Source organism: Verrucomicrobiota bacterium, assembly GCA_016871675.1.
Lineage (GTDB): Bacteria > Verrucomicrobiota > Verrucomicrobiia > Limisphaerales > VHCN01 > VHCN01.
The window spans coordinates 1-84,595 of the sequence record VHCN01000006.1; the positions used below are offsets into that span (position 1 = coordinate 1).

70 protein-coding genes and 1 pseudogene are annotated in these 84,595 nt (G+C 66.4%); 32 read left to right on the top strand and 39 right to left on the bottom strand.

The genetic code is table 11. The features are described 5' to 3' along the window. The first annotated feature begins 325 nt into the window (after positions 1–325). The gene (locus FJ386_02425; protein ID MBM3875558.1) at positions 326–2,560 is read left to right on the top strand and encodes a hypothetical protein; all 2,235 of its coding nucleotides are present in this window, start codon (positions 326–328) and stop codon (positions 2,558–2,560) included. A 57-nt stretch (positions 2,561–2,617) separates the two neighbouring features. Beyond that, positions 2,618–3,196: a pseudouridine synthase gene (locus tag FJ386_02430; GenBank protein ID MBM3875559.1), complete on the top strand. Its 579-nt coding sequence runs from the start codon at positions 2,618–2,620 to the stop codon at positions 3,194–3,196. A gap of 9 nt (positions 3,197–3,205) precedes the next feature. Here the strand turns inward: FJ386_02430 and FJ386_02435 are convergent, their stop codons facing one another. Beyond that, a complete protein-coding gene (locus FJ386_02435) occupies positions 3,206–3,547 on the bottom strand; it encodes a SlyX family protein (GenBank protein MBM3875560.1) in 342 nt (113 codons plus the stop codon). Here FJ386_02435 and pyrF point away from each other — a divergent pair. Genes pyrF through FJ386_02450 form a run of 3 tightly spaced genes read left to right on the top strand, consistent with a single transcriptional unit; the run spans position 3,531 to position 7,568 of the window. Continuing rightward, complete coding sequence (gene pyrF / locus FJ386_02440) at positions 3,531–4,241, top strand: orotidine-5'-phosphate decarboxylase (GenBank protein MBM3875561.1); 711 nt, start codon at positions 3,531–3,533, stop codon at positions 4,239–4,241. The genes FJ386_02435 and pyrF overlap by 17 nt on opposite strands. A gap of 25 nt (positions 4,242–4,266) precedes the next feature. Then, the gene (locus FJ386_02445) at positions 4,267–5,472 is read left to right on the top strand and encodes a hypothetical protein (GenBank protein MBM3875562.1); all 1,206 of its coding nucleotides are present in this window, start codon (positions 4,267–4,269) and stop codon (positions 5,470–5,472) included. Continuing rightward, entirely contained in the window at positions 4,959–7,568 is a 2,610-nt protein-coding gene (locus FJ386_02450) for an acetylxylan esterase (GenBank protein ID MBM3875563.1), read from the top strand. The genes FJ386_02445 and FJ386_02450 overlap by 514 nt, the downstream gene beginning before the upstream one ends. 82 nt (positions 7,569–7,650) lie before the next feature. Here the strand turns inward: FJ386_02450 and FJ386_02455 are convergent, their stop codons facing one another. From FJ386_02455 to FJ386_02465, 3 genes are read right to left on the bottom strand one after another with little or no spacing between them, the layout of a single operon-like run. Next, positions 7,651–8,859 carry a molybdopterin molybdotransferase MoeA gene (locus tag FJ386_02455; GenBank protein ID MBM3875564.1) on the bottom strand — a complete coding sequence of 403 codons (1,209 nt, stop codon included), beginning with the start codon at positions 8,857–8,859 and terminating at the stop codon, positions 7,651–7,653. 54 nt (positions 8,860–8,913) lie between these two features. Further along, on the bottom strand, positions 8,914–10,656 hold the full coding sequence (locus FJ386_02460; GenBank protein ID MBM3875565.1) for a secretion system protein E: 1,743 nt from the start codon (positions 10,654–10,656) through the stop codon (positions 8,914–8,916). 50 nt (positions 10,657–10,706) lie between these two features. Next, the gene (locus tag FJ386_02465; GenBank protein MBM3875566.1) at positions 10,707–11,828 is read right to left on the bottom strand and encodes a hypothetical protein; all 1,122 of its coding nucleotides are present in this window, start codon (positions 11,826–11,828) and stop codon (positions 10,707–10,709) included. Between FJ386_02465 and FJ386_02470 the strand changes: the two genes are divergently transcribed. Then, on the top strand, positions 11,679–14,066 hold the full coding sequence (locus FJ386_02470) for a VWA domain-containing protein (protein MBM3875567.1): 2,388 nt from the start codon (positions 11,679–11,681) through the stop codon (positions 14,064–14,066). The genes FJ386_02465 and FJ386_02470 overlap by 150 nt on opposite strands. A 95-nt stretch (positions 14,067–14,161) precedes the next feature. On the opposite strand, the gene FJ386_02475 is transcribed toward FJ386_02470, so the two are convergent. Beyond that, the gene (locus FJ386_02475; GenBank protein ID MBM3875568.1) at positions 14,162–14,467 is read right to left on the bottom strand and encodes a TlpA family protein disulfide reductase; all 306 of its coding nucleotides are present in this window, start codon (positions 14,465–14,467) and stop codon (positions 14,162–14,164) included. Positions 14,468–14,482: 15 nt separating this feature from the next. Then, positions 14,483–15,214, bottom strand: coding sequence for a redoxin domain-containing protein (locus tag FJ386_02480; GenBank protein MBM3875569.1), 732 nt, complete (start codon positions 15,212–15,214; stop codon positions 14,483–14,485). 240 nt (positions 15,215–15,454) lie between these two features. Between FJ386_02480 and FJ386_02485 the strand changes: the two genes are divergently transcribed. The 3 genes from FJ386_02485 to zwf all read left to right on the top strand — a co-directional run bounded on the left by FJ386_02485 (position 15,455) and on the right by zwf (position 19,479). After that, on the top strand, positions 15,455–17,065 hold the full coding sequence (locus FJ386_02485; protein MBM3875570.1) for an aminotransferase class V-fold PLP-dependent enzyme: 1,611 nt from the start codon (positions 15,455–15,457) through the stop codon (positions 17,063–17,065). A gap of 157 nt (positions 17,066–17,222) precedes the next feature. Beyond that, positions 17,223–17,816, top strand: coding sequence for a methyltransferase domain-containing protein (locus FJ386_02490; GenBank protein ID MBM3875571.1), 594 nt, complete (start codon positions 17,223–17,225; stop codon positions 17,814–17,816). Between the two features lie 103 nt (positions 17,817–17,919). Beyond that, positions 17,920–19,479, top strand: a complete 1,560-nt coding sequence (zwf, locus tag FJ386_02495) for a glucose-6-phosphate dehydrogenase (protein ID MBM3875572.1) — start codon at positions 17,920–17,922, stop codon at positions 19,477–19,479. Between the two features lie 169 nt (positions 19,480–19,648). Here zwf and FJ386_02500 read toward each other — a convergent pair whose 3' ends face one another. Both FJ386_02500 and FJ386_02505 read right to left on the bottom strand, forming a co-directional pair. Further along, a complete protein-coding gene (locus FJ386_02500) occupies positions 19,649–20,857 on the bottom strand; it encodes a dienelactone hydrolase (GenBank protein ID MBM3875573.1) in 1,209 nt (402 codons plus the stop codon). Next, the gene (locus tag FJ386_02505; protein MBM3875574.1) at positions 20,761–22,005 is read right to left on the bottom strand and encodes an alcohol dehydrogenase; all 1,245 of its coding nucleotides are present in this window, start codon (positions 22,003–22,005) and stop codon (positions 20,761–20,763) included. Before FJ386_02505 ends, FJ386_02500 begins: the two co-directional genes overlap by 97 nt. Positions 22,006–22,172: 167 nt before the next feature. Between FJ386_02505 and glgP the strand changes: the two genes are divergently transcribed. Next, positions 22,173–24,371 carry an alpha-glucan family phosphorylase gene (glgP, locus tag FJ386_02510; protein MBM3875575.1) on the top strand — a complete coding sequence of 733 codons (2,199 nt, stop codon included), beginning with the start codon at positions 22,173–22,175 and terminating at the stop codon, positions 24,369–24,371. 9 nt (positions 24,372–24,380) lie between these two features. Here the strand turns inward: glgP and FJ386_02515 are convergent, their stop codons facing one another. Beyond that, positions 24,381–25,877, bottom strand: coding sequence for a glycerol-3-phosphate dehydrogenase/oxidase (locus FJ386_02515; protein ID MBM3875576.1), 1,497 nt, complete (start codon positions 25,875–25,877; stop codon positions 24,381–24,383). Positions 25,878–25,994: 117 nt separating this feature from the next. Here FJ386_02515 and FJ386_02520 point away from each other — a divergent pair, with 117 nt between their 5' ends. Beyond that, positions 25,995–27,227 carry an argininosuccinate synthase gene (locus FJ386_02520; protein MBM3875577.1) on the top strand — a complete coding sequence of 411 codons (1,233 nt, stop codon included), beginning with the start codon at positions 25,995–25,997 and terminating at the stop codon, positions 27,225–27,227. 148 nt (positions 27,228–27,375) lie between these two features. Then, the gene (locus FJ386_02525; protein MBM3875578.1) at positions 27,376–27,786 is read left to right on the top strand and encodes a hypothetical protein; all 411 of its coding nucleotides are present in this window, start codon (positions 27,376–27,378) and stop codon (positions 27,784–27,786) included. Between the two features lie 123 nt (positions 27,787–27,909). On the opposite strand, the gene FJ386_02530 is transcribed toward FJ386_02525, so the two are convergent. Beyond that, positions 27,910–28,329, bottom strand: a complete 420-nt coding sequence (locus tag FJ386_02530; GenBank protein MBM3875579.1) for a biopolymer transporter ExbD — start codon at positions 28,327–28,329, stop codon at positions 27,910–27,912. 16 nt (positions 28,330–28,345) lie between these two features. Further along, positions 28,346–28,960, bottom strand: coding sequence for a MotA/TolQ/ExbB proton channel family protein (locus tag FJ386_02535; protein ID MBM3875580.1), 615 nt, complete (start codon positions 28,958–28,960; stop codon positions 28,346–28,348). A gap of 131 nt (positions 28,961–29,091) precedes the next feature. Here FJ386_02535 and FJ386_02540 point away from each other — a divergent pair, with 131 nt between their 5' ends. After that, entirely contained in the window at positions 29,092–29,772 is a 681-nt protein-coding gene (locus tag FJ386_02540) for a UDP-N-acetylglucosamine diphosphorylase (GenBank protein ID MBM3875581.1), read from the top strand. Positions 29,773–30,187: 415 nt separating this feature from the next. On the opposite strand, the gene truB is transcribed toward FJ386_02540, so the two are convergent. From truB to nusA, 5 genes are all read right to left on the bottom strand, one after another. Further along, positions 30,188–30,907, bottom strand: coding sequence for a tRNA pseudouridine(55) synthase TruB (gene truB, locus FJ386_02545; protein MBM3875582.1), 720 nt, complete (start codon positions 30,905–30,907; stop codon positions 30,188–30,190). Positions 30,908–30,935: 28 nt separating this feature from the next. Continuing rightward, a complete protein-coding gene (locus FJ386_02550) occupies positions 30,936–31,919 on the bottom strand; it encodes a bifunctional oligoribonuclease/PAP phosphatase NrnA (GenBank protein ID MBM3875583.1) in 984 nt (327 codons plus the stop codon). A gap of 29 nt (positions 31,920–31,948) precedes the next feature. Further along, on the bottom strand, positions 31,949–32,317 hold the full coding sequence (gene rbfA / locus FJ386_02555) for a 30S ribosome-binding factor RbfA (GenBank protein MBM3875584.1): 369 nt from the start codon (positions 32,315–32,317) through the stop codon (positions 31,949–31,951). A 109-nt stretch (positions 32,318–32,426) separates the two neighbouring features. Continuing rightward, positions 32,427–34,871, bottom strand: coding sequence for a translation initiation factor IF-2 (gene infB / locus FJ386_02560; protein ID MBM3875585.1), 2,445 nt, complete (start codon positions 34,869–34,871; stop codon positions 32,427–32,429). A gap of 78 nt (positions 34,872–34,949) precedes the next feature. Then, positions 34,950–36,227 (bottom strand): transcription termination/antitermination protein NusA, encoded by a 1,278-nt coding sequence (gene nusA, locus FJ386_02565; GenBank protein MBM3875586.1) that lies wholly within the window; start codon positions 36,225–36,227, stop codon positions 34,950–34,952. A gap of 240 nt (positions 36,228–36,467) precedes the next feature. Between nusA and FJ386_02570 the strand changes: the two genes are divergently transcribed. Continuing rightward, entirely contained in the window at positions 36,468–36,902 is a 435-nt protein-coding gene (locus FJ386_02570) for a hypothetical protein (GenBank protein MBM3875587.1), read from the top strand. 14 nt (positions 36,903–36,916) lie between these two features. Here the strand turns inward: FJ386_02570 and FJ386_02575 are convergent, their stop codons facing one another. Next, a complete protein-coding gene (locus FJ386_02575) occupies positions 36,917–38,182 on the bottom strand; it encodes a competence/damage-inducible protein A (protein ID MBM3875588.1) in 1,266 nt (421 codons plus the stop codon). A gap of 126 nt (positions 38,183–38,308) precedes the next feature. Between FJ386_02575 and FJ386_02580 the strand changes: the two genes are divergently transcribed. After that, positions 38,309–38,785, top strand: a complete 477-nt coding sequence (locus FJ386_02580; protein MBM3875589.1) for a transcriptional repressor — start codon at positions 38,309–38,311, stop codon at positions 38,783–38,785. A 3-nt stretch (positions 38,786–38,788) separates the two neighbouring features. After that, positions 38,789–39,247 carry a hypothetical protein gene (locus FJ386_02585; GenBank protein MBM3875590.1) on the top strand — a complete coding sequence of 153 codons (459 nt, stop codon included), beginning with the start codon at positions 38,789–38,791 and terminating at the stop codon, positions 39,245–39,247. A gap of 31 nt (positions 39,248–39,278) precedes the next feature. Here FJ386_02585 and FJ386_02590 read toward each other — a convergent pair whose 3' ends face one another. The 5 genes from FJ386_02590 to FJ386_02610 all read right to left on the bottom strand — a co-directional run bounded on the left by FJ386_02590 (position 39,279) and on the right by FJ386_02610 (position 44,741). Beyond that, on the bottom strand, positions 39,279–41,198 hold the full coding sequence (locus FJ386_02590) for a S9 family peptidase (protein ID MBM3875591.1): 1,920 nt from the start codon (positions 41,196–41,198) through the stop codon (positions 39,279–39,281). Between the two features lie 94 nt (positions 41,199–41,292). Further along, positions 41,293–41,700, bottom strand: a complete 408-nt coding sequence (locus FJ386_02595) for a hypothetical protein (GenBank protein ID MBM3875592.1) — start codon at positions 41,698–41,700, stop codon at positions 41,293–41,295. Between the two features lie 41 nt (positions 41,701–41,741). Then, on the bottom strand, positions 41,742–42,674 hold the full coding sequence (locus tag FJ386_02600; protein MBM3875593.1) for a type II secretion system protein: 933 nt from the start codon (positions 42,672–42,674) through the stop codon (positions 41,742–41,744). Positions 42,675–42,770: 96 nt separating this feature from the next. After that, positions 42,771–43,952: an aldo/keto reductase gene (locus FJ386_02605; protein ID MBM3875594.1), complete on the bottom strand. Its 1,182-nt coding sequence runs from the start codon at positions 43,950–43,952 to the stop codon at positions 42,771–42,773. A gap of 174 nt (positions 43,953–44,126) precedes the next feature. After that, the gene (locus FJ386_02610) at positions 44,127–44,741 is read right to left on the bottom strand and encodes a YjbQ family protein (GenBank protein ID MBM3875595.1); all 615 of its coding nucleotides are present in this window, start codon (positions 44,739–44,741) and stop codon (positions 44,127–44,129) included. Between FJ386_02610 and FJ386_02615 the strand changes: the two genes are divergently transcribed. The 3 genes from FJ386_02615 (at position 44,740) to FJ386_02625 (ending at position 46,540) form a co-directional block, all read left to right on the top strand. Further along, the gene (locus FJ386_02615) at positions 44,740–44,958 is read left to right on the top strand and encodes a DUF4032 domain-containing protein (protein MBM3875596.1); all 219 of its coding nucleotides are present in this window, start codon (positions 44,740–44,742) and stop codon (positions 44,956–44,958) included. The genes FJ386_02610 and FJ386_02615 overlap by 2 nt on opposite strands. 110 nt (positions 44,959–45,068) lie before the next feature. Beyond that, entirely contained in the window at positions 45,069–45,602 is a 534-nt protein-coding gene (gene pyrR / locus FJ386_02620; GenBank protein ID MBM3875597.1) for a bifunctional pyr operon transcriptional regulator/uracil phosphoribosyltransferase PyrR, read from the top strand. Continuing rightward, a complete protein-coding gene (locus FJ386_02625; GenBank protein MBM3875598.1) occupies positions 45,599–46,540 on the top strand; it encodes an aspartate carbamoyltransferase catalytic subunit in 942 nt (313 codons plus the stop codon). The genes pyrR and FJ386_02625 overlap by 4 nt, the downstream gene beginning before the upstream one ends. Before the next feature lie 17 nt (positions 46,541–46,557). Here FJ386_02625 and FJ386_02630 read toward each other — a convergent pair whose 3' ends face one another. The 7 genes from FJ386_02630 to FJ386_02660 form a co-directional block, all read right to left on the bottom strand. Then, a complete protein-coding gene (locus FJ386_02630; GenBank protein ID MBM3875599.1) occupies positions 46,558–47,787 on the bottom strand; it encodes a hypothetical protein in 1,230 nt (409 codons plus the stop codon). Positions 47,788–47,793: 6 nt separating this feature from the next. Beyond that, positions 47,794–48,366, bottom strand: coding sequence for a prepilin-type N-terminal cleavage/methylation domain-containing protein (locus FJ386_02635; GenBank protein ID MBM3875600.1), 573 nt, complete (start codon positions 48,364–48,366; stop codon positions 47,794–47,796). After that, entirely contained in the window at positions 48,341–48,745 is a 405-nt protein-coding gene (locus FJ386_02640; protein ID MBM3875601.1) for a hypothetical protein, read from the bottom strand. Before FJ386_02640 ends, FJ386_02635 begins: the two co-directional genes overlap by 26 nt. A gap of 338 nt (positions 48,746–49,083) precedes the next feature. Next, positions 49,084–49,776, bottom strand: a complete 693-nt coding sequence (locus FJ386_02645; protein MBM3875602.1) for a hypothetical protein — start codon at positions 49,774–49,776, stop codon at positions 49,084–49,086. Next, complete coding sequence (locus FJ386_02650; protein MBM3875603.1) at positions 49,754–51,508, bottom strand: hypothetical protein; 1,755 nt, start codon at positions 51,506–51,508, stop codon at positions 49,754–49,756. Before FJ386_02650 ends, FJ386_02645 begins: the two co-directional genes overlap by 23 nt. Before the next feature lie 6 nt (positions 51,509–51,514). Further along, positions 51,515–52,126 (bottom strand): hypothetical protein, encoded by a 612-nt coding sequence (locus tag FJ386_02655; GenBank protein MBM3875604.1) that lies wholly within the window; start codon positions 52,124–52,126, stop codon positions 51,515–51,517. Positions 52,127–52,128: 2 nt separating this feature from the next. After that, complete coding sequence (locus tag FJ386_02660; GenBank protein MBM3875605.1) at positions 52,129–52,590, bottom strand: hypothetical protein; 462 nt, start codon at positions 52,588–52,590, stop codon at positions 52,129–52,131. 164 nt (positions 52,591–52,754) lie between these two features. On the opposite strand from FJ386_02660, the gene FJ386_02665 reads away from it, so the two are divergent. From FJ386_02665 to FJ386_02680, 4 genes are read left to right on the top strand one after another with little or no spacing between them, the layout of a single operon-like run. After that, a complete protein-coding gene (locus FJ386_02665) occupies positions 52,755–53,663 on the top strand; it encodes a branched-chain amino acid ABC transporter permease (GenBank protein ID MBM3875606.1) in 909 nt (302 codons plus the stop codon). Then, the gene (locus FJ386_02670; protein MBM3875607.1) at positions 53,663–54,625 is read left to right on the top strand and encodes a branched-chain amino acid ABC transporter permease; all 963 of its coding nucleotides are present in this window, start codon (positions 53,663–53,665) and stop codon (positions 54,623–54,625) included. The genes FJ386_02665 and FJ386_02670 overlap by 1 nt, the downstream gene beginning before the upstream one ends. Continuing rightward, entirely contained in the window at positions 54,618–55,415 is a 798-nt protein-coding gene (locus FJ386_02675) for an ABC transporter ATP-binding protein (GenBank protein ID MBM3875608.1), read from the top strand. The genes FJ386_02670 and FJ386_02675 overlap by 8 nt, the downstream gene beginning before the upstream one ends. Next, positions 55,412–56,128 (top strand): ABC transporter ATP-binding protein, encoded by a 717-nt coding sequence (locus FJ386_02680; protein ID MBM3875609.1) that lies wholly within the window; start codon positions 55,412–55,414, stop codon positions 56,126–56,128. Before FJ386_02675 ends, FJ386_02680 begins: the two co-directional genes overlap by 4 nt. A gap of 11 nt (positions 56,129–56,139) precedes the next feature. Here the strand turns inward: FJ386_02680 and FJ386_02685 are convergent, their stop codons facing one another. Next, positions 56,140–56,520: a tetratricopeptide repeat protein gene (locus FJ386_02685; protein ID MBM3875610.1), complete on the bottom strand. Its 381-nt coding sequence runs from the start codon at positions 56,518–56,520 to the stop codon at positions 56,140–56,142. Between the two features lie 12 nt (positions 56,521–56,532). After that, on the bottom strand, positions 56,533–57,243 hold the full coding sequence (locus tag FJ386_02690; protein MBM3875611.1) for an SDR family NAD(P)-dependent oxidoreductase: 711 nt from the start codon (positions 57,241–57,243) through the stop codon (positions 56,533–56,535). 157 nt (positions 57,244–57,400) lie between these two features. Between FJ386_02690 and FJ386_02695 the strand changes: the two genes are divergently transcribed. After that, the gene (locus FJ386_02695; protein ID MBM3875612.1) at positions 57,401–58,651 is read left to right on the top strand and encodes a Na+ dependent nucleoside transporter domain protein; all 1,251 of its coding nucleotides are present in this window, start codon (positions 57,401–57,403) and stop codon (positions 58,649–58,651) included. Positions 58,652–58,666: 15 nt separating this feature from the next. Here FJ386_02695 and FJ386_02700 read toward each other — a convergent pair whose 3' ends face one another. Both FJ386_02700 and argS read right to left on the bottom strand, forming a co-directional pair. Beyond that, positions 58,667–59,743 (bottom strand): Gfo/Idh/MocA family oxidoreductase, encoded by a 1,077-nt coding sequence (locus tag FJ386_02700; GenBank protein ID MBM3875613.1) that lies wholly within the window; start codon positions 59,741–59,743, stop codon positions 58,667–58,669. Between the two features lie 67 nt (positions 59,744–59,810). After that, positions 59,811–61,574 (bottom strand): arginine--tRNA ligase, encoded by a 1,764-nt coding sequence (gene argS, locus FJ386_02705; GenBank protein ID MBM3875614.1) that lies wholly within the window; start codon positions 61,572–61,574, stop codon positions 59,811–59,813. Positions 61,575–61,715: 141 nt separating this feature from the next. On the opposite strand from argS, the gene FJ386_02710 reads away from it, so the two are divergent. Beyond that, positions 61,716–64,517, top strand: a complete 2,802-nt coding sequence (locus FJ386_02710; protein ID MBM3875615.1) for a peptidase — start codon at positions 61,716–61,718, stop codon at positions 64,515–64,517. Between the two features lie 742 nt (positions 64,518–65,259). Here FJ386_02710 and FJ386_02715 read toward each other — a convergent pair. From FJ386_02715 to FJ386_02740, 6 genes and pseudogenes are all read right to left on the bottom strand, one after another. Continuing rightward, positions 65,260–66,021, bottom strand: a pseudogene (locus tag FJ386_02715) (ABC transporter permease). A gap of 354 nt (positions 66,022–66,375) precedes the next feature. After that, positions 66,376–67,557 carry a CofH family radical SAM protein gene (locus tag FJ386_02720; protein MBM3875616.1) on the bottom strand — a complete coding sequence of 394 codons (1,182 nt, stop codon included), beginning with the start codon at positions 67,555–67,557 and terminating at the stop codon, positions 66,376–66,378. Between the two features lie 156 nt (positions 67,558–67,713). Further along, positions 67,714–68,604: a menaquinone biosynthesis protein gene (locus FJ386_02725; GenBank protein ID MBM3875617.1), complete on the bottom strand. Its 891-nt coding sequence runs from the start codon at positions 68,602–68,604 to the stop codon at positions 67,714–67,716. Further along, positions 68,601–69,776, bottom strand: a complete 1,176-nt coding sequence (mqnE, locus tag FJ386_02730; GenBank protein ID MBM3875618.1) for an aminofutalosine synthase MqnE — start codon at positions 69,774–69,776, stop codon at positions 68,601–68,603. The genes FJ386_02725 and mqnE overlap by 4 nt, the downstream gene beginning before the upstream one ends. Before the next feature lie 4 nt (positions 69,777–69,780). Then, positions 69,781–70,716 carry a 4-hydroxybenzoate octaprenyltransferase gene (locus tag FJ386_02735; GenBank protein ID MBM3875619.1) on the bottom strand — a complete coding sequence of 312 codons (936 nt, stop codon included), beginning with the start codon at positions 70,714–70,716 and terminating at the stop codon, positions 69,781–69,783. A 5-nt stretch (positions 70,717–70,721) separates the two neighbouring features. After that, the gene (locus FJ386_02740; protein MBM3875620.1) at positions 70,722–71,279 is read right to left on the bottom strand and encodes a UbiX family flavin prenyltransferase; all 558 of its coding nucleotides are present in this window, start codon (positions 71,277–71,279) and stop codon (positions 70,722–70,724) included. A gap of 116 nt (positions 71,280–71,395) precedes the next feature. Here FJ386_02740 and FJ386_02745 point away from each other — a divergent pair, with 116 nt between their 5' ends. The 7 genes from FJ386_02745 (at position 71,396) to FJ386_02775 (ending at position 84,495) form a co-directional block, all read left to right on the top strand. After that, positions 71,396–73,615 carry a tetratricopeptide repeat protein gene (locus FJ386_02745; GenBank protein MBM3875621.1) on the top strand — a complete coding sequence of 740 codons (2,220 nt, stop codon included), beginning with the start codon at positions 71,396–71,398 and terminating at the stop codon, positions 73,613–73,615. Between the two features lie 58 nt (positions 73,616–73,673). Further along, on the top strand, positions 73,674–75,620 hold the full coding sequence (locus FJ386_02750; protein ID MBM3875622.1) for a tetratricopeptide repeat protein: 1,947 nt from the start codon (positions 73,674–73,676) through the stop codon (positions 75,618–75,620). 32 nt (positions 75,621–75,652) lie between these two features. Beyond that, complete coding sequence (locus FJ386_02755; GenBank protein MBM3875623.1) at positions 75,653–77,452, top strand: tetratricopeptide repeat protein; 1,800 nt, start codon at positions 75,653–75,655, stop codon at positions 77,450–77,452. Positions 77,453–77,471: 19 nt separating this feature from the next. Beyond that, positions 77,472–79,778: a tetratricopeptide repeat protein gene (locus FJ386_02760; GenBank protein MBM3875624.1), complete on the top strand. Its 2,307-nt coding sequence runs from the start codon at positions 77,472–77,474 to the stop codon at positions 79,776–79,778. Beyond that, complete coding sequence (locus FJ386_02765; protein MBM3875625.1) at positions 79,249–82,092, top strand: tetratricopeptide repeat protein; 2,844 nt, start codon at positions 79,249–79,251, stop codon at positions 82,090–82,092. Before FJ386_02760 ends, FJ386_02765 begins: the two co-directional genes overlap by 530 nt. A 62-nt stretch (positions 82,093–82,154) precedes the next feature. Further along, entirely contained in the window at positions 82,155–83,381 is a 1,227-nt protein-coding gene (locus tag FJ386_02770; protein MBM3875626.1) for an N-acetylmuramoyl-L-alanine amidase, read from the top strand. Between the two features lie 148 nt (positions 83,382–83,529). Continuing rightward, positions 83,530–84,495 (top strand): NAD-dependent epimerase/dehydratase family protein, encoded by a 966-nt coding sequence (locus tag FJ386_02775; protein ID MBM3875627.1) that lies wholly within the window; start codon positions 83,530–83,532, stop codon positions 84,493–84,495. Positions 84,496–84,595: the final 100 nt, after the last annotated feature.

An 84,595-nucleotide genomic window follows, 5' to 3' on the forward strand; every position in this document is an offset into this window, starting at 1 on the left:
TTCAGGGCAAGGGCATCAAGCCCGTGCGCGCGTTGGAGGATGATCTCAAACTTACCGACCAGGCGATGAGCTACGACGGCAGCGCGACGAAGCGGTCGACGGTGGAGGTGCGGAGCAACCCGCTGGCATCCGGCTCTCCGTCAAGGCGAAGCTCGTCCGGCTGGCCCGAGCGCAAGGATGGTTCCCCCGATTTCGACTCGATGACGACGGCGCAGCGAAGCGAGTATCACGCCGCGAGGTTGACCCGCGTGTTCGGCGGGTAACGCGGCAGGTCCAAGGAATTCCGCTTGCCCGAGCGGCCCGGCAGAGCAGACTGCCGCAAGCCATGAGTCCATTGAAGTCACCGCGCACGATCGTCCTCTGCGCGTTCCTGCTCGGATGCGCCGTTGGCGCGCGGGCGGCTGCCACAGATGACGGGCGCAATGCGGCGCTCGCATCAAAGTCAGACGTATGGGGCGAGGCCGCGCTGCGCCAGCCCAATGGCGCGAGCTACGAGTTCTTCACCCCGCTGCTGCCACCGCTGCGCTACGTCAACGCGGACTTCCTCCATTACCCCATCGTGTTGAGCGCGCCCGGCGCGCCGGTGAAGGCACGGCTCATCTCCAACGGCAGCGGGTTGAACCTGCGCGGTGGCACACGGAGCTGGAATGATGTGGGCACGCCGGTGTTCTTCCGCGTCGGCCCCGACGAGCTGCGTTTCGGCGAGTTCACGGAGCGGCTCGACGGCCCGCGCTATGCGGAAGGCTGGCTGCCCATCGTGCAGCTCGCCTACGCGCACGACGGCGTCCGCATCGCGCAGGAGGCTTTCGCGAGCGCCGAGCCGGCGTTCGCGGAACACGGCGTCGTGCTGGTGAAGTTCCGACTCGCCGAGGGCGCGAAGGGCGCGGTGGCGGTTCACGTGGACTCCAAGCCCCCGCCCACGGCGCAGGCGAACACCGTGCGCGACGAACAAGGCCGCGTGCTCGCGTGGTTTGATGCCGGCTGGAAGTGGCAGCGGCAACGGCTCGTCGCCGCGCTCACGGACAAGAACGCCTTTACGCTCGCCATTCCCACGACCCCGATGGACGCGGCCACACCGTCGCCGCTCGCGAACGGCGGCTTCGCGCGCCAACGCGAGGCGTGCGTGAAAACGTGGAGCGAACGGGTCGGGCGCGGGATGCAGATCTCCGTGCCGGAGCCGGTGGTGATGAACGCGTGGCGGTCGCTGCTCGTGGGAACGCACGCGCTCATCCGCAGCAACCGGATGCACTACAGCGCGGGCAACCAATACGACCGCCTTTACCAGGCCGAGGGCTGCGACGCGCTGCACGCGCTGCTGTGGTGGGGGCACGAGGTCCGACCGCTCGCCGTCTCGCAGCTCGACTTCACGCGCAAGGGCCTCGAGTTCCATCAGGCCGGCCACAAGCTCCAGCTCATGGCGCATGTCCGCAGCTACACGCGCGACGACGCGTTCATCCGCGAGATGCGCCCGCGATGGGAGAAGGAGGTCCGCCTCATCGTCAACAGCCGCACGAACGCCGAGGGGCTTTTCCCGCGCGAGCAATACTGCGGCGACATCGCCACGCCGGTCTATTCGCTGAATTCGAACGCGAAGTCATGGCGCGCGCTGAGGGACTTCGCCGCGACACTTGACGCGATGGGCGAGCGCGACGAGGCGCGACGGCTTGCGAAGGTCGCCGAGGAGTTCAAGCAGAAGATCCTCACCGCCGTGGACCGCAGCACGCGCGCGTCGGCCCCCGGCTTCGTGCCCATTGCGCTGTCCGGCGAGGAGGAGCCTTACGACGCGATCACCGAAACGAAGATGGGCAGTTACTGGAACCTCATGGCGAACTACGTCCTCGGCACCGGCATCCTCGGCGCGCCTCGCGAGCGCGGCCTGCTCGATTACATCCAGCAGAACGGTGGCCTCGCGATGGGCATGACCCGCTCGCGTCCGAACGTCACGTTTTGGACCGGCCCGCACAGCGCGAATCCACTCTACGGCACGCGCTACGTGCTCACGCTGCTGCGCCGCGACGAACCCGACCGCGCCCTGGTGAGCTTCTACGGGATGCTCGCGCAGGGCTTCACGCGCGACACGTTTGTCGCGGGCGAAGGCGGCTCGCTCACGCCGCTGGACGTGCACGGGCGGCTCTTTTACTGCCCGCCCAACAGCGCCGGCGACGCGCACTTCCTCTCGATGCTGCGTCACCTGCTCGTGCAGGATTGGGACCTCGACGACGACGGCCGCGCAGACACGCTGCGGCTCGGCTTCGCCACGCCGCGCCGCTGGCTCGAGGATGGGAAGGAACTCAAGCTCGAACGCGCGCCGACGGCGTTTGGAGAAACGAGCCTGACGCTTCGTTCGCGCTTGAACGCCGGCGAAGTGCTCGCGGAGTTCACGCCACCGCCGCGCGCGCCAAAGGCGGCGTTCCTCCGCGTGCGCGTGCCGGACGGCTGGCAGGTGTTCGCCGCCAAGCTTGGCGGGCGGACACCCACACCCGACGCGACCGGAAGCGTGGATGTCTCCGACATCCGGAATCCGGCGACGATCCGCTTCCAAGTGAGGCCCGCGCGATGACCCGCCGCCGGCCGCCGTTTCCCTCTTTGTGTCCTTCGTGCCTTCGCGGTTGACCGCATGCTGCTCGCGTTTCACAAACCGCACGGCGTCCTGTCGCAATTCACGCCCGAGCCGGGCTCGAAGTTTCGGACGCTCGCGGACTTCAGTTTCCCGCCGCGCGTGTATCCCATCGGCCGGCTGGACGCGGACTCGGAGGGCCTGCTGCTGCTCAGCGATGAGGCCGGATTGAACGACCGTCTTCTTCACCCGCGACACGCGCACGAGCGCGAGTATTGGGCGCAGGTCGAGGGCATCCCGGCGGCGGACGCGCTCGCGACACTGTCACGCGGGGTCGAAGTGCAGGGGCGCGCGACACTCCCGTGCCGCGCGTGGCGGCTCGAGCCCCAGCCGCACATGCCGCCGCGCGAGCCGCCGATCCGATTTCGCAAGAGCGTTCCCGAGTGCTGGATCGGGCTCGAACTCGTCGAGGGAAAGAACCGGCAAGTGCGCCGGATGACGGCGGCAGTCGGACATCCCACGCTGCGACTCGTGCGCGTGCGCATCGGGGGGTTCCGGCTCGGCGAACTTGCACCGGGGCGCTGGCGCGAACTTCGCGACGCGGAGCGCGGGCTCGTGCTCCGGGATTCGCGCCGCTGAGTCGCGTGCCTACTGATAGTGCGGCGGCTTCTGCTGCTGCGCACTGATGCGCTCGAGTTCCTGGCGCTCCATCGACTGCGACGCGCGCGCAATCTCCCTCCGGAGTTGCTCGATCACGCGAGCCTGCCCGACGACCACGGCATTGAGTTGCTCGTGATGATGCTCGAGATGCGCGATCGCGGATTCGAGTCTCAGGAGCCGGGCCTGCAACGATTCGTCCATGCGACGATTACCTTTCAACTGACGGGAAATCCCAAGCTCGAAATACGGTGGCGCGCCGCTCGCCCGGGCTTTTGCTTTGGCGGAACGCGGCGCTTTGTGTTCAATCGCGGCGATGCGCAATCCCATCATCGTCGCGCTGGACGTGCCGGACGCTGGCGCGGCGCTCAAGCTCGCGGCCGAACTCGCGCCGGCGGTCGGCGCGTTCAAGGTCGGCAAGGAACTTTTCACCGCGGAAGGGCCGGATGTGGTGCGGCGGATTCGCGCGGCGGGAGGCGAGGTCTTTCTCGACCTCAAGTTTCACGACATCCCGAACACCGTCGCCAAAGCCGTCGAGTCCGCGGTGAAGCTCGACGTGCGGATGCTCACGGTGCACACGTGCGGTGGCGCGGCCATGATGCGGGCCGCGGAGAAGTCGGCACAGGAAACCGCGCGCGCGCTCGGCCGTCCCGCGCCGCTCGTGCTGGGAGTGACGGTGCTCACGAGTCTCGACACGTCGGACCTCACGAGCCTTGGCGTCGTGGCGGACGTCGCCTCGCAAGTCGAGCGGCTTGCAAAGCTCGCCGTCGCGAGCGGACTGCGCGGACTGGTCTGCTCGCCGCTCGAAATCGTGATGCTCCGGCGCGCGTTGCCGGCGGCAATCCAACTGGTCACGCCCGGCATCCGTCCCGCGGACGCGAAAGCCGACGACCAAAAGCGCACGATGTCGCCCGAGGCGGCGATGGCCGCGGGCGCGAACTGGCTCGTCATCGGCCGCCCCATCACCGCCGCGCCCGCTCCGCGCGCAGCGGCCCTGGGCATTCTGGACTCGTTGAAATTGAAATGATCGGGGCTCGCGCCCGCTGCGTCTGATGCTCGCACCGGGTTTGGAAGCCGCCACTCCGACGCTGCATCACACCCTTGACGCCATGAGTTCATCCACGAGTTCCACCCGACGTGACTTTCTTTGCGGCGCGGGCGCGGCGGTTTCCGGCGCGGCACTCGCCCCGGCGGTCGCGGACGCCGCCGAGCCTGCGGCGCTTGCGCCCGGCAAAGTGTGGCGCATCGGCGTGATCTCGACCTCGATTGGCGGCCGCCCGCAGAAGACGAACGGCCACACTTACCACTTCGCGCAGGGGTTTCATCCCACCGTGGACTTGAAGGCCATCGAGAAGCACCTGAGCAAGGGGCCGGTGGATTTGTTCAAGTCGCACTTTCGCAATCCGAAGGAGGACTTCGCGCAGTTGCCGTTTTCGGACACGCGCATCTCGGGTTATTACGACGCGGATGCCGCGAGCGCGGCGATGTTCGCGGAATGTTTCCCCGGCGTGCCCGTGGCGCGGACGCTCGATGAACTGGTGCGCAACTCCGACGCGATCTGGGTCGGCGACGCGTCGGGCCGCGGCGAGGATCACTTCGAACTTTGCGCGCCCGGTTTGGAGAAGGGCCTGCCGACATTTTGCGACAAGCCCATCGGGGGCACGGTGGCGGAGACGCGCAAGATCCTGGAGTTCGCGCGCAAGCACAAGGCGCCGCTGATGTCGTCGAGCCTGTTCCGGCATCAATGGGGCACGGAGGAGGCGCTGCGGATGAAACGCTCGGGCGAGTTCGGCCCGCTGCAATACGTGATCGCGAGCCAGGCAGGCGGCTGGAGTTACCAGGGTTGGTTCATCTACGGCCAGCATCCCACGTGGATGGCCATGACGCTTTGCGGCGCAGGCGTGGAAGCCGTGAGCATGTATGCGCGCGAGGCCACGTGCCACGCGCTGCTGACGTGGCCGGACCGGATGCCCGCGGAAGTCTGGTATGGACGGCCGGACGTCGCGCCCACTTACAGCCACACGAGCGCGCACTTTGCGAAGAAGACTCACGAGTGGACGCCCGCGATCGACGGCAACTACTGGTTCGGCCACCACTACCAGATTTTCCGCATGGCTCAGGTGTTTCTGCACATGGTGAAGACCCGTGTCGAACCGGTGCCGCACCAGGAAATCCTCGAAGTCACCGCCATCCTCCACGCCGGGGCGAAGTCGCTGAACGAACGCGGGCGCCTCGTGGCACTGGCGGAAGTGATGTGAGCCGTCGCGGCGGCCACTTTGCGTTTGCCCGCGTTGGGCGCGGGAAACAAGATGCCGCCATGCCACGGCGAATGTTGCTCCCGCCCGCGGTCGCGTTGTCGCTCGCCGCAACGGCCATCGCCCAACAGCCACCCGCCACGAACGACGCCTCGCAAGCCTTCCTCAGTTTCGTCAAGGCGAGCGCCGCCGAATTGCGGGTGAACGACAAGCCACCCGCCTCGATTGCCGACTGGAACCTGCATCGCGCCGCGCTTCGCACGAACTTGGCAAAGTCGTGGGGCGGCTGGCCGAAGCAGCCCGCGCCGCTCAACCCGAAGAAGCTCGGCGAACTCCAGCGCGACGGCTATCGCGTCGAGAAGATCATCTTCCAGACTTTCCCCGGCGTGTGGATGACCGCGAATGCCTACGTGCCGGACAAGGCCGGCAGGCTCGCCGCCGTGTTGTGCGTCCACGGCCACTGGCGCGGCGCGAAGCAGGACCCCGTCGTGCAGTCGCGCTGCATCGGGCTGGCGAAGCTCGGCTTTTTCGTGCTCGTGGTGGATGCCTTCGGCGCGGGCGAACGCGGGCTTTCCAAAAACCTTGGCGAGTATCACGGCGAGATGGTCGCGGCGACGCTGTTCCCGGTCGGGCTGCCGCTGAGCGGCTTGCAGGTTTACGAGAACATGCGCGCGGTGGATTACCTGCTCACGCGGCCCGAGGTGGACGGCGCGCGGCTCGGCATCACGGGCGCGAGCGGCGGCGGCAACCAGACGATGTATGCCGGCGCGTTTGACGAGCGCTTCAAGGCCGTCGTGCCCGTCTGCTCCGTCGGCAACTACCAGGCCTACCTCGGCGCGGCGTGCTGCATGTGCGAGGTCGTGCCCGGCGCGCTGCGGTTCACCGAGGAGTGGGGCCTGCTCGCGATGGTCGCGCCGCGCGCGCTCATGGTCGTCAGCGCCACGAAGGACGCGCATCAATTCTCCGTCGGCGAGGCGAAGAAATCTCTCGCGCTCGCGGAGCCGGTCTTCGCGCTGCACGGCAGGGCGGCGAATGTGCGGCACGCCATCTTCGAATCACCGCACGCCTACAACCAGCCGATGCGCGAGGCGATGTATGGCTGGATGACAAAGCACCTGAAAGGCGAAGGCGACGGCTCGCCCATCCCCGAACCGGAAATCAAAACCGAAGACCCCGAAACGCTGCGGTGCTTCCCCGGTCAGACGCGGCCGGACGACTGGCTGACGATTCCGAAGTTCGCTCTCGTCGCGGGCAACGTGGCGCTGATGGAGCGGTCTCCGTCGGTGGCTAACTTTGGGATGTCCAAGCCGAAATTGTTGGACTCTCTTCAATCCGACATCTTGGGTGGTCTGCCGAAGTTTGGTGGCGTGATCAAGGCTTCCGGATTTGGACAGATCTTCGTTCCAGAGAGCCGCCTGATGGTGGGCGTGGAGGCGGAACGTGGGTTGAGCTTTGCGGGGACTTTCGCCGTTATTGATTTAGGTGGGCCAAACTACGGGGAGGAATGGAGCAATGCGTTCAAGGGGGAAAACCTCCGGCGCGTCTGGTTGGGGTTGAGAAACGTGGGTGTTGATGGCAACCCCCGCGACAGAATCGGCCGTGCGCCGGATCATAACACCGCGGAGTGGTCCATGTGGCTCGGTCGCCCGTTGCTTGGTCAGTGGGTTGTGGACATCCGTCGCGGGCTCGATGCGCTCAACATGAAGGAAGGCGGCGATCTGACCGTGGTTGGCATCGGCCCCGCGGGCGTGGTCGCGTTGTGCGCCGCGGCGCTCGACCCGCGCATCACGCGCGTCGTCACGGTCGGCTCGCTCACGAGTTATCTCACGGACGTGCCTTACGAGGGGCAGCGCCTCGGCATCATGGCGCCGGGCATTGTGCGCGACGTGGGCGACATCCCGCACATCGCCGCGCTCATTGCGCCGCGCAAGCTCGTCATCGCCGGCGGCGTGACCGGTGGTGGCAAGTCGCTCGACGAGGCCGCGCTCCGGCAGCAGTTCGACTTCACGCGCCGCGTTTACGAAATGGAGAAGGCCGCCGCCGCGCTGACCATCCTGTCCTCGACCAACGCCGCGGACATCGTGAAGGCGCTGAAGTGAACGGAGCGCGTGCCGGGTCGGGCCGCGGTTTGTTTGTGGAAGGATGCACGCTCGACGTCACGGCGGGCGAACACCCGGCGGACTAGAACCGGAACCGCAGCACGTGCACGGTCGCGCCTGCGGCAAGCGTGGTGCCGGGGGGCACGTCCACAAGACCGTTGGCGGCGGCGAGCGAGCCCAGCCGGTGCGAGGCTTGCGCGCCGGCGGAGGTCACCGAGCCCGCGGCATCCACGCAGACGCGAACGAAGTGGCGGCGGTCGCCGCGATTGGCGAGCGGTTCGGCGAGCACGGCCGGGTGCGAAGGGATCCGGATTTCGGCCGCGCCCTGCCAGCGCAGCAACGCGGGCCGGACCAGCAGCAGGAAGGTGACGAATGCGGAGACCGGGTTGCCGGGCAGGCCGAACAGGAACGTCCGCCCGAGCCGGCCGAAGATGAACGGCTTGCCGGGCTTGATGGCGACGCGCCAGAAGTCGAGCGCGCCGCCGAGCGCGGCGAAGGCGTCCTTCACGTGGTCGTGTTCCCCGACGGATGCGCCGCCGCAGGTGATGACGATGTCGCAGGTTTCCAGCGCGGAGCGCAGCGCGGCGGTGGTGGCGCCGAGCGTGTCGGGCGCGACCGGGAACGCGGCGGGGACCGCGCCCGTCTCCGCGACGAGCGGGCGCAGCATCGCGCGGTTGCTCTCGAAAATCTGTCCGGGGCCGAGGGGCTGTCCGGGGTCGCGCAGTTCGTCGCCGGTGGCCAGCAGGCCGACACGCGGCGGAACGGCCGCGGCCACGGTTTCGCAGCCCGTCGCGGCAAGGAGCGCGATGAGCCCCGCATCGAGTCGAGCGCCGGGTGAGGCAAGCGCGGAGCCGCGCTTCACGTCCTCGCCGCGGAAGCGGACGTTCTCCCACGGCCTGGCCGCATCGAGGATGAACACGGTTCCGGGTTGCGCAGGCTCGGCGCGGGTGTCCTCCTGCATCACGACGGCGTCGGCGCCGCGCGGAAGTGGCGAGCCGGTGGAGACGCGGACGCAGGTGCCCGCAGTGGCTTCGCCGGCGAAGACGCGCCCGGCTGCGGCTTCACCGATGAGTCGCAGCGCGGCAGGAGTTTGAGGCGAGGCCCTGGAGATGTCGGCGCTGCGGACGGCGAATCCGTCCATCGCGGAGTTGTCAAAGGGCGGGACGTCCACCTGCGCTTCTGCGGGCGCGGCGAGGAAGCGGCCCGCCGCGGCGGAAGGCGGAAGGGGCGCGACGGTGGGCGGCGGCAGTTGCGCGAGGATGCGCTGAAGGGCTTCTTCGAGGGAGAGCATCGGGGACGGGTTGGAGATTCTCCGGCCCGGCAGGACCGCGCCCCGCCGCGGCTGCTAGTGCGGGCTCGGCGTGGTGACGAGCACCTGTTCGAGGGTGGTGATGCCTTCGCGGGCTTTTTCGAGCGCGACCATGCGGAGGGTCTGCATGCCCTCGGTGACGGCGACCTTGCCGATTTCGTTCGCGCTGAGGCGCTGGATGACGAGCTTGCGGATGGAGTCGCTCACGGTCATGGCCTCGATGATGGCGGCGCGCCCGGCGTAGCCGGAGTTCTTGCAACGCTCGCATCCGTGGCCGCGGAAGAGTTGCGCGCCCTCGAAGAACTTCGGCTCGATGTGGAGGTCCTCGAACATTTTCGGCGGGTAGGAGACCGGCTCCTTGCAGACCGAGCAGATGCGGCGCACGAGGCGCTGGGCGCAGGAGAGAATGACGGAGCTGGAGATGAGGAACGGCGCGATGCCCATGTCGTCCATGCGGGAGATGGCGCCGGGGGCGTCGTTGCAGTGCATGGTGGAGAGCACCTGGTGGCCGGTGAGCGCGGCCTCGACGGCGATCTCGGCGGTCTCGGCGTCGCGGATTTCGCCGATCATCACGATGTCGGGGTCCTGGCGGAGAATCGAGCGCAGGGCGTTGGCAAAGCTCAGGCCGATTTCCTTGCGGACGGGGACCTGGTTGACGCCGATGAGCTGGAACTCGACGGGGTCCTCGACGGTCACGATGTTGAAGTCGGGGTTGTTGAGTTCATTGAGCGCCGAGTAAAGGGTGGTGGTCTTGCCCGAGCCCGTGGGGCCGGTGACGAGGATGAGTCCGTGCGGCGCGTCGATGGCTTCCTTGACGCGGCGGAAGGTGTTTTTGTCGAGGCCGAGCTTGTCGATGGAGCCGGAGAGGTTGGATTTGTCGAGCACGCGGAGCACGGCCTTCTCGCCGTGGACGGTGGGGAGCACGGAGACGCGCAGGTCGTAGTCGCGGCCGCGGACGCGCATGCGCATCCGGCCGTCCTGCGGCAGGCGGCGCTCGGCGATGTCGAGGTTCGACATGATTTTGATGCGCGAGATGAGCGCGTGCTGCATGGACTTGGGCGGCTTCTGCTGGTCAATGAGCACGCCATCCACGCGGTAGCGCAGGCGGACTTCCTTCTCGAAGGGCTCGATGTGGATGTCGCTCGCCTTGTCGTTGATGGCCTGGACGAGGATGACGTTGGCGAGCTTGATGACCGGGGCTTCCTCGCCCGCCGCGGCAAGGTCGCCGGCGTCGGCGCTGTTGGTCGGAGTGGTGACGAGTTCTGCGCCTTCGGCCTCGCGGTCGAGTTCCTCCTGTTCCTGGGCGGACTTGATGATGTCCTCCATGGAACTGGCCCTGCCCGAGTCGAGGTTGTTGATCTTGTCGAGGATGGCCTTCTCCGGGGCGATCATCGGCTGGACGTCGAGCTTGGTGATGCGCTTGACGTCGTCGAGGGCGAGGACGTTGAGCGGGTCGGCCATCGCGAGGAAGACCTTGTTGTCAAGCCGTGTGACGGGAATGACCTTGTGATTGATGGCGACGTCGCGCGGCACGAGCGAGGCGATCTCGGGCGGGATGGAGACGCGCGAGAGGTTGACGGGCGCGGTGTTGAGGACGCGGCCCATGCTCACGACCATGTCAATGTCGGAGACGAGCGACTTGTCGATGAGGAGCTTGAGCAGGCGCGTGCCTTCCTTCTTCTGAATTTGCAGCAACTCCTCGATCTGCTCCTGCGTGATGAGCGAGTCCTCGACGAGCGCGTCGGCGATGCGTTCGCCAAAGGATTTGATGGGCGGCATGGCGGGCTCGGTTCGGGGTTGGGTGGCGTCGGCCGCTCAGCCGAGGGTGTTCAGCGCACTTTCTTCAACGTCTTGATGAGGTCCGTCGGCGAGGCGAGATACCAGAGGAGCCGGTTCGGCGTCCCGGCCTGCAGTTCGAAGGCGGCCTGTTTGTTGAACGGGTTCGCCGTGGCCACGAGCACGGACTTGCTGAGCCGGTCGAAGGGCAGGATGCACCACTTCTGGCACGTGGCCCGCGGGAAACTGCGCGCGAGTTCCATGTCCACGTCGTATCGGTCGAGCGGCAGGAAGCTCAGGCGCGACTTGTCGCACAGCAGCCTGATGGATTTCTCGAGGGGATGCAGTGACTGGTCGGCGAGGCGCTGGATGAACGGGTCCACCACGCCGCCCGTGTGGTCCGCCGCGGGTGTGAACCAGCAGCGGCCGAAGTCCCTGTTCGAGATGATCTTGCCCTCGACGAAAATCTTCTGCATCGCCTGCCAGCCGTCGTCCACCTCGGTGGCCTCGGCCGTGGCGGCTCGGGGCTTGTTGGTTGCGCGACCGCCTTTGTCCGCCGCGCCGCCCTGGCCGATCGGTTCGGCCGACGCGGGTCGCGTCGCGAAGCTGTTCGTCTTGCGCTCGATTTCGGAAAGGGCCTTCTGCACGTCGGCGTCGTCGGGATGGCGCTGGAGAATGGTCTCATACTCCATGATCGCCAAGGAAAGCTGGCCGAGTTGCACGTAGGCTTCGGCGATGCGCCTGGAGGTGTCCACCACTTCGCGGTGCTGGCTGAGCTTGAAGTAGGATTCCTTGAGGATTTCAAGCGACTGGACATCCTGCGGCTGCGACGCCGTAATGACCTTGAACATCTCAATGGTCTGAAGCAGTTGCTGCTCTTCGCTGGTGGTCAGGCCGGGAGACATTGATTTGGCCGGAATAGTCATGGAACGCCAATCATTGTCGAGACGGTTTTGCGCCGGACCTGTGTGATGCGCCGGCGAAAGAGCCCGGAGCACGCGCGCCCGCGGGCCGTCTAACGCGCCATGAACCGCTTCTTCCCTGCTTTCGTGCTCGCTGTCTTCGGCGGGGCACAGTCCTTCGGCGCGGGCTTCGTCATGGTGAGTGTTCCCGTGGATGGCCTCGACCCGCGCGGCCAGCCGATCGTGATCGTCCCGCAACCGCCGCCGCGGCATCCGATTCCGCCGCGGCCGCCGATCCTGCCGCCGCGGCCGTATCCTTTCGCGCCGCTTGAGGTGGCGTCGCACAAGGTCGCCGTCAGGATCCTCGACCAACTCGCCACCACGACCGTCGAGCAGGAATTCTACAACCCCAACCCGCAGGCGCTCGAAGGCACGTTCATGTTCCCGGTGCCGAAGGGCGCGCACCTCTCCAGATTCACGCTCGAGATCGACGGCAAGAAGGCCGAGGCCGAGCTGCTCGACGCCGCGAAGGCGCGCGGCATCTACGAGGAGATCGTCCGCTCGATGAAGGACCCGGCGCTGCTCGAATACGCGGGGCGCGACCTGTTCCGCGTGCGCGTGTTCCCCATCGGCCCGCACGCGAAGCGGCGCGTCACACTCACGTGGACGCAACTCCTGCGCAACGATTCGGGACTCGTGAGCTACGTGTGCCCGCTGGGGGCGGACAAGTTCTCCGCGCGGCCCATCAAGTCCGTGAGCGTGAAGGTCGACCTCGAAACCAGCCGGCCGCTCAAGGCGCTTTACTCGCCGTCGCACAAGATCGACGTGAAGCGCGAGGCCCGGCGCGCCACGGTTGGATTCGAGTCCGCAAACGACCGGCCGGACGCGGACTTCCAGCTCTTCTTCAGCCAGGAGCAAGCCGACGTGGCGATGAACCTCGTCGCACACCGGGTCGGCGCGGAGGACGGCTACTTCGTGCTGTTCGCAAGCCCGGGCGTCGAGACGAAGGGCAGGAAACCGCAGCCGAAGGACGTGACGTTCGTGATCGATACCTCGGGGTCAATGGCGGGAGGCAAGCTCGAACAGGCGAAGAAGGCGCTGCTCTTCTGCGTGGAGAACCTCAACGAGAATGACCGATTCGAGGTGCTCCGCTTCTCGACGGAGGTGGAGCCGCTCTTCGAGAAGCTCGCGGATGCCGAACCCGCGAACCGCAAGCGCGCGGCGGACTTCATCAAGGAACTCAAGCCCCTCGGCAGCACGGCGATCGACGACGCGTTGCGCAAGGCGCTCGCGCTCGCGCCGCCGGGTGTCGCGGGCGCAGGAGCGCGTCCATATGTGGTCATCTTCCTCACGGACGGCAAGCCGACCATCGGGACGACGGACGAGGAGCAGATCGTCCGCAACGTGCGCGAGAAGAACGCCGCCGGCACGCGCGTGTTCTGTTTCGGCATCGGCACGGACGTGAACACGCACCTGCTCGACCGCATCACCGAGGAGACCCGCGCCTACAGCCAATACGTGCTGCCCGAGGAGGACCTCGAAGTGAAGCTCTCGGCGTTCTACTCGAAGATCAAGGAGCCGGCGCTGGCGAATCTCAAGGTGAAGTTCCCCGAAAGCGTCCGCGCGACGAAACTTTACCCGAACGCGCTGCCCGACTTGTTCCGCGGCGACCAACTCGTGCTCGCCGGCCGCTACTCGGGCCACGGCAGGGCCAAGGTGGTCGTCGAGGGAACCGTCGGCGGCGAGCCGCGCCGGTTCGAGCTTGACGTGGAGTTCCCGGAATCCCAGGGCGGGCACGACTTCATCCCGCGCTTGTGGGCGACGCGGCGCGTGGGCTTCCTGCTCGATGAAATCCGCCTGCGCGGCGAGAACAAGGAACTCAAGGACGAGGTGACGGAACTCGCGCGCCAATACAGCATCGTCACGCCCTACACGGCGTATCTGATCGTCGAGGACGAACGCCAGCGCAACGTGCCCGAGGCGCGGCGGACCCTGTTGCGGCTCGAGCAGGATCGCGAGGCGGGCCGGCAGGCCCACTGGTATTACGAGTCGTTCCGCCTCAAGAAGGACGGCGATGAGGGCGTGAACAGCGCGCGCCAGTCGCTCAGCTTGAAGTTGGCCGACGCGCCCACCGGCGCGCTTCGGGATGGCGGCGAGGCGGCGAAGCGGACGGTTTCCGGCCCGGCCCATCCGGGCGGATTTCGCGGCGTCATCGCGGGCGCGCCCGTGGCGACCGTGCCCGCGACGCCGGCGATGCTGGCGACGGAACGCGTGATCGAGTATGCGCAGCAGAACCGGTTCGTCGCCGGCAAGAGCTTCTTCCAAAACGGCAATGCGTGGCTCGATGCCGAGGTGCAAAGGGCCGCGAGCCTTCCGCGCGAGAAGGTCGCGTTCGGTTCCGCCGGGTATTTCGACCTGCTCCGGCGTGTGCCCCAGGCCGCGCAATGGCTGTCCGTCGGGCGCAATGTGCAGTTTGTTTGGGGCGGGATTGTGTATGAAGTGACGGACTGACCCGCGGGTGGTCGTCACCCGAAAACGCACAGCCGCCGGTTGCCCGGCGGCTGTGGTGTTTGAGGGTTTGAGTCGCGCTTGCGCCGTCGCGCTTGCTACTTGCCCTTGGCGGCGAGTTCTTTCAGCAGCGTGTCCACGGCTTCATCCATCCGCTCGCCGCGGACGTTCTTGTAGCGGATCACGCCCTTCTCATCGAGGACGTAGATTGTGGGCCACGAGGTGACGCCGTATTGCTGCGCGATGGGGCCGCCGGTCTTGCCGCCGTCGAACCACGAACGCCAGGTGATGTTTTCCCGCTTGAGGGCGGCGACGACCTTGTCCTTCGGGTCACTGTTGACGCCAAGCAGGGCGAAGGGCTGGTCCTTGAGTCTCGCCACGAGCGACCGCTCGTGGGGATACATGGCTCGGCAGGGCGGTCACCAATCACCCCAGAAGTCGATGACCACCACCTTGCCCCGGTAATCGGAAAGCTTGAACGCCTTGCCGTCGATGTCTTCGCCGCTGATTTCGGGCGCGACTTTGCCGATGGCGAAGTCCGCTCCCTTGGCAGCGGTCTCGGCCGCCTTCTTCGCGGCGCTTTGAATCGAAGCCTCGGTGCTCTTCTCCGCAAGGGCCTTGAGCAGCCGCGACGCCGGCTCGCTCTCGAGGCGTGGAAGCATCGCGATGAGCGGCAGCACGCGCGGGCTGTTCACGTGGTCGCGCGCGAGCAGGTCCATCGCCTTGGTCGCATCGGCGCTGCGCGGGTTGAACTGCACGACATACACGAACGCCTCGGCGGCGGCCGGGTCTTTGCCAAGCTTCTCCCCGAGCGCCAGGAACTGCGCGCCAAACTTGAGCTGCGGCGACTTGGCCATGATGGCCGCGCGTTGCTCAGGGGTCGGGTTCTTCGTGGCTTGCGCCTCGGTGACGAAGGCCTTGTAGGCGGTGTCGAACTCCTTCTTGAGCGCGCGGACTTGCTCGGAAGCGTCCTGCGCCCAGAGGACCAGTGGCGCGGCAAGGACGGCCGAGAGGCACGCCACGGCCACGATGCGGGACTTGGGATGGGATTTCATCGGGTGCGTTGGTTGCGGGGCCCAAGACCGGCGCGGCCGGTCTCGTTCTCCTGATTGGGAGCGGAGCATGGCAGACGGTCGCGGGGTTGAACACATGTTTCTTCGCCCGGGCGGAAGGTGGGCTGCGGACAGTCCCGGGACGGAAGAACCACGACCGCGAGCGGCCGCGAGCCCTCACGAGATTTCGCTTACGCTTCCATTTCCCGGTTGGTATAAGACCGCCAAGGTTATGGCGTGGGTTACCAAATCCGCGGCTCCTTGGAGGGCCACCGCCCTCCGCCGGTCCCCCGTGAAGCGGCCCGCGCACAACGCCCGGGCCGGGAGCGCCAGCCGCTGATGCCCTCGCATCCTCCATTTCAGTTCAAGGTCGCCACCGAGGAGTGGGAGTTCGAGCGCATTCACGAGCTCAACTACAAGACCTTCGTCGAGGAAATCCCGCAGCACGAACCGAGCGCCACGCGGCGGCTCGTGGACCGCTTTCACGCCGAGAACACCTACCTCATCTGCCTTTGCGGCGGCGAACTCGCGGGCATGCTCGCGGTGCGCGGCCGAAGGCCGTTCTCGCTCGACCAAAAGCTGCCCAACCTCGACGACCACCTGCCCGCGGGCCGCACCCCCTGCGAACTGCGCCTGCTCGCCGTCGAGCGGAAATACCGCGCGGGGCACGTCTTCCCCGGCCTGCTCTCGCAGCTTTGGAAGCACTCGATCGAACGCGGCTACGACATGGGCATCATCTCCGGCACCACGCGGCAGTTGAAGCTCTACCGGCATCTCGGCTTCAAGCCCTTCGGGCCGCTGGTCGGCTCGGGCGACGCGTGGTTCCAGCCGATGTCGCTCGTGAAAGAGGACTTCGAGCCAGTCATCGCGCGGTTACTCAACGGCTTCGAGGACGGCCCCGCGCCGCGTGAAAAGGTGAACTTCCTGCCCGGCCCCGTCGCCACGCACGCCGACGTGCGGCGCGCGTTCGAGGCCACGCCCGAGTCGCACCGCGGGGATGATTTCATCGCCACCTTGCAGGCCGTGAAGCTCCAGCTCGGCTCGCTCACGGGCGCGACGAAGGTCCAGGTGCTCCTCGGCTCCGGCACGCTCGGCAACGACACCGTGGCGGCGCAACTCTCGCTCGAATCCGCGCCGGGGCTCGTCCTTGCCAATGGCGAATTCGGGGCGCGCCTCGCCGACCACTCGCGTCGGTGGCGGCTTGGCTTTCAAACGCTCGAAGTGCCGTGGGGCGAACCGTTCGACCTCGACGACGTTGCCCGCGCGCTCGACCGCAAGAACGCCCCGCGATGGCTGTGGTGTGTGCACGGCGAGACCTCGACCGGCATCCTCAACGACCTTGAGGGCATCAAGCGCCTCTGCGCCGCCCGCGGCGTGAAGCTCGCCGCCGACTGCATCAGCACACTCGGCACGGCGCCCGTGGACTTGCGCGGCGTCTGGCTCGCGTCGTCCGCCAGCGGCAAGGGCCTCGCGGCATATCCCGGCCTTTCGCTGGTCTTCCACCATCACGACATCGCGCCCGCGCCGGACCGGTTGCCGCGCTACCTCGACCTCGGAATGTATGCCACGGCGCCGGGCGTCCCGTTCACGCAGTCCTCGAATCTCCTGCACGCGCTGCACGCCGCCGTCCGCCGCGTGGATTGGCCGCAGCGCCTTTCGACGCTTGCCGCCGACAGCGCCGCGTTGCGCGCGCGGCTCCGCAAGCTCGGCTTCCACGTCCTCGCCCCGGAGCCGCACTCGGCACCCGGTGTCGTGACGCTCGTCCTGCCGCCCGAGGTGGATTCGGGCGAAATCGGCCGCAAGCTCGAGAAGGCGGGCTATCTCCTCAGCGCGCACAGCGAATACCTGCGCCGCCGCAACTGGATCCAGATCTGCCTCATGGGCGAGTTCTCGCACGAATCGCTCGACGCGCTTGTCGGACGGTTGCAGCGGCTCGATTTGGCTTCGTAAGCGCCGGCGGCTTCCCCCTCGGCCTCGTGCCCCTGCTCGATCCGTTTTCCGTCCGGCTCCGCGCGCCAGTTCGCGAAGGAGGACGACGCCGGGGACGATCAGACCGAGACCCGCGACTCCGCTTGCCGACGGGTCGCCGCGACTTCACGCTGTCCGCGTGGCCGACACGAACTGGGAAGACCGTTATCAGCGCGCTGACACTCCGTGGGAAAAGGGCGAACCTTCGCCCGGCTTGGTGGACTGGCTCGCCGCGCACCCGCAATCTGCCGTCGCGACCGTGCTCGTGCCCGGTTGCGGCATGGGCCACGACGCGCGGGCCTTTGCCGCCGCGGGCTTCATCGCGACCGGACTCGACATCGCGCCGAGCGCGGTTCGACTGGCCCGGGAGAAGACCACCGCCGCCGGACTGAAGGCGGATTTCCAACCCGGCGACTTTCTCGCGGACAAACCCTTCGCGCGCGTTGACTGGATTTTTGAGCACACGTGCTATTGCGCAATCAATCCCACCCGCCGCGAAGACTACGCGCGCGCCGTGCTGCGCTGGCTCAAGCCGGGCGGACAGTTCCTCGCCGTCCACTACCTGATTCCCGACACGGACGGCCCGCCGTTCGGCACGACGCGCGACGAGGTGGTCGCGCGATTCTCTCCAAGGTTCGAGTTGTTGGAAGACTGGGTCCCGCGCTCGTATCCGAACCGCACCGGGCTGGAGCGGATGTTCTGGTGGCGGCGCGCCGCCGGGGACGAGGCGTGAGGAGGGGAAAACGCGCGCCGCCTGCTGCCCGCTTCTAACTCATCACTCGTCACTTCCCCCTTTCCCTCTCGCCACGCCTGCCCTGCTCCGGCATCGTCGGGGCATGGATGAACTGCAACAGCTCGACGAACTGATGACGTGCCGCCTGGACGACGGGCGAAAGGCCGTGGAACCGTGTTCGGTTGTCATCTTCGGCGCGAGCGGCGACCTCACCGCGCGCAAGCTCATCCCGGCGCTCTACCACCTGTTCAAGGAAAGGCAGATGCCGCCCGTGTTCCGCGTCATCGGTTTCGCGCGACGCGAGAAGAGCGACGACTCGTTCCGCCAGGAACTGCGCACGGCGCTCGACCAGTTCTCGCGCACGAAGCCCGTGGACGACGCGGTGTGGTCCGCGTTTGCCGCAAGCCTGCATTACTGCCAGGGGGAATTCGGCGACGTCGCGGACTACGCGAAGCTCGGCTCGTTGCTCGACAGTTTCGGCAATGCGCAACTCCGCCACAACCTGCTCTTCTACCTCGCGATCGCGCCGAGCCAGTTCGCGGAGGTCGTCGAGCACCTGCATCGCGCGGGCCTGCTTCACAAGGACGAGCCGCGCGGCTGGCAGCGCATCGTCGTCGAGAAGCCCTTCGGCACGGACCTGCCCAGCGCCACGAGGCTCAACGACGAACTCACGCGCTTCGCGCACGAGCGGCAGATTTACCGCATCGACCATTACCTCGGGAAGGAGACGGTGCAGAACATCCTCATGTTCCGCTTCTCCAATTCCATCTTCGAGCCGCTCTGGAACCGGCAGTCCGTGGACCACGTGCAGATCACCGTCAGCGAGAAGGTCGGCGTCGGCGGGCGTGGCGGCTATTACGAGGAAGCGGGCGCGCTGCGGGACATGGTGCAGAATCACCTCTCGCAGGTGCTCTCGCTCATCGGGATGGAGCCGCCCGTGTCGTTGCAAGCCGAGGCCATCCGCGACGAAAAGGTGAAGCTGCTCAAGTCCATCCGCCCCATCCGCGGCGCGGACGTCGCGAAGCAGATCGTCCGCGGCCAGTATTTTGCGGGCATGGTGGACGGCGAATTGCGCCCCGGCTACCGGCAGGAACCGAAGGTGAAGACCAACTCGAACGTGGAGACTTACGCGGCGCTCAAGCTCTACATCGACAACTGGCGTTGGAGCGGCGTGCCGTTCTACTTGCGCACCGGCAAGTCCATGCCGCTGTCAGCGAGCGAGGTGCGCGTGCAGTTCCGGCCCACGCCGCACGTGCTCTTCTCGGCCAAATGCGAGGGCAGGCTCGACCCGAACGCGATCACGCTGCGACTCCAGCCGAACGAGGGGATTTACCTGCGCTTCAACGGCAAGGTGCCCGGCACCACGCTCGCGGTGCGCCCGGTGCGGATGCACTTCAGCTACAACACGGCGTTCGGCGCCTACACGCCGGAGGCTTACGAGCGGTTGCTGCTCGAGGCGATGGCGGGCGATGCGACGCTTTTCATCCGCCGCGACGAAGTGGAAACCGCGTGGAGCTTCGTGGACCCGATTCGCGCGGCGTGGGAGGGCAAGGCGCTGACGAATCGCGAGTTTTACTCCGCGAACACCTGGGGCCCCGTCGCCGCCGAGGATTTGCTCGCGCAAGCCGGCCACGTCTGGCGCGATCCGGCGCCGATCAAGTAGTCATCACGTCTCGGCGGCGTAGGACTCGATGGGATCCGCTGCTTCCCCTTGATCTTCACGCCCGTGGGCATTCCGCGCCCGGGCTTGCCGGCGACCCAACTGGACGCTTCGCGGCCGTTCTGGGTGAGGTCCAGGATGAATCCTCCGGTCATCGAGAGCGCACGCGGTGTCACGGTTTCAAGTGCCGGTCGAGGAATTCGCCGGCGATTTCCTGTGCGTTGGGCGGATAGCGGTGGCCGGCGCGGTGGTTGAGCCAGCCGAGGTTGTCCGACGCGCCGAGCATCCCGTAAATGGGCCGCGCGGCTGCGATGAACGGCCAACTCCGGTCGCCGTCCGCGGACTCGCCCGCGAGCAGCAGGAATGCGCGCGGCGCGATCAGCGCGATGAGTTCGTGGTGGTCGCGCTTGAACTCCGCCTTCTTGATCTGCGGGCCGAGATACCACGGCGCTTCCCAGTTGCTGAAGCCCATGCCGATGCCGCCTTCGCTGAACACGGCAACCTGGTAACGCCCGTCGAACGCCGCCGCGTAGAGCACTTCCTTCGCCCCGAGCGAGTGGCCGATGGCGCCGAGCCGCGACTTGTCCACGTTGGGCTGCGCTTCGAGGAAGTCCGCCGCGCGGATGCCGTCCCACGTCATGCGCGCCATGCCGGTCCACGCGGGGTGCCGCTTCTGCATCAGGCTCACGTTGCCGAGGTAGTTCGTGCCGTCGTCGAAGATGAAGCAGCGCGGGCAGAGCACCACGTAGCCGCGCTTGACGAGTTGCACGCCGGTGGTGAGCTCGGGGTTCGAGGCGTCCACACCCGCGGGTTGTTGCGCGTGCGTGCGCACGGTCTGGTGGAAGACGACGACGCCAGGGCGGCGGCCCTGCCTTCCCCGCGGCGCAAGCAGGTAGCCGTCGGTGAAGACGCCTTCCTCGACCTGATAGCGCACGTGCTGGCGGGTCATCTCGGGGAATTCCTCGGTCTCGAGCACCTCGGCGCGGAAGGCCGGTTTTTGTTTCGGAAACTCGCCGAGGATGCCGGCCCACTCGCGCTTCAGCGTCTCGCGCCGCGCGTTCCACGCGTTGGTGGAGCGGATGGTGTTGATGCCGTCCCTGTCGGGCAGCAGCAGCGGCGAAAGTGCGGGCGCATTCGCGGGCGCGACCGTGGGCGGGCGCAGCAGGTTGACGGGTTCTTGCGCCAGGGCGGGGTGGACTGACAGCCACGAAAGAGCACCAAGAGCGCAGGGCACGATCAGCCCTTTGAGAACTTTGCGTTCCTTCGCGGCCAGGTTCGTCGTGCTCATTTTGTGGTGGTGCGGAGGTCGAGGCAGACAAGGTCGCCGGCCATGTTGCGCACGTAGAGGAGTCCGTTGGCGAGCACGGGCGCGGCCCAGCATTTGCCGGCGAATGTGTGCGCGGCGGCGAGTTCCTTGTAGCCGGCGGGCGTGGCCTCGATCACGGCGAGTTGGCCGGCTTCGCCGAGCGCGATGAGCTTGCCGTCGGATGCGATCAGCGAGCCGACGCCGAGGCCGGGGCGGGCCCACTTGGTCGCGCCGGTCTTCCAGTCGAGGCAGCGCAGTTCGCCCTCGCGCTTGTCCACCTGGCCGTGGAACGCGTAGAGATGGCCGCCGAGCACCACGCCCGCGTTGAAGTGGACGCGCGTGTCGGTTTTCCACACGTCGACGGGCTTGCCGGTGCGGGCCTCAAGCTTCACCGCGGGCGTGCTGTAGGCCGAAAGTTCGACGGTGCCGTCGTGGATGACGGGTTGGCCGGCGTTCGTGTCGTAGTTCGACTTGAACGGCGCGCGCCAGCGGACTTTGCCGGACTTCACCTCGACCGCCACGCACTCGCGATAGGTGAGCAGCGCGACGCAGCGCGTGCCGTCGATTTCGAACAGCGCCGCCGTCGCGTACGCTGCCGAGCCCCTCCCGTTTTGCCAGACGAGCTTTCCCGTCTCGCGGTCGAGCGCGGCGCCCGCGTCGCCGGCGTTGAGCACGATCAATCCGTCCACGATCAGCGGCGAAGACGCGAAACCCCATTCTGGCACCGCGAAGCCGAAGTCTTTGTTGAGCTGCTTGCTCCAGACGACGCTGCCCGCCTTCGCATCGAAGCAGAACATCCCGCCTTGCCGGCTCAGGTGGAAAACGCGGTCGCCGTCGAACGTGGGGACGCCCGTGGTGCCGCCTTCCCAGAAGCGGTCGCCCAGTGGCGCGGGATACGTGTGTTTCCAGACGGGCTTGCCGGTCACGGCGTCGAGGCACCACACGGTGTCCTCGCCGCCGGCTTCCTTGCGCGCATTGTGGCCGGTCGAGATGAGCAGGCCGCGCGAGACGACGACGGTCGAGACGCCTTGTCCGATTTTCGCGCGCCAGAGTTCATTCGGTCCGTCGGCGGGCCATTGCCACGACCAGCCGGTCTCGCGCGAAATGCCGGTGGCGTCCGGCCCGCGGAATCGCGGCCAATCCATCGCGCGCGAACCGGGCGCAACGCCCAAGGCGAGGAGCGCCGCGAGGGGCAGGACACGGGAACACGCGGGAGAGGTCATGGGCTTCACGTAACCGCACCGGCGCGAAGTGTCAATCGGGCGCTCCCCACACCCGCGCGCTCCGCCTCCACCGCCGCCGGGCTCAACCGTGAATTTGTTTGCCGCACCCGGAGTGCGTGTCTAGTTTTCGCGCTGTTCCTGCGGCGTTTCACCGCGGTTTGGCCCCTATGAGCGAGAAGCCACTCAGCCCGTCTGAAGTGACCGAACTTGTCAACGGACTCAATCGCCTCACGCGCAACCTCTGGTGGACGTGGAGCCAGGAACCGCAGGAGCTCTTCGCCGAACTCTCGCCACGCGGCTGGCAGAACCTCTACCACAACGCCGTGGCGATCCTCCACGAACTCACCGGCTACGAGTTGCGCGTGCGCTTGCAGGACCCCGAGTTCGCCGAGCGCGTGCGACGGGTGCTCCGGAATTTCGACACCTACTTGAAGGAGGAAAACACGTGGGGCCGGCAGCACGCGCCGGAACTCCTCGACCGGCCCGTGGCCTATTTCTCGGCGGAGTTTGGCTTCCACGAAACGCTGCCCATCGCTGCGGGCGGCCTCGGCATGCTGGCGGGCGACCACGCGAAGTCCGCGAGCGACCTCGGCATCGGCTTTGTCGGCATCAGCCTTTTCTACCGCGAAGGGTATTTCCAGCAGACCTTCAACCCCGACAACTGGCAGACGGAATACTACACGCTGCTCAAGCCGCGGAACCTCCCGCTCGAACCGGTGCTCGACGCGAAGGGCGACCCGCTCGTCTGCCATGTGGAGGTGGGGATGAATCAGGTCAGCTTCCAGGCGTGGCGCGTCAACGTCGGACGAGTCCCCGTTTATCTGCTCGACACAGACCGTCCCGACAACGAGCAGCGCTTCCGCGATCTCACCCTGCGTGTTTACGGCGGCGACAGCACCACGCGCATCATGCAGGAACTCGTGCTCGGCGTCGGCGGCGTGAAGCTCCTGCGCGCGCTCGGCCTTCAACCGTCCGTCTTCCACATGAACGAGGGCCACGCGGCGTTTCTGACGCTCGAGCTCATCCGCGAGAAAATCGCCGAGGGGAAGAAATTCAAGGAGGCGTTCGCCGAGACGCGGCAGTCGTGCATCTTCACGACGCACACGCCCGTCGAGGCGGGGCACGACCGCTTCAGCACGGACCTGATGGGCTACGCGCTCAACAAGTATCCCACCCAGCTCAAGATCGCCTTCAACGAGGTGATGGCGCTCGGCCGCGTGACGCCCGACAACGAGCAGGAGCCGTTCTGCATGACCGTGCTCGCGCTCAAGTGCTCGCGCGCCGCCAACGCCGTCAGCGAACTCCACGGCCGCGTCAGCCGCCAGATGTGGCACTGCCTGTGGCCCGACCGCAGCGTGGACGACGTGCCCATCGGCCACATCACGAACGGCATCCACCTGCTCGGCTGGATGAAGGGTCCCGTGCGCCGGTTCTGGCGCCGCAAGCTCACCGCGCCCCCGCACGCAGGCGAGCCGCCGAGGGGCGCGACCACCTCCTTCTGGCGCAAGAACCCCGTGCAGCCGTGGGAGACGGAGGTCAACTCACCCGAGTTCTGGCAACGGATGGAGGATCCCGCCTTCATCAGCGACGAGGAACTCTGGTCGCTCCGCTACCGGCTCCGGCGCGAACTCATCGAATTCACACGCCGCCGGCTCTTGCTTCAAGGCCACCGGCTCGGGCAGAGCGACTTCATCACGTTCGATGCGCTGCTCAACCCCGACGCGTTGACCATCGGCTTTGCGCGCCGCTTCGCCACCTACAAGCGCGCACCGCTGATCTTCCAGCAGTTTGAGAACATCGTGAAACTGGCCCATGACCGCGCGCGTCCCGTTCAGTTCGTCTTCGCCGGCAAAGCCCACCCCCGCGACGACGAGGGCAAGCGCTTCATCCAGCACATCATCCACCTCGGCAAATACAGCGACCTCAAGGGCCACCTCGTCTTCATCGAGAACTACGACGTCCACGTCGCCCGCTCGATGGTCTCCGGCTGCGACGTGTGGCTCAACAACCCGCGCCGCCCGCTCGAAGCCAGCGGCACCAGCGGCATGAAGGCCGGCTGCCACGGCTGCCTCAACCTCTCCATCATGGACGGCTGGTGGCGCGAAGGCTACGACGGCACCAACGGTTTCTCCATCGGTGGCGACTCTCACCCCGACAACGTCGAGGAGCAGGACCGGCAGGACAGCGAAAACCTTTTCCGCGTGCTGACCGAGGAAGTCATCCCGATGTTCTACAACCGTGACGCCAACGGCATCCCGCGACAGTGGATCACGCGCATCCGTCGCGCCATGTCCACGCTCGTGCCACAATACAACACCTGGCGCATGGTGCAGCAATACACGAGGGACTTCTATGTCACGGACTGACGGCCGGCCTCACGCCCCGCAGTAACCGCGCGCGAGTTCCGCGAATGCCCGCGTCTGTCGTCCGGCCCAGTTTGCGTCGCAGCCTAACTCCTTCGCCATCAACTCCGCGACGAGTGGCGCAACGACGACACTTCCCCTCGCATCCAGCATCAGCCAGCGCGTCCGCCGCGCCAGAAAGTCCTCCACCGTCCGCGCCATTTCGCTCCGCACCCCTTCGCGCACGAGTGGTTCGAGCGCGTCCCGCGTCGTCGCGACACCGTCCGCATATCCGAAAGCCGGGAGCCCCGAGCCGTCATCGGGCAGCTCCAACTTCGCGGTCACGCACGGCCGCCGCCCGAGTCCACCCACGACCGCCACCCGGTCCACGGTGTCCTCCGCCATCTTGCGGTAGGTCGTCCACTTGCCGCCCGCGATGGTCACGAGTCCCGAATCGGAAACGACCAAAGTGTGGTCACGCGACAACCGCGACGTGCTCGCGCCCGAGCCGCCCTTCACCAGCGGACGCAAGCCCGCCCACGCGCTGAGCACGTCGGCCGTCGAGGGTGCGCGCGCCAGATGTTCCGCCGCATGCGAGAGGAGGAACTGAACCTCATCCTCGCGCGGCCGGGGATCAAGAGGCGTTTCGCTCACGGGCGTGTCTGTCGTCCCCACGACAACGCGCCCGTGCCACGGGATGGCGAAAAGCACGCGGCCATCGTCCGTCTTCGGCACCATCAGCGCGGAGTCGCCGGGAAGGAACTCCCGCGGCAACACAAGGTGCGCGCCCTGACTCGCGGCGATCATCGGTGGTGAGTTCCCATCGTCCAACCGGCGGACCGGATCTGTGAACACGCCCGTCGCGTTCACCACCACCCGGGCCTTCACCTCGAACTCGGCGCCGCTCTCCATGTCCCGCACTCGCGCGCCGCAGACCCGGCCGTCGCGTTTGAGCAACGTTTCGACCCGCACGTAGTTCGCCGCAACGCCGCCGTAATCGAAAACCGCGCGGGCCAGCGCCAGCGCCAACCTCGCATCATCGAATTGCGCGTCCCAATACAGCACCCCTCCGCGCAAGCCGTCCGCGCAGACCCCCGGCACGCGCGCGAGCGCCTCACTGCGCGACAGCAGTTCAGTCGCGCCCAACCCGAGCGAGCCGGCGAGCGCGTCGTAGAGCTTGAGCCCGATGCCGTAGAACGGCCTGTCACTCCAGGTCCGGCACGGCACGACGAACGCCAGCTTGCGAACAAGATGCGGCGCATTCTGTAACAGCAGCCCGCGCTCGCGCAGCGAATCGCGAACCAGCGCGAGGTTTCCCTGCCGGAGATATCGGACGCCGCCGTGGATGAGCTTTGTGCTGCGGCCCGAGGTGGCCTTTGCGAAATCGTGCTGCTCCACCAGCGCCGTGCGAAAGCCCCGCGACGCGGCATCCAGCGCCGAGCCCAGCCCCGTGGCGCCACCTCCGATGACGAGCACGTCCCACGTCTGGCCCGCCTCCCGCAAGGCGCGCAACGCGTCGTCTCGATTCACGGCGCGACCATGGCGGACGCCCGCCGCCAATGCCAGCGAATCGCGCGGGACCCCGTTGAGAATGTTCTTTCCACCATCCGCGCCATGCCGTTAATTCGCGGCCAACTTTCTACGAACATGAAAATTGTATTGGCATACTCGGGCGGATTGGACACCTCGGTTCTCCTGTCCTGGATCAAGGACAAATACGACGCCGAAATGATCGCCTTCTGCGCCGACATCGGGCAGGAGGACGAATTGCACGGCCTCGAAAAGAAGGCCCGCAACACCGGCGCGTCGAAGATTTACATTGATGACCTTCAGGAGGAATTCGCGCGCGACTTCATCTTCCCCATGATCCGCGCCGGCGCGATTTACGAGGGCCAATACTTCCTCGGCACAAGCATCGCGCGCCCGCTCATCGCCAAGCGCATGGTCGAAATCGCGCGCAAGGAAAAGGCCGACGCCATCGCCCACGGCGCGACCGGCAAGGGCAACGACCAGGTGCGCTTCGAACTCACCGCCGCCGCCCTCGCGCCGGATTTGCAGGTCATCGCCCCGTGGCGCGACGCGCGCTACCGCAGCGAATTTCCCGGCCGCGCCGAGATGATCGCGTATTGCGCGAAGAAAAAAATCCCCGTGCAGGCCAGCGCGAAGAAGCCGTTTTCGTCCGACCGCAACCTGCTGCACATCTCCTACGAGGCGGGCATCCTCGAAGACCCGTGGCTCGACGCGGGCGCGCCGAAATATCGCGGCTCGTTCAACACGCTCTCCGTGTTCCCCGAAGACGCGCCGGGCAAGCCGGAGTTCGTCACGCTGGAATTCGCGCGCGGCAACTGCGTGGCCGTGAACGGCAAAAAACTTTCGCCGCTCGGCGTGATGCAGGCGTTGAACCAACTCGGCGGCAAACACGGCGTCGGGCGCGTGGACATGGTGGAGAACCGTTACGTGGGCATGAAATCGCGCGGCGTGTATGAGACGCCCGGCGGCGCGATCCTGCATTTCGCGCACCGGCAGATGGAATCGCTCACGATGGACCGCGAGGTCATGCACCTGCGCGACGCGCTCATCCCGCGCTATGCGGAGCTGGTGTATTACGGCTACTGGTATTCGCCGGAGCGGCTGGCGTTGCAAACGCTCGTCGAGGAATCGCAGAAGAACGTGCGCGGCACGGTGCGCGTGAAACTTTACAAGGGCAACCTCATGGTGGCTGGACGCAAGTCCCCGGTGAGCCTTTACAATCCGCACATCGCCACGATGGAGGCCGACCCGACCAAAGCCTACAACCAGGACGACGCGACGGGTTTCATCCGGCTCAACGCGCTGCGGTTGAAGGTGGCGGCGAAGGTTCACGCGAAGAAAAGGATTTAACGCAAATGCGAGTGGTCTCCACACCAGCGTGTTCGTGGCAGCGGCGCGTTCAGCGCGCAGCGCAAGCTACGCGCCCGTCAATGACCCAGCCCGTCGGGGCGATGATTCTCCTTGCCCCGGTGCGCTGACCGGCCTTCCATTGTCTGCCATGACTGAAAGGCAGAAAGTCGACGACGTCATTGCCCAGCTCGAGGCGCACGTCGAAAGATGGAAGAACTTCAACCGCTTCATCAACAAGGCCCGCGCCAGGCAATCCTCCGAGGACGATGAGATGGCGTTCCTCGAATGCAAGAGCGTCATCCTCCAGGAACTCGAGGTCATCTGCGCGGCGTTCGAAAGTGGCGCGCCCAACAAGGACGACATCCGCGCCATCATCAACAACGCGCCTTCCATCCGTTCCATGGGCGAGATGAACGACAACTCCCTGCGCGCCCTCGAATCCTCGTGGCACAAGGTCTTCGGTGACTGGCAGACCATCCTCGGCCAGCTCAAAGTCCGGCAGCGCCAGATGGCCAGCGAAAGCAGCGGGTTCTTCGGAAAGCTGTTTGGGAAAAGGTAGCGGGCGAGAGTATTCGTGTTCAGCCTTCAGCCTTCAGCCTTCCAGATTCCACATCGCCCGCGAGCAGCCGCGGCTCAGCCTCGGATGCAGGCGCTCCGACGACTGAATACTGAACACTGAACACTACCGCCCTCCCGCCGGCTTCGTGAACGCGCTGACGTTCTTCACCTTCGCTGACTTCGCCGCATCGAGCACGCTCACGATCGGGCCGAACGGCGCCTTCTCATCCGCACGGATGGACAGCGACACTTCCGGATTCTTGGCCACGTGCTTCGCGAATTCCTCCTCCAACCGCTGGATTGTCACGGGCCGCTCGCCGAGATAAAAGTGCGGTTCGTCCTTCGCGACCGTCACGAGCATGGGCGCGCTGTCTGCAGCGCCTTCCTTGGCCTGCTTGGACACCGGAAGCACGAGCTTGATCACCGGCTGCTTCTTGAACGTGGTGCTCACCACGAGGAAGATCAGCACCACGATCAGCACGTCGATCAGCGACACGATGATCACCGAGGGCGGATTGCGCCGCTTGTTCGGGAGGAAGCGCATGGCTACGAGGACGCCCTCACTCGGTCACCCTCCCGCGCCGTTCGCCGTTGCTTCCATAAAACCGCCGCAGGAAATCATCGCACTCGCTCTCCAATTCCACCGCCAGCGTCTCGACCTTCCGCGTGAAGTAGCTCCACGACACCAGCGAAGGGATCGCGATCAGCAACCCCATCAACGTCGCGCGCAACGCCAGCGCGATGCCGCCCGCGAAGCGCCCGCCGTCCGCCGCCGCGCCCGCGTCCATCGTCCCGAACAACAGGATCAAACCGTAGATCGTCCCGACCAGCCCGAGCAGCGGCGCGATGCCCGTGGTGATTTCGAGCACCACGATCCCGCGCTCCAGCCGCGCCACTTCGTGCCGCGCCCGCGTCTGCAGCGCCTCGACGTTTTCAGACCGCGGACAATCCAGATGCGTCGCCGCGGCCACGAGCAGCCGGCTCAGCGCGGATGGGTGGTCCTTGCAGATGCGGTGCAGCATCGGCAGCCCGGCATCGCTCCGGCAATTGCGCGCGGCCTCCGACACGTCCGGCGGCAGCACGCGGTGCCATCGCAGCGCGAACGCCCGCTCGATGATGAACGTCACGCTGACGATCGAGGTCAGCACCAGCAGCAACAGGATGAGATTTTCCATTCGGAGAAACGACGGGCTGATTCAACCGCGTTCACTCCGCCCCGCGCAAGACAAAGGAATTCGCGTGTCGCCCGGTCGATTCCGGGTTAGCGTTGCCTCCCGCGGGGGCTTGCGCCAACCTCCGTGCCATCATGTTCAAGCCGACCGACCTCTTCGACCTGACACAGACCGAGCACGCGGCGCTCTTCGACGGATGCGAGCACGCGTGGGACGCGCTCAAGAAACTCAAGGCCTACATCGAGGCGAACTGCCGGCCTGAAAACCGCGCCCGCGTCGAAGGCGCCGCGCGCATCGGATCGATGGTTTTCATCGGCGAAGGCACCGTCATCGAGGACGGCGCGATGGTCAAGGGCCCGGCCATCATCGGGAGGCACTGCGAAATCCGCCACGGCGCTTACATCCGCGACCACGTCATTGTCGGCGACGGCTGCGTGGTGGGAAACTCGTGCGAGCTGAAACACTCGATGCTCTTCAACAACGGCCAGGTCCCGCATTTCAACTACGTGGGCGACTCCATTCTCGGCCACAAGGCGCATCTCGGCGCGGGCGTGGTGCTCTCGAACGTGAAAGTCGTCGCCGGCAACGTGACCGTGGAGGTGAACGGCAGGCCCATGGACACGGGCCTGCGGAAGTTCGGCGCGATGCTCGGCGACCGCACGGACATCGGCTGCAACTCCGTGCTGAACCCTGGCTCCGTCATCGGCCGCGGCTCGGTGGTGTATCCGACCACGAACTGGCGCGGCGTGCTCCCGCCTGATTCCATCGCGAAGAACAAAGCCCCGGTGGAGGTGGTGACGCGGCGCAAGAGTTGAAGTCCGCCATCGGCCGGACGCGGTGGTCGGCGGCTTCAATCAAGGGCGGTCCGGCGGCGGGTCGCCGCGCAAGGCTCGCTTGGCGAGCCAAGCCGGAGGCGAGGAGGCCAGCGTCGACATTGCGCGTGGGCAGCCAGAGTTGCCAGACCTCCTCGGCGGTGAAGAGCACGTGGGTGATGGCGCTGCCGAGCAGCCAGCCGCGCCGCGCGAACCGGAAGGCGCGTCCGCGCCGCGCCCAGTTCAGCACGAAGGCGAAGCCGCCGATGAGCAGGAAGTGGCAGGCCTTGTCGCCGCCGGGGATGGTGCGAATCCACGCGAAGATGAACAGCCACTCGGCGGGGTCGGCGAATCACAGGATGGCGCCAAGGATCGCCGCGCGGACGATGCAGCGGCGCGGGCGCACGGCCGTGAATTCTCACCCGGTCATCTGCACGAGCCGCACGAACGGGATGAGGCGCGGCTGGAGGTCCTTCACGCCGAGCGCGGACAAGTCTTCGAGCGGGATGGCGTCGGCGATGTCGAACTGGCCGCTGACGAGGCGGCGAAGGTTGCGCAGGTGGGCGCCGCAGCCGAGTGTGCGGCCGAGGTCGAAGGCGAGGGTGCGGACGTAGGTGCCCTTGGTGCAGGCGACGCGAAACCATGCGATGGGCTCGGCGTAGGCGGTGAACTCGTAGGTGTAGATGTGGACAAGGCGTTCCTTGCGCTCCACGTCCATGCCTTTGCGCGCGAGTTTGTAGAGGGGCACGCCCTTGATTTTCACGGCGGACACCATGGGGGGGAGTTGCATCACGTCGCCGTGAAACGTGGCGGCGGCGGCGTTGAGTTGGTCGAGGGTGAGCGGCGGGACGGCAAGGGTGGCGGTGACTTCGCCGTCGGCGTCGTAGCTGGCGGTCTCGACGCCGAATCGCATGGTGCCCTCGTAGACTTTGTCGTCGGCCATGAGTTTCTCGGCGAGCTTGGTGGCGCGGCCGAGGAGGAGCACGAGCAGGCCGGTGGCGTTCGGGTCGAGCGTGCCGCAGTGGCCGACTTTTTTGACGTGGAACAGCCCGCGCACACAGTCCACGACATCGTGCGAGGTGAGGCCGGCGGGCTTGTCGATGAGAAGGGCGCCGTCGAGCAGGTCGAACGTGTGCATCGTGGAGGGTCCCGATTCGGAATCGGGATCAGTGCGCGGCGGCGATGGACTTCTTGATGGCGGCGAGCACGCGCCGCTGAATGTCGGCGGGGTTGCCGCGGATGCGCGCGCCGGCTGCGGCCGGATGCCCGCCCCCGCCGAAGGGTGCGGCGATTTCGTTGACGTTCACCGCGGCGCTCTTGGAGCGGAGGCTGACACGCGTGAGGCCCGGCCCGGCTTCCTCGAAGACGCACGCGACGATGACGGGCTCGATGTCGCGGATGTGGTCGATGAGGCCCTCGCTGTCGGCGGGGTCGGCGCCGGTGCGGGCGTAATCAGATTTGCGCAGGCGGACCCACGCGATGCGGTCGGAGTCGGCGAGGCGGAAGTGGTTGAAGACGTGGCGGAGGAGCTTCATGCGCGAGACGGGGAAGGACTGGTAGACCTCGTGGCAGATGCGGGCGAGGCTGGCGCCGCGCTTCACGAGCTCGGCGGCGACGTGGTAGGTGGACGGGCGCGTGCTCGGGTATTGGAACGAGCCGGTGTCGGTGGAGACGGCGGTGAAGAGGCAGTCCGCGATCGGCGGCGTGATGGGCCAGTTGGCGGCCTTGAGGAGGCGGAAGATGAGCTCGCCGGTGGAGGCTTCGCGGCCGGAGACCCAGTTGATGTCGGCGTAGCGGGTGTTGCTCTCGTGATGGTCGATGTTGATGAAGACGCGCCGGTCCGCGATGTGGGCCGCGAGCGTGCCGAGGCGCTCGACGCTCGCGCAATCCGTCGCAATCACGGCGTCGAACGCGCAGCCGGCGCGCGGTTGCTGCATCAGGCCGTCGGGGACGAGGAACGCAAGCTTGTGCGGCACGCGGTCCTGGTTCCAGCAGGCGACCTTGCGGCCGGTGTCGCGCAGCGCGAGCGCGAGGCCGACCTGCGAGCCGATGCAGTCGCCGTCGGGCCGCATGTGGCCGACGACGCAGACACGTTTGCAGCCGCGGAGGGCGTCGAGGATGCGGGAGACGGTTTTGGGAACGGGCCTCACGGGGCGGGGAAGAAGGCGGTGGTCGGTGGTTATCGCTTCGGCTCTTCCTTGGGCAGCGTCTTCTCCACTTCCTCAAGGATGGTGAGCACGCGGTTGCCGCGTTCCACGGAGTCGTCGTAGAGAAACCGCAGGACGGGCGTGTAGCGGAGGACGATGTCGGCGGCCATGAGGGACTGGATGCGGGCGCGGTGCTTGTCGAGCAAGGGGATGGCGGCGTGGCGCTGCTGGGGGCTGCCGATGACGCCGATGTAAACGGTCGCGGTCTGGAGGTCGGGCGCGACTTCGACGTCGTTGACGGTGATGAGGCCGGCGGTCTCGATGGCGAATTCGCGGCGGACGATTTCGCCGAGGCTGCGCTTGAGCATCTCGTTGACGCGGTCGAGACGGCGGTGCGGCATGGCGTGGAGGGTGCGAGTGGTCAGGGGGCGCTGTGGCCGCGCGGGCGGCGCGCTGGATTTGTGTTGAGGACCTTCATCGGCGTTCCGTGCCACGTGTCCGCGCGACGGCTCAGAGTGTCTGCTTCACCTTTTCGACGGAGTAACTCTCGATGAGGTCGCCGGGTTGGAAATCGTTGAAGGATTCCAGGCGGATGCCGCATTCCATGCCGGCGCGGACCTCGGAGACTTCGTCCTGGAAGCGGCGCAGCGTCGTCACGGCGCCCTCGTAAATGAGACCCTTGCGGCGCATGACGCGGACCTTGCCGCGAGTGATGCGCCCGGTGGAGACGACGCACCCGGCGACGTTGCCGCCCTTGGAGAGCGCGAAGAGTTTCCGGACCTCGGCGGAGCCGAGGACGACTTCCTTGAGGACGGGGTCGAGCAGGCCGGCCATGGCGTCCTTCACCTCGTCGATCAATTCGTAGATGATCGTGTAGAGCTTGATCTGCACGCCCTGATGCTTGGCAATGTCGGCCACGCCAGTGTCGATGCGCGTGTGGAAGCCGAGGATGATGCCCTTGGACGCGGCGGCGAGGAGGACGTCGCTCTCGGTGATGGTCCCGACGGCGCCGTGGACAGTTTCGAGTGCGACGCGGTCGGAGCCAATCTTGCCAAGCTCGGACTCGATGGCCTCGACGGAGCCTTGCGTGTCCGCCTTGACGACGACCTTGAGCACCTTGTTCTGCGCCTCCGCGAGCGTGCTGAAGAGGTTTTCCAGCGTGACCTTCGGCTTGCGTTCCTCGAGTTCGATCGCCTTGGCCTCCATCGCCCGCGTGCCGGCAAGTTCGCGCGCGGCCTTTTCATTCTCCATCACGGAAAACTCGATGCCGGCCTCGGGGATGCCGTTCAGACCGAGGATTTTCACGGCCACGGACGGCGTGGCTTCCTTGAGGCGTTTGCCTTCCTCGTTGATGAGCGCCTTGACCTTGCCGAAAAAGTGGCCGCAGATGACCACGTCGCCGACCTTCAGCGTGCCCTTGCGGACGAGCACGGTGGCGACGGGGCCGCCCGGTTCGAGGCCGGACTCGATCACGTTGCCGCGCGCGCGGCGGGCGGGGTTGGCCTTGAGTTCGATGACCTCGGCCTGCAGCAGGAGCATTTCGAGCAACTTGTCCACGCCCTGCTTGGTGAGGCCGGAGCAGTCCACGAAGATGGTCTCGCCTCCCCATTCCTCGCAGGTCAGGCCCTTGTCCTGAAGCTGCTGCCGCACTTTCATCGGGTTCGCGTTCGGGTGGTCGCACTTGTTGACGGCGACGAGGATGGGGACCTTGGCCGCGCGGGCGTGGCTGAGCGCCTCGAGGGTTTGCGGCATCACGCCATCGTTGGCGGCGACGACGAGGATGACGATGTCCGTGACGTTCGCGCCGCGCGCGCGCATGGCACTGAAGGCGGCGTGGCCGGGCGTGTCGAGGAATGTGATCTGCTGGACTTCCGTTTTGCGCTCGGGGTGCGGGAATGAAATCGTGTAGGCGCCGATGTGTTGCGTGATGCCGCCGGCTTCGCCTTCGGCGACGTTGGCCTTGCGGATGCCGTCGAGGAGCGTCGTCTTGCCGTGGTCCACGTGGCCCATGATGGTGACCACGGGCGGGCGCGGCCTGAGATCTTCGGGCTTGTCCTCGACGTCAACCTCGACCTTGCGGACGGGCGCGTGGACCTGCCCCTCGCCGCGGGCGCGCTTCTCGACTTCGAACCGGAAGCCTCGCTTCGCGCAGATTTTCTGCGCGACGAGTTCGTCCACTGAATCGTTGATCTTCGCGAACACTTTCAGCTCCATCAGGTCGCCGATGAGCTGGAACGGCTTGAGCTTCATCCTGTCCGCAAGCTCGCGGACCATGATGGGCGGCTTGACGATGATGAGTTCGCCCTCGGCAAGCGGGACGAACTTGGGCTCGGCCGGCCGTGCGGGTGCCGGTGGGCGTGGAGCAGATTTGGGCGCGAACGTCGGCTTTGGGGCGGCGGGTTTCGCGGCGGGAACCGCGGGTTCGGAGATGCGAGTGGCCGTCCGCGCGGAGGGCGACTTGAGCCACGTGGGCGCGATGGAGCCGACTTTCTGGCCGAGCACCGGGCCGGCGGGAACGGGCGGCGGCGCGGGCGGGGTGACCGGGGTGGCCCTGGCCTCGACGACGGGCGTGGGTTGCCCGCCGGGCGCGACTGTCGCGGGCGAAATCACGGCGATTCCCGGCGCGGGCATGGTCGGGAGCATCTCCGGAGCCGGCAGCGAGACGGCCCCGGCCGTTTCGGGCGCGGCGTGGACAAACGTGACGCCCTGCTCGGCAACCACGAGCGGAGGTTCGGGCGGAGCAACGATGAGAACGGGCTGCGATTCGGGAACGGGCGCGGGAGCGGGAGCGACTTTGACGCCGCCGAGTTGTTCCTCGAGATACTCTGCCGTGATTTTATCCAGCGAACTGGACGGAACCTTGGCTTCCTTGATGCCAAGATCCTTGGCCTTCGTGAGCACGTCCTTGCTCTCGATGCCTAGCTTGCGGGCGATGTCGTAAATGCGAACGGGCATACCAAATTCTTCCGGCGCACGCTGTCTTCACAGGCTTCATGCGCTAAACCAAACGCGATGTTGCCGGGCGACTCATGATCAAGCCGCCAGCCCGGCGCTGCCCCCGGCGGCCCTCCGCGCGACTTCGGCGCGGACAGCGTCCAGGATGGCTGCAGCCTGACCTGACAGTTGAGGAATCTCGTCGAGGTCTTTCGCCTCGACCTGCAAGAGATCCTCGATCGAATGAAATCCTGTCTGCACGAGCACTTCGGCCTGCTCGCGCGTGACGCCGGGGATGCCGGCGAAGAGCTCGATGGCAATGCCGACCTTCTCGTCGAAGCCGACGGTGACGACCTGCTCCGGTTCGATGTTCACCTGCCAGCCGGTCAACCGCGAGGCAAGCCGGGCGTTCTGGCCGCGCTTGCCGATGGCGAGCGAGAGCTGGTCCTCGCTCACGAGGATGCGGCAGCGGCGGTTGGCTTCGTCGATGTCAAAGGCCTTCAGCTTGGCGGGGGCAAGCGCGTTCGTCAGGTAATTCCGGATGTTCGTGTCGAACTTGATGATGTCCATCTTCTCGTTGTTGAGCTCGCGGACGATGTTCTTGACGCGTTGGCCGCGCAGGCCGACGCACGCGCCGACGGGGTCCACCTTGTCGTCGCGGGAGTGGACCGCGAGCTTGGTGCGGAAGCCCGGTTCGCGGGCGACGCCCTTGATTTCGACCGTGCCGTTGGCGATCTCCGACACTTCGAGCATGAACAGCTTCACAACGAACTGCGGGTCGGAGCGCGACAGGATGATCTCCGGGCCGTGGCCCGAGTTGTCCACGGCCTTGACGAAGCAGCGGATGCGCTCGCCCGGCTGGTATTCCTCGGTGGGCACGCGCTCGCGGTTGGGCAGGAGCGCCTCGAACTTGCCGAGGTCCACGATGACGTCCGAACGGTCGAACCGGCGGACGACCCCGCTGACGATGTCGCCCGTGCGGTCCTTGAACTCGGTGTAAATGAGCTCCTTCTCGAACTTCCGGACCTGCTGGAGGAGGGCCTGCTTGGCGTTTTGGGCGGCGATGCGGCCAAAGCCGGTGGGGGTGACTTCGACCTCGATTTCCTCGCCGAGCTGGGCGTCGGCCTTGATGCGCCGGGCGTCGAAAAGGGAGATTTGATCGTGCTTGGAAACGACGCGTTCGGAGACGACCAGCTTGGCAAAGGCCCGGATGTCGCCGGACTTGGGGCTGATTTCGCACCGGAGGTCGCGGGCGGGACCCACGGCCTTCTTGGCGGCGGAAACCAGCGCTTCATGGACGGCCTGCACCAGGACATCCTTGCTGATGCCCTTTTCTTTTTCCCAGTAATCCAAAATGGCCAAAAACTCGGCGTTCATAAGTCAATCGCCCCGTGCCTCGGCTGGATGCGGCGAACAAAAAAGTCGGAACGGAATTCCGACTTCACACTCGCTGGCTGACCAGCAGCCCATCGTTGTCCTACGCTGCGGAAACTAGGGAGCGAGCCCGGGGGCGTCAAGCCTCTTTTCCCCGCAAACGCCCGGGATGGGCGCTTGACGGTCCTCCCGCCGGGCGTATCCTCCACCCGCTTTCCAGCGTCAGAACGGGGGAAGGCTGATATGCGCCGATGGCTCCTCAGCTTGGGATTGTGGGTGGGTTTGACCGCCTCGGAGGCCACGGCGATGCCTTTGCGGCAGTCACTGGCGATGTTCGAGTCGGGCGCGAGCGGCGCGGCGCGCGGCGCGGCCGACTTGAAGCGCGGCGGAAGCGGGGAAGTCAGCCGATTCCAGATCATGCCCGACGTCTGGCACCAATACAGCCGGTCTCGCGATTACGACGACCCGGACACCGCCTGGCAGGTCGCCTCCCGCATCCTCAACGACCGCTGCAAACGTTTCCGCTCCGCCACCGGGCGCGAGCCCAACGCCCAGGAAATCTACCTCCTTTGGAACAAACCGGGCAGCTTCGAGGCGTCCGGGTTCGTGCTTTCCAAGGTCAAGCCGCTCTACCGCGAGCGCGCGGGGCGATTCGCCAACCTCCACCACAGCCGCTGAACCGGCTGCCGCCTTCACAATCCGAGCACCGTCCGGCGCATCAGTTCCAGTGCCTGCTGCGAGGTCACGTATTTGAACGTCGGCCGGTCGTATCGGTTCACCGGACTGATGACCACCGTCCCGGTCGCGGTAGCCAGCGCGATGAAAACCGTCCCGACCGGCTTGCCTTCCGTCGCTCCGGTTGGCCCCGCGATGCCGGTGACCGCCAGCCCGAAGTCCGCCCCAGTTCCCCTACGCGCTCCCTCGGCCATCTCCCGCGCGGTCGCCTCGCTCACCGCCCCGTGCGTGGCGAGCGTCTCCGGCTTCACGCCAAGCGCGGTTTGTTTTGCCTCGTTTGAGTAGGTCACGAACCCGGCGCGGAACACCACCGAGGCGCCGGGGACATCTGTGATGCGGTTGGCGATGAACCCGCCCGTGCACGACTCAGCCAGCGCGAGGGTCCGCTTGCTCTCGGTGAGCAGTCGCACCAGCACCGTCTCCGGCAACTCGTCCTCCACGCCATAAATGTGACTGCCCACGCGCCCGCGCACGAACCGTTCCGCGTCCGCCACCACGCGCCCTGCGGACACGCCGGCCGCCGAAAGCCGGACGTCCACGTCACCTGTGCGCGCGCAATAGCCAATCTCCAGTCCGGCCTCGACCAGCGGTCGCAGCCCCGGCGCGATGCGCTCCTCGATCACGGATTCCCCCAGCCCGACCGTGCGAAGCGTCCTGCACACAAACGGCTCCTTGCGCGGGAACTTCGCCGCCAGCATCGGTAGCACCTGCGTGCCGAACATCGGATGCAACTCCCGCGGCGGCCCCGGCAACATCACGAGCCAGCTCGCTCCGCCCCCGGCGCGGAATGGATTCGGTCCCACGTCCAGCGCCAGACCCGGCGCGGTGCCGTGCGCGTTGGCCAGCACCGTCGCGCCCGCGGGCACCATCGCCTGCACGCGCGTGCTCGCGGGCATCGGGCGCTTCCGCGCGGCGAAGAACTGCTCGATGTTCGCCAGCGACGCCGCGTCCTCGCGCAACGGGCGGCCCAGCAGCCGCGCGATTTCATCCCGCGTGATGTCGTCGGAAGTCGGCCCGAGTCCGCCCGTGGTGATGACCACATCCGCGCGGCCGAGCGCCTCCCGGACGGCCGCCACGATGTCCGCCGCGGTGTCCGCGACGGCGACCTGCCGGCGCACCGGATAACCGTGGTCGGCGAGCCTGCGGCAAAGCCACTGCTGATGGCTGTTCACGATGCGCCCGAGCATCAGCTCCGAGCCGGTGTTGATGATCTCCAGGTGCATGGTGGAACGCGTTGAGCCCTGCGGTCCGGCCGCACGGACGCGGACCAATGAACACCGAACCCCGCGGCTTGAACACCGAATTCACGCCCCGCTTGAATCCCGGCCGCAGGCGGCTAGAGTCCCGCCGTGCCTTCGGCCGAAAAACTCGCCGCGAAAGGGAAGTTCCTCGACTTTCTGAAGCGGAAAAACCTGCGCCGCACGAGCCAGCGCGACGCCATCATCGAGACGGTCTTCAACACCGAGGAGCACTTCACCGCCGAGCAACTGCTCGACTGGTCCCGCAGGCGCGACAAGTCCGTCTCGCGCGCCACGGTCTACCGCACGCTGCCGCTGCTGACCGAGAGCGGGCTCGTGCGCGAGATGGACCTCGGCAAGGACTTCAAATACTACGACCCGAACTACGCGGACCACCCGAACCACAGCCACATCATTTGCGGCGACTGCGACAAGATCGTCGAGTTCGAGAGCGAGAAGATCTCGCAGCTCGAGGACGAGATCAGCCACAAGCTCGGGTTCGCCGTGAAAACCCAGCGCCTGCAAATCACCGGCACGTGCGAGCAGCTCAAGAAGCTCGGCGCGTGCAAGAACAAGCCCCGCCGCTAGCCGATGGCCGCGCCGCTTGATCCCGCGACACGGCCCTCGCGGCTTTCCACCGCGTTTCTGTCCGTGCTCGTGGCCGCGCTCGCGATGAGCTTCGTCACGGGCGCAATGATCTGGTGGTGGCAGACGCAACAGACACCCGACGCGCCCGCGCCCGCGTGGTTCCGGCCGGCCGTGGTGCTGCACGGGGTGCTGTTTCCGGTTCAATGCAGCCTGTTCGGCTGGCTCGCGGGCCAGCACCTGCGGCTCAGCTGGGAGATGCGCGCCAATGTCGTCTCGGGCTTCGCGATGGAAGCCGTGTTCCTCGGCCTCATCGTGTCCGGCGTCGGGCTCTATTACGCCGGCGCGGAGGCGTGGCGGGATTTCTGGATCGTCTCCCATCGCGTGCTCGGCCTGCTGCTGCCGGCGACGCTTGCCGCGCACTGGATCGCCGCCGTCCGCTGGGCGCGTTCGGTGGCGAAGTGACGTGCGAACGCGGTTCGGTGGCCGCGCTCCGTCACTTCACCAGATTCTCGCGGAAGAACAGGATGCTCGCGAGGAACTGGAAGTCGGCGTTCTTCTTTTTCGCGAAGCCGTGGCCTTCGTCCTTGGCCATCAGATACCACACGGAGCCGCCGTTGCCGCGCACGGCCTTGACCATCTGCTCGGCCTCCGTCAGCGGCACGCGGGGGTCGTTCTTGCCCTGCACGACGAAGAGCGGCTTGGTGATTTTCTTCGCGTTCGTCAGCGGGGAAATCTTTTGCAGGAACTCGCGCATCTTCGGGTCGCGCTCGTCGCCGTATTCCACGCGGCGCAGGTCGCGCCGATACTCGGCGGTGCTTTCGAGGAGCGTGACGAAGTTCGAGATGCCCACCACGTCAATGCCGCAGCGGAGCTGGTCGTTGAAGTGGGTGAGCGACCCGAGCACCATGTAGCCGCCGTAGCTGCCGCCCATCACCGCGATGCGCGCGCTGTCCAGCCCCGCGTCGCGCTTCACCCACTCGATGAAGGCGCCGATGTCGCGCACGGAATCCTCGCGCTTGTAGCCGTTGTCGAGCTGGAGGAAGGACTTCCCGTAGCCGGCCGAGCCGCGCACGTTGGGGTAGAGCAGCGCGCAGCCGAGTTCGTTGATGTAATAGTTCATCCGCGTCTGGAAGCCCGGCCGCGACTGTCCCTCGGGCCCGCCGTGGATGCTGATGATGACAGGGCGTCTGCCGGGAAACTTCTTCGGGTCGGGCCGGTAGATGAACCCGGAAATGCCGAGCCCGTCGAAGCTCTTGAGCTTGATCATCTCGGGCTCGACGAACGCGCCCGCGTCAAGCCCGCCCGTTTCGCTCTCGGTCCAGCGCGACACCGCACCGCTCTTCACGTCCACCGAGTAGATGTCGAGCGGCGACTTGGCCGAGGTGAGGTTGAATCCCAGGTCGCGGCCGTTGTCGTGCCATTCGAGGTTCGACACGGTGCCGAGCGGCAGCTTGGGCGCGGGGATTTCCTTGCCGGTCCGCGTGTTGAGCAGGCGCAGCACGCCCACGCCGTCTTCATTCGCAACCAACGCGATGGTGCCGCCGTCGGGCGAAAGGTCGAAACTGTCCACGTCCCAGTGGATGTGCGGCGTGAGGACGGTCTGCTGCCTCGACGCGAGGTCCATGCGCGTGAGCCGGTGGAACTCCGAGCCGCGGTCCGTGGTGAAGAACACGGACTTGCCGTCCCTTGCGAAGCGCGCGTCCGAGTAGGCGACCTTCTCCGCGGCCTTGGGTGTGATGAGTTCCTTCGTGCCGGTCGCGAGGTCGGCGAGGTGGAGGTGGCTTTCGTTGATGGAAATGTATTCGCCGACGAGCAGCTTCGAATCGTCGGGCGACCAGTCCGTGACGGCCCAGCCGCCGCCGGTGAGTTGCAGCGCGAGGCGGTCGGACTTCGGGTTCGCCGGGTCCATGATCCAGACGTCGGTGTCGCGCCCGGTGCGGCGGGTCGAGGTGTAGGCGAACTGTTTGCCGGACTTGGACCAGCGCGGGCCGGAGTTGCGCGACTTGCCGTCGGTGAGCAGCGTCACGCGGCCGTCCGCGAGGTCGAGCCGGTGGAGCTGGTAGAATTCGCCGCCGCCGGTGTCCTGCGAGAAGACGACGAACTCGCCCGACTTGGGGCGGAACGACCCGCCAAGCACGCGCTCCGCGGTAAAGGTGACCTGCTTGCGCGCGCCGCCGGGGAACCTGACGTGGTGCAGTTGCGCGGTGTCGGCGAAGCGCGTGCTGATGAGCATCTCGCGTTTCGTCGGGTGCCAGTTCGCAAGGCTCGCGCCCCGGAATTCGAGATAGCGCCCCACGTCCGCCCTCAACTCGGGGGTGAATGCCGGGATGTTCTCGACGACGAGGTTGTCCGGCACCTGCGCGTGCAACGAGGCGGCAAGGGCGAGGCAGAGGGAGAGCGTGAGTGTTTTCATGGCGGGCTAAGCGGCGGCGAAGCTAGCACGGGTGACGATGAGGGGGCAATCGCCGCGGAGGGGTCCGTCCCGTGGTTCGACCGCAACGGCCCGGCTACTTCTTCCCGCGGTTGGCTTCCCAATCCCTGAATTGCATGTAGTCGAGCGGCTTGCCATTTCTGCCGACCGGCACGCTCCGAAGCACCTTGTTGCGGATGAGGTCCTGCCAGTTCTGCGGCGTCGATCCAACGCGTTCGAAGTAGCGCTCGGTGATGCCTGCGAGTTCGCCGGGATTCGCAGGCTCGCCCGGATGCGGCGCCGTGCTCGAGGGAGTCGGTGCGGCCGCCCCGGGCTCGGGAGGCGGCGGTGGTCGCGTTGGCGCAGGCTCGGGGCTTGGCGCAACCCGGGCCTGCGGCGGCGCCGCCGAGACGGGCGGGCGCACGGGCGCAGGTTCGGGCTTCGGTCCGCAACCGAGCATTGCAATCCCAATCACTGCAATCATGCTGCGCGGGTATCGTCTCATGCGTTTAGAGCTGCCGACAGGTCGCTGCCCGCATTCGGAGGCTAGAAGAACGACGCGCGGTTTGTGAGGAGCTGCCAGTCCACGTTGACGGGCGGGTTCGCACTGAAAGGCCTCGGACCGATGCCGTCCCACGTGCGCGTGCGGCCATCTTGAACGCGGATCATCTCCACGTGACCATCGGCGTGACCGAGCGGATATGCCCCGTCGTGGTGCGAAGCGGGCACATCATTCTGGCTGGCTTGAATCGTCATGTGGGTCAGGAAGAACCCATCATTCATGCTGCGCTCGTTTTCGTCGATGAAGACGTATCGGAGGTCGGGTTTGTCAATGTCGAGCAGGCGGTAGAAGATTTTTGCCCCGGTGAGAAAGTTATCCGCCCCGCCCATGAAGTTGTTCGCCGAGTAGCTGCGCACCCGGTCATGGCCAAGGGTGACGCCGGCAAACGCCGAAGCCTCGTTGCGATACTTGTCCGACGGGCAACGGTAGGATTTGAAGTTGCCGACATACCGATAGAAGAGCGTCCGCGTGATGCCGTAGGTGTTGGTCGCGTAGTTCATCGTCTGCGCGGAGCCGCTCGCGCCGGGGTCGGCTTTGGCTGCATCCTCGGCCAGCATGCTGAACATCTGGTAAAAGGGGTCGTTGTCCATCGAACCGATGACCCATGCCTCGGGGTTCCTGCGATTGCTCGTGCCCCACGGTCCCGCCCCGGCCACTCGCGGGTTATACCAAAGGTGGACCTGCACCATCCGCTCGTCGGCCTCCGAAGCGTAGAGGTGCCATCCATTCATCAACTGCTTGATGTTGTTGAGCGAAACGGTGCCCTTCGTCTTAATCTTCGCCTTGGCCAAGGACGGCAGCAGCAACCCGGCGAGGATTGCGATGATGGCGATGACGACAAGCAGTTCGATCAGCGTAAAACCGGCCGGGCGTGGTGGCCCTTGGGTGACGGTCTGAAGACGGAGGTTCGCATGCATGCTGCCTTGAGTGACGGGTTCGCGTTACGTTCACTAGCAACTTACGAGGCGCGACGCAAGCCTCGAATTCCCGCGAACTCGCCGTGCACTCGTGAACTAACCTTCGCTCAGCCTTTTCTGCGCCCCGCTGAAGAACTGCCGGTGCGCCTCGCGGAGGATGGACGGGATGCGGTCCGCGAACGGGTTGCGCTCGACGGCGCGGCGCATCGCGGCTTCGTCGAAAGCCGCCGCGTTTTCCCCCGGGAACCAGTGGTCGGCGTGGCCGAGCAGGTTGTAGCGCATCCTCGCCCAGTCGAGCAGGCCCAGGCCTTGCGCATAGGTCCACAGGCGGAGGATTTCGCCGACGTTGACCTGTCCGGGGATTTCGAGGTAACCGGGCAACCCTTCGTGCCAGCGTGCGCACCAATCCGCGCCGAGCTCGCGCTCCATCCGCGCGCGGAGCCGGCGTTCGACGGGCGCGGTGAGTTCGGCGGCGCGGTCCAGGTGGTCGAGCGCGGCGACGTGCGAGTCGAAGTCCGCCGGCCGCGCCGCGCCGAGGCTGAGCGTGTGGACTTGCGGCCGCGCGAGGCACCAGAGGTCGTTGAACTGCATCGGCGCGAGCGGCGCGCAAAGTGCCGCGAGCGCAGGCGGCGGGGCGTAGAGTTTGCCGCCCTTGTCGTTGGGGCTGATGATGAAGACGCCCATGTCGAGCCGCGCGGCGGCTTCGATGGCGGACCAGTTGAGTTCGTTGACGAAATACCAGTGGAGGTTCACGTAGTCGAAGCCGCCGGAGTGGACGGCCTCGAGAATGAGGTCGGTCGTGGCGTGTGTGGAGAAGCCGATGAAGCGGGCGCGCCCTTCGCGCTGGAGCTGGCGCGCAGCTTCGAGGCAGCCGTCCTTGCGGAGGGACCAGTCGAGGAGCTGGCGGTTGTTGATGCCGTGGAGCGAGAGCAAGTCCACGTGACCGAGCCGGAGGTTGCTCAACGAGGTCTCGAAGAGCCGCACAAACTCCCGCGGGCTGGCTTGGGGCGCGATCTTGGTTTGGACGATGATCTTGTCGCGTGGAAGCTCCGGCAGAACCCAGCCGAGCTGCATCTCGCTCGAGCCGTAGCCGCGCGCGGTCTCGATGTGGTGGATGCCGAGTTCGAGCGCGCGATAGATGGTGGCCTCGAGATTCGCCTGCGAGTCGCGCGGGATGTCGGCGGGCGACACGTCCTGCCACTTCCACTGGTAACGCATGCCGCCGCAGGAGAAGACGGGCATCTGCAACCCAGTGCGGCCAAATCGGCGGTAGCGCATCGCGGCGGAGTGTCGCAACCGCGGCGCGGGCTTGCGAGGGAATGTTGGCCGGCCCGGCAGACCGTCGGCGTCCCCAAGCCGCCCGAAGGCCTGCGCTATCACCTCGACCTCCGGCGCATGAACCTCCGGCTCGTCCGGCGCTGACCTGGCATCCGCGGCGGGCGTGCCGCGCGATCACGAGCCGATGAGGTGGACGGCCACTTCGCGCCGGTGCGGCGCCGTCCGATGCTCCCACACAAAGATCCCCTGCCACGTGCCCAGCGCGAGCCGGCCGTCGAGTATCGGGATGCTCAAGTTCACGTTCGTCAGTGCCGTGCGGATGTGCGCGGGCATGTCATCGTCGCCCTCGCAAGTGTGGCGAAACAAGCCGTCGCCATCCGGCGCCAGCCGTGCGAAGAAGCGCTCGAGGTCGCGCCGCACTTCCGGGTCCGCGTTTTCCTGGATCAACAACGACGCGGACGTGTGGCGGATGTGAACGGTCGCAAGCCCCGTCCGCAAGCCCGCCGCGCCCACGAGCGCGGAGAGTTCACGAGTGATTTCGTAGAAGCCCCGGCCACGGGTCGCCACGGCGAGTTCATGCGCGGACTGGCGGATCGGATTCACGATGTGCAGGAGCGTGCCCGTGACTGACCGGCGGGGCAACCCTCGAGGAAAACGCAGCTTCCTGCGGCACGCTGGCACGCGGCTCCGTGAAGGGCGCCAAGCCGGAGGTTGAGTGAAAATCGTATTGTCACCGTCAAACCCGCTGTTAGAGTTGAACCGCAAGTGAGACTTTTTTGGGGGCAACATGAGTGAAACCGAAGCCCAAAAAGGTGACGATCTGGTGAAGAATTCGTCCCTCTACCGCGAGTTTCAGGCCGAGCGGGAAGAGATTCTGCGACACAAGTGGCTTGAGTCGGAAAAAGCCGGGTTTGACATCGGCTTCGAGAAGGCGCTGACCGATTGGATCGTTCGGCACCGTTCGAAGTGGCGGAAGTCCCGGCAGCCGCAGTCGCAGAACTCCTGAACGGCAGGAACGGAGTGTCCTTTAAGGCGGTCCCGCGAGGCCGCGAAGGTTGATGTGTGTCCACCTCAAGTCAGGCGAGCGCGCCCCGTCCGGGTGCCGCTCGTTTTTTTATGCCTGAAACCCACCCCCTGCTCACCGCCGGCGCCATCGACCGCGCGCTCACGCGCATCGCCCACGAAATCGCCGAGCGCAACGACGCCCCCTCGTCCGTCGTCCTCGTCGGCGTGCAGACCGGCGGCGTCCACCTCGCGCACCGGCTTGCCCGGACGCTCGCGACGATTTGGGGCCACGCCGTCCCCGTCGGCGCACTCGACGTGAGCATGCACCGCGACGACCTCGACGGCCGGCCCGCGCCGCAAATCCGGCCCACGTCGATCCCCGTGGACATCACCGGCACGACGGTCGTGCTCGTGGATGACGTGCTGTTCAGCGGGCGCACGACGCGCGCCGCGCTCGATGCGATGAACGACTTCGGCCGGCCCGCGCGCGTTCAACTCGCCGTGCTCGTGGACCGCGGCCATCGCGAGCTGCCCATCAAGGCGGACTTCGTCGGCAAGAACGTGCCCACGCGCCACGGCGAGCACATCAACGTCCGGCTGCGCGAGGACGGTCACGACGACCGCGTGGATTTGGAACGGCCATGAACTGGAACCTCAAGCACCTGCTCGACATCGAGTCGCTCACGCCCGCGGAAATCGTGACCGTGCTCGACACGGCGCGCGCCTTCAAGGCCGTCGGCGAGCGCGCGATCAAGAAAGTCCCGGCCCTCCGCGGCAAGACGGTGGTCAATCTCTTCATCGAGCCCTCGACCCGCACGCGCATCAGCTTCGAACTCGCGGCCATGCGGCTCACGGCGGACGTGATCAACTTCTCCGCCGAAGCCAGCTCGCTGAAGAAGGGGGAAACCCTCAAGGACACCGCGCGCAACCTCGAGGCGATGAACGCCGACATCATCATCATCCGCCACAGCGCGGCCGGCGCGCCGCATTTCCTCGCGCGATTCCTCAAGGCCGGCGTCGTCAACGCCGGCGACGGCGCGCACGAGCATCCCACGCAGGCGCTGCTCGACGCCTTCACCATCCGCGAGAAGAAGGGCCGCGTCGAGGGGCTCAACGTCACCATCCTCGGCGACATCCTCTACAGCCGCGTGGCGCGCTCCAACATCTGGGCGCTGCTCAAGCTCGGCGCGCGCGTGACGCTCTGCGGCCCGCCGACCCTCGTGCCGCCCGTGTTCAAGCAGCTCGGCTGCGAGGTGACGTGGGACGTGAACGAGGCCATCCGCGACGCCGACGTGATCAACCTCCTGCGCATCCAGCACGAGCGGCAGCGGCGCACCACCTTCCCGAGCATCGGCGAATACGCGAGCCTCTTCGGCCTGAACCGCGCGCGCATGGCGCGGACGAAGGACGACGTGCTCATCATGCACCCCGGCCCCATCAACCGCGGCGTGGAGATTGACAGCGAAACCGCCGACGGCGCGCGCTCCGTGATTCTCGAGCAGGTGACCAACGGCCTGGCCGTGCGCATGGCCGTGCTCTTCCTCATCAACGGCGGCAAGGGCCCGCAGGAAATCGGCGGCTGATTCGAAGGGCGCCCGGGTCAGAGCTCGTTCCAGTTCGTGGCGACGTAGCCGCTGGAGGGGCCGGTATTTCCAAGCACTTCGTCGTAGTGGAAATTGAAGTGGCCGTTCATGTCCGCGGTCGAGACGATGGCGGCGCCCGCGTAATCGACCGTGTTGTTGCCGCCGCCACCGCAACTAAAACTCGCATAAGGCGCGTAGAGCATGCCCTTGAAAGCCGCATTCCCCGACAGGCTGAACGACGTGAAGTTGCTCGTGCCGTAGATGAGCAGGTTCAGCGAGGTGGAACTGGCGTGACGGTTGATCTGCGTATTGCCCGCCGCTGACAGGGTCGTGCCGTTCATGTAAATGGTGAGTTTCGCGCCCGGTTCGAGCGTAATGCCCCCGGTGATGTTGCCGTTTACGAGGACGGTCGCGACGACGTTTGTGCGGACAGTGAGGGTCGAACTGAAGCCCAGCGAGGTGTAGTTGCCGCTGGTCGTAATGATGTTGTTACCCGGGACGGGAAGCGAACCGGCAAGCCCCGCCGGGACGGTGACGTCAGGGATCGAGATGCTCAGGTTGCTGCTGAGCGACCCCGCCTGGAAGCCGGTGCCCGCGTAGGTCAGGTCGCCCACGCGCCCGTTTGGGCCGGTGCTCGCACTGCCGCTGGAACTGATGAGGACGGATCCGTAGATGTTGCAGTTCTGCACCGTCACCGTTCCCATCACCGAGCCAACGGAGCCGTTGGCTTTTCGCGTGCCCGCGCTCCAGTTGATGTTCGTGCCAAGCGAGTCATAGCTGTCGATTGTCACGTTGTTGCCGGAAAAGCCGACGCTGCCCTTGGCCACCAAGCCGCGGCTGAATAGCGGACCGCCGGTTGTTGTGACCCGCACGACGCGTGAGATTTCACCCGTGCTCGTCGGGATTTTCAGATAACCTTGAGAATAGATCACCGGCGGGCTCACGTTCGAGATGGAGACGACATACCGGCCCATCCCAAAGCTGCGTGACTTGGTGTAGGCGTTGCTCGTGAGAACCCAGCCGTTGGCCGAGAGATTGGAACCACCGTGGTAGAGTTGAGTGAACGCCTCCTCGACACCCGCCTCCATGACCGGCACGATCGAGTGCCACTGCTGCGAACGAGTCACTGCCCGGTTCTGCGCGCTGGTCAGGTCGAGGTAGCTGAGGATCGTCAGCCCGATGATGGCCGAAAGGATGAGGGTGACGACGAGCGCGCTGCCGCGGGAGTGGTGGGAGCGGAGGTTCATGACGCGTCATTGTTGCTTGCGGATGACGATCTTGGCGGATTGCACGCTCTCCGTGTTGACCTCGCTGCCGAGGATGGTGCGGGTGCACGTCCAGCTCACGCGGATGAGCTTGGCATTCGTGGCGACGCTCGTGGGAAACTGGTCGAACGAGTTGGAGACGGTGTTGCGGTCAAACATGTCGAAACGTAGCGTGGAGCATTCCTTGAGCAGGGTCTCGACTTCGGTCCCGAGATAGCGCACGAGCTGCTTGGCGATAGGGTCGTAGGAGTAGATCAAGTTGGTCGTGCCGCCGTTGATGCTCATGACGAGCCTGTTGGTCGTGTAGTAGTCGAGCCTGTCAGCCTGGCGGATCTCGAGCGACATGCGGTCGAGCGCCTTGCGGCTGTATTGGTCGAGGTCCACGTAGTTGGTGATCGCCGCAAAGGCGCGCGCGCCGTAGAGGGTGAGGGTCATCACCGCGGACATCGCAATCAGGAAGATCGTCACGGCGATCATCATCTCCACAAGCGTCATGCCGGTGGCTTGCCGGCGCCGCGCACGGACGCGGGCGCGGCTAGTAGATGTAATTCTGCATTCCATATTGCGACACCATGGTGCTCATCGAGCGGGTTCGCGGCACGCTGCCGTTGGTCCAGTTGAGCGTGACGGTCACCACCCGGAGGTCGTTGCTGTAGGACTCGGTGATGGATGGGACCACCACCGACAGCGTCCCGTAGAAATTGATGCCCGCCTGATTCGTCGTGAACGAACTGCTGGATGAGGAGGTCGGGAAGAACGGCTCGATGAACGAGGATGGGATGTAGGATGTGCTCGACCCGAAGGAGGTCACCTGTGTCCACGTGTAAAGGCGCATCTCCTCCATGCGGTCGGTCATGATCTGCGTGGCGCGCAGGTTTTCACGCGCCATGCTGATGATCCCGAACCCCATCGTGATGCCCGTGTAGAGCGAGACGAACATCACCCCAATCACAGAAATGCTAAGCAACACCTCGGGCAGGGTGAAAGCACCAATCCGGCGGAAGAGGCTCGGAGTCCGCGCCGGGTTGCCCAGCCTATCGATTCTCTGCGTCGTCTTCACTGGATTTGCCTGTGTTTGCTGCTGCCATTGCGATCCGACCAACCCCTGCTGCCTGGTGGCGTCGCATTCCCCATGCCAACGCCAGCGCACATCGGCGTCGCGCCAACGTGGATGGAAACTGGCCCGATTCCTTGAGTTGACTCAACGGACGAAAAAGAAGCGTGACTTTGGACGAGCGAGGCACGCCCCCGACGCCCAGCCACGGAGGTGTCGCGCCTTCAGATCTTGTCCGAAATGGGCGCGATGTCGAGTTTGCCGTTCTCCGCGACCTTGAAAGTCAGGAGGATACTGTTCAAGGCGCTTCGCGCTTCCTCGATGGAAGCGTCGTCACCGCTGGCTTGGAATTCCACCAACCCGGTGAGCGCCGGCAGGAACACGAAGCGGTGACGCGGGCCGACACCGGTCACTCCGGGCAGATTGAGGTCGAAGCCCGGACCCGCCACACCCGATGCCGTGGCAGTGAACTGCTCGGTCACCTTCGCGTTCGGGTGCCGCTGGAGGATGATTGGCAGGCACGACTCGGGTTTCAGTTCACGTTTCGTGGCGGGCGATGCGGCCTGGCCCTGAGCCGTCTGTGGCGGCGAGTAGAACTGCACGGCGACGGTTGCACGCCCTTCCTGCGCCGTGAAGGTCACGCGCCACCGTTGCAGGTCGGTGTGCACCTCGTAGCCACGGGGAATGAGGAACGCAGCCCGATTGGTGCCGAGGGTGACATACGCGCGCTGGATGGGTCCAAAGGCCTCCGGGCCTTCGCGAACGGCCTTGAGGGAGAACGCCGGGAGCGCGTTTGTCGCGGCCGGTCTCGCTGGAGCGTCCTGCGCGCGAAGCCACGAGGCACCCGAACCGAGCGTTGCCAGGACGAGGATGAAGCTGACCAGGAATTGGCGGTTAACCGGAGGAATTGGTGACATTGGCGATGGGGTTGCCCCAACTCCCGCGGATGAGCGTCCGCAGGACAGGTGTGCCCGGTGGCAGTTTGGTCACATCGAGGAAGTTCTGGTCAAAGTTAAAGTCGCGCGTGGGCGCGTAATAGTAAACGCCCGGAGTCTGCCACGCGGCGGCGGCTTGCACGCTGTTGAAGAGGTTGATGATCGAGCCATTCAAGGTGAGCCGGACCGCGCCGTTGCCCCAGTCTTCCAGCAGCCGCGGCAGGTTCATCACCCCGCCGCTGAAGGGAGCCGAGCCGGTCGAGCCCGCCGAGTAGACGGTGCCGGTGAGGATGGCGGCGTTGACCGTGGTATTCGCCGCGTCTCGATTGAGGAAGGAGCCGCTGCTTTGTGAGTCATTCCATGCGGGCGAGAGGATCGTCAGAGCGTCGGACACCAGCGAGGCAGGCCGGGTGGCGGTGGTGTTGGTCGTGCCGAGGTGGGTGTCCACCGGGCAGTTGAAGTGACCGCGGACGTAGATGGGGTTGGGCGTGGCCACGGTCAGACCGCGCGTGGGAAGCGTCTGCCCATTGACCAGCCGGACACCATTCATCGTCCTGCTCGAGGTCGTTCGCATGTCGGCAATATAAAGGACACTCGGAGGTGTCCTCACTCCAAGCGTGGCGATGACCGCCGCGTTGGTTGCCGCCCACGTGCTCAGCCTGCCGACATCAATCTGCGTGGTGCGGACGGTCTTGTCTTCGCGCTGGTCGGTGAACGTCAGGTCGGTGCTGACGAAGTTCGTGACTTGCACCGACGGGATGGGTGTCGACAGCGAGCTGAAGGGCTGCTTCACGCTCGCGGTCACGGTGCTGTTGCTGATGAGGATGACCAGTTCGGCCTTGTTGTAGTAGCGCTGCTGCCCCATTGGGCTGGTCATCAGCTCGCTGGCAGGCGGGATGTTGATCACCTCGCGCACGGCTGCGGCCGTGTTGTTCGTGCCGATGGGCAGGACGAGCGAAGAAACGTTCGTCGTTTTTCTGTCCTGGTAGGTGATTGAGCCCGTCATCGCCGACAGACTGTAGCCACCCCAGCCTTGTTTCTGAATCACGCCAGTCGCGGTGACCACATCCTTAAAGAGCAGCGGGGCCGCGGAACCCGTGTAGACGTTCGCGTTGGCGTGCACGCGGCCGCGGACGGTGAACGGCGCCGCCCAGGTGAACTCAAGCAGGCTGTTGTAGAAGATCGCGAACTGGAATACGGGGATCGATGCGAGCTGGATGTCCTGCTGCACCGCGTTCGTAAGGACGAACCTGCCACTGGTCTGCCTGGCGTTGGAGAGCACGCGGTAGGTCGAGGCAAACCCGCTCAACCCCGCATACTGCCCGGAGAGCGTGGTGTAAACCTGCGTCGCGGTGCGCTCGACATACGTCCGGTTGGTCCCGCCTTGTGCGTCGCTGAACGCGAAGTTGGTCCAATGCGCGGACTCCGATGGGGTGGGGATGTTGGTCCGGTAGACCACGAGGTTGTTGTAAACGGCCGACTCATTGCCTGCCTTGAAGTCCGTGAGCATGCGGGTGACGGCCTTCTCGGTCGCGGCTTCGGCCGCGGACAGCGTCACGCTCAACTGGTTGTTGCGCTCATTGAGCAGGGCGGTGCTGCTGGTCCAGTTCATCGACGCGCTCATCACGAGCAGCGCGATGCCGGCCAGGATCAACACCATGACCAGGGCGTAGCCCTTGGCCTTCCGGTTCGATGGGTTCGTGCGGGTTCGCATGATGCGTCAGAGGATTCGCCGGGCGATCTTCGCCTGTAGCTGGTAGTAGTCGAAAGCATTGCTCGGGCCAATCTTCGTAAACGGATACTGGAGCTGGTAAAACTGCAGGGTGATGTTGATGACACGGTTGTTCGCAGTCTCCGTCAGCACCGTGCCCTGGAAGTTCTCTGCCTTGAAGATGATCGAATTGGTCAGGTAGCGCGCGATGGTGATCGGCGTGGTCGCGCTGGATTGCACCCGCCGCAGTTCGCTCGAGTTCGTGTCGAAGTAGTATCGCGACCAAATGTTCGTCGCGGTCGTCCGGTAAATCTGCAGCGCCATACCCTGCTGGGCCGAGCCGTCGGCGACCTGCACAAAGTTGGTGGCCGTCCCATTGCCGATCTTGAGCGTCGTGGCCGACCGGACTTCGGCTTGCAAGGATGAGAATGTTCGCCGGGCCATGTCGTCTGCACCCAGCTTGCGGATCGTCCACTCATTGAGCCGCAGGCCCATGATATGCGCGGCGATCACCGCGCCGATGACCACGGTGAAGATGCCCATCGAAATCATCATCTCCGTGAGCGTGAGCGCCCTCCGAGCCCGCCGGGCCTCCGCCGCCTTTGAAGGGGTCGTGCGCATGGCTAGTTGTCCGGCGCGCGATAGGTGACGAGCGTGTTCGTGAAGCGCCGCCCGGTCTGCGCGAACCGCCACACGCAGGCCACCTGGATCATCTTCAGCCTGGGCGCCACGGCTGAAAGCGTGGTGATCGTCGTGAAATTCGTCGCGTAAACCACGTTGGTTCCGGCCACCGGCAGGTCCAAAATGGTGATTTGCACCGGGAAGTTGGTCGAAACGAGTTCATCCACGCCGGCCTCGGTGTCCCACTTCGCCGAGCGCACCTGTTCCATCCGCTGGATCGCCAGCGCCTGCGCCGCGTAAGAAAGCCCGGACCACTCCGCGCGCGAGGCCGACTGGGTATATCCGTAGATGACGCCGACGATCGTGATGGCCGCGAGCAGCACCGCCATGACTACTTCCACCAGGGTGAATCCGCTCGTTTCTCGAAGCGACCAGCCTGGGCGGGCATTGAGTTCGATCGTCATGGAAGGCGAAACACGGCCGGGCAACGGCGAACGCCCCGGCTACCGTTGCTGCGAATCTACGGAGTTGCCATGCCAAGTCAATCCTCCTGCGTCCGCCGCGCCCCCGTCACGGCGAGAAAGCCATTGGCTTCGAGTCACGTTTTGCCTACAAGTGCCGCGTCGCCTTGACCGAATTCTTCCAACAACTCATCAACGGCCTCGCACTCGGCTCCATCTACGCGCTCATCGCCCTGGGCTACACGATGGTCTATGGCGTCCTGCGCTTCATCAACTTCGCGCATGGCGACGTGTTCATGGTCGGCGCGTTTTTCGGTTTCTACCTCGCGCCGCGCGTCGGGCAGCTCTTTGCCCCGCCGTCCATTGCGGGCGCGCTCGTGGTGCTCGTGCTGGCGATGCTGCTCTGCGCGCTGCTCGGCATCATCATCGAACGCCTCGCCTACAAACCGCTGCGCGACAAACCCAGGCTCACCGTGCTCATCACCGCCATCGGCGTGTCGCTGCTCATCGAGTATGTCGGCCAGCACAAGAAGGTCTTCGGCCCCTCGCCGCAGACGTTTCCCGAGCTCATCAAGCACGAGAACTTCAAGCTCGGTGGCGTGGTGTTGAGCAACCTCGACCTCGTGGTGCTGCTCGTGACGGTCGCGTTGCTCGTCGCGCTTCAATTCATCGTGCACCGCACGCGCATCGGCACGGCCATGCGCGCCGTGTCGTTCAACGCCCCCGCCGCCCAGCTCATGGGGGTGAACCTCAACGTCGTCATCTCGTTCACGTTCGGCCTCGGCTCCGCGCTCGCCGCCGCGGGCGGGATTCTTTACGCGATGAAGTATCCCGCCATCGAGCCGCTCATGGGCATCATGCCCGGCTTGAAGGCCTTCACCGCCGCGGTGCTGGGCGGCATCGGCAACCTCCCCGGCGCGGCGCTCGGCGGCGTGGTCATCGGCGTCGTCGAGACCTTCGTCGGCGGCAGCAAGATCTCGCCGTTCCGCGACGCGATCGTGTTTGGCATCCTGATTTTCATCCTGCTCTTCAAGCCCTCCGGCCTGCTCGGCAAGATGGAGGTGGAGAAAGTCTGATGAAAGAGAAACTCCTCCTCCTCGCCGCCCTCGTCGTGAGCCTGCTCGTCTCGCTCGTGTCCGACCGCATCAATCCCTACCACCTCGACATCCTCCTCGGCATCGGCATCAACATCACGCTCGCCGTCAGCCTCAACCTCATCAACGGCTACACCGGCCAGTTCTCCATGGGCCACGCGGGCTTCATGGCGGTCGGCGCCTACATCGGCGCGTCGGTCACCACGTTCGCCGGGCCGACCGTCCTCGCGTGGTTCGGCGGCGCGAAGGATTCCGTCGGCGTGCCCGCGCTCTTTCTCGCCGCGCTCGTCGCGGGCGGACTCGGCGCGGCGCTCGCGGGCCTGGTCGTCGGCGTGCCTTCACTGCGATTGCGCGGCGATTATCTCGCCATCGTCACGCTCGGCTTCGGGGAAATCATCCGCGTCATCCTGCAAAACATCCAGGCCGTCGGCGGGCCGACGGGCATGAAGGGCATCGCGCCCTACACGACGGTTTTCTGGACGTTCGCGTGGGCGGCGCTGACGGTTTATTGCGTGCTCGCGCTCGTGCACTCGACCTACGGACGCGGCTTCATCGCCGTGCACGACGACGAAATCGCCGCCGCCGCGATGGGCATCAACACCACGCGCTACAAAGTCGCGGCGTTCGTCATCGGCGCATTCTTCGCGGGAGTCGCGGGCGGGCTCTACGCGCACCTGAAGAGCTTTATCTCACCGGGCGGCTTCGACTTCATGAAGTCCTTCGACATCGTCGTGATGGTCATCCTCGGCGGCATGGGCAACACGCTCGGCGTCGTGCTCGCCGCGATCCTGCTCACCGTGCTGCCCGAGGTGCTGCGGCCCGTCGCCGAATACCGGATGATCCTCTACTCGCTGCTCATCATCATCATCATGCTCGTGCGGCCGCAGGGCTTGTTCACGTTCAAGTGGAAGCCGCGCCACGCCACAACCACGCCGGGTGCCTGACGCCGATTCACAATCCGCGCTGCTCGAAGTCAGCCGCTGCACGATCCGATTCGGCGGACTCACCGCCGTGTCCGAGCTCGACCTGAGCATCGGCCCGCGCGAACTCATCGGCCTCATCGGCCCCAACGGCGCGGGCAAAACCACGGTCTTCAACCTCATCACCGGCGTCTATCAGCCCACGGCGGGCGACATCCGCTTCGAAGGCGCATCGGTCGCAGGTCGCAAACCGCACCAGATCACCGACCACGGCATCGCACGCACCTTCCAGAACATCCGGCTCTTCCCGTCGCTCAACGTCTTCGACAACGTGCGCGTCGCGTTCCACCTGCACCTCGTCAGCGGCATCGAGCATGCCCTGTGGCGCGGCGCGGCGTTCAAGCGCGAGGAGCGCGAGATCGAGTCGCGCGCGATGGAACTGCTCGACATCTTCGACCTCGGCAGATTCCGCGACGCGCCCGCGAAGAGCCTCCCCTACGGCAGCCAGCGCCGGCTCGAAATCGTCCGCGCGCTGGCGACCAAGCCCAAGTTGCTCCTGCTCGACGAACCCGCCGCCGGCATGAACCCCACCGAAAAAGCCGAGCTCATGCGGCTGATTCGTTTTGTGAAGGACAAGTTCCAGCTCGCCGTGCTGCTCGTGGAACACGACATGAAAGTCGTGATGGGCATTTGCGAACGCATCGCCGTGCTCGACTACGGCGTCAAGATCGCCGAGGGCTCACCCACCGAAGTGCAGCGCAACCCGAAGGTGATCGAGGCATATTTGGGCGAGGACCACCTCACGCCGGAATGAGCGCGACCCTCGAAATCAAGGACCTCGCCGTGAACTACGGCGCCATCACCGCCCTGCACGGCGTCTCGCTCAAAGTCGAGCAGGGCGCCATCGTCACGCTCATCGGCGGCAACGGCGCGGGCAAGACCACGACCCTTCGCACCGTGTCGGGACTCATCCGCCCGAAGTCCGGGGACATTCTCTACGAGGGTCGCAGCATCGCCGGCGCGAAGCCGCACCAGCTCGTCGCGCGCGGACTTGCCCACGTGCCCGAGGGCCGCATGATTTTCGCGAACCTCACCGTGCGCGAGAATCTCCGGATGGGCGCCTACTTGCGACGCGACAAGGCGGGCATCGCGAAGGACCTCGATTACGTGTTCGCCGTGTTTCCGCGGTTGAAGGAGCGCGAGCAGCAGGTCGCCGGCACGCTCTCGGGCGGCGAACAGCAGATGCTCGCCATCGGCCGCGCGTTGATGAGCAAGCCGCGGTTCCTCATGCTCGACGAACCCTCGCTCGGCATCGCGCCGCTGCTCGTGAAGACGATTTTCGAAAAGGTCGTGGAGATCAACCGCGAGCAAAAGATCACCATCCTCCTCGTCGAACAGAACGCCAACCTCGCGCTCGAAGTCTCGCGCTTCGGCTACGTCCTCGAAACCGGCCGCGTGATTCTGCAGGACGAGTCCAAATCCCTCCGCGCCAACCCTCAAGTCAAGAGCGCGTATCTCGGCGCGTAACGGCACGGCGTTCACGCCGCGCCGGATTCCGCCAGCAGTTGCTCCAATTCGGCCTGCGGCCCCTCGTGATGCTGCGCGATGGCGAGCTTGAGCGCGCGCTCGAATGTCTCTTTCGCGGCAGGCTTGTTCCCGAGGGCTTGCTCGCATTTGCCGAGCAGGATGGCGACGGCCATCCAGTCAGGCTTGGCCGCGAGCGCGAGGGCGAATTGCCCGCGGGCTGCTTCGAAGTCGCCGAGATCAAAGTGCGCCTTGCCGAGGCTGAAGCGCGCCATCGCGTTGTCCGGGAACTTCGCGAGCGCCCGCTCGCAGCGTTCGATGTTGGAATTCATCGGAGCTTCAACGTGCGTCGCGGGTCTCCCTCCGTTTCGCATTCCGGAGCCCGCATTCCGCATCCAGTTCGCGCCTCACGCCGGCCGCACAAGGATCTCCTCCACCAGCGCGCGCGGGGGGATGTTGATGGCCAGCAGCGCGCAGGCGGCGACGTCCTCGGACTTCATCATCACCGCCCGCGCCGCGGCGTCGGGCACCACGGGGCGCTTGTCGAGCAGCGGCGTGTCGATGTCGCCGGGAAACACCGAGCAGGCGCGGATGCCGTTCTTGCGCTCCTCGGCGTTGATGGACTGCGTGAGTCCGGCCTGGCCAAACTTGGAGACCACGTAGGCCGGGCCGCTCTTCGGGCTCGCCTGCCGGCCCGCGTCGGAGACGATGTTGACGATGGTGCCGCTGCGCCGGGCGCGCATCTGCGGCAGAAACGCCTGCGCGCAGTAGTAGGAGCCGTGCAGGTTCGCATCGATCACAGCGTGATAGTCCTCGAGCGAAAGCACGGCGAGCGAGCGGTTCGGGATGTTCGTGCCGGCCGCGTTCACCAGCACCTCGACGGTGCCGAATTTCTTCAAGACCGACTTCGCCATCCGCTGCACCGCCGCGACGTCACCGATGTCGCACGGGCAGACCAGCAGCCGCGGGCCGAGCCGGCCCGCGCGTTTCACGGTGGCGTCGAGCGCGCCGCGGCGGCGGCCGAGGATGGCGACGCGCCAGCCTTCTTTCACGAGCGCGAGCGCGGTGGCTTGGCCGACTCCGCTGCCGGCCCCGGTGACGACGGCGTGTTTGTTCATGGTGGTGCGTGGCAGCGAAGCGTCGGTGTTCATCGCGCTCCGGTCGGCGCGGAACGTAACGGTTCCCCGGCTGCGGATTCAATTCAGAATCCTCGGCGCCGCGGGCGCCGGAGAAAGCGACCTTGATACGCGCGGAGCCTGTCCCTACTGTCCGCGCATGCACCTCCTCATTGGCGCCCTCGGCATCGTCGTGCTCATCTCCTGCGCCTGGGCGCTTTCGTATGACCGGAAGAAGTTCCCGTGGCGCATCGTCATCGCGGGCATCTCGCTTCAGGTCGTGTTCGGCGCGCTGATCCTCAACACGACGCCGGGGCGCGCCTTCTTCGACTTCTTCAACACCGCAGTCACGAAGTTCATCAGCTTCGCGGGCAAAGGCACCGGGATGGTGTTCGGCCCGCTGGCGGACGGCGACCTGCTCGGCAAGTCGTGGGGCCCGCAGAATTCCGTGATCTTCGCCGTGCTCGTCGCGGGCACGATCATCCTCGTGTCGGCCGTGTCGTCGTTCCTGTATCACTACGGCCTCCTGCAGGTCGTGGTGCGCGGCGTGGCGTGGGTGATGCAACGCGTGATGCGGACCAGCGGCAGCGAGAGCCTCTCGGCCGCGGCGAACATCTTCATGGGCCAGACCGAGGCGCCGCTCGTCATCAAGCCGTATCTCCCCGGCATGACGCGCAGCGAAATCCTCGCGATGATGATCGGCGGCATGGCCACCATCGCCGGCGGCGTGCTCGCCGTTTATGTGAGCTTCGGCGTGGACGCGGGCCACCTGCTCACTGCCTCGGTGATGAACGCGCCCGCAGGGCTGCTGATGGCCAAGATTCTCCTGCCGGAATCCGAGGCCAGCCCCACGGCGTCCGGCGCGCACGCGGATGTCCCGCGCGAGACGGTGAACGGGCTCGACGCGCTGTGCGTCGGCGCGGGCGACGGCATGAAACTCGCGATCAATGTCATCGCGATGCTCATCGCGTTCGTCGCCCTCGTTTACGCGGCGAACTACCTCGTGTCCCTCCCGCAGGAATGGGCGCAGGTGCAGCAGCCGGTCACCATCCAGAAGTTCCTCGGCTGGGTGAACGCGCCGTTTGCGTTCCTGATGGGCATTCCGTGGAAGGACTGCACGGCAGTCGGGCAGGTCTTCGGCGAACGCATCGTGCTCAACGAATTCATCGCGTATCTCACGCTCACCGGCGAGCCGATCAAGGGCGCCATCGAGCCGCGCAGCTTTAACATCGCCGCCTACGCCATCTGCGGGTTTGCGAATTTCAGCAGCATCGCCATCCAGATCGGCGGCATCGGCTCGCTCGCTCCCGGGCGCCGGGGCGACCTCGCCAAGCTCGGCCTTCGCGCCATGGCGGGCGGCCTGCTCGCGACGTATCTCACCGGCACCATCGCCGGGATTCTGATGAAGTGACGGCGCGCAGCTCGCCTACGCCACCGGCAGCCCGCTCGCGAGCAACACCGTCTCCTGTGTCGCGAGGTCGTGCGCGGGCGGCCATCCGAACTTCTTCTCGCCGCGGATGACCTTCGCGAAGTCCGCGAAATCCGCCTCGTATCGCGGCAGGTTGGGAAAGCTCACATCCTGATAACCTTTCTTGAAGTCGCCGCGCGGCTGCGCCAGTGCGAGGCGCGCCTTCGGCGGCTCGAGCGGGCGGATGTCGAACGTGCCGGCGTCGCCGCACACCACGAACTGCCGCCGCGCGCCGCCGTCCACTTCGACCAAGGCGCTGCGGACGGTGACGGTGGCGTTCGGGTAATCGAGCACGGCGAGCTGGTTGTCGAGCAGGTCGTCCTTGAAGTTGCCGCTGTGGCGCGCGAAGGCGGTGACTTTCTGCGGGCGGCCCAGCACCGTCACCACCGCGTCAATCACGTGGCAACCCAGCTCGAACATGGTTCCGCCGCGATACGGCAGCAGCTTGTTCCGGTCGCCCGCGCCGCTGGCCTTGCTGATGACCGTCTCGATGGAAAAGACGCGTCCGAGCCAGCCCTCGCGCACGGCGCGGAAGCACAATTCGAACGCGGGATTGTAGCGGAACATGTAGCCCATCTTGACCGTGAGTCCGCGCCGGGTCGCCTCGTCGAGCAGCGCCTTGAACTGCGGCAGCGACTCACCCGCGGGCTTGTCCAGATGAATGTGCATGCCGGCCTTCACACAGCGCGCGCCCACGGCGAGCAGGTCCTTCACCTCGGTCTCCACGGCGACCATCTTCAGCCCCGGCGTGTTGAGCAACTGCTCCTCCGTCATCATCGGCACGCCCTGGTAGGCCGGGTTTTTCTCGAGCGCGCGCACGGCTCGGAGGCGTTCGTCGGGTTCGACGAAGCCGACCACCTCGAAGTCCGGCGACTTGCGCATCGCGGCCATCTGCCCGTCGGCGTGCGCGTGGCCGGTGCCAATCTGCCCGACGCGGATGCGCGGCGTGGACTTGGAAGGCTCCGCGGCGCGCGCGTTGAAACCGGCGAGCAGTGCGGCGTTGCCAGTGGCTGCGAGGAAATGGCGGCGGTTCATGATGCCGGAAGCTCTACACGATGGCGGCCCGCCGCGCCAGCCTTCGAGGCTTCTGCGCGTTCCCCGCTCACATCTGTTCCGGCGACTCGATGCCGAGAGCGGCGAGGCCCTGTTCGAGCACGCGGCCGGTGAGACCGCACAACGCAAGCCGCGCCTCGCGCACCGCGCCCCCGGCCTTGAGCACCGGGCACGCCTCGTAAAAGCGCGTGAACTCGCCCGCGAGCTCGTAGAGGTAATTGCAGAGGAAGTTCGGCCGGTATTCGTCCGCCACCGCCTCGAGTGTCAGACCGAAGTTGAGCAGGCGCCTCGCAAGCGCGAATTCCGCGGGCTCGGTCAGCGTGCATTCGGCACTCCGCATTCCGGATTCCGCGTCGGCACCTCCCTTGCGGAAGATGCTGCGGACGCGGGTCGAGGCGTATTGCAGATACGGCGCGGTGTTGCCGCTGAGCGAAAGCATGCGGTCCCAACTGAACACGTAGTCCGTCTGCCGGTTCGGCAGCAGGTCCGCGTATTTCACCGCGCCGATGCCAACCACGCGCGCGATCCCGCGCCGCGTGGCATCGGGGAGCTCGGGATTCTTCTCGGTGACGACCTTGAGCGCGCGTTCCTCGGCCTCGTCGAGCAAGTCGGCGAGTTTCACCGATTCGCCGGAGCGCGCCTTGAAGGGCCGGCCATCCTCGCCAAGGATCGAACCGAACCACACGTGCGCGAGCCGCACGTCCTCGTTCGGGTGCCAGCGGCGGAAGGTTTGAAACAGTTGCTGGAAGTGGAGCTGCTGCCGGCCGTCGGTGACGTAGATGATCTCCTCCGGGTGCCACGTGGCGAGCCGGTGCGCGAGGGTCGCGAGGTCGGTCGTGGAGTAGTTGAAGCCGCCGTCGCTCTTCTGAATGAGCTGCGGGTTCGGATGCCACTGGCCGTCGCGCTGGATCTGAAACGGATCGTCCTTTGGCGGCCGCGTGCCGTCCGAGAACACGCACACCGCGCCCTCGCTCTCGCGCGCGAGTCCGCCCGCGAGCAGCGCGTCCACCACGCCGCGGAGTTGCGGATTGTAAAAGCTCTCGCCGAGCGTGTGGTCGAACTTCACTCCGAGCCGCGCGTAGATCGTGTCGAACTGCGCCTGCGAGAGCCGGATCATCTCGCGCCAGACGACGAGGTTTTCCGGGTCGCCGGATTGGAGTTTCACCAACTCCGTCTTCGCCGCCTCGCGCACGGCGGGGTCGGCGTCGCACGCGGCATTGACCGACTTGTAAATGCGCTCAAGCTCGGCGATCGGGTCGGCGGCGAGCGCGGCGCGGTTGAGCTCGCGCTTCCATCCGAGCAACAGCATGCCGAATTGCGTGCCCCAGTCGCCGATGTGGTTGTCGGTCACGACGCGGTGACCGAGCAGGCGCAGCACGCGCGCGAGGCAATCGCCGAGGATCGTCGAGCGGATGTGGCCGACGTGCATCGGCTTGGCCACGTTCGGCGAGCTGAAGTCGATGACGACCGTGCGCGGGTGCGCAGCGCGCCCGAAAAACAGGTGGTCGCCGCGCGCCGCGGAGGCGAGCGCCGCGCCGATCGCGTCGGGTTTGAGCCGGAAGTTCAGGAACCCCGCGCCTGCAATCTCGACCGGCTCGCACCAGCGCGCGACATCGAGCCTCGACTGCACGTCGGCGGCGAGCTGGCGCGGGTTGAGCTTGCGCTGCTTCGCGAGGCCGATGAGCGCGTTGCACTGGTAGTCGCCGAACCTCGCGTCCGGGCACGGGCGCACGAGCACGGACGAAACGTCCGCGTCCGGCAGCGCCGCGGCGACGGCGCGCCGGAGTTCGCGTTGAAGTTCCCGGTGCAGCATGGGCCGCGATGATTCAAAGCGTGCCGGGCCGTGTCGAGTGAATTGGTGGGGCGCATCACGCCGGGTGCGCCGGGTCGAGTGATCCGCGAGAATTGCAGTTCTCACCGGCCGCCTGCTGTGGTTGGATGCCGCGCGATTTCCATGAACGCCCATCTCGCCTTCGCGCGCGTCCTTCCCGTCCTGCTTGCACTCAGCCTCGTCAGGTTCGCGCCGGAAGCCGCGGCCCAGAAGCTCACGTCCCCGAAGGAATTCCTCGGCCACGCCATCGGCGACGACTACTTTCTGGCCAACTACACGCAGCTCACGAACTACTGGGCGCGGCTCGATCGCGAGTCGGACCGGCTCAAGGTCGTGCGCATCGGCACCACGGAGGAAGGGCGGCCGATGTTCATGTCCATCGTCACGTCGCCGGCGAACCACCGGCGGCTTGCGAGATTCAAGGAGGCTTCCGCCAAGCTCGCGCGCGCCGAGATTTCCGAGAAGGAGGCCCGCAAGCTCGCCGACGAGGGCCGCGCGGTGGTGTGGATTGATGGCGGCCTGCACGCGAGCGAAATCCTCTGCGCGCAGGTGCTCATCGAGACGGCGTGGCAGCTCGTGAGCGGGCGCGACGCGGAGACGCAGCGTTTTCTGGACGACTGCATCGTGCTGCTCGTCCACGCGAATCCCGACGGAATGGACCTCTGCTCCGACTGGTATATGCGCGCGACGAACCCGACGAACCGCTCGCTCGCCGGCCTGCCGCGCCTCTACCAGAAATACATCGGGCACGACAACAACCGCGACTTCTACGCGAGCACGCAGGCGGAGACCAAGGCGATGAACCGCGTGATGTATCGCGAGTGGTTTCCGCAGATGGTTTACAACCATCACCAGACGGGGCCGCCGGGCACGGTGCTGTTCTGCCCGCCGTTCCGCGACCCGTTCAACTACCACGTGCACCCGCTTGTCGTCAGCGGCATTGACGCCGTGGGCGCGGCGATGATGAACCGCTTCCTCGCGGAGAACAAACCCGGCGCGACGACGCGTTCGGGCGCGCGCTATTCGACGTGGTGGAACGGCGGCCTGCGCACGACCGCGTATTTTCACAACATGATCGGCATCCTCACCGAGACCATCGGCAGCCCGACGCCGATGCAAATTCCGTTCAACCCATCGCTCCAGCTCCCGCGCGCGGATTACATCGCGCCGATTGCGCCGCAGACGTGGCATTTCCGGCAGTCGGTGGATTACTCGGTCACGGCGAACAAGGGCATCCTCGACTACGCGTCGCGCCACCGCGCACAACTGCTCTGGAACTTTTACAAGATGGGCCGCGATGCCATCGCCCGCGGCAAGGGCGACTCGTGGACCATCACGCCCAGGCGCGTCGAGGCCGCGAAGGCCGCGCGCGCCGGCGGCCCTCGCGCGTCGGGCGCGGAGGAGTTCGAGAAATCCTTCCGCGCGCCCGCGCAGCGCGACGCCCGCGCCTATGTGGTCCCGTCGAGCCAGGGCGACTTCCCAACGGCCACGAAGTTCATCAACGCCCTCATCGAGACCGGCGTGAAGGTGCAGCGCGCGGCGAAGCCGTTCGACGTGGCGGGCAGGTCGTATCCCGCCGGCAGCTACGTCGTGCCGTGCGCCCAGGCGTTTCGCGCGCACGTGGTGGATTTGTTCGAGCCGCAGGATCATCCGAACGACTTCGCGTATCCCGGCGCGCCGCCGACGCCGCCCTACGACAGCGCGGGCTGGACGCTTGCGTTCCAGATGGGCGTGAAGTTTGACCGCGTGTTCGAGGAGGTGGACGGACTTTTCGAGCCGCTCGACGACGTGGTGCCGCCGCCGCCCGCGCCGGTGCTCGACGAGAAGGGCGCAGTCGGATTCTTCCTGCACATGCGGGCGAACGATTCCATCCGCGCCGTGAACCGGCTGCTCGCCGCGGGCGAGGAAGTGCGGCGGCTCCGCGAACCCTTCACGGCGGAGGGCTTCCGGCATCCGGCCGGGATGTTTTTCATCACGCGACGCGACTCGACGCAGCCGTTGCTGCAAAAGACCGCGCGCGAACTCGGCACACGCTTCACCGGCAGCAAGGAGGCGCCCGCCAGCGAGGCCGTCCTTCTGCGCCCGCCGCGCATCGCGTTGTGGGACCGCTACGGCGGCTCGATGCCGAGCGGGTGGACGCGGTGGATTCTCGAGCAGTTCGAGTTTCCGTTCAAAGTGGTGTTCCCGCCCGAACTGGATGCGGGCGGGTTGGGGGAGAAGTTTGACGTGCTCGTGCTTGTGGACGGCGCCATGCCGGGTTTCGCGGGAACGGCCGGCTCGAACACAAATCGCGCGACAGCACCGGCCGCGACGGGCGACGCGCAACCGCCGGACACGGGCGGCTCGCTCAGCGAGCAGAGCATCCCGGCGGAGTTTCGCGGCCGGCGCGGCAGCATCACCACCACGCGAACGGTGCCGCAGTTGAAGAGGTTTCTCGAGGACGGCGGGACGATTCTCGCCATCGGCAGCTCGACGCGTCTGGCGCGCGACCTCGGCCTTCCGGTGCGGAATCACCTCGCTGAGAAACGCGACGACGGCCGCGAGGTCGCGCTCACGCGAGAGAAGTTCTTCGTGCCCGGCTCGGTGCTCGAAGCGCGGCTCGACACGACGCACCCGCTCACGTGGGGCATGGAGGAGCGCGTGGACATGATGTTCGTGCAAAGCCCCGTGATGAAGCTTGACGACGGCGCGTCCGCGGGCGGCCTGCGGCGCGTCGCGTGGTTTGACAGCGCGGCGCCGCTGCGCAGCGGCTGGGCGTGGGGGCAGCAGCACTTGAAGGACGGTGTGGCCGTGGCCGAGGCGCGCGTGGGCAGGGGCCGGCTCGTGCTCTACGGACCGGAGGTGCTCTTCCGCGCGCAACCGCACGGCACCTTCAAGCTGGTGTTCAACGGTCTGATCGGCTCGGTGATGGACGGGGGAGATTGAAGCGGGCGAATGTTCAGCATCCGGCGTTCAGAACGGAACGCTTCGTCCCGCGCCCCACGCGCTACTCGTATCGGAGGGCCTGGATCGGATTGAGCTTCGCGGCCTTGATCGCGGGGAACAGGCCGGCAAGCACGCCCACCGCCACGCTGAAGGCGAAGGCGACCATCATGGCCTCGACTGTGATGACCGGTGAGTTGTCCGTGGGGGTGAGCGTGGTGAGCAGTTTCACGAGCGCGTTGGATGCGAGCAACCCGGCGAGTCCGCCGAGGACGGCGAGGACGACGGATTCGACGAGGATCTGGATGAAGACGTCGAAGAACGACGCACCGATGGCCTTGCGAATGCCGATCTCGCGCACGCGCTCGGTGATGCTCGCGAGCATGATGTTCATGATGCCAATGCCGCCGACGATGAGACTGATGGCCGCGATGATGCCGCCGGAGAGGCGGGCGTTCTTGATGGCGACGGTGATGTTCTCGGACCAGTTTTCCTGCGTGCGGAAGGAGAAGTCCTCGATCCCGCGGTGCGTGTGCATGAGGACGTTCTTGGCCTGCTGCAACGCGCCGTCCATCTGCTCGATGTCGGCGACCTTGATGTTTATTATCGAGAGACGCGGGTCGGGGATGCTGTCGGCAATGTTGCCGCTGCTGGAACTCGACGAACTGCCGCCGCTGGAACTCCGGCCGCCATCGCCGCGGCTGCTGCCGAATCCGCTGAAGCCGCTGCGCTCGCTGCCGCTGCCGGACGCGCGGAACTTGAGCCACATGGTGTTGAGCGGGATGTAAACGGTGTTGTTCTTCAGATCGAACACGAACCCGCCGCTGCTGCCGCTCCGGCTGCCACCGCTCGGCCCGCGGCTGCTGCTGCTGCCGGGCGGTCCGAACCCGCGCGCGCGCTGGACGCCAGCCTCCTTTTTCTCCGGTTGTGGCTGGAGCGCGGCAAGTTCGCGGCGCTTGCGGTCCTGCTCGCTCTCGTAGTTCTCGAACATGCCGATGATGCGGAAGCGCTGTCCGCCGATGCTGACGGACTCGCCGACGGGGTTGATCTCGCGCCCGATGTCCTCGGGATGACCGAAGAGGGCATTGCGGACGCCGGTGCCGATGACGCAGACGTTGCGCGCCGTTTCATCATCCACCTCGTTGAACATCCGGCCGTATTGGATGACGTGCTGGTTCATGTCCAGCGCGCTGGGCCACGTGCCCACGAAGTTGTAAGGGTTGAAGGCCTTCCCCTCGCGCGTGATGGTGAGGTTGCGGCCGCGCATCTCGGGGGTCACAGACTTGATGAGCGGCGCGCTGCGGAGAAGCGCGTAAACGTCGTTCATGGTGCAGCCCACCGCCTGGTCACCGAGATGCTGCTGCCACGCGGGGATGTCCTGCTCCTCGATGCGGACTTTCTCGAGCCCGCCGATGGCGATGAGCGCCTCCTTCATCCCGTTCTCCATGCCCTTCACGATGGCGGACATGGTCACTAGGCTCGCCACGCCAAGCACGATGCCGAGCATGGTCAGGAGCGAGCGAAACTTGTTCGCCCAAATTTCCTTGAAACCGATGATGAGCGTGGTGAACACGGTGCGCGCAGATTCGGCGGAACCATCCAAGGCTCTCGCGCGGTTGGCAACCCAGATTTTCGGCGGGCGCAGGCTCCGGGCGCTGGCAGCGTCCCTGCTATCCGCCGCGGCATGAACGCACTCGCGCGGGATCCATCGGGGAACATTGCGAAGGTCGTGCGCACGCTCCGGGCTGGCGGGTCTGGCTGGCACCATGAAGGCAAGAAGCTTGATCCCAAATCAAGCGGTCTCGCCAGGCTTCGGAACATTCTGGTGATCCGCCGCCACTGCGCCCGTTCACGGCACGGCTCAGTTCAGCAGCCGGTACCAGTTGTCGCGCTGGCGCGGCTCGTAGCCGAGGTCGCGGATGAGCCGCTGCATGTCGGCCACGCCCATGCGGAAGGTCGTGCCCGCCGCGCTCACCACGTTTTCCTCGATCATGATGCTGCCGAGGTCGTTCGCGCCGGACTTCAACGCGACCTGCCCGATGTCGGGCCCCTGCGTGACCCACGAGCTCTGGATGCTCGGGATGTTGTCGAGGTAGATGCGCGAGAGCGCCTGCATGCGCAGATACTCGTGCGCGCCGACCGTCGGCGCCTTGAGCACCGCGTTCTCCGGCTGGAACGTCCACGCGATGAACGCCGTGAACGCGCCGCCCTTCATCGCGCCGGATTCAAGCGCGTTTGCAAAGGCCGCGGCGCGTTCCATCGGCAATCGGCAACCGGCAACCGGCAATCTCCCCAATGACTCGTCCTGCTGCGCCCGCACAACGTCGAGGTGTTCGATGCGGTCCTCGACGGTCTCCACGTGACCGAACATCATCGTGACCGTCGTCGCGAGACCGAGGCGGTGCGCCGTGTCCATCACGCCCATCCAGTCGGCCGTGCTGGCCTTGAGCGGCGCGATGCGGTCGCGCACGCGGTCCACGAGGATTTCGCCGCCGCCACCGGGCAGGCTGCCGAGCCCGGCGGCGACGAAGTCCTTCAGCACCGTTTCGACCGGCTCGTTGAAGAATCCGGAGAACGCGACGATCTCGCTCGGGCTGAAGCCGTGGACGTTGACCTGCGGCCACTTCGCGCGGATGTGTGAAAGCAGGTCCAGATACCACTGCTTGGTGAGCTTCGGATGATGCCCGCCTTGCATGAGAATCTGCGTGCCGCCGAGCGCGACGGTCTCGGCGATCTTGCGGTCCATCTCGTCGAGCGTAATGACGTAGGAGTCGTCGTCCTTCTCCGTCCGGTAGAACGCGCAGAACTTGCAGTAGACATTGCAGACGTTCGTGTAGTTGACGTTGCGGTCCACGATGTAGGTGACGATGTCGTTGCCGCGCCCGCCGTGCGCCGCGGCGCGGAGCGATTGGCGCCGGCGGTCTGCGAGCAGGCCGAGGTCGTCCAGGGGAAGGCCGTAGAGTTGACGCGCCTCGGCTGCCGAGACGCGGCCGCCGTCCCAGACTTTCTGGAGCAAGGCGTCGGAAGGCGGCTCGTGCTTCACGCGGGGAACGATAGGCCAACGCCGGGACGTGACAAGTCCCGTGGATCACGGCTGCTTCCCCGGGCGGGCCTGCAACCGCCGCCCGGGCGCCGGATCGCAGCATCACGAAGAACACCAGCACGGCGCTGACTCGCGGCGAGGCAACCCGCTGCGGCGTCACGGCACAAACCGCGGCTCGAAGACCGGCCCGATGCCGTGCTTGCGCATGAGCTCGATGAACACCGCCAACCCGCGCCGTTCCTCCGCGCCGAGATGATAGTGGATGTGCCAGCCGAGGTAGTCTTTGCGGAATTCAAGGTCGAATTCCGTCCGGACGCGAATGATGTGATCGAGCGTGTCGAGCCCGAAGTCGCGCGCCTCGCGAAGTGTCCGGCGAATCTCACCCGTGTCCACGCCCCGCCGCAACGCCCACACCGCATACACGAACGGCAGTTTTGTCGCTTCGAACCACGCCGTGCCAAGGTCGAGGATCGCGTGCTCGTGCGGACGGCGCAGAAACTCGATGGCCCTGTCGCCGATGATCAGCGTCGCGGTGTGGGTTTGAGCGTCGTCGTAGCTCCGCAGCGGGCGGAACTCCGGCCGCAAACCGCGCTCGGCCAGCAGCACGCGCAGCAGGTTCACGCTCGTGAGCGATGCGGTGTCGCAATGGATCTCGGTCAACTCTTCCAGCGGCTTCTTGTGCGCGAGGAGAACGCTCTTCACCTCGCCGAGCGACGCCACCGCGATGCCGTCGAGGAGGTCGAAACCGTCGTTGAGCAGGGGAAACGTGACGCTGACAAGCGCCGCGTCGAGTTCGCCCTTCTCAAGCAACTCGCCAAGCCGGGACGGTGTCGTCAGCACGATCCTGTCCTCGATGCCGCGCGTCAGCGGGACGGCGTTGAGGTAATGCACGGAGCCGATGCGCCCCAACACGGGAGATGCCCCGGCCAGCTCGCGCTCACGCCGGGCTTGCCCGGCGCGCTTCTCCCGCTCCACACGCTGCGCCGTGGCTTCCATGGATTCGCGCGGTGCGAGGCGGAGACCTGGCTGTCCCTCCGGCTTGTTCATGCCGTGGCGAGATTCTCCTGAAGCACGCCCGACCGGCTGACGTTCGTTGCTTCGTCGGAGCCAGTCGGCGGGTCGTTCCACTCCTTCATCGGCTGATAAAACGTGTCGCGCTGCACCGGCACGCGGCCGGCCTCGCGGATCGCCTTCACCATCGCGGCCTCGGTCTGGCGTTGCGGCGACGTTGCGCCGGCCATGTGGAAGATGTGTTCCTCGACGATCGTGCCGTGCAGGTCGTCCGCGCCGCAGCTGAGGGCGACTTGCGCGAGTTTCAAGCCCATGCCGACCCAGTAGGCGGTGATGTGGTCGAAGTTGTCGAGGTAGAGCCGGCTCACCGCGATGGTGCGCAATGCGTCGAAGCCCGTCGGCGGATGTTGCACGGGAATCTCGTTGTTCTCCGGCTGATACGGCAGCGCGACGAAGCCGGTGAAGCCGCGCGTCTCGTCCTGCAGCGCCCGCAACTGCCGCAAGTGATCCACGCGGTCCGCCAGCGACTCGACGTGGCCGAAAAGCATGGTGCACGTGCTCCGCCCGCCGAGCCGGTGCCACGTGCGATGCACGTCCAGCCATTCCTCCGCAGACTCCTTGCCCTTCGCGATGGCGGACCGGACTTCCTTGCGGAAAATCTCCGCGCCGCCGCCGGTGAGCGAGGCGAGCCCGGCGTCCTTGAGTTCGGCGAGAACCCGCTCGACGGGCATCTTCGCGAGCCAGGCGAGGTGGAGGATTTCGATGGCGGTGAAGCACTTCAACTGAAGCCGCGCGTCGAGCGACTTGAGCGCGCGGAGCATCCCGACGTAGTAGCCGAACGGCAGCGTCGGGTGCAGCCCGCCAACGATGTGCAGTTCGGTGACGCCAAGCGCGAGCGCCTCGCGCGCCTTTTGCACGACCTGCTCGGCGGACAGCTCGAAGCCATCCTTGTCGCGCTTCTTGCGCGCGAACGAGCAGAACTGGCAGGAGAGGATGCAGTAATTCGAGTAGTTGATGTAGCGGTTGAGAATGTAGCTGGCGCGGTTGCCGACCTTGCGTTCGCGCGCGAAGTCCGCCAGCGCGCCGACGGCGTTGAGGTTCTTCGACTCGAACAGCCGCACTGCGTCCGCCTCGGTGAGCCGTTGGCCGGCGGCGACCTTGTCGGCGAGGTCGCCCAGCGAACTTTGCTGGAGAAGCATCCGGTTCATCGGCTCAGCGCCCGGGAGGATTGAGCAGGCTGAAAAATGGGAACACCACTTCCGCCGTGGTGACGACGAGGAACACGATGCTCACGAGCGCGTTCAGCCGGAAGAACGCGCTCTGAACCCAGTTCAGGCTCCGCCGCCACGCCAGCCAGTGTTCCATGATGAGACACACAATGATGATGACCATGCCGACCAGATACGCGAGGCGGAATCCTGCGAGCAGGCCAAACACCGCGAGCAGCACCCACATGAGCATGTGCGCGAGAAACGCGGCCTTGAGCGCGTTGGCCGGCCCCCACGCCACGACGAGCGAGCGCAGCCCGTGCGACCGGTCGAACTCGTAATCCTGCAGCGCGTAGATGATGTCGAACCCCGTGAGCCAGCAGACGACCGCCGCGGCGATGAGCAGCGGCAGCAGAAAACTCTGCCCGATGGGCCACCACGTGATGAAGGCCGCGCCGCCCTTCACCGCCAGCCACGCCCCGATGGGCGCCAGCGCCAGCGCGACGCCGAGCCACACGTGCGTGTAGTCGGTGAAGCGTTTCGTAAGCGAGTAGAAGCACACGAGGAACAACGCGACCGGCGACAGGTAAAGGCACGCCGGATTGAGGAAGAACGCCGAGGCGACCATTCCCGCCGCGCCAAGCGCGCACAGCGTCCACGCGCTCGCGAGCGAGATGGCGCCGGCCGGCAGGTGGCGGTTCGCGGTGCGCGGATTCTCCGCGTCGAACTTGCGGTCCACGATGCGGTTGAACGCCATCGCGCACGTGCGCGCGCAGACCATCGCCGCGAGCACGAGCAGGAACACCCGCCAGCCGGGCCAGCCCCGGTTCTCCCGCGCCGCCACGACCATCGCCGCGAGCGCAAACGGCAGCGCGAAGACCGTGTGGCTGATCTTCACGAACCCGGCCCATTTCCGGGCGGTCGCCAGCGGGTTTTCCATCGCAGCTACTCCGGTTCCGACTGCCAGCGCGGCACGAGCTGCTGCGGGATGCCCATGTGGTCGAGCACGCGCGCGACCACGGTGTCCGCGACTTGCTCGATGGTTTGCGGGTGTGTGTAGAAGAGCGGGTTCGCAGGAATCAGGACTGCGCCGGCAAGCAGGAGCAGTTCGAAGTTCCTCACGTGCACGAGCGAGAGCGGCGTCTCGCGCGGGACGAGGATGAGCTTCTTCTTTTCCTTGAGCACCACGTCGGCGGCGCGCAGCAGCACGTCCTCGCTGAGCCCGTGCGCGATGCGGCCGAGCGTTCCCATGGTGCAGGGGATGATGACCATCGCATCCGGCGGGTTGGAGCCGCTGGCGAAAGGCGCGTTCATGCTCTTGAGGCTGTGGCGCTGGGTGCCGTCGGGCACACGCAAACCGCCGGGCAACTCCTCGGCGAGCACCTGCTGCGCGTAGTTGCTCATCACGAGATGCAGCTCGTGTTGCCGCGTGTCGATGTGGTCGAGCAACCGCTGCGCGTAAAGCGCGCCGCTGGCTCCCGTGATGGCAACAAGGATGCGCATGGGAAACGGCTGCATGGAGGCGACCGCCGGGTGGACTATTGTCGCCGCCCCATACGCCCGCAAGCCCGTTCCGTTGGAACAACTGAGATCTTTCATGCACTGCCGGGTCCGCTAGGATGCGGCGGCCAATGCACCCCGACTCCGCCGGTCCACGCAACCTGCCGATCATCACCGCGCTTGTGTTCGGCACCTTCGCGTTGTATGCGCGGACGGCAACCTTCGGCTTCGTGCACTATGATGACCCGGACTGCGTGACACGCGTGCCCGAGGTGACCGCCGGCCTGTCGTGGGCAGGATTCAAGTGGGCATTTCAAAGCATCGTGGTCGGTCACTGGAAGCCCATCGTCTCCCTCTCGCACATGGTGGATTGCGAGGTGTTCGACCTGAACGCGGGCGGGCACCATCTTGTCAACGTGCTGTGGCACGCGGCGACGGCGGCCATGCTCTTCCTGGCGTTGCGGGCAATGACGGATGCCCCGTGGCGCAGCGCGATGGTTGCGGCGCTCTTTGCCTGGCACCCGCTCCGGGTCGAGTCCGTGGCTTGGATTACCGAACGCAAAGATGTGCTGAGCGGATTCTTTGCGATGCTCGTGCTGTGGGCTTATGCGCGGCAGGTCATCGCGCCAACGCCAGCGCGGCGTGCGGTGGTGATGGTCGCGTTCGCGCTCGGGCTGATGTCCAAGTCGTCGCTCGTGACGCTGCCTTTCGCGCTGCTCCTTCTCGACGTCTGGCCGCTGCGTCGGCTGGAGCCATTCAGTTCGCAAGGCGCAGAAGCGGGGATCGCACCGCGTCGGGGTGTAACGCTCGCGGCAGCCATCGCCGAGAAGATGCCGCTTTTCGTGCTTTCGGCGTCGGCGAGTGTCATCGCGTTTCTGGCGGCGAAATCCGGATACGCCGGCCAGACGCCGGCGGATTCGCTTTCGGCCGGGTTACGAATCTCCAATGCCGCCGTGGCCTGCATCGAGTATCTGCGCCAAACGGTCCTGCCCACCGGCCTCGCGGTCTTCTATCCTTACGTGTCCGTGCCCGCTTGGAAGGGCACGCTCGCAGCGGCGGGGATGGCCGGGCTGACGGTTTGGGTGTTCACGCAGGCGCGACGCCGCCCGTATCTCGCGGTGGGCTGGTTTTGGTTTCTCGGGATGCTCACGCCGATGATTGGACTCGTGCAATCCGGCGCACAGTCGCGCGCGGACCGATACACGTATTTGGCCCACATCGGGCTCGCGATGGCCGTGGTTTGGGGCGTCCACGATTGGGCCCGATCGAGGCAACGACTCAGAGCGGCACAAGGTCTGTTCGTTGCGGCGGTTTTCGGCTGCGCCATGGGCACGCTTGCGGTGCTCCCGCACTGGCGCAACAGTTTCACCCTCTTCGAGCGCGCCGCCGCGGTGACTCGTGACAACTGGACCGCGCACGGAAACCTCGGCTTCCTGCACCTGGCCGCGGGGCGCGCGCAAGAAGCCGTGCCGCACTTGGAAGTCGCGGTGCGCACCATGTCGCGCGACGAAAACCTGCGCTTCAACCTCGCGCTTGCATTGTTCGACTTGGGTCGCGTGGAAGAAGCCACGCCGCACCTGCGCGAGGTGATCCGACGAAACCCGGGCTTCGCGGCCGCGCACCGGCGGCTGGCCGACGCGCTGACCCGCCTCCAACTCCGCGCCGAGGCTGCCGCGAGTCTTGAGCGGGCCGCACGGCTTCAACCGACGGACGTGGATGCGTGGGTGGACCTCGGCGTGCTGCGCGCCGGGCTCGGCGACAAATCCGCAGCGGCCGGCCACTACCGGCGCGCGCTTGCGTTGAATCCCGATCACGCCGCTGCGCACGCCAACCTCGGCGGACTCCTTGCCGATGACGGGCGGCTGGATGACGCTGCGCCGCACCTTGCGGATGCCGTCCGCCTCCAGCCCACAAACAGCGTGGCACGCCACAACCTAGCCCTCCTGTTGCTGCGCCAGTCCCGCGACGCCGACGCCGTCGCCCAACTCCGCGAGGCGGTCCGGCTCCAGCCGGACTTTGGCAACGCGCTCAATCGCCTCGCGTGGGCGCTGGCGACCAGCCCGGAGGATTCCGTGCGCAACAGCGCCGAGGCTCTCATGCTCGCGCGCCGCGTCGTGCATCTCACCGGCGGGCGGGAACCAATCGCGTTCGACACGTTGGGAGCCGCACTCGCCGAAACCGGGGACTTTGCCGAAGCAACGCGGGCAGCCTCCAAGGCGTCGGAACTTGCAACCACCGCCGGCCGCTCCGCGCTGGCCGCGCAGGCACAGGCGCGAGCGGAGTTGTATCGCGCCGGCCGGCCATTCCGCGATCAGGCATCGCGCGAGCCGTTCCGGTGACTCCCGTCGTCTTTTTGCTTCCGCGCCGTCCCGGTTTCGCCGAACGTCGCCCTACCCGATGAACCGTCCGGACGCCACGCCCCAGGTGAGGCTCGCGGGATTCCTGCTCGCGGCGCTGACGCTCCTGGTTTACTGGCCGCTGCGACAGCACGAGTTCATCAACTTCGACGACGGCCTCTTCGTGACCGAGAACCCGGTCGTGCAGGCCGGGCTGACCTGGCGCGGGATCGTGTGGGCCTTCACGGAGGCGCCTTACAGTTGCCCGCTGGTTTACGTGTCCCACATGGCGGACGTGGAGCTCTTCGACCTCGAAGCCGGCGGGCATCACTCGATGAGCGCGCTGTTCCACCTCGCAAATACCCTGTTGTTGTTCGCGGTGCTGCGCCGGTTTACGGGCGCGCTGTGGCCGTCCGCGTGGGTCGCCGCGTTGTTCGCGTGGCACCCGATGCACGTGCAATCGGTCGCGTGGATCGCCGAGCGGCGCGACGTGCTCAGCACGCTCTTCGGGTTGCTCGCCCTGTGGAGTTACGCTTCCTTCGCAGATCGGCCGGGATGGCGCCGCGGCGTCCCGGTGTTTGTGTTCCTGCTGCTCGGCCTGCTCGTGAAGCAGATGCTCATCACGCTGCCCTTCGTCCTGCTGCTGCTCGACGTGTGGCCGCTAGGCAGGTTGAAGCTCGACCCCGGCTGGATGGCGCGCGCGCGTCCGCTGGTGCTGGAGAAGCTGCCGTTCTTCGCGCTCGCCCTCGCGTTCACCGCCGCGGGACTGCTCTCCGCGCAACGGGGCGGACTCCTCCCGACGGACGCGGAGCTCCCGCTGGGCGCCCGCATCGGCAACGCGTTCGTCGCCTACTGGCGCTACCTCGAGCTCACTGTGTGGCCGGAGAAGCTGGCGATCCTTTACCCCCATCCCGGGCGGCTGCCGCTCGGGCAGGTCGCGCTCGCGGCTGCGGCGCTCGGCGGTGTGACATGGTGGATCTGGCGCGAGCGCGGCACGCGACCGTGGCTGCTCGTGGGATGGCTGTGGTTTGTCGGCACGCTCGTGCCCGTGATCGGCATCATTCAAGGCGGACAACAGGCGCTCGCGGACCGCTACAGCTACGTGCCGCACATCGGTTTCTTCGTGATGCTCGCGTGGGCGGGCGCGGAAGTCGTGGCGAAGTGGCCGGCATTCAAGCGGCCCGTCGTCATCGCGGCGGCGATGTCGGCGGCAATTTGCCTCGCCGCGACCTCGTGGCAACTGAAGTTCTGGAAGGACAGCCTCGCGCTCTTCACCCGCGCGGTCCAAGTCACCACAGACAACCACGTCGCCCGCAACAACCTCGCCGACGCGCTCGCGGCGAAGGGACGTCACGACGAGGCGCTCACCCATTACCGCGAAGCCCTGCGGTTGCGCCCGGCGAACCCGGTGCTGTTGAACAACACCGGAATGGCCCTGCTGCAGACAGGGCAGACGACGCAGGCGATGGAGCATTTCCGCGCCGTGATTCAGCGCAATCCGGCCGACGCCGACGCGCACTACAACCTCGGCCTCGCGCTCGCGGCGCAGGACAAGCTCCAGGAAGCCGCCGCCGCATACCTCGAGGCCATCCGCCGCAAACCCTCCCACGCGCCCGCGCACAACAACCTCGGCGGCGTGCTGCTCATGCTCGGCCGCAACGCCGAGGCTTCCAAGCACCTCGGCGAGGCCGTGCGACTCGACCCCCGGCTCGTCGAGGCGCGTCTCAATCTAGCGCAGGCGTTTGCGCGGACCGGCCAGTTCGCACCGGCGGCGGACCAGTTGATGCAGTTCCTCGCGCTGCGCCCCGACTCGGTGGAAGCGCTCTGGCAGCTCGCACAGGTCTTCGCCAAGCTCGGCCGCGGAGGGGACGCGCGCGCCGCGATTGACCGCGCAACGGCGATCGCCGAATCCGCTGGCCGGCCCGAAATGGCCGCCGAGTTCCGACGACGCGGCGAGCAACTGCTCGCCCAGCCCGGAACCACGAACGCCCCCAAAAAGTCGCCGTGAAAGCGCGCCCAGACGGACCGCGTCCCTCTTCCATGCCCAAGCCGGCCCGCATCGCCGCCGCGCTGGCCGTGCTGACCGCGCTCGTGTATTCGCCTTCGCTCACGCACGACTTCGTCAACTTCGACGACAACCTTTTCATTCTGGACAACGAGGTGGTCCGGCAGGGGCTGACCGGCCACGGGATCCTCTGGGCATTTACGTCCGCACCCTACAGTTGTCCGCTCGCGTGGGTGTCGCACATGGTGGACGTGTCGTTGTTTGGGCTCTGGGCCGGCGGGCATCACCTGGTGAACGTGCTCCTGCACGCCGCGAACGCCGCCCTGCTGCTGATGGTCCTCCACCGGATGACGCAGGCGGTCTGGCCGTCCGCGGCGGTCGCGGCGCTCTTCGCGTTGCACCCGCTCCATGTCGAGTCCGTCGCGTGGATCGCCGAGCGGCGCGACGTGCTGAGCACGTTCTTCTGGTGGCTGATGATTCTCGCCTACGCGCGATACGCGGAGCATCCCGGGTGGCGCCGGCAGGTGCCGGTGTTCGTCTGCCTGCTGCTCGGATTGTTGAGCAAGGCGATGCTCGTGACCGCGCCGTTTTTGTTGCTGGTGCTGGATTTCTGGCCGTTGCGGCGCATCACCGACGGCCTTCCTGAAGGCGCGCGACGACCCGGGCCGGCGGCCATGCTCACCCGCATCCTGCAACTGGCGCTTGAAAAGGCGCCGCTCTTTGTCCTCGCAGCTTATTTCGTCCTCGAGAGCCTGTTCACCGCCCAACTGACAGGGTTGCTCGAATCCACGGCGGGACTGTCGCTCCCTCACCGAGTCGCCAACGCGGTGACCGGCTACGCCCGCTACCTCGGCATGACCGTGTGGCCGGTGGATTTGATCGCGATGTATCCGCTCGCATCGGCGGTTCCCGCGGGCCAAGTCGCCGGTGCCGCGTTCGTGCTCGGAGCGCTGTCGGTGCTCGCCTGCTGCCAATGGCGCTCGCGACCGTATTTGCTCACGGGTTGGCTGTGGTTTCTCGGCACGCTCGTGCCGGTCATCGGGTTCGTTCAGGGTGGCCAGCAGTCGGTCGCAGACCGATATACCTATGTGCCCATCGTGGGACTCTTCATCGCCGTGGCATGGGTCGCGCACGCCGCGGCGGCACGGACACCGCACGCCGCGCGACCACTCGCCTGCGCCACCGGCGCGGTCTTGATCGCCTGTGCGTGGGCAACGGTTCTTCAGCAGCGCCATTGGCGCGACCGATTCGCGCTTTGGACGCATGTGCTCGAAGTCGCACCCGACAATCCCTTCGGGAATTACGGCATGGGCCGCGCGCTCCTCGATGTCGGCCAGGTCGAGGCGGCCATCCCGCACCTCGAGAGGGCGAAGTCCTTGAACTTGCCGGGCTGGGAGCTCAACAACCGCCTCGGCGCGGCATGCGCGCAACTGGGCAGGCTGGACGACGCAATCGCTCACTTCGAGGAGTCCGCGCGCCGGCGCGAAACGTCCGATGCGCTGTTGAACCTCGGCCGGGCGCTCGCGCTGCGGGGTCGGCACGACGAGGCGCGCGCCCGGTGGCGCGAGGCGTTCACGAATCCCGCAGTAACCTCGCGCGTGGAGAGTTTCACGGCCGCCATCCAGGATGAGGCGCGCCGCCGAGCGGATGATGCCGGGTGGCAATGCGACCTGGGCGAGCTGTTGATGCTTCAAGGGCGCCACGGGGAAGCGTCGGCTGCATTCCGCGACGCTCTGAAACTGGAGCCGAACCACGCAACCGCGACCGCAGGCTTGCAGCAGGCGCTTTCCCGGTTGGAACCGACGCGTCCACCGGCCCCGACCCCGAAGCCCTGAGCTTCAACCCACACATTCCATGCGCCGCGCAAACGCCGCACCCGAGTCCGACCACCCAGGAGCGCCACCGCGCAATCTCCGCCGCGTGGCCGTGGCGCTTGCGCTGGCGACGCTCGCGCTCTTCTCGCCCTCGCTGACCCACGACTTCCTCAACTTCGACGACAACCTGTTCGTCACTGAGAACGAGATCGTCCGTTCGGGGCTGTCGTGGCCCGGGATCGTCTGGGCGTTCACGGTTGCACCCTACAGTTGTCCGCTCGCGTGGGTGTCGCACATGATGGATGTCACGCTGTTCGGGCTTCAGCCGGCGGGGCATCACTTCACAAACATCCTGCTGCACGCGGCGAACGTCGCGGCGCTGTTTCTCCTGCTCCAGCGGATGACCGGCGCGACGGGGCGGTCGGCCGTGGTTGCCGCGATGTTCGGCTGGCATCCGTTGCACGTGGAATCGGTGGCGTGGATTGCCGAGCGCCGCGATGTGCTGAGCACGTTGTTCCTCTGGCTGACGCTCCACGCCTACCTGCGGCATGGCGAGAAGCCCGGCTGGACGCGCGGCGTGCCCGTGTTCGTCTTTCTCCTGCTCGGCTTGCTGGCGAAGGCGATGCTCGTCACCGCGCCGTGCCTCCTCCTGTTGCTGGATTTCTGGCCGTTGCGCCGCTTCGACGACGCGCTCGCCCATCCGCGCGGAGCGAAGCGCCTCGAGGCGGTCGCCACCCGGCTCCTTCAACTGGCTCTCGCGAAGGCGCACCTGTTCCTGCTCGCGGCCTACTTCACGCTCGAGGGCCTTTACACCGCGCAATACACCGGACTTCTGGCAGGCACCGAGGGTCTGCCCCTCGGGTTTCGGGTCGAAACGGCGCTCTCCGGCTACGCGACTTACCTCCTGAAGACGGTGTGGCCGGCTGACCTGACTGTGCTCTACCTGCTCCCCGCGGGGTGGGAGGCGTGGCGGGTTTTCGGCTCTGTCGCCGTGCTGACTGCGGTCACCTGGATCGTGTTTCGCGAGTGGCGCCGGCATCCCTTCGGGTTCGTGGGCTGGTTCTGGTTTCTCGGCACGCTGGTGCCCGTGATCGGCCTTGTGCAAGGCGGCTCGCAAGCCCTCGCGGACCGTTACACCTATGTGCCGCTCGTTGGCGCCTTCATCGCCGTGACGTGGAGCGCGGACGCGTGGCTCAAGTCCCGCGCCGGCTCCGGCCGGATTCCGACTGTGGTTGCCGCGGTCGTGCTCGCCATCTGCGCGGTGTTGACGACCGTGCAGCTTCGGCACTGGAAGAACAGCGCGGCGTTGTTCGAGCACGCGATCAAGGTCAACCCCTCGAATCACATCGCGCACAATCATCTCGGAGTGGCACTCAAGGTTCGGGGACAGCCGGAACTCGCGGTGCCGCACTTTCAAGCAGCGCTCAGGCTCGTGCCGGAATACGCCGACGCCCGGTTCAACCTCGCCGGCGTGCTCCAATCGGCCGGACGCCATGCCGAGGCGAGGCCGCACTTCGCCACAGCCATCGCGCAGCAGTCGAACACCAACCAGGTCGCATCAGCGATCGCCATGTTCGAATCCGCCGCCCGCGCCTCGCCGCGAGAAATCGAGCCGCAACTCTACCTGGCGAACGCCCTTCGCGCCGCAGGCCGCACCGCCGACGCGGCGGCCGCATTGCGCGACGCTGCGCGACATCAACCATCCCCGTCGGCGGTCCTGCTCACCGAACTCGGCGGCCTGCTCGCCGGCATGGAACGCCACGCAGAGGCGCTGCCACTGCTCGAAGCGGCCGTGCAAACCACCGCGACCCACTCTGATGCTCACGCCTGGCTCGCGGTCTCGCTTGCCGCCGCGGGCCGGACCAACGACGCCCTGCGTGCTGCACGCGAAGCCGTTCGACTCTCCACCAACAGCCCGCTTGCCAACACGGTCCTCGCCGAGCAGCTCGCCGCAGCCGGACAGCCCGCAGATGCAGCCGCAGCCGTCCGCGAGGCGCTGCGCGCAGAACCGGGCGACCCCGAGTTGCTCGCGCGAATTGCGCTCCTGCTCGCCACCGCGGAGTCGCCGCTGTTGCGGGATGGCAACCGCGCAACGGCGCTCGCCGAAGCCGCCTGCCGGCAAACCGCTTGGAAGCGCCCCGCCTGCCTCTTCGCGATGGCCACCGCGCTCGCGGCGTCGAGCCGTCCGGCGGACGCCCTGCAACTCGGCACGCGAGCGGTCGAGATCGCGGGTGCTTCCGGCCAGCCCGCGCTGGCCGAAAATTACCGCCCGCGGATTGAAGCGTGGCGCAATGCCGCGCTCGGCCCGTCCATGGATCCTGTCCCGGGATTCCCTCCACGCCGCTGAAGCTGTCCGCCGCTCGTCGTTTGGATTGCCAACTGTTTGTCGCGTTTGCGATGTTGCCGCCGACTCGATGAACCTCGCCCCTTCGCAAGCATCCCCGCGCCGGGGCATCGTCCTCGTCCTCGCACTCGGAACCCTCGCACTTTTCGCGCGCACGGTCGGGTTTGACTTTGTCCTTCTGGATGACCCGGCGTGTGTTTACGCCGAGCCGATGATCAAGCGAGGGCTCTCTTGGGAAGGCCTGGCGTGGTCCTTCAAGGCCGTTGTCCTTAGCCATTGGAAGCCGCTCGTGAACCTGTCTCACATGCTGGACTGCGAGCTGTTCGGGCTCAACGCCGGGGCGCATCACGCTGTGAACGTGGGGTGGCACGCCGCGACCGCCGTAATGGTGTTTCTGGCGCTGGAGCGCCTCACGGGCTCGACAGTGCGGAGCGCGATCGTGGCGGCGCTGTGGGCGTGGCACCCGCTGCGGGTCGAGTCGGTGGCCTGGGTGACGGAGCGCAAGGATGTGCTGAGCGGATTTTTTGCGATGGCGACGGTCTGGGCGTATGCGGGCTACGCGCGTGCGCCGTCCGGGAAGCGTTACGCGTTGGTGTGCGCGCTGTTTGCACTGGGGTTGTTGTCCAAGTCGGCGTTGGTGACGCTGCCCTTTGCGCTGTTGCTGCTGGACTGGTGGCCGTTGGGGAGATGGAGGCTGCCGTGGGCGGGCTCGGGAGGCGAGACAGGCGGGGCGACTCCGGCGGTTCCGTTGAGGCGATTGATTCTGGAGAAAGTGCCGCTGGTGGGGATGGCGGCTGCCACCGCCGGGGCGGCGCTTTGGGCGGCGGCGTCCAGCGAGGGGATCGTCGGCTCGCACCTCTTGCCGCTATGGGTGCGGACCGCCAACGCCGCGGTTTCGATCGTCAAGTATGCGGGGATGACCTTCTGGCCGGTGGACCTGGCCTGCTACTATCCCTACCGGATTGACGGGCTGGAATGGAAAGCCGTGGGAGCGGGCCTGCTGTTGCTGGCGCTGACGGGTTGCGCGCTCTGGCAATCGGTCCGCCGCCCTTTTGTCGCCGTCGGATGGTTCTGGTTTCTGGGCATGCTGGTGCCGATGCTGGGATTGGTCCAGGCGGGCGGGCAGGCGATGGCCGACCGTTACACGTATCTTCCCCACATCGGCCTGTTCACGGCGATCGTGTGGCTGGCGGCACAGGCCACGGAACGCCTCAACCCACGCTGGCGCCCGGCCTTGGCCGTTTTGGCAGCCGTTGCGCTCGGAGCAACCTCCTTCACCCACATCGCCTACTGGCGGGACAGCCGCACCCTCTTCGAACGCGCCCTGGCAGTTACCCGCGACAACTGGTTCGTCCACACTATCTGGGGCGAACTGTGCATCACAGAAGGCCGGCCGGCCGAAGCTCTTCCTCACCTACAGAAAGCTCTGAAGCTCCAGCCCACCGAGCCCACGGTCAAATCCCTGATCGCACGCGCATTGTTCCAGCTCGGGCGGACCGATGAGTCGCGCTCGATGATGCATGCGGCCATCGCCCACCTGGCGCGTGACGGCTACACCGAGCGCGAGTGGCTGCGAAATCTCGAACTGCAAACGCGTGCCTATCCAGATTCCGCCGACCTTCACTTCCTTCAAGGCACCGCACTTTCGGCCGCGGAACGCTACAACGATGCCGGGGCGAGTTTTCGCCGGGTGCTTGAACTGGCGCCCACCAACGCCGATGCGCACGTGGACTTGGGAGTCATTCTCGCCAAGCAGCAGGCCCACGACGAAGCCATCCAGCATTACCAAGCCGCCTTGCGGCTCAACTCCAAACATCCCGTCGCTTTGGCCAACCTCGGCGGCCTCCTGCTGGACCGCGGCCAAGCCACCCAAGCCGCGGAACACCTTTCCCAAGCGCTCGCGCTCCAGCCCTCCAACCACGCCACCCGTTACAATCTGGCTCTCGCCCTCATGCATCAGAGGAAACACGCCGACGCCGCGCGCCTGTTTCGTGAAATCCTCCAGGCCATTCCCAACCACGCCAATGCGCTCAACCGGCTCGCGTGGCTGCTGGCCACGTCGCCAGAAGATTCGCTTCGCAACGGGGCCGAGGCGCTCCAACTGGCCTTGCGGCTGCAGGAGACGACCGGGCGCAAGAACGCGACGGCCTTCGACACGGAAGGGGCCGCGCTGGCCGAGTGCGGCCGGTTCGAAGAGGCGGCGCAAGCGGCTCAAAAAGCCCAGGCGCTGTTCCGCGCAGCCGGCCAGCAGGAGCGCGCGGATGCGGCTTCCAAGCGTGCGACTGCATTCGAAACGCGAAAACCGTGGCGCGAATAAGCACCGCCCTCGCGAGCTCGGACACAACGAGCTTGAGTCCGCGGTATTCCTCCGCGATAACAATGCGCGTGCCGCGTGTCCATCTGCCGCAGGTGCTCTCCCTCGCCGCGCTGCTTTGCGGCGTGAGTTGCGGCAGCCCCGGCGGCGGGGCCTCGCGCCAGCCTCTCACCTACGTCCCGCCGCGAACTCCGGCGGTCGGCTTGAAGTCACCGGTCCAAGCCCAGCCGCAGCCGGTTCGCCCGCCGTCACCGCCGATCGCCACTCCCCCTTCCGCATTGCCACGCACGAATCCGCCAGCGGTGGCCGTCCCTGCGCCTCCGAAGACTCTCACACCCTCGACGACCGTGCCCGTTCCCCAGCCTCCCGTCTTCACACCGGTGCCGCCGGACCCCAAGGCGAGGCCGGCCACCCAACCTCCGAACGGCTCGTGGCTGTCCTTCGAATCGTGGGCCGTGGCGAACGGGCTCGGCCGGCCGCAGCGGCACGCCACCTCAACGAACGTGTTCCACCTCCGCACCGGCGCGGGAACGGTCGTTCTCACCGCCGGAAGCCAGCTCGCCACGCTCGGCGGCATGAAGTTTTACCTCGGTTTCGCGCCGCAACTGGCCCGGGGCCAGTTGCAGATCCACACCCTCGACGCCCAGAAAAACCTCATGCCGCTGCTCTCCACGCATGCCCTGCCGCCCCGCGGGAATCGCGTGGTCGTGATCGACCCCGGCCACGGCGGCGACAACACCGGCGCCAAGAGCGTCCACAACGGCAGGCTGGAAAAGGAATACGCGCTCGACTGGGCGCGGCGGCTCAAGCCCCTGCTCGAGCAGCGCGGCTGGAAGGTCCACCTCACCCGCAACTCGGACACGCCGCTCGGCCTCTCGGAGCGGGTCGCCCTCGCCTCGAACCTGAACCCGTCGCTGTTCATCAGCCTGCACTTCAACGCGTCGGGCTCCAGCCAGTCCGGCCTCGAGACGTATTGCCTCACGCCCGCCGGGATGCCCTCCAACCTCACGCGCGATTTCAAGGACGACCCGCTCGACGTGCAGCCCGGCAACGCGTGGGACCGGCAGAACCTGCAATACGCGGCCCGCCTCCACCGGTCCCTCATTCAAAACGCGGGCCTCACGGACCGCGGCGTGCGCCACGCGCGATTCATGACCGTGCTCCGCGGCCAGCGCAGCCCCGCTGTGCTCATCGAGGGCGGCTACCTCACAAACCCCGCCGAGGCGCGGCTCATCGCCGACCCGGCGCACCGCCAGAAACTCGCGCTCGCCGTGGCCCGCGCGCTCGAATGACACGCCGTCCCGCGGCGATGAACCACAAAGGCACAAAGTTCACGAAGGCGGGAACACGTTGCAAAGGGCAGCCGCGTGTTCCTGTTTGGGATCGCGGGGTTTTCTTCGTGTCCTTCGTGCCTTCGTGGTTGACTCCCCGGGTCCACGCATGAGCACACCTCCCACGAACGCGGCGCACATCCTCGTCACGGGCGGCGCGGGCTTCATCGGCTCGCACCTGGTCGAGCGCCTGCTCGCCGACGGCGAACGCGTCGCGGTCATCGACGATGGCTCGACGGGCGCGTGGGCCAATCTTGCAGCCGTTCGCGGCCATCCCGCGCTGGAGTGCATCGAGGCGCGCGTCTCGGCTTGCGCGGAGCTCGACCGGCTTGTGGCGCAATCGCGCTTCGTCTTCCACCTCGCCGCCGCCGTCGGTGTCGAACTGGTCATCCACTCGCCCATCCGCACCATCGAGACCAACCTCCGCGAAACCGAGGCCGTGCTTGAGGCCGCGAGCCGCCACCGGGTGCCGCTCCTCCTCACGTCCACCTCCGAGGTCTATGGAAAAAGCCAGCGCGCCGAATTCTCGGAGGACGATGACCTGCTGATCGGCCCGCCGCACCTCGGACGATGGAGCTACGCGTGCTCCAAGCTGATGGATGAATTCCTCGCGCTCGCCCACCACCGGGAGCGCGGGCTGCCGGTCATCATCGCCCGCCTGTTCAACACCGTCGGCCCGCGCCAGACGGGGCGATACGGGATGGTCCTGCCTCGCTTCATCGAGGCCGCCCGCGCGGGACGGCCGCTTCGCGTGCACGGGGATGGCTCGCAAACCCGTTGCTTCTGCCATGTGCTCGACACCGTCGAGGCGCTCACCCGGCTGATGCGCTGCCCGGACGCCCTCGGCCAGGTCGTCAACGTGGGCTCCACCGAGGAGACCACCATCCGCGCGCTCGCGGAGATGATCGTGGATGCGACCGGCTCCGAATCCACGATCGAGGTCGTTCCCTACGATTCGGCCTACGAGCCCGGCTTCGAGGACATGCTGAGGCGGCGCCCGTCCGTCGCAAAGCTGGAGCGCCTCACGGGATTCAAACCCGCCCGCCGCCTCGCCGAGATCATCCGCGCTGCCTGAACCGCCGGCTTCCCAACCGGGCGCGGGCAAAAAAAAGGGCGCCCTTTCGGGCGCCGTGAAACTGAACTGCGGAAACCAGCCTTACTGAGGCAGGATGACC

Coding starts and splice junctions, on each gene's coding strand:
- FJ386_02425 (MBM3875558.1), top strand. CDS start 326: ATGAGTCCATTGAAGTCACCGCGCACGATCGTCCTCTGCGCGTTCCTG.
- FJ386_02430 (MBM3875559.1), top strand. CDS start 2,618: ATGCTGCTCGCGTTTCACAAACCGCACGGCGTCCTGTCGCAATTCACG.
- pyrF (MBM3875561.1), top strand. CDS start 3,531: ATGCGCAATCCCATCATCGTCGCGCTGGACGTGCCGGACGCTGGCGCG.
- FJ386_02435 (MBM3875560.1), bottom strand. CDS start 3,547: ATGATGGGATTGCGCATCGCCGCGATTGAACACAAAGCGCCGCGTTCC.
- FJ386_02445 (MBM3875562.1), top strand. CDS start 4,267: ATGCTCGCACCGGGTTTGGAAGCCGCCACTCCGACGCTGCATCACACC.
- FJ386_02450 (MBM3875563.1), top strand. CDS start 4,959: ATGGGGCACGGAGGAGGCGCTGCGGATGAAACGCTCGGGCGAGTTCGG.
- FJ386_02455 (MBM3875564.1), bottom strand. CDS start 8,859: ATGCTCTCCCTCGAAGAAGCCCTTCAGCGCATCCTCGCGCAACTGCCG.
- FJ386_02460 (MBM3875565.1), bottom strand. CDS start 10,656: ATGCCGCCCATCAAATCCTTTGGCGAACGCATCGCCGACGCGCTCGTC.
- FJ386_02470 (MBM3875567.1), top strand. CDS start 11,679: ATGAACCGCTTCTTCCCTGCTTTCGTGCTCGCTGTCTTCGGCGGGGCA.
- FJ386_02465 (MBM3875566.1), bottom strand. CDS start 11,828: ATGCCGCGGCGGCGGTTGCGGGACGATCACGATCGGCTGGCCGCGCGG.
- FJ386_02475 (MBM3875568.1), bottom strand. CDS start 14,467: ATGTATCCCCACGAGCGGTCGCTCGTGGCGAGACTCAAGGACCAGCCC.
- FJ386_02480 (MBM3875569.1), bottom strand. CDS start 15,214: ATGTGTTCAACCCCGCGACCGTCTGCCATGCTCCGCTCCCAATCAGGA.
- FJ386_02485 (MBM3875570.1), top strand. CDS start 15,455: ATGCCCTCGCATCCTCCATTTCAGTTCAAGGTCGCCACCGAGGAGTGG.
- zwf (MBM3875572.1), top strand. CDS start 17,920: ATGGATGAACTGCAACAGCTCGACGAACTGATGACGTGCCGCCTGGAC.
- FJ386_02500 (MBM3875573.1), bottom strand. CDS start 20,857: ATGCTGGGCCGCGCCCGTGCTCGCCAACGGACTCCTCTACGTGCGCAA.
- FJ386_02505 (MBM3875574.1), bottom strand. CDS start 22,005: ATGACCTCTCCCGCGTGTTCCCGTGTCCTGCCCCTCGCGGCGCTCCTC.
- glgP (MBM3875575.1), top strand. CDS start 22,173: ATGAGCGAGAAGCCACTCAGCCCGTCTGAAGTGACCGAACTTGTCAAC.
- FJ386_02520 (MBM3875577.1), top strand. CDS start 25,995: ATGAAAATTGTATTGGCATACTCGGGCGGATTGGACACCTCGGTTCTC.
- FJ386_02525 (MBM3875578.1), top strand. CDS start 27,376: ATGACTGAAAGGCAGAAAGTCGACGACGTCATTGCCCAGCTCGAGGCG.
- FJ386_02530 (MBM3875579.1), bottom strand. CDS start 28,329: ATGCGCTTCCTCCCGAACAAGCGGCGCAATCCGCCCTCGGTGATCATC.
- FJ386_02535 (MBM3875580.1), bottom strand. CDS start 28,960: ATGGAAAATCTCATCCTGTTGCTGCTGGTGCTGACCTCGATCGTCAGC.
- FJ386_02540 (MBM3875581.1), top strand. CDS start 29,092: ATGTTCAAGCCGACCGACCTCTTCGACCTGACACAGACCGAGCACGCG.
- truB (MBM3875582.1), bottom strand. CDS start 30,907: ATGCACACGTTCGACCTGCTCGACGGCGCCCTTCTCATCGACAAGCCC.
- rbfA (MBM3875584.1), bottom strand. CDS start 32,317: ATGCCGCACCGCCGTCTCGACCGCGTCAACGAGATGCTCAAGCGCAGC.
- infB (MBM3875585.1), bottom strand. CDS start 34,871: ATGCCCGTTCGCATTTACGACATCGCCCGCAAGCTAGGCATCGAGAGC.
- nusA (MBM3875586.1), bottom strand. CDS start 36,227: ATGAACGCCGAGTTTTTGGCCATTTTGGATTACTGGGAAAAAGAAAAG.
- FJ386_02570 (MBM3875587.1), top strand. CDS start 36,468: ATGCGCCGATGGCTCCTCAGCTTGGGATTGTGGGTGGGTTTGACCGCC.
- FJ386_02575 (MBM3875588.1), bottom strand. CDS start 38,182: ATGCACCTGGAGATCATCAACACCGGCTCGGAGCTGATGCTCGGGCGC.
- FJ386_02585 (MBM3875590.1), top strand. CDS start 38,789: ATGGCCGCGCCGCTTGATCCCGCGACACGGCCCTCGCGGCTTTCCACC.
- FJ386_02590 (MBM3875591.1), bottom strand. CDS start 41,198: ATGAAAACACTCACGCTCTCCCTCTGCCTCGCCCTTGCCGCCTCGTTG.
- FJ386_02595 (MBM3875592.1), bottom strand. CDS start 41,700: ATGAGACGATACCCGCGCAGCATGATTGCAGTGATTGGGATTGCAATG.
- FJ386_02600 (MBM3875593.1), bottom strand. CDS start 42,674: ATGCATGCGAACCTCCGTCTTCAGACCGTCACCCAAGGGCCACCACGC.
- FJ386_02605 (MBM3875594.1), bottom strand. CDS start 43,952: ATGCGCTACCGCCGATTTGGCCGCACTGGGTTGCAGATGCCCGTCTTC.
- FJ386_02615 (MBM3875596.1), top strand. CDS start 44,740: ATGAGTGAAACCGAAGCCCAAAAAGGTGACGATCTGGTGAAGAATTCG.
- FJ386_02610 (MBM3875595.1), bottom strand. CDS start 44,741: ATGTTGCCCCCAAAAAAGTCTCACTTGCGGTTCAACTCTAACAGCGGG.
- pyrR (MBM3875597.1), top strand. CDS start 45,069: ATGCCTGAAACCCACCCCCTGCTCACCGCCGGCGCCATCGACCGCGCG.
- FJ386_02625 (MBM3875598.1), top strand. CDS start 45,599: ATGAACTGGAACCTCAAGCACCTGCTCGACATCGAGTCGCTCACGCCC.
- FJ386_02630 (MBM3875599.1), bottom strand. CDS start 47,787: ATGAACCTCCGCTCCCACCACTCCCGCGGCAGCGCGCTCGTCGTCACC.
- FJ386_02635 (MBM3875600.1), bottom strand. CDS start 48,366: ATGGAATGCAGAATTACATCTACTAGCCGCGCCCGCGTCCGTGCGCGG.
- FJ386_02640 (MBM3875601.1), bottom strand. CDS start 48,745: ATGTTCGTCTCGCTCTACACGGGCATCACGATGGGGTTCGGGATCATC.
- FJ386_02645 (MBM3875602.1), bottom strand. CDS start 49,776: ATGTCACCAATTCCTCCGGTTAACCGCCAATTCCTGGTCAGCTTCATC.
- FJ386_02650 (MBM3875603.1), bottom strand. CDS start 51,508: ATGCGAACCCGCACGAACCCATCGAACCGGAAGGCCAAGGGCTACGCC.
- FJ386_02655 (MBM3875604.1), bottom strand. CDS start 52,126: ATGCGCACGACCCCTTCAAAGGCGGCGGAGGCCCGGCGGGCTCGGAGG.
- FJ386_02660 (MBM3875605.1), bottom strand. CDS start 52,590: ATGACGATCGAACTCAATGCCCGCCCAGGCTGGTCGCTTCGAGAAACG.
- FJ386_02670 (MBM3875607.1), top strand. CDS start 53,663: ATGAAAGAGAAACTCCTCCTCCTCGCCGCCCTCGTCGTGAGCCTGCTC.
- FJ386_02680 (MBM3875609.1), top strand. CDS start 55,412: ATGAGCGCGACCCTCGAAATCAAGGACCTCGCCGTGAACTACGGCGCC.
- FJ386_02685 (MBM3875610.1), bottom strand. CDS start 56,520: ATGCGGAATGCGGGCTCCGGAATGCGAAACGGAGGGAGACCCGCGACG.
- FJ386_02690 (MBM3875611.1), bottom strand. CDS start 57,243: ATGAACAAACACGCCGTCGTCACCGGGGCCGGCAGCGGAGTCGGCCAA.
- FJ386_02695 (MBM3875612.1), top strand. CDS start 57,401: ATGCACCTCCTCATTGGCGCCCTCGGCATCGTCGTGCTCATCTCCTGC.
- FJ386_02700 (MBM3875613.1), bottom strand. CDS start 59,743: ATGAACCGCCGCCATTTCCTCGCAGCCACTGGCAACGCCGCACTGCTC.
- argS (MBM3875614.1), bottom strand. CDS start 61,574: ATGCTGCACCGGGAACTTCAACGCGAACTCCGGCGCGCCGTCGCCGCG.
- FJ386_02710 (MBM3875615.1), top strand. CDS start 61,716: ATGAACGCCCATCTCGCCTTCGCGCGCGTCCTTCCCGTCCTGCTTGCA.
- FJ386_02725 (MBM3875617.1), bottom strand. CDS start 68,604: ATGAACAAGCCGGAGGGACAGCCAGGTCTCCGCCTCGCACCGCGCGAA.
- mqnE (MBM3875618.1), bottom strand. CDS start 69,776: ATGAACCGGATGCTTCTCCAGCAAAGTTCGCTGGGCGACCTCGCCGAC.
- FJ386_02735 (MBM3875619.1), bottom strand. CDS start 70,716: ATGGAAAACCCGCTGGCGACCGCCCGGAAATGGGCCGGGTTCGTGAAG.
- FJ386_02740 (MBM3875620.1), bottom strand. CDS start 71,279: ATGCGCATCCTTGTTGCCATCACGGGAGCCAGCGGCGCGCTTTACGCG.
- FJ386_02745 (MBM3875621.1), top strand. CDS start 71,396: ATGCGGCGGCCAATGCACCCCGACTCCGCCGGTCCACGCAACCTGCCG.
- FJ386_02750 (MBM3875622.1), top strand. CDS start 73,674: ATGAACCGTCCGGACGCCACGCCCCAGGTGAGGCTCGCGGGATTCCTG.
- FJ386_02755 (MBM3875623.1), top strand. CDS start 75,653: ATGCCCAAGCCGGCCCGCATCGCCGCCGCGCTGGCCGTGCTGACCGCG.
- FJ386_02760 (MBM3875624.1), top strand. CDS start 77,472: ATGCGCCGCGCAAACGCCGCACCCGAGTCCGACCACCCAGGAGCGCCA.
- FJ386_02765 (MBM3875625.1), top strand. CDS start 79,249: ATGCTCACGCCTGGCTCGCGGTCTCGCTTGCCGCCGCGGGCCGGACCA.
- FJ386_02770 (MBM3875626.1), top strand. CDS start 82,155: ATGCGCGTGCCGCGTGTCCATCTGCCGCAGGTGCTCTCCCTCGCCGCG.
- FJ386_02775 (MBM3875627.1), top strand. CDS start 83,530: ATGAGCACACCTCCCACGAACGCGGCGCACATCCTCGTCACGGGCGGC.